Annotated in this window: 113 protein-coding genes (1 of these 113 only partly in view); 51 read left to right on the forward strand and 62 right to left on the reverse strand. The window is 65.5% G+C overall.

Annotated features, from left to right (window positions below):
* Positions 1-128 precede the first annotated feature (128 nt).
* The 14 genes from CFE35_RS11025 to CFE35_RS11090 form a co-directional block, all read right to left on the reverse strand.
* Positions 129-881, reverse strand: a complete 753-nt coding sequence (locus CFE35_RS11025; RefSeq protein WP_292930656.1) for an SDR family NAD(P)-dependent oxidoreductase — start codon at positions 879-881, stop codon at positions 129-131.
* Positions 878-1,342 carry a sulfur transferase domain-containing protein gene (locus tag CFE35_RS11030; RefSeq protein WP_292930657.1) on the reverse strand — a complete coding sequence of 155 codons (465 nt, stop codon included), beginning with the start codon at positions 1,340-1,342 and terminating at the stop codon, positions 878-880. The genes CFE35_RS11025 and CFE35_RS11030 overlap by 4 nt, the downstream gene beginning before the upstream one ends.
* 5 nt (positions 1,343-1,347) lie before the next feature.
* Complete coding sequence (locus tag CFE35_RS11035) at positions 1,348-2,220, reverse strand: amidohydrolase family protein (RefSeq protein WP_292930658.1); 873 nt, start codon at positions 2,218-2,220, stop codon at positions 1,348-1,350.
* 68 nt (positions 2,221-2,288) lie between these two features.
* Positions 2,289-3,713 carry an aldehyde dehydrogenase family protein gene (locus tag CFE35_RS11040; RefSeq protein WP_292930659.1) on the reverse strand — a complete coding sequence of 475 codons (1,425 nt, stop codon included), beginning with the start codon at positions 3,711-3,713 and terminating at the stop codon, positions 2,289-2,291.
* Between the two features lie 45 nt (positions 3,714-3,758).
* Positions 3,759-5,876, reverse strand: coding sequence for a PQQ-dependent dehydrogenase, methanol/ethanol family (locus CFE35_RS11045; RefSeq protein ID WP_292930660.1), 2,118 nt, complete (start codon positions 5,874-5,876; stop codon positions 3,759-3,761).
* A gap of 72 nt (positions 5,877-5,948) precedes the next feature.
* Complete coding sequence (locus tag CFE35_RS11050; RefSeq protein WP_292930661.1) at positions 5,949-7,514, reverse strand: AMP-binding protein; 1,566 nt, start codon at positions 7,512-7,514, stop codon at positions 5,949-5,951.
* A gap of 7 nt (positions 7,515-7,521) precedes the next feature.
* Positions 7,522-8,307: a glutathione binding-like protein gene (locus CFE35_RS11055; protein WP_292930662.1), complete on the reverse strand. Its 786-nt coding sequence runs from the start codon at positions 8,305-8,307 to the stop codon at positions 7,522-7,524.
* A complete protein-coding gene (locus CFE35_RS11060; protein ID WP_292930663.1) occupies positions 8,307-9,086 on the reverse strand; it encodes a glutathione S-transferase family protein in 780 nt (259 codons plus the stop codon). The genes CFE35_RS11055 and CFE35_RS11060 overlap by 1 nt, the downstream gene beginning before the upstream one ends.
* Positions 9,087-9,301: 215 nt before the next feature.
* Positions 9,302-9,664 (reverse strand): hypothetical protein, encoded by a 363-nt coding sequence (locus CFE35_RS11065; RefSeq protein ID WP_292930664.1) that lies wholly within the window; start codon positions 9,662-9,664, stop codon positions 9,302-9,304.
* Complete coding sequence (locus tag CFE35_RS11070) at positions 9,664-10,062, reverse strand: cytochrome c (RefSeq protein ID WP_292930665.1); 399 nt, start codon at positions 10,060-10,062, stop codon at positions 9,664-9,666. The genes CFE35_RS11065 and CFE35_RS11070 overlap by 1 nt, the downstream gene beginning before the upstream one ends.
* A complete protein-coding gene (locus CFE35_RS11075) occupies positions 10,059-11,645 on the reverse strand; it encodes an FAD-binding oxidoreductase (RefSeq protein WP_292930666.1) in 1,587 nt (528 codons plus the stop codon). Before CFE35_RS11075 ends, CFE35_RS11070 begins: the two co-directional genes overlap by 4 nt.
* 79 nt (positions 11,646-11,724) lie before the next feature.
* Positions 11,725-12,222 (reverse strand): DUF3237 domain-containing protein, encoded by a 498-nt coding sequence (locus CFE35_RS11080; protein ID WP_292930667.1) that lies wholly within the window; start codon positions 12,220-12,222, stop codon positions 11,725-11,727.
* Between the two features lie 11 nt (positions 12,223-12,233).
* Complete coding sequence (locus CFE35_RS11085) at positions 12,234-14,417, reverse strand: PQQ-dependent dehydrogenase, methanol/ethanol family (RefSeq protein ID WP_292930668.1); 2,184 nt, start codon at positions 14,415-14,417, stop codon at positions 12,234-12,236.
* On the reverse strand, positions 14,402-15,259 hold the full coding sequence (locus CFE35_RS11090; protein WP_292930669.1) for a hypothetical protein: 858 nt from the start codon (positions 15,257-15,259) through the stop codon (positions 14,402-14,404). Before CFE35_RS11090 ends, CFE35_RS11085 begins: the two co-directional genes overlap by 16 nt.
* Positions 15,260-15,339: 80 nt before the next feature.
* On the opposite strand from CFE35_RS11090, the gene CFE35_RS11095 reads away from it, so the two are divergent.
* The 3 genes from CFE35_RS11095 to CFE35_RS11105 are packed head-to-tail and all read left to right on the forward strand — an operon-like array spanning position 15,340 to position 16,947.
* Entirely contained in the window at positions 15,340-15,729 is a 390-nt protein-coding gene (locus CFE35_RS11095) for a nuclear transport factor 2 family protein (protein ID WP_292930670.1), read from the forward strand.
* Positions 15,730-15,743: 14 nt separating this feature from the next.
* Complete coding sequence (locus CFE35_RS11100; RefSeq protein ID WP_292930671.1) at positions 15,744-16,199, forward strand: nuclear transport factor 2 family protein; 456 nt, start codon at positions 15,744-15,746, stop codon at positions 16,197-16,199.
* Positions 16,200-16,206: 7 nt separating this feature from the next.
* Positions 16,207-16,947 (forward strand): SDR family oxidoreductase, encoded by a 741-nt coding sequence (locus tag CFE35_RS11105; RefSeq protein ID WP_292930672.1) that lies wholly within the window; start codon positions 16,207-16,209, stop codon positions 16,945-16,947.
* A gap of 152 nt (positions 16,948-17,099) precedes the next feature.
* Here the strand turns inward: CFE35_RS11105 and CFE35_RS11110 are convergent, their stop codons facing one another.
* The 3 genes from CFE35_RS11110 to CFE35_RS11120 all read right to left on the reverse strand — a co-directional run bounded on the left by CFE35_RS11110 (position 17,100) and on the right by CFE35_RS11120 (position 21,567).
* Entirely contained in the window at positions 17,100-18,569 is a 1,470-nt protein-coding gene (locus CFE35_RS11110) for an aldehyde dehydrogenase (RefSeq protein ID WP_292930945.1), read from the reverse strand.
* A gap of 5 nt (positions 18,570-18,574) precedes the next feature.
* Positions 18,575-18,991 (reverse strand): nuclear transport factor 2 family protein, encoded by a 417-nt coding sequence (locus tag CFE35_RS11115; RefSeq protein ID WP_292930946.1) that lies wholly within the window; start codon positions 18,989-18,991, stop codon positions 18,575-18,577.
* A 158-nt stretch (positions 18,992-19,149) separates the two neighbouring features.
* A complete protein-coding gene (locus CFE35_RS11120) occupies positions 19,150-21,567 on the reverse strand; it encodes a TonB-dependent receptor (RefSeq protein WP_292930673.1) in 2,418 nt (805 codons plus the stop codon).
* A gap of 136 nt (positions 21,568-21,703) precedes the next feature.
* Here CFE35_RS11120 and CFE35_RS11125 point away from each other — a divergent pair, with 136 nt between their 5' ends.
* Entirely contained in the window at positions 21,704-22,198 is a 495-nt protein-coding gene (locus CFE35_RS11125; protein WP_292930674.1) for a MarR family transcriptional regulator, read from the forward strand.
* Positions 22,199-22,438: 240 nt separating this feature from the next.
* Here CFE35_RS11125 and CFE35_RS11130 read toward each other — a convergent pair whose 3' ends face one another.
* Complete coding sequence (locus tag CFE35_RS11130; RefSeq protein WP_292930675.1) at positions 22,439-23,152, reverse strand: nuclear transport factor 2 family protein; 714 nt, start codon at positions 23,150-23,152, stop codon at positions 22,439-22,441.
* 115 nt (positions 23,153-23,267) lie between these two features.
* Here CFE35_RS11130 and CFE35_RS11135 point away from each other — a divergent pair, with 115 nt between their 5' ends.
* The 4 genes from CFE35_RS11135 to CFE35_RS11150 all read left to right on the forward strand — a co-directional run bounded on the left by CFE35_RS11135 (position 23,268) and on the right by CFE35_RS11150 (position 27,273).
* Positions 23,268-24,884 carry an MFS transporter gene (locus CFE35_RS11135; protein ID WP_292930676.1) on the forward strand — a complete coding sequence of 539 codons (1,617 nt, stop codon included), beginning with the start codon at positions 23,268-23,270 and terminating at the stop codon, positions 24,882-24,884.
* A complete protein-coding gene (locus CFE35_RS11140; protein WP_292930677.1) occupies positions 24,881-25,810 on the forward strand; it encodes an SDR family oxidoreductase in 930 nt (309 codons plus the stop codon). Before CFE35_RS11135 ends, CFE35_RS11140 begins: the two co-directional genes overlap by 4 nt.
* Before the next feature lie 61 nt (positions 25,811-25,871).
* A complete protein-coding gene (locus tag CFE35_RS11145; RefSeq protein ID WP_292930678.1) occupies positions 25,872-26,735 on the forward strand; it encodes a dienelactone hydrolase family protein in 864 nt (287 codons plus the stop codon).
* A 154-nt stretch (positions 26,736-26,889) separates the two neighbouring features.
* Positions 26,890-27,273 (forward strand): BLUF domain-containing protein, encoded by a 384-nt coding sequence (locus CFE35_RS11150; RefSeq protein WP_292930679.1) that lies wholly within the window; start codon positions 26,890-26,892, stop codon positions 27,271-27,273.
* Positions 27,274-27,276: 3 nt separating this feature from the next.
* On the opposite strand, the gene CFE35_RS11155 is transcribed toward CFE35_RS11150, so the two are convergent.
* The 10 genes from CFE35_RS11155 to CFE35_RS11200 form a co-directional block, all read right to left on the reverse strand.
* Complete coding sequence (locus CFE35_RS11155) at positions 27,277-28,194, reverse strand: SDR family oxidoreductase (RefSeq protein WP_292930680.1); 918 nt, start codon at positions 28,192-28,194, stop codon at positions 27,277-27,279.
* A complete protein-coding gene (locus CFE35_RS11160; protein ID WP_292930681.1) occupies positions 28,191-29,672 on the reverse strand; it encodes a carotenoid oxygenase family protein in 1,482 nt (493 codons plus the stop codon). The genes CFE35_RS11155 and CFE35_RS11160 overlap by 4 nt, the downstream gene beginning before the upstream one ends.
* Positions 29,673-29,959: 287 nt before the next feature.
* On the reverse strand, positions 29,960-32,470 hold the full coding sequence (locus CFE35_RS11165; protein WP_292930682.1) for a TonB-dependent receptor: 2,511 nt from the start codon (positions 32,468-32,470) through the stop codon (positions 29,960-29,962).
* A gap of 116 nt (positions 32,471-32,586) precedes the next feature.
* Positions 32,587-33,375: a CmcJ/NvfI family oxidoreductase gene (locus CFE35_RS11170; RefSeq protein ID WP_292930683.1), complete on the reverse strand. Its 789-nt coding sequence runs from the start codon at positions 33,373-33,375 to the stop codon at positions 32,587-32,589.
* A gap of 15 nt (positions 33,376-33,390) precedes the next feature.
* Positions 33,391-34,332, reverse strand: a complete 942-nt coding sequence (locus CFE35_RS11175) for a Gfo/Idh/MocA family oxidoreductase (protein WP_292930684.1) — start codon at positions 34,330-34,332, stop codon at positions 33,391-33,393.
* Entirely contained in the window at positions 34,329-35,171 is an 843-nt protein-coding gene (locus CFE35_RS11180; protein WP_292930685.1) for a class III extradiol dioxygenase subunit beta, read from the reverse strand. Before CFE35_RS11180 ends, CFE35_RS11175 begins: the two co-directional genes overlap by 4 nt.
* Position 35,172: 1 nt before the next feature.
* Positions 35,173-35,595 (reverse strand): protocatechuate 4,5-dioxygenase subunit alpha, encoded by a 423-nt coding sequence (gene ligA, locus CFE35_RS11185; protein ID WP_292930686.1) that lies wholly within the window; start codon positions 35,593-35,595, stop codon positions 35,173-35,175.
* Positions 35,592-36,617, reverse strand: coding sequence for an amidohydrolase family protein (locus CFE35_RS11190; protein ID WP_292930687.1), 1,026 nt, complete (start codon positions 36,615-36,617; stop codon positions 35,592-35,594). Before CFE35_RS11190 ends, ligA begins: the two co-directional genes overlap by 4 nt.
* Positions 36,614-37,435: an NAD(P)-dependent oxidoreductase gene (locus CFE35_RS11195; protein WP_292930688.1), complete on the reverse strand. Its 822-nt coding sequence runs from the start codon at positions 37,433-37,435 to the stop codon at positions 36,614-36,616. Before CFE35_RS11195 ends, CFE35_RS11190 begins: the two co-directional genes overlap by 4 nt.
* Positions 37,436-37,497: 62 nt before the next feature.
* Positions 37,498-38,652: a LysR family transcriptional regulator gene (locus CFE35_RS11200; protein WP_292930689.1), complete on the reverse strand. Its 1,155-nt coding sequence runs from the start codon at positions 38,650-38,652 to the stop codon at positions 37,498-37,500.
* 105 nt (positions 38,653-38,757) lie between these two features.
* Here CFE35_RS11200 and ligK point away from each other — a divergent pair, with 105 nt between their 5' ends.
* The 5 genes from ligK (at position 38,758) to CFE35_RS11225 (ending at position 43,203) form a co-directional block, all read left to right on the forward strand.
* Positions 38,758-39,432 (forward strand): 4-carboxy-4-hydroxy-2-oxoadipate aldolase/oxaloacetate decarboxylase, encoded by a 675-nt coding sequence (gene ligK, locus CFE35_RS11205; protein ID WP_292930690.1) that lies wholly within the window; start codon positions 38,758-38,760, stop codon positions 39,430-39,432.
* Positions 39,425-40,480: a 4-oxalomesaconate tautomerase gene (locus tag CFE35_RS11210; RefSeq protein ID WP_292930691.1), complete on the forward strand. Its 1,056-nt coding sequence runs from the start codon at positions 39,425-39,427 to the stop codon at positions 40,478-40,480. Before ligK ends, CFE35_RS11210 begins: the two co-directional genes overlap by 8 nt.
* Complete coding sequence (locus CFE35_RS11215; protein WP_292930692.1) at positions 40,473-41,357, forward strand: amidohydrolase family protein; 885 nt, start codon at positions 40,473-40,475, stop codon at positions 41,355-41,357. Before CFE35_RS11210 ends, CFE35_RS11215 begins: the two co-directional genes overlap by 8 nt.
* A 94-nt stretch (positions 41,358-41,451) precedes the next feature.
* Positions 41,452-42,342, forward strand: coding sequence for a DUF808 domain-containing protein (locus tag CFE35_RS11220; RefSeq protein ID WP_292930693.1), 891 nt, complete (start codon positions 41,452-41,454; stop codon positions 42,340-42,342).
* A gap of 24 nt (positions 42,343-42,366) precedes the next feature.
* A complete protein-coding gene (locus CFE35_RS11225; protein WP_292930694.1) occupies positions 42,367-43,203 on the forward strand; it encodes an enoyl-CoA hydratase/isomerase family protein in 837 nt (278 codons plus the stop codon).
* Between the two features lie 17 nt (positions 43,204-43,220).
* On the opposite strand, the gene CFE35_RS11230 is transcribed toward CFE35_RS11225, so the two are convergent.
* On the reverse strand, positions 43,221-44,978 hold the full coding sequence (locus tag CFE35_RS11230; protein ID WP_292930695.1) for an amidohydrolase family protein: 1,758 nt from the start codon (positions 44,976-44,978) through the stop codon (positions 43,221-43,223).
* A gap of 298 nt (positions 44,979-45,276) precedes the next feature.
* Here CFE35_RS11230 and CFE35_RS11235 point away from each other — a divergent pair, with 298 nt between their 5' ends.
* The gene (locus CFE35_RS11235) at positions 45,277-47,055 is read left to right on the forward strand and encodes a DUF1800 family protein (RefSeq protein WP_292930696.1); all 1,779 of its coding nucleotides are present in this window, start codon (positions 45,277-45,279) and stop codon (positions 47,053-47,055) included.
* Positions 47,056-47,067: 12 nt separating this feature from the next.
* Complete coding sequence (locus tag CFE35_RS11240; RefSeq protein WP_292930697.1) at positions 47,068-48,414, forward strand: DUF1501 domain-containing protein; 1,347 nt, start codon at positions 47,068-47,070, stop codon at positions 48,412-48,414.
* Between the two features lie 23 nt (positions 48,415-48,437).
* Here the strand turns inward: CFE35_RS11240 and CFE35_RS11245 are convergent, their stop codons facing one another.
* The 3 genes from CFE35_RS11245 to CFE35_RS11255 form a co-directional block, all read right to left on the reverse strand.
* On the reverse strand, positions 48,438-49,715 hold the full coding sequence (locus tag CFE35_RS11245; RefSeq protein ID WP_292930698.1) for an amidohydrolase family protein: 1,278 nt from the start codon (positions 49,713-49,715) through the stop codon (positions 48,438-48,440).
* 53 nt (positions 49,716-49,768) lie between these two features.
* A complete protein-coding gene (locus tag CFE35_RS11250; protein WP_292930699.1) occupies positions 49,769-51,772 on the reverse strand; it encodes a prolyl oligopeptidase family serine peptidase in 2,004 nt (667 codons plus the stop codon).
* 89 nt (positions 51,773-51,861) lie between these two features.
* Positions 51,862-52,818 carry a hypothetical protein gene (locus CFE35_RS11255; RefSeq protein WP_292930700.1) on the reverse strand — a complete coding sequence of 319 codons (957 nt, stop codon included), beginning with the start codon at positions 52,816-52,818 and terminating at the stop codon, positions 51,862-51,864.
* Positions 52,819-52,889: 71 nt separating this feature from the next.
* Between CFE35_RS11255 and CFE35_RS11260 the strand changes: the two genes are divergently transcribed.
* A complete protein-coding gene (locus CFE35_RS11260; protein ID WP_292930701.1) occupies positions 52,890-53,852 on the forward strand; it encodes a TauD/TfdA family dioxygenase in 963 nt (320 codons plus the stop codon).
* Between the two features lie 199 nt (positions 53,853-54,051).
* Here the strand turns inward: CFE35_RS11260 and CFE35_RS11265 are convergent, their stop codons facing one another.
* The 3 genes from CFE35_RS11265 to CFE35_RS11275 all read right to left on the reverse strand — a co-directional run bounded on the left by CFE35_RS11265 (position 54,052) and on the right by CFE35_RS11275 (position 59,064).
* The gene (locus tag CFE35_RS11265) at positions 54,052-55,425 is read right to left on the reverse strand and encodes a class II 3-deoxy-7-phosphoheptulonate synthase (protein ID WP_292930702.1); all 1,374 of its coding nucleotides are present in this window, start codon (positions 55,423-55,425) and stop codon (positions 54,052-54,054) included.
* 97 nt (positions 55,426-55,522) lie between these two features.
* A complete protein-coding gene (locus CFE35_RS11270; RefSeq protein WP_292930703.1) occupies positions 55,523-58,426 on the reverse strand; it encodes a M16 family metallopeptidase in 2,904 nt (967 codons plus the stop codon).
* A 92-nt stretch (positions 58,427-58,518) separates the two neighbouring features.
* Positions 58,519-59,064, reverse strand: a complete 546-nt coding sequence (locus CFE35_RS11275; RefSeq protein ID WP_292930704.1) for an FKBP-type peptidyl-prolyl cis-trans isomerase — start codon at positions 59,062-59,064, stop codon at positions 58,519-58,521.
* A gap of 116 nt (positions 59,065-59,180) precedes the next feature.
* On the opposite strand from CFE35_RS11275, the gene CFE35_RS11280 reads away from it, so the two are divergent.
* The 15 genes from CFE35_RS11280 (at position 59,181) to CFE35_RS11350 (ending at position 71,170) form a co-directional block, all read left to right on the forward strand.
* Positions 59,181-59,762, forward strand: a complete 582-nt coding sequence (locus tag CFE35_RS11280; RefSeq protein ID WP_292930705.1) for a NifU family protein — start codon at positions 59,181-59,183, stop codon at positions 59,760-59,762.
* Between the two features lie 24 nt (positions 59,763-59,786).
* Entirely contained in the window at positions 59,787-60,377 is a 591-nt protein-coding gene (locus CFE35_RS11285) for a malonic semialdehyde reductase (RefSeq protein WP_292930706.1), read from the forward strand.
* A 12-nt stretch (positions 60,378-60,389) separates the two neighbouring features.
* A complete protein-coding gene (tsaB, locus tag CFE35_RS11290; RefSeq protein ID WP_292930707.1) occupies positions 60,390-61,022 on the forward strand; it encodes a tRNA (adenosine(37)-N6)-threonylcarbamoyltransferase complex dimerization subunit type 1 TsaB in 633 nt (210 codons plus the stop codon).
* A 52-nt stretch (positions 61,023-61,074) separates the two neighbouring features.
* The gene (locus CFE35_RS11295; protein WP_292930947.1) at positions 61,075-61,518 is read left to right on the forward strand and encodes a GNAT family N-acetyltransferase; all 444 of its coding nucleotides are present in this window, start codon (positions 61,075-61,077) and stop codon (positions 61,516-61,518) included.
* Positions 61,519-61,693: 175 nt separating this feature from the next.
* The gene (locus CFE35_RS11300) at positions 61,694-62,137 is read left to right on the forward strand and encodes a MucR family transcriptional regulator (protein ID WP_292930708.1); all 444 of its coding nucleotides are present in this window, start codon (positions 61,694-61,696) and stop codon (positions 62,135-62,137) included.
* A 193-nt stretch (positions 62,138-62,330) separates the two neighbouring features.
* The gene (locus tag CFE35_RS11305) at positions 62,331-62,753 is read left to right on the forward strand and encodes a Fur family transcriptional regulator (RefSeq protein WP_292930948.1); all 423 of its coding nucleotides are present in this window, start codon (positions 62,331-62,333) and stop codon (positions 62,751-62,753) included.
* A 46-nt stretch (positions 62,754-62,799) separates the two neighbouring features.
* Entirely contained in the window at positions 62,800-63,597 is a 798-nt protein-coding gene (locus CFE35_RS11310) for a lysophospholipid acyltransferase family protein (RefSeq protein WP_292930949.1), read from the forward strand.
* Entirely contained in the window at positions 63,594-64,271 is a 678-nt protein-coding gene (locus tag CFE35_RS11315) for an SAM-dependent methyltransferase (RefSeq protein WP_292930709.1), read from the forward strand. Before CFE35_RS11310 ends, CFE35_RS11315 begins: the two co-directional genes overlap by 4 nt.
* 387 nt (positions 64,272-64,658) lie before the next feature.
* On the forward strand, positions 64,659-65,819 hold the full coding sequence (locus CFE35_RS11320) for a hypothetical protein (RefSeq protein WP_292930710.1): 1,161 nt from the start codon (positions 64,659-64,661) through the stop codon (positions 65,817-65,819).
* A 68-nt stretch (positions 65,820-65,887) separates the two neighbouring features.
* Positions 65,888-67,231 (forward strand): tRNA (N6-isopentenyl adenosine(37)-C2)-methylthiotransferase MiaB, encoded by a 1,344-nt coding sequence (gene miaB / locus CFE35_RS11325; RefSeq protein ID WP_292930711.1) that lies wholly within the window; start codon positions 65,888-65,890, stop codon positions 67,229-67,231.
* 127 nt (positions 67,232-67,358) lie between these two features.
* Positions 67,359-68,408 (forward strand): PhoH family protein, encoded by a 1,050-nt coding sequence (locus tag CFE35_RS11330; protein ID WP_292930712.1) that lies wholly within the window; start codon positions 67,359-67,361, stop codon positions 68,406-68,408.
* Complete coding sequence (gene ybeY / locus CFE35_RS11335) at positions 68,405-68,905, forward strand: rRNA maturation RNase YbeY (RefSeq protein WP_292930713.1); 501 nt, start codon at positions 68,405-68,407, stop codon at positions 68,903-68,905. The genes CFE35_RS11330 and ybeY overlap by 4 nt, the downstream gene beginning before the upstream one ends.
* Positions 68,906-68,925: 20 nt before the next feature.
* Positions 68,926-69,864, forward strand: a complete 939-nt coding sequence (locus tag CFE35_RS11340) for a hemolysin family protein (RefSeq protein ID WP_292930714.1) — start codon at positions 68,926-68,928, stop codon at positions 69,862-69,864.
* A gap of 6 nt (positions 69,865-69,870) precedes the next feature.
* Positions 69,871-70,752, forward strand: a complete 882-nt coding sequence (locus CFE35_RS11345) for a LysR substrate-binding domain-containing protein (protein ID WP_292930715.1) — start codon at positions 69,871-69,873, stop codon at positions 70,750-70,752.
* A gap of 4 nt (positions 70,753-70,756) precedes the next feature.
* Complete coding sequence (locus tag CFE35_RS11350; RefSeq protein ID WP_292930716.1) at positions 70,757-71,170, forward strand: hypothetical protein; 414 nt, start codon at positions 70,757-70,759, stop codon at positions 71,168-71,170.
* Between the two features lie 3 nt (positions 71,171-71,173).
* Here the strand turns inward: CFE35_RS11350 and CFE35_RS11355 are convergent, their stop codons facing one another.
* The 3 genes from CFE35_RS11355 to CFE35_RS11365 all read right to left on the reverse strand — a co-directional run bounded on the left by CFE35_RS11355 (position 71,174) and on the right by CFE35_RS11365 (position 72,330).
* Complete coding sequence (locus CFE35_RS11355) at positions 71,174-71,356, reverse strand: hypothetical protein (RefSeq protein WP_292930717.1); 183 nt, start codon at positions 71,354-71,356, stop codon at positions 71,174-71,176.
* 61 nt (positions 71,357-71,417) lie between these two features.
* Positions 71,418-71,861 carry a GNAT family N-acetyltransferase gene (locus tag CFE35_RS11360; protein WP_292930718.1) on the reverse strand — a complete coding sequence of 148 codons (444 nt, stop codon included), beginning with the start codon at positions 71,859-71,861 and terminating at the stop codon, positions 71,418-71,420.
* 13 nt (positions 71,862-71,874) lie between these two features.
* Complete coding sequence (locus tag CFE35_RS11365) at positions 71,875-72,330, reverse strand: peptidylprolyl isomerase (protein ID WP_292930719.1); 456 nt, start codon at positions 72,328-72,330, stop codon at positions 71,875-71,877.
* A gap of 197 nt (positions 72,331-72,527) precedes the next feature.
* Between CFE35_RS11365 and mgtE the strand changes: the two genes are divergently transcribed.
* The 5 genes from mgtE (at position 72,528) to CFE35_RS11390 (ending at position 75,983) form a co-directional block, all read left to right on the forward strand.
* On the forward strand, positions 72,528-73,904 hold the full coding sequence (mgtE, locus tag CFE35_RS11370; protein ID WP_292930950.1) for a magnesium transporter: 1,377 nt from the start codon (positions 72,528-72,530) through the stop codon (positions 73,902-73,904).
* A gap of 4 nt (positions 73,905-73,908) precedes the next feature.
* Positions 73,909-74,301, forward strand: coding sequence for a DUF1489 domain-containing protein (locus CFE35_RS11375; RefSeq protein ID WP_292930720.1), 393 nt, complete (start codon positions 73,909-73,911; stop codon positions 74,299-74,301).
* 256 nt (positions 74,302-74,557) lie between these two features.
* Positions 74,558-75,304, forward strand: coding sequence for an SDR family NAD(P)-dependent oxidoreductase (locus tag CFE35_RS11380; protein ID WP_292930721.1), 747 nt, complete (start codon positions 74,558-74,560; stop codon positions 75,302-75,304).
* Positions 75,305-75,334: 30 nt separating this feature from the next.
* The gene (locus CFE35_RS11385; RefSeq protein WP_292930722.1) at positions 75,335-75,574 is read left to right on the forward strand and encodes a DUF4160 domain-containing protein; all 240 of its coding nucleotides are present in this window, start codon (positions 75,335-75,337) and stop codon (positions 75,572-75,574) included.
* Positions 75,567-75,983 carry a DUF2442 domain-containing protein gene (locus CFE35_RS11390; protein ID WP_292930723.1) on the forward strand — a complete coding sequence of 139 codons (417 nt, stop codon included), beginning with the start codon at positions 75,567-75,569 and terminating at the stop codon, positions 75,981-75,983. Before CFE35_RS11385 ends, CFE35_RS11390 begins: the two co-directional genes overlap by 8 nt.
* 579 nt (positions 75,984-76,562) lie before the next feature.
* On the opposite strand, the gene CFE35_RS11395 is transcribed toward CFE35_RS11390, so the two are convergent.
* Genes CFE35_RS11395 through CFE35_RS11410 form a run of 4 tightly spaced genes read right to left on the reverse strand, consistent with a single transcriptional unit; the run spans position 76,563 to position 80,556 of the window.
* The gene (locus CFE35_RS11395) at positions 76,563-77,273 is read right to left on the reverse strand and encodes a DsbA family oxidoreductase (protein WP_292930724.1); all 711 of its coding nucleotides are present in this window, start codon (positions 77,271-77,273) and stop codon (positions 76,563-76,565) included.
* Entirely contained in the window at positions 77,270-78,175 is a 906-nt protein-coding gene (gene nudC / locus CFE35_RS11400) for an NAD(+) diphosphatase (protein ID WP_292930725.1), read from the reverse strand. Before nudC ends, CFE35_RS11395 begins: the two co-directional genes overlap by 4 nt.
* 5 nt (positions 78,176-78,180) lie before the next feature.
* On the reverse strand, positions 78,181-79,491 hold the full coding sequence (locus tag CFE35_RS11405; RefSeq protein ID WP_292930726.1) for a serine hydrolase domain-containing protein: 1,311 nt from the start codon (positions 79,489-79,491) through the stop codon (positions 78,181-78,183).
* 3 nt (positions 79,492-79,494) lie between these two features.
* A complete protein-coding gene (locus CFE35_RS11410; RefSeq protein WP_292930727.1) occupies positions 79,495-80,556 on the reverse strand; it encodes an A/G-specific adenine glycosylase in 1,062 nt (353 codons plus the stop codon).
* Positions 80,557-80,585: 29 nt separating this feature from the next.
* Here CFE35_RS11410 and CFE35_RS11415 point away from each other — a divergent pair, with 29 nt between their 5' ends.
* The 4 genes from CFE35_RS11415 (at position 80,586) to CFE35_RS11430 (ending at position 86,333) form a co-directional block, all read left to right on the forward strand.
* Positions 80,586-81,155, forward strand: coding sequence for a DUF721 domain-containing protein (locus tag CFE35_RS11415; RefSeq protein ID WP_292930951.1), 570 nt, complete (start codon positions 80,586-80,588; stop codon positions 81,153-81,155).
* A 30-nt stretch (positions 81,156-81,185) separates the two neighbouring features.
* Positions 81,186-81,902 (forward strand): thioredoxin domain-containing protein, encoded by a 717-nt coding sequence (locus CFE35_RS11420; RefSeq protein ID WP_292930728.1) that lies wholly within the window; start codon positions 81,186-81,188, stop codon positions 81,900-81,902.
* 109 nt (positions 81,903-82,011) lie between these two features.
* On the forward strand, positions 82,012-82,770 hold the full coding sequence (locus CFE35_RS11425) for a thioredoxin domain-containing protein (protein ID WP_292930729.1): 759 nt from the start codon (positions 82,012-82,014) through the stop codon (positions 82,768-82,770).
* Between the two features lie 80 nt (positions 82,771-82,850).
* Positions 82,851-86,333 (forward strand): AAA family ATPase, encoded by a 3,483-nt coding sequence (locus CFE35_RS11430; protein WP_292930952.1) that lies wholly within the window; start codon positions 82,851-82,853, stop codon positions 86,331-86,333.
* Positions 86,334-86,343: 10 nt separating this feature from the next.
* On the opposite strand, the gene soxR is transcribed toward CFE35_RS11430, so the two are convergent.
* Positions 86,344-86,802 carry a redox-sensitive transcriptional activator SoxR gene (gene soxR / locus CFE35_RS11435; RefSeq protein WP_292930730.1) on the reverse strand — a complete coding sequence of 153 codons (459 nt, stop codon included), beginning with the start codon at positions 86,800-86,802 and terminating at the stop codon, positions 86,344-86,346.
* 96 nt (positions 86,803-86,898) lie between these two features.
* On the opposite strand from soxR, the gene CFE35_RS11440 reads away from it, so the two are divergent.
* Positions 86,899-87,285, forward strand: coding sequence for a VOC family protein (locus tag CFE35_RS11440; protein ID WP_292930731.1), 387 nt, complete (start codon positions 86,899-86,901; stop codon positions 87,283-87,285).
* On the opposite strand, the gene ubiA is transcribed toward CFE35_RS11440, so the two are convergent.
* Positions 87,276-88,196 (reverse strand): 4-hydroxybenzoate octaprenyltransferase, encoded by a 921-nt coding sequence (gene ubiA / locus CFE35_RS11445; RefSeq protein WP_292930732.1) that lies wholly within the window; start codon positions 88,194-88,196, stop codon positions 87,276-87,278. The two genes, CFE35_RS11440 and ubiA, sit on opposite strands and share 10 nt — an antisense overlap.
* Positions 88,197-88,244: 48 nt before the next feature.
* Here ubiA and CFE35_RS11450 point away from each other — a divergent pair, with 48 nt between their 5' ends.
* The 4 genes from CFE35_RS11450 to CFE35_RS11465 are packed head-to-tail and all read left to right on the forward strand — an operon-like array spanning position 88,245 to position 91,087.
* Positions 88,245-89,009 carry a 16S rRNA (uracil(1498)-N(3))-methyltransferase gene (locus CFE35_RS11450; protein ID WP_292930733.1) on the forward strand — a complete coding sequence of 255 codons (765 nt, stop codon included), beginning with the start codon at positions 88,245-88,247 and terminating at the stop codon, positions 89,007-89,009.
* Between the two features lie 58 nt (positions 89,010-89,067).
* Positions 89,068-90,453, forward strand: a complete 1,386-nt coding sequence (locus tag CFE35_RS11455) for a glutamate--cysteine ligase (protein WP_292930734.1) — start codon at positions 89,068-89,070, stop codon at positions 90,451-90,453.
* A 30-nt stretch (positions 90,454-90,483) separates the two neighbouring features.
* Positions 90,484-90,783, forward strand: a complete 300-nt coding sequence (locus CFE35_RS11460) for a putative quinol monooxygenase (protein WP_292930735.1) — start codon at positions 90,484-90,486, stop codon at positions 90,781-90,783.
* Between the two features lie 16 nt (positions 90,784-90,799).
* Positions 90,800-91,087, forward strand: coding sequence for a putative quinol monooxygenase (locus CFE35_RS11465; RefSeq protein WP_292930953.1), 288 nt, complete (start codon positions 90,800-90,802; stop codon positions 91,085-91,087).
* A 3-nt stretch (positions 91,088-91,090) separates the two neighbouring features.
* On the opposite strand, the gene CFE35_RS11470 is transcribed toward CFE35_RS11465, so the two are convergent.
* The 5 genes from CFE35_RS11470 to CFE35_RS11490 all read right to left on the reverse strand — a co-directional run bounded on the left by CFE35_RS11470 (position 91,091) and on the right by CFE35_RS11490 (position 96,809).
* Positions 91,091-92,449, reverse strand: a complete 1,359-nt coding sequence (locus tag CFE35_RS11470; protein WP_292930736.1) for an isoprenylcysteine carboxylmethyltransferase family protein — start codon at positions 92,447-92,449, stop codon at positions 91,091-91,093.
* 75 nt (positions 92,450-92,524) lie between these two features.
* Complete coding sequence (locus CFE35_RS11475) at positions 92,525-93,862, reverse strand: PQQ-binding-like beta-propeller repeat protein (RefSeq protein ID WP_292930737.1); 1,338 nt, start codon at positions 93,860-93,862, stop codon at positions 92,525-92,527.
* A 14-nt stretch (positions 93,863-93,876) separates the two neighbouring features.
* Entirely contained in the window at positions 93,877-94,632 is a 756-nt protein-coding gene (locus CFE35_RS11480) for a tetratricopeptide repeat protein (protein ID WP_292930738.1), read from the reverse strand.
* A 112-nt stretch (positions 94,633-94,744) separates the two neighbouring features.
* On the reverse strand, positions 94,745-95,911 hold the full coding sequence (locus CFE35_RS11485) for a glycosyltransferase family 4 protein (protein WP_292930739.1): 1,167 nt from the start codon (positions 95,909-95,911) through the stop codon (positions 94,745-94,747).
* 10 nt (positions 95,912-95,921) lie between these two features.
* Positions 95,922-96,809, reverse strand: a complete 888-nt coding sequence (locus tag CFE35_RS11490) for an alpha/beta hydrolase (protein ID WP_292930740.1) — start codon at positions 96,807-96,809, stop codon at positions 95,922-95,924.
* 79 nt (positions 96,810-96,888) lie between these two features.
* On the opposite strand from CFE35_RS11490, the gene CFE35_RS11495 reads away from it, so the two are divergent.
* Together CFE35_RS11495 and CFE35_RS11500 are read left to right on the forward strand one after the other, a co-directional pair.
* Positions 96,889-98,304 carry a protein adenylyltransferase SelO family protein gene (locus tag CFE35_RS11495; protein WP_292930741.1) on the forward strand — a complete coding sequence of 472 codons (1,416 nt, stop codon included), beginning with the start codon at positions 96,889-96,891 and terminating at the stop codon, positions 98,302-98,304.
* 117 nt (positions 98,305-98,421) lie between these two features.
* Positions 98,422-99,837 carry a succinylglutamate-semialdehyde dehydrogenase gene (locus tag CFE35_RS11500; RefSeq protein ID WP_292930742.1) on the forward strand — a complete coding sequence of 472 codons (1,416 nt, stop codon included), beginning with the start codon at positions 98,422-98,424 and terminating at the stop codon, positions 99,835-99,837.
* Positions 99,838-100,110: 273 nt separating this feature from the next.
* On the opposite strand, the gene CFE35_RS11505 is transcribed toward CFE35_RS11500, so the two are convergent.
* Positions 100,111-100,362: a hypothetical protein gene (locus CFE35_RS11505; RefSeq protein ID WP_292930743.1), complete on the reverse strand. Its 252-nt coding sequence runs from the start codon at positions 100,360-100,362 to the stop codon at positions 100,111-100,113.
* Between the two features lie 111 nt (positions 100,363-100,473).
* Here CFE35_RS11505 and rarD point away from each other — a divergent pair, with 111 nt between their 5' ends.
* The gene (gene rarD / locus CFE35_RS11510; protein ID WP_292930744.1) at positions 100,474-101,385 is read left to right on the forward strand and encodes an EamA family transporter RarD; all 912 of its coding nucleotides are present in this window, start codon (positions 100,474-100,476) and stop codon (positions 101,383-101,385) included.
* Here the strand turns inward: rarD and pyrC are convergent.
* The gene (gene pyrC, locus CFE35_RS11515) at positions 101,382-102,425 is read right to left on the reverse strand and encodes a dihydroorotase (protein WP_292930745.1); all 1,044 of its coding nucleotides are present in this window, start codon (positions 102,423-102,425) and stop codon (positions 101,382-101,384) included. The genes rarD and pyrC overlap by 4 nt on opposite strands.
* 39 nt (positions 102,426-102,464) lie before the next feature.
* On the opposite strand from pyrC, the gene CFE35_RS11520 reads away from it, so the two are divergent.
* On the forward strand, positions 102,465-103,205 hold the full coding sequence (locus tag CFE35_RS11520; protein ID WP_292930746.1) for a folate-binding protein: 741 nt from the start codon (positions 102,465-102,467) through the stop codon (positions 103,203-103,205).
* On the opposite strand, the gene CFE35_RS11525 is transcribed toward CFE35_RS11520, so the two are convergent.
* From CFE35_RS11525 to rplU, 4 genes are all read right to left on the reverse strand, one after another.
* Positions 103,189-103,776 (reverse strand): TetR family transcriptional regulator, encoded by a 588-nt coding sequence (locus CFE35_RS11525; RefSeq protein WP_292930747.1) that lies wholly within the window; start codon positions 103,774-103,776, stop codon positions 103,189-103,191. The genes CFE35_RS11520 and CFE35_RS11525 overlap by 17 nt on opposite strands.
* Positions 103,777-103,876: 100 nt before the next feature.
* A complete protein-coding gene (locus CFE35_RS11530; RefSeq protein ID WP_292930748.1) occupies positions 103,877-104,461 on the reverse strand; it encodes a GNAT family N-acetyltransferase in 585 nt (194 codons plus the stop codon).
* A gap of 221 nt (positions 104,462-104,682) precedes the next feature.
* Positions 104,683-104,952, reverse strand: a complete 270-nt coding sequence (rpmA, locus tag CFE35_RS11535) for a 50S ribosomal protein L27 (protein ID WP_147158731.1) — start codon at positions 104,950-104,952, stop codon at positions 104,683-104,685.
* 35 nt (positions 104,953-104,987) lie between these two features.
* The gene (rplU, locus tag CFE35_RS11540; protein ID WP_292930749.1) at positions 104,988-105,284 is read right to left on the reverse strand and encodes a 50S ribosomal protein L21; all 297 of its coding nucleotides are present in this window, start codon (positions 105,282-105,284) and stop codon (positions 104,988-104,990) included.
* A 255-nt stretch (positions 105,285-105,539) separates the two neighbouring features.
* On the opposite strand from rplU, the gene CFE35_RS11545 reads away from it, so the two are divergent.
* Positions 105,540-106,067 (forward strand): hypothetical protein, encoded by a 528-nt coding sequence (locus tag CFE35_RS11545; protein ID WP_292930750.1) that lies wholly within the window; start codon positions 105,540-105,542, stop codon positions 106,065-106,067.
* A gap of 4 nt (positions 106,068-106,071) precedes the next feature.
* Here CFE35_RS11545 and CFE35_RS11550 read toward each other — a convergent pair whose 3' ends face one another.
* From CFE35_RS11550 to thrC, 7 genes are all read right to left on the reverse strand, one after another.
* Positions 106,072-106,521, reverse strand: coding sequence for a molybdenum cofactor biosynthesis protein MoaE (locus CFE35_RS11550; RefSeq protein WP_292930751.1), 450 nt, complete (start codon positions 106,519-106,521; stop codon positions 106,072-106,074).
* A gap of 1 nt (position 106,522) precedes the next feature.
* Positions 106,523-106,762, reverse strand: coding sequence for a MoaD/ThiS family protein (locus CFE35_RS11555; protein ID WP_292930752.1), 240 nt, complete (start codon positions 106,760-106,762; stop codon positions 106,523-106,525).
* 2 nt (positions 106,763-106,764) lie between these two features.
* Positions 106,765-107,775 (reverse strand): GTP 3',8-cyclase MoaA, encoded by a 1,011-nt coding sequence (gene moaA / locus CFE35_RS11560; RefSeq protein ID WP_292930753.1) that lies wholly within the window; start codon positions 107,773-107,775, stop codon positions 106,765-106,767.
* Complete coding sequence (locus CFE35_RS11565) at positions 107,772-108,539, reverse strand: SDR family oxidoreductase (protein ID WP_292930754.1); 768 nt, start codon at positions 108,537-108,539, stop codon at positions 107,772-107,774. The genes moaA and CFE35_RS11565 overlap by 4 nt, the downstream gene beginning before the upstream one ends.
* Complete coding sequence (locus CFE35_RS11570) at positions 108,539-108,913, reverse strand: dihydroneopterin aldolase (protein WP_292930755.1); 375 nt, start codon at positions 108,911-108,913, stop codon at positions 108,539-108,541. The genes CFE35_RS11565 and CFE35_RS11570 overlap by 1 nt, the downstream gene beginning before the upstream one ends.
* A gap of 71 nt (positions 108,914-108,984) precedes the next feature.
* Positions 108,985-109,848, reverse strand: coding sequence for a class I SAM-dependent methyltransferase (locus tag CFE35_RS11575; protein WP_292930954.1), 864 nt, complete (start codon positions 109,846-109,848; stop codon positions 108,985-108,987).
* Positions 109,849-109,879: 31 nt separating this feature from the next.
* The gene (gene thrC / locus CFE35_RS11580; protein WP_292930756.1) at positions 109,880-111,298 is read right to left on the reverse strand and encodes a threonine synthase; all 1,419 of its coding nucleotides are present in this window, start codon (positions 111,296-111,298) and stop codon (positions 109,880-109,882) included.
* A gap of 117 nt (positions 111,299-111,415) precedes the next feature.
* Here thrC and CFE35_RS11585 point away from each other — a divergent pair, with 117 nt between their 5' ends.
* A protein-coding gene (locus CFE35_RS11585; protein ID WP_292930757.1) for a type II toxin-antitoxin system RelE/ParE family toxin crosses the window boundary here: on the forward strand, positions 111,416-111,558 show its 5' portion. It continues 106 nt past the right edge of the window; only the first 143 of its 249 coding nucleotides appear in the window; the start codon lies at positions 111,416-111,418; its stop codon lies off the right edge, out of view.

The raw sequence follows: 111,558 nt of genomic DNA on the forward strand, positions 1-111,558 counted from the left end.
GGTGCTGCTCAAACTTGTGCAAATCGACGTAGATGCTCTCGTAATCCAGCCCCTTCTCCTTGAGCGGGGCCATGGATTTGAGCGAATTGGCCAGCGGTTCGGCGTGATAGTATTTGAGCGTCATGGGGCTACCTGATCGCAAGAGTACCCAGCACGCCGCCATCCACTGCCCAGCTCTGGCCAGTGACATGCGCGGCGCTGCGCGAAAGAAGGAAGGCGGCGACTTCCGCCACGTCCTCGGATGTACCGAGCCGCTGCTGCGGCACGTTGGCGGCGAGCGAAGTGAGCTGCTCGGGTGGCACGCCCTCCAGCAGCGGTGTCGCGATGAAGCCGGGGACGAGGCAATTGACGCGCACGCCATGCGCCGCCCCTTCCAGCGCCGCCGCGCGCGCAAGGCCCAGCACCGCGTGCTTGCTCATCACATAGCCCACGTTCATCGCCATGCCGCGCTCCGAAGCAAGGCTGCCGGTAATCAGGATCGTGCCGCTCTGCCGCGCCTTCATCGCGGGCAACACATGGCGCACCGCCCAGAAGGCAGACTTCATGTTGACCGCCATCAGCGCATCAAAATTGTCGTCCGAATAGTCTTCGAGCAGCGCAAACGTGCCGCCCGTTCCTGCATTCAGGAACAGCGCATCGATCGGGCCATGCTGCGCGGCTGCACTATCGAGCGCGGCGATCAACTGATCCTGCTGGCCCACATCTGCAGCCGCCCAGCCCGCGCCCGCGCCCAGCTCCGCGCAAAGATCGGCGAGGAGTTCGCCCCGCCGCGCGATCAGCGTTACCCGCGCCCCGGCCCGAACCACGCGCTCCGCCGCCGCACGCCCGATCCCGGTCGAAGCACCGGTAATGACGACATGTTGCCCTGCGAAATCCATCATCCGGCCTTCGGTGCGATGAAGTCTGCCCAGACCGCCCACTCGGGCTTGTCTGCCGCATCCGGCTCCCACTGCTGCACCATCAGCGCGCGCGCCTCTGCTTCGGGCATCCCCAGTTCATCGCGGTGGAGCCGGTAGAAGAACGCTGAAACCCGCCAGTTCATGATGCAATGCACGTGGACCGGCTGCGGCCCCGCTGCCACCGCTGCGCGAAACGCTGCATAGTGCGCGTCCTGCGGCGCATCGAACGGCACCGGGATATGCGTGTAGGCGATGCCCGCAGCCGCAAACTTGCCGCCCTCGTCCGCCAGCGCCTCGGGATGGCTGTCGAGCGCGAGGTTCACCACCTGCTTCACGCCGAGCGCAGCGAGACGCGCGACATCCCCCTCCTCGAGCCGGCCCGAGGTGGTCACGTCATTGCTCAGCCGTTGCCAGCCGCGAATATCGGCCGGGTCGGTGCTCATGCCGTTCAGGCCAGGCCCAGCAGGCGCACGGCGTTGTCCTTCATGATGCCGGGCAGCACTTCGTCGCGGAAGCCGACCTTCAGCGCCGCATCGATCCACTTTTGCGGGTGGATCAGCGGAAAATCGCTGCCGAACAGCATCTTGTGCTTCAGCTGCGTGTTCGCATACTGAATGATCTGCGGCGCGAAATACTTCGGGCTCCAGCCGGACAAGTCGATGAAGACGTTGTCCTTGTGCAGCGCCATCGACAGGCTCTCGTCCACCCACGGCCACGAGGGGTGCGCGAGGATGATCTTCATGTCGGGGAAATCAACCGCGACATCGTCGATCAGCATGGGCTGACCATACTTGAGCCGCATCCCGCCGCCGCCGCGCATACCGGTGCCCATGCCGGAGTGGCCGGTGTGGAAGATCGCGGGGAGGCCATATTCGGCGATCACTTCATAGATCGGATAGGCCACGCGGTCCGCCGGGTGGCAATCCTGCACGATACCGTGGAACTTGAAGCCCTTGACCCCGTAGTTCTCGATCAGATCGCGCGCCTCGCGCGCGCCGAACTTGCCTTTGTGCGGGTCGATCGAGGCGAAGGCGATGCAGATATCATCGTTCTTGAGCGCCATTTCGGCGACTTCGTAGTTCGAGACCCGCTTTGCGCCCATGCCGCATTCGGCATCGACCGTGAACATGCAGAAGGCGATCTGCTGCTCGCGGTAGATCTCCACGATCTCGGGCATCTTGGGCCGCTCGCGCGGGGCCTTGAAATACGTCGATGCCGCATCGAAGAACTTGCCCATCACCGGATCTTCCGGATCGTGGCAGGAAACCTCGGCATGCACATGCACGTCGATGGCCTTGATCTTCGTAATATCGATGGGCACCGGCAATTCCTTGAAAAAAGCCCCGACGACCGCGCGGTCGCCGGGGCTGTTGTTCACTCAAACATGGCTTAGACGAGCGCGTCCTTCTTGATGGTGATCACCTGGCTGTAGGTGAACTCCTTCAGGCCTTCGATGCCGTATTCGGCGCCGAAGCCGGACTGCTTGTGGCCGCCGAAGGGCGCGAACGGCGAGAGGTGGAGGAACTCGTTGATCCACACCGTGCCGGTTTCGAGCTGCTCGGCAATCTTCACGCCGCGCTCGGTGTCCTTGGTCCACACCGCACCGGCGAGGCCGTAGTCCGAGTTGTTCGCGCGCGCGATCACTTCATCGTCGCTCGAGAACTTCATCAGCGGCATGACCGGGCCGAACTGCTCTTCGGCCACGATGCGCGCGTCTTCGGGCGGGTTGTCGAGGATGGTGATCGGCACATAGTAGCCCGAGCCCGAAGGATCGACATCGCCGCCGACGAGGAACTTGTAGCCGTTGTCCTTGGCATCCTCGATCAGCTCGCACACGCGGTCGAACTGCTTCTTGTTCTGGATCGGGCCGACCCCGGTGCCCTGCTCGGACCCGTCACCCACCTTCACCGTCTTGGCATAAGCCGCGATGGCAGCGCTCAGCTCGTCGTAGATATCCTCGTGGATGTAGATGCGCTTGGCCGCCACGCAGATCTGGCCCGCGTTGGTGAAGCTCGACCAGAACAGCTGCTCGGCCACCTTCGCCACGTCGGCATCGGGCAGCACGATCGAGGCGTCGTTGCCGCCGAGTTCGAGCGTGATGCGCTTCAAGTCCTTCGAGGCACCTTCCATGATCTTCTTGCCGGTCGCGGTCGAGCCGGTGAAGGTGATCTTGTCGATATCCGGGTGCGCGGTGATCATCGGGCCGAGGGCATCCTCGCCGGTGATGATGTTGACGACGCCTGCGGGCACGATGTCCTTGATCAGCTCGGCGAACTTGAGCGTGGTCAGCGGGGTGAACGGCGAAGGCTTGAGCACGATGGTGCAGCCCGAGAGGATCGCCGGGGCGATCTTCTGCACGGCCATCAGGATCGGGAAGTTCCACGGCACGATGCCGCCGACGACGCCAACCGGCACGCGGCGCGTGCGGCTGAGGCGCTCGTCGCTGTCCTCGTTGATCGTCTCTTCCAACGTCAGGGTCGACTGCGCGTTCATCATCGCCGAGCAGCCGCCGATTTCGAACTGGGCCTGCTGGTGCGGCTTGCCCTGTTCAGCGGTGAGGAGGCGGTAGAGCTCTTCGAAGTTGGCGTCGATCGCGGCGGCCATCTTCTGGATCACCACGCGGCGGTCATCGACCGGGGTCTTCGACCAGGTCTTGAAAGCGCGGCGGGCGGCAGCAACGGCGCGGTCAAGCTCGGCAGCGCCGCAAGACGGCACCTGGCCGATCACCTGCTCGTTTGCCGGGTTCACCACGTCGAGCACGGTCGCCGTGGTTACCAGTTCGCCATCGATCAGATTGGGATAGATTGTGGTCATGAGTCTCTCCGTCGTCGTTCGATTGTTCTAACGTATAGCAATTCTTCAGCGCGATGCCAGCGCCTTGTCTTCATTGGCCCGCTGGATGAGATACATCCGGATAGCCTCCGCGTCAGCCGGCTTGAGCGCCGACTTGAACGAAACCATGCCCAGTTCATGGAGCTGCCCGCCGATCACCACGGCCTTCAGCGCATCAGCCGAGCCGATCGTGCCCGAATGGCGCAGATCGGGGTTCAGCCCGCCCGCCACAGCAGCATCGCCATGGCACACCGAGCAATAGCGGCCATAGAGCTGCCCGCCCTTGGTCGCCTGCGCCACTGTGCCCGTAAACGGCGGCGGATCAAGCACCATCTGGTTCATCGGCGGCGCTTCGGGCAGCTGCCCCTTGGCGCCCAGCTTGAACACCAGCAGACGGCTGATGTTGCGCGCCGCGCCCGCCTTGTTGGCCAGCACGCCCGTGGCGACATCCCACACCCCGCCCCAACCGGCGAGAATCGCGACATATTGCTCTCCATCGATGGTATAGGTCATCGGCGCGGCGATGATCCCGGTCTGCGCCGGGAATGACCACAGCTTCTCGCCCTTGCTCGCGGTATAGGCGATGAAATCACCTGCCGCCGTGCCCTGGAACACGAGGTTGCCCGCGGTCGACAGCACGCCGCCGTTCGAAGGGCCGACCAGATCGACCTTCCACGCCGCCTTCTTGTTCGCCACATCCCACGCCACCAGCTGCCCGGTCGTCGCCGCCTTCGCGCCCGCCTGAACCTTGGCATCCGCCGGCATCGCCACGGCATAGCTGTCCAGACCAGTCTGGAAGCCGATGCCCGTGGGCTTCCACCCGGCAGCCGCCGCATAGGGGAAGGCGGCGAGGTTGGTCGGGATATAGAGCAGGCCGGTCTTCGGGCTGTAGCTCTGCGGCTGCCAGCTGTGTGCGCCCACTGCGCCGGGCAGGCTCACGAACGGCTTGCCGGTCTTTTCATAGCGTGCATCGGGGTTGATGGTAGGCCGACCGGTTTCCGGATCGATCCCCGTCGTCCAGTTCACCGGCACCCACGGCGTTGCCGAAAGGAACTTGCCGGTCTTCACATCGAGCACGTAGACGTGCCCGTTCTTGGGCGCATGGATCGCCACGTGGCGCTTCTCGCCGCCGATCATCACATCCGCGATGGTGATCTGCTGATCGGAATCGAAGTCCCAGCGGTCTTCCGGGGTTTCCTGAAAGTGCCAGGCATACTGGCCTGTATCCGCGTCCACCGCGACAATGGACGAAGTATAGAGGCTATCGCCCTCACGCCCGTTCGCTGCCGGGTTCCACGGCTCGGCATTGCCGGTGCCGAAGAGGACGAGGTTGGTTTCGGGATCATAGGTGATCGAATCCCACACGGTGCCGCCACCGCCCAGTTCCCACCACTTGTTGCCCCAGGTCTTGGCCGCCGCTTCGTGCGCCGCCTTGTTGAGGCCTTCCTTGCCGAAGCCCTGCGCCGGGTTGCCCGGCACGGTGTTGAACCGCCAGACTTCCTTGCCGTTTTCCGGATCATAGGCCGCGATATAGCCGCGCGCCTTGTACTCCGAGCCTGCCGCGCCGATCAGCACGCGGCCCTTCACGATGCGCGGCGCGCCGGTGATGGTGTAGTCGGTCTGGTTCGGCACCACGGTCTTCTGCCAGAGCAGCTTGCCCGTCTTCTGGTCGAGCGCCACGAGCCGCCCATCCAGCGCCGCCACAAACAGCTTGTCGCCATAGAGCGCCACGCCACGGTTCACCGCGTCGCAGCACGTGCGCACCAGCGTTTCGCGCGGCACCTTGGGATCATAAGCCCACAGCGGCTTGCCGGTCTTCGCGTCGTAGGCCTTCACCATCGACCATGCGGTCGAGACGTAAAGCACGCCGTCATGCACCAGCGGCGTGGCTTCCTGCCCGCGCGCGGTGTCCATGTCGGCATACCAGGCGAGGCCGAGCTGATCGACGTTGTACTCGTTGATCAGGGTCAGCGGCGAATAGCGCTGCTCGGCATAGTCGCCGCCATAGGTCAGCCATTCCGCCCCCGGCACTGCACGCAGCATCGCATCGGTCACGGTGGCCATGGCGCCCGTTTGCGCCACAACCCCCGCCGAAAGCGCGAGGACCGATGCCACGGCAAGCTTGCGAACCAACGAAACGCGCATACCTCTCAGCCTTCTCCTTAGGGCCCGGTTCGGCCCTCAATCACTTTAATCGACTGTTTAAACCAGCCCTGCTCAATTCACCATACGCTGCGCATCACCCCAGTACTTTTTGCGCAGTTCCTTCTTGTCCATCTTGCCCGCGGCGGTGCGCGGAATGGCATCGATGAACTCGACCGACTTGGGTGCCTTCACGCCGCCCAGCCGCTCCTTGGTATAAGCGATGATCTCGGCCTCGGTGATCCCGTCCGCCACGACCACCGCGTGGACCTGCTCGCCCCACTTCTCATGCGGGATGCCGAACACGCAGGCTTCGCGCACCTGCGCCAGTTCAGTCACGGCAGCCTCGACCTCGGCGGTGAAGACGTTGAACCCGCCAGAGACGACCATGTCCTTCTTGCGGTCGACGATATAGAGGTAGCCGTCCTTGTCGAACTTGCCGACATCGCCGGTGTGGTGCCAGCCGAACTTGCGGATTTCGGCGGTTTCTTCGGGCTTTTCAAAGTAGGAATGCGTCACCAGCGCGCCGCGCACGCAGATCTCGCCGGCCTCGCCCAGCGGCACCTGGTTGCCGTCATCGTCCATCAGCGCCACCTTGATCGACCGGGTCGGCTTGCCGCAGGCCGCCAGCTTTTCCGGCGCTTCATAGGCAAAACGCGCCACGTCCTCGGGCGGGAACCACGCCACGATCATCGGGCATTCCACCTGCCCATAGGCCTGGCACATGGCGGGGCCGAAGATCTCCACCGCCTGGCGCAGCTTTTCCGGACTGCACGGCGAGCCGACCAGAATGAAGATCTTGAGCGACGAGTAATCGTGCTTGCCGATTTCCGGGCTGGCGAGGCACTGGTACATCGCCGTGGGCGGCAGGTACATGTGCGTGACCTTGTACTCCGCGATGGTGCGCAGCACGTCTTCGGCATCGAAGCCGGGCAGGATCACTTGCGTTGCGCCAAGGCTCATCGTCGAAAGCGCAATCGGCCCGGCCGCATGGGTGATCGGCGCGGAAACCAGCGCGACGGGCGAATCGGTGCGCCCGCCCATGCCGTCCGCCGCCGTCTCGATCATCGTGCCCCAGCCGAGGTTCGTCACGTTCGCGCCCTTCGAAGGGCCGGTCGTGCCGCCGGTGGGGAAGATACCGACCATGTCCATCAGGTTGCCGAACGCGTCGATCTCCGGCTCGACGAAATCGGCCGCGCTCACCCCGGCCATGAATTCCTCGAGGCTCGGATCATTGCCCAGCCGCTGATCGAGGCACACGAAGTGCTGCAGCGTCGGGCACAAGTCCTTCAATTGCTGGACTTCGTCCGCCTTGGACGAATGATAGACCATCCACTTGAGCCGCACGTAATTGATATAGGCCGCATTGGCATCAATCGCGTTGCGGGTGTTGACCGGGATCCACTTGCCGTTGGCGCGCCACATCGCCAGCACAGCGACCAGCAACATGCCATCATTCGGGCCATAGAACCCGAGCAGGTCCTGATTTTCGAACCCGTGTTTCTGCAGCGCGGCGGCGATCCGCTCGGTCAGCGCCTTGGTCTCGGCGAAAGTCAGCTTGAGGCCGCTCTCGGTGTCGATGATCGCAAGGCGCGAAGGATCACGGTCATGGCCACGGTCGAAATAGTCGATTGCACGCATTGTGCTGTCATCCCCAACGGTTGATTTCCGGGCCAGGCGCCCATGTTGTAAGCGGTTCCGGCACAGTGGCCATGGCCAAAGCTGCCAGAATACAGGGCCGAACTGCCACGCGCGCCAGCCATGCGCGGGTGAGCGGCGTTTCGGCAAAAGCTTCGGGACGGACCAGTTCCATCCCCGCCAGCCAGCTGTAAGTCACGAGATCAGCGATGGAGAACGCCCCCATCAGGAACGCGCGCCCGTCGGTCAGCTTGTCCTCGCAGCGCTGCGCGGCCTGATCTACTTTGGTCTGGCTGTCGGCCACTTGCGCAGGACTAATGTCCCCATCACGCAGGGCCAGCCACCGTTCACGCAAGTCATCCGACACGATGGCAGCAGCAACATGAACGAAATCTCGCGCCGGGATCGCAGCAATCTCCGATTGCGACGAAGCCAGATTGCCCAGCATCGCCGCCGCAGGCGAAAGTCGTTCGGTGATCTGGCGGCACCACATCAGCATTTCCCAGTGGCTGTAAGGGTCGCTGGGCTGCAATCCGCAGCCCCCCGCCAGCTCGTCGAAATACTGCGCGAGGAACACCGATTCGGTCATGGCTTCACCGCCCGCCACCAGCACCGGCCCTTCGCCTTCGATGCCCAGATCAAGCGCGATGGGTTCGGTAATGCCGGGCAGCCTGTGCCGCGCGCCCGCCAGCAGGTCGAGCCGCTTGCAGTGCAGATCGAGCCCGGTTTCCGCAAGCGCCGCCAGCACGGTCAGCGAAGCGCCATTCGGCTCGCCGTGATAGAGCACAGGTTCCATCAGACGATCCCCTCCATCACCAGGCTGTAGCGCGCGGCAAGGTCGGTCTTGCCCATCGCCCAGGTCCGCTGCACCGCATCGCGCTCATAGACGCGCTTGAGCCAACGCATGATGTTCGGCGTTTTCTCGCGGCTGGCGAGATCGGGCTGCGAAAGCGGCAGCGAATAGGTCGAGTTGAAGATGTTGATATCGGCAAGGCTGTATTGGCCCGAGCCGACATAGTCGCGCTTGCCCAGCTCTTCCTCCAGCTTGGCGATGCCCAGCGCCACGCGGCGGCGGCTCTCGGCCATCTCCTCGGCGGAGAAATCGCCGTTGATCGCCTTATTCCACGCCCGCCGCCTTTCGGGGAGCGGAATGCGCTCGATCGCGGCGGCCAGTTCCTCGGGATCGCGCTTCCGCACCATCGGCCCCACGAACACGCTCCAGCCAATCATCGAGAAGCTCGGGCCAAGCCACTGGTCCATGAACTTCATCCACCAGCGCACCCGCCAGCGGTCCTGCGCGTCCGCCGGCATCAGGTCCGGCCCGGCAAATTCGGCGTTCACGTATTCCATGATCGCGGTGCTTTCGGTCAGCACCCGCGAACCCCAAGGACCATTGTGCGTCATGGCCGGGATAGTGCCCTGCGGATTGATCGCGAGGTATTCGGGCCTGTGCTGATCGAACTGCAGCATGTCGATGTAGTGGCTGGCAAAGGGCACGCCCTTTTCCATCAACGCCAGCATCGGCTTGCCCGAATTGGCGTTGGGTTCCCAGTGATAGAGCGTCACATCAGTCATGCGTTGCGAACCATGGCTGCCACGTCTCCCACGACTCCGACCATGCGGAGCCGATTGTTAGTGTTACATACTAAATCAGCCTGCCCGGCGGTTCAAGCGGTCCTGCCCGCATAGGCAGGATGCAGCACCCGCTTAGGCGCTAGTCCGCCCGCACGCTAAGTGCTGCGGCGCGGTCAAGTTTCACCTGGTAAAATAGCATTTGGGGGAAACGATGCTTAGCGCGCCACCATGCTCCAGCGCAGCAAGCCATCATGTCCGGACAGCGGCGCCAATGCGCGGGTCTCGGCGGTCCGACGCAAACCCTGCTCTTCCAGCAAACCGCGCAGCACCGTCCAGTCGCTCCACCGCGTCAGCCCCTCAACGCGCGTGGCCCCCGCCAGCGCCGCATGGACCTCGCGCAGCGAAAGGTGCGCAAGGTCGATCCCGCGCCCGCCCGCAAAGCTAGCGGATTCAGCCAGCCGGCTGTCATGAACGATCACCGCCGCCACCTCGGCAGCAGCGTGCGCCGCCACCGGAACCGCCGCCGCGACACCCGCTAGCGCCCCGCCCTTCAGAAGCCCGCGCCGATCCGTCCGCATCAGCCCGCCTTCCCGAGATACTTCGCAACCGCCTCAAGCTCGGCGTCGGTCACATCGACCTTCGTCTGCGCCGGCATCGCGCCCTTGCCCATGCGGACCACGCTCTTCACGTAGTCCGCCGTCAGGTCGGTGCGGTTGGCGAGGAGGCCCTTGTCCGGCGTTTCGCCCATCATCATGCGCTGCTTGGTCAGCAGGTTGGTGCCCATGCCCCCGGTGAGGTGGCAATAGCCGCAGTGGACCTGAAACAGCACCTTGCCATCGCCGCCCGGCTTCAGCCGGTCACCGGAAGGTGCCTCGCCGCGCATCTGGTACGGCGGCGGCGGTCCCGGCGGCGGGCCGGGAGGAAGGGCTGCTGCGGCTGAAGCCACGAACCCGGCAGCGAGCAGGAACCGCTTCATGCCTTGCCTCCCGCGTTCTTGGCCCGCTGATCGGCATAAGCCGCAGGCCAGATGCCCTGCTTGCCGGGTGCCACGATGCCATTGGGATCGAGCGCGTTCTTCACCTTTTCGCCAAAGCGACGCAGCGCATGGCCGTTGAAATCGAACGTATCCATCACCGGGTCCATCCAGCCAAGGTGCGTGCGGTATTCGGCATATCCGGCCTTCGCCGTCTCCGCGATCAGCGTGTCGAACAGGCGGCGCATCTTCGCCACTTCCTCGGCATTGTCGCGGTCGTACATCAGCATGTTGACGTTGTTGGCAAAGCGCCCGCCGATGGTGAAGCTGGCATAGAAATCGACATCGAAGTCCGCGATGATCTTGCGGCTGCGGTGCATCTGGTCGAGCACGTGCTTGCCCGTGGCAGGCACCACTGGCGAAAAGCCCATGTGCGCCCCGCGCCCGCCGATCCAGTCGCTCATCTGCAGAGGCACGGCGGAAGGGATGCCCATCGTCGTCTCGATGCCGTGGATGTAATCGCCGGGGTGCCACCAGTGCTCGACGGGCGGGGCCTTGAGGTTGCGCGCCATCGCCGCCTTGACCACCTCGGCCTTGGCCTTGACCACGCCTTCTTCGCCATAGAGGCGCAGCGCGACTTGCCAGTAACCGAGGCCATACTGCTTGAGCAGTTCCTCCACGCGCGATTCCGGGATGGCACCGGGCTTGTCCCAGAAATCCTTGCGCTGGCCTTTCAGCACCATCTTGCCCAGCCAGCTCGGGATGAACACGTTCTGGTCGATCAGCCCCGAAATCTTGAGCGGCGCGATCGTATCGATTACCCAGCCGATATCGTCCACCGCCGGGATGTCCCAGACGAGCTCGAGCGAGCTTTCCGGCGCGGGCTGCATCCACACGCCGGCCTTGGTCACGATGCCGAGGTTGGACTGCGAAAAAGCCAGATCGAACGTCGGGCCGTAGCTCATCGGGAAAAGATGGAAGGCCGGATTGTTCGTCATCGCGCCCATGCCGGTGCGCATCAGATCGCCATCGGGCAGCACGGCCTCGATCCCGCAGAGGTTGCGCGCGTGAAGGCCATAGGAGGTATAGCCGATGCCGTGCTCCAGCGCATTGCCGAGCACCGAGCCCCAGGCATTGCCCGGCACCGAAAGCCATAGCGGCAGCTTCTCTCGCTGCACCGCCTCATAAAGGTCGAAGAAGCCCACCCCGGGCTCGACCACGCAGTAGGCCAGCTTCGCATCAAGCTCGAGGATCTTGTTCATGCGGCCCAGATCCAGCACGATCGAGCCCGCCATGCGCGGTGCCGCCGTGCCGTATCCCAGGTTCTTGCCCCGCGCGACAGGCCAGAGCGGCGTCTTGTACTCGTTCGCCAGCCGCACGATCGCGCGCACTTCCTCCACGCTCGATGGCGCAATCGCCGCGCCTGCGGGCCATTCCTCTTCGCTGCCGGGCGCATAGACATCGGAATAGGCGTCGCGGTCGGCGTCGCTCGCCATGACCCATTCCTTGCCCACGACCCCGGCGGAGGCGGTGAGCATGGCATCGAAGGTCTTGGGGCTGACGCGGGGCGGCAGATGCAGCTTCACCGGCGGTATTCTCCCATGTTTATTTTCTACCAATTGTTAGCGTTGTGCCGTGAACACGGTGCTGCGTCAAGGCGCCATGTCACGTCAGGGCGTAGTACCGCACATGGTTGCCATCCGGCCGCCGCTCGCCCACCCCGATGAACACGTGCCGGGTCAGCCAGTCATGCGGGCCCTTGCTGGTTTCAAACGTGGGCTGCGCGCGCAGATAGTATTCGGCGTGCGGCACCGGCGCGCCGCCCGCGAAGGCCCAATTGCGCAGCCGCTCCATCGTCCCCGGCTCGCGCCCCCACAGGAACCCCTTGTTCTGCATGTAGATCAGCGTGCCGTCATCGACCTCGAGCATGTAGCGCGCGTCGAACACAGCCGTGTCGTCAGGCCGGAAGAAGGCATAGTCGCCGCCCGAGTTGGGCACTGCCTTGCCTTTCAGGCGCGGCCCCTCGAACTCCCCGCTATCGACATAGACCGCGCTACGCATGCCGCCTGTCGGCACATCCGGCACCGTCTGCACCCGCGTGAAGCGCAGCGTGCAGGCAAAGGCGAACTCCAGCCGGGGGTTGTCGAGTGTGGAGAAATCCATGTTGCAGGCCTTCAATAGTTGGAGAGGATCGTCAGGCTCGGCCCATCGAGCGGCTTGCCCGCCTTCTGCTTGGCCAGTTCATCGGCCCGCGTCTGCTTCTGCTGATCGATCAAATAGGCATGGATCGCATCGGCATCGCCGGGCGGGAGCATGTCATCCCAGCGCGGCATCCCGCCCGGCACAAGCGCGCCGCCCAGCACGATCTCGCGGAACAGGGTGTGCGTGCCCGGCTGCATCCGCCGCAGGTCCGGCGTGATCGAGCGGTGCCGGTTCGCATGGCAGATCGCGCAATTGCCGAAGAACAGCCCCTGCCCGCGCGCAATCGTCTCCGCCGTCACGCCAGCGGCCTGCGCGGGCGGTTCGGGCGCGACTTCGAGCGGCGGCAGCAGCGGCGGTTGCTCCACGTTGCCCCCACCAAGCTTGAACACCAGCAAGCGGTTCAGGTTGCCCCGGTCATAGGCCGCCGAATAACGCGGCACGAACGGGAAGCCGCCCCCGCCCCAACCGGCCATGACCGCGATATATTGCACGCCGTTCACCTGATAGGTCATCGGCGCGGCCATGATCGGCGTGCCCGTCTCGATGGTTTTCAGCACCGCGCCGCTCTTCGCGTCGCGCACAGTAAGCCGTCCGCCCACATCGCCGTGGATCAGCAGCCCCGAAGCGGTCGTCAGCACGCCCGCGCGGTCCTGCCACCCGGCCGTGTTCGCCGCCCACACCGTCTTGCCGCTCAGCGGCTCGATCGCGCGGATCTGCGCCGTACCGGGATCCTTCAGCGCCTCGGCATAGGCAGGCAGCGCGCGCACGGCATCGGCAATCGGCGGCGGGAACATGGCCAGCGCGTCCTTCACATCGGTGGTGAAGATCAGCGCCGCATCGTTGTTCAGCCCCCGCGCCTTGAGCGGCTTCTGCCCCGGCGTCATGAAGATCAGGTTCCCCAGATCGAGCACCGCCGCATAATAGAGCCCGGTGGCCGGATCGAACGAGGCGGGATGCCAGTTGCGCGCGCCCGGCGTGGCCGGAAACACGATCTTGGGCGCCGCGGAGTAATCGCTCGCCTCCCGGTCCGGGATCGGCTTGCCGGTGGCGGGATCGATCCCCTTGGTCCAGTTCACCCGCACCAGCGGATTGGCCTTGAGCAGCTTGCCGGTTCCCCGGTCGATCACATAGAGAAAGCCGTTCTTGGGCGCATGGAGGATCACCGAACGATCCGCCCCATCGACCTTCAGATGCGTAAGGATCAGCGGCTGGGTCGAGGTGAAGTCCCAGTCATCGCCGGGCGTTTCCTGATAGTGCCACACCATCCGGCCCGTCTTTGGATCGAGCGCGACCAGACTGCCGAGGTAGAGGTTGTCCCCGCCCGCCGGGCTGCGCTTCGATGTAGCGTAAGGCCCGCCGTTGCCGGTGCCGACCAGCAGATAGCCCGTTTCGGAATCGAACGCGATGGCATCCCACGGCGCGCCGCCGCCGCCGATATCCCAGCGGCTCATGGGGTCCCAGGTCTTGAGCGCTGCTTCCAGTTCGGGCGTTTCCTGCGGCCCCAGCGCGGGATCCTTCGGCACCACGTGCCAGCGCCAGCGCAGCTTGCCTGTTTCCAGATCGAGCGCGGTGACATAGCCGCGCACGTCATATTCCGCGCCCGCCATGCCGATGACGACGACATCGCCTGCAATTTCCGGCGCACCCGTGGAGTTGTCGCCCTTCTTGCGGTTCTCGATGAAATCGGTCTTCCAGACCACCGCACCAGTCTTCGCATTCAGCGCATAGAGCCAGCCATCCAGCGTCGCGACAAAGACCTTGCCCCGCGCCACCGCGACGCCGCGGTTGACCATGTCGCAGCACGCCGTGCGGTTGAGCTGCATGTCGACCTCAGGCTCGAACGCCCAGAGCTGCTTGCCCGTCGCCGCATCAAATGCGTAAGCGCGCCCTGCCACGCCCGAGGTATATAGCACCCCGCCGACCATGACCGGCGTCGCTTCCATCCCGCGCGCGGTGCCAAATTCGGCCTGCCACGCCAGCCCTAGCGTGCCAACGTCCCCGGCATTGATCTGCGTCAGTGCGGAATGGTGCGTCTTTCCAGCATCCCCGCCCGGACTGGCCCACTCGGACCCCGCGCCGACCATCGGCGGCGCGGCGCCCAGCGCGGCAGCGGCCAGCGCGGCAAGGACCAGCCGCCGGATCACAGCGAATCCCACGGGCTCGGCATCCGGTAGGGCACCGTGATGAAATTGGCCTCGATCTGCTCGATCATCCCGTGGTCGATCTTGAACAGCTCCGAAATATAGAAGCTGTGCGGCCGCCGCACCGGGCTTTTCACCGTGCGCCCGTCGGTCAGCTGGTATTCGTCGATCCGGCCCGAATGGTCGATGAAGCCATAGGCCAGCACCAGCCCGCGCTCCTCGTCCACCAGCGGAAAGCGCCGCGCGCGCAAGTCGTCGTCATAGCGGTAGTTGCCCATGCGGAACTGCTCCTCGCAGCCGAGCGCCGAAACCGGCACGATCTTGGCGAACTCGGGATTGCGCGTGGTCTGCACGCCGTTTTCCACCCGGTTGCAATCGGGATGGAACTTTGTGTGGATCGTGCCGTCGTTCCGCTGCAGCGTGTCGAAATAACCATCGCCCAGCTTGATCATCTCCGCGCGCGGTACCGGCGCCACCACTTCGCGGTGCAGGATCGGCTTGTCCCAATAACGGCAGTTCTCGAACTTGATCCCGCTGTCCGACTGGCGGACGACCAGCATCTCGCACTCGGCGATTTGCCCGGCCCCGTTGATCTGCAAGCGCAAGGTGAACGCCGATTCCTCGATCGCCTCGATCACCGTGCCGAAATAGCCGACCTGCCCGGTGCGGGTATCGGCAAAGCGCAGCTGGTAATCGCCCAGCCGCTGGATCGTGCCCCACACGCCGTCGCCGATCTCCAGCATCACGTTGTTTTCGCTGTTGTGCGCGCCCGCGGCCCAGGCCAGCCGAGTGTGGTCGCCCGCATTCAGCGCGGCAAGGAAAGCATCGAGTGCAGCGTAAAGACCGGCGCGGTCCATAATCTCTCCCAATAGGGCTTTACCGCCCTTCGATTTCCGGCATACCGTATCAAATGTTAGAATAAAAGGGGAGAGAGTCGATGGCGCGAACCGCCGCCGAACAGGCGAACCACGATCTCGTGATCGAAATGTACCACAAGGTGCTCATCGCGATGGATAGCAGCGCGGTCGACCGCTACATTTCGCCCAACTACATCCAGCACTCGATGCTCGCGCCGCCCGGAGTCGACGCGCTGAAAGCCTTTCTCGACCACGTAAAAGTCGAATCGCCCGATGCGAAGCAGACCCTTCACCGCAGCTTTGCCGAGGGCGATCATGTGATCGTGCACACCCATGTTCAGCGCTGGCCCGGTGATCCCGGCCTTGCCGTGGTGGACATCTTCCGCTGCGAGAACGGCCTTATCGTCGAGCACTGGGACGTGCTGCAGGATGTGCCCGCCAATCCCGTCAATCCCAACTCGATGTTCTGAACAAGGAGCCCACGATGCGCTTCACTGCCCTGGCCGCTCTCGCCCTGCTCGCCGCACCAGCCGCCACACAGGCGAAAGCCTGCAAGCTCAGCCCCAAGCAGGTCGTCACCCAGTTCCTCCACGAATTCTACATCGAGAAGAAGGTGCGTTCCTCGTTCGAGAAGTGGGTCGATCCGGGTTATATCCAGCACAACCCCTATGCCCAGACCGGGCGGGAGGCGGCCATCGCGTTCCTCACCAAGTTCGTCGAGGGCAACCCCGGCCAGCGCACGAAGATCCACCGCATCATCGCCGATGGCGACCTCGTCGCCGCGCACAGCCACGGCTGGCAGGAAGACGGCACTCCCGAGCAGAAGCGCGGCTTCGCCGTGGTCGACATGTTCCGCGTGAAGGGCTGCAAGGTCATGGAACACTGGGACGTGATCAGCCCGGTGCCCGAAACATCCGCCAACACCAACACGATGTTCTGAGGTGGCCATGCGCTTTCAGGATCACTGCGTCGTCATCCTTGGCGGCAACGCCGGGATTGGCCTTGCCGCCGCGCGCATGTTCGCCGCCGAGGGCGCGAAACTTGCGATCACCGGCCGCAACCGCGAAACCATCGGAGCTGCCGCCGAAGAACTCGGCGCGCTCGGCATCGCCGCTGACATGGGCGATGTGGCGCAAACCAAAGCCGCGCTTGCCGAGATCGAGGACACGTTGGGCGGGATCGATGTGCTGTTCGTCAACGCCGGGGTCGGCGGGTTTGCCGCCATGCCCCACGTGACCGAAGAGTTCTGGGACGGCATCCACAATGTGAACCTGCGCGGCGCGTTCTTCGCGATCCAGAATGCCCTGCCGCTGCTGCGCGATGGCGGCGCGATCGTCATCACCGGCTCGATCGGCAGTGAACTCGCGCTTGCCGGGAACGTCGCTTATGCCTCGGCAAAGGCGGGCCTGCGCGCCATGGCGCGCACCGTCGGCAAGGAACTCCTCCCCCGCAAAATCCGCGTCAACATGGTCAGCCCCGGCCCGACCGAAACCGAGATCTTCAAGCGCGGCGCCAGCGAAGCCGAGATCGCCGCGACGCGCGAGATGCTTGGCGGCGTCGTGCCCCTGGGCCGCATGGGCGAGGCGGAAGAAGTCGCCCGCGCCGTCCTGTTCCTCGCCAGCGCGGAGGCCAGCTTCATCAACGGCGTGGACTTGTATGTTGACGGGGGATGTGTGGAACTGAGGTAGGAGACGCCATGCCTTCTCCCACCAAACACCCCGCGTCGGCCCGTGCTTGACACGGGCCTTGGCTTTCCTTGTTCGGCGCTGCGCCGGAAGAACAGCCAAGCCCCGTGTCATGCACGGGGCGACGAAGCGATTTTGGTTCCCTGACCGTATCGCTAAAGCCGCGACGGCACCCCATCCAGCAGCAAGGTCTTCACCTCCAGATAGGGCATCAGCCCCTCAACGCCGCCCTCGCGCCCGATGCCGGACTGCTTGAACCCGCCATAGGGCAGCCCGAAATCCATCCTCAGGCCGTTCTGGCCGAAGCCGCCCGTGCGCACCCGCCGCCCGATGCGGTAGGCCGCGTCCACATCATGCGTCAGCACCGAACCATTCAGGCCAAAGCGCGAATCGTTGGCGATGCGGATCATGTCCTCCTCGTCCTCCGCCGGGATCAGGCTGAGCACGGGGCCGAAGATTTCCTCCTGCGCGATCCGGCTGTCGTTCGGCACATTGGCGAACAGCGTCGGCTCGATGAAGAAGCCGCGGTTCAGATGCGCAGGCCGCCCGCCGCCGCAGACCAGATCGGCCACCTTGCGCCCTTCGGCGATATACATCTCCACCCGGTCACGCTGGCGCTTCATCGCCAGCGGGCCAAGCTGCGTCGCGGGATCATCCGAATGGCCGATCACGACCTTGCCCATCTCCGCCGCAATCGCCGCGGCCAGTTCATCATGCCGCGCGCGCGGCACGATCACCCGGCTTAGCATCGCGCAGACCTGCCCGCTCATCATCGTGATCGTTCCGCTGAGCATCTTCGCCGCAATCTCGATGGGGAAATCATCGCGCACCAGCGCAGCGGACTTGCCGCCAAGCTCCAGCGTGCAGCGGGCGATGCGCTCGCCGCAGACGGACGCAATCCGCTGCCCCGCCACGGTCGATCCGGTGAAGGTCACCTTGTCCACACCGTGATTGCACACCAGATGGTCGCTCGCCTCACGGTGCCCGGTGACGAGGTTCACCACCCCAGCCGGCAGCCCCGCCGCCTCCGCAGCCTCGGCGATGATATAGGCCTCCAGCGGCGTTTCCGGCGATGGCTTCATGATCACCGGGCAGCCCGCCAGCAGCGCATAGGCGACCTTGTTGGCCATGATGCCAAACGGCCCGTTCCACGGCGCAATCGCCGCGACCACACCCACCGGCTCATAAGCAATCAGCGCCGCCGCCGCTGCCTGGCTGGGCCGCTGCTCCACAAATGCAAAGTTTTCGGCATAGCCCGCGATCTCCGCCAGCACCGCGACCGATCCGGCGTGCATCGGCCCGGCAAAGCTGGCGAGCCCGCCCATCTGCGCGGTCCAGCACCGCGCCAGTTCGTCGACCCGGCCCTGCAAATGCGCCACCATGCGCCGGAACGCGGCGATGCGCTCCGCAGGCGGCGTCATCGGCCACGGCCCATGATCGAACGCCGCGCGCGCTGCCGCCACCGCCGCATCCATATCCGCCGCATCCGCCTCGGCCACGCGGGCCACCACTTGCTCGGTGTCGGGCGAGATCAGCTCGATCAGCCGCCCGCTGCTGGCGGGCACCCACTGGCCGCCGATATAAAGCTGTTCGGGATGCGCGATGGCAACGCCTTCAGGCAGCAAGGTCATCACACAGTCTCCAAAGCCATGGGGGGAAGCGCGCATTCGACTTTCTCGATTCTGCCGCCGCGCGTCGTGTAGAAAATGAATTGCCGGATTTCCTGAACGACGCCCGCCGTGATCGGAAAGAATCCGGTCGCACCTTTGGCATCCAGCGCCGCGCGCGTCAGGTCTTTCTTCGCGGTGATCCGCACGATGGCATCAATCGCCGTGCAGGTCTCGCTTGCCGCAAAGTTCAGCACGCGCACGTTCTCCTCCACGTTGTCGTGCAGCCAGGCGTAGAAGTCTTTCAGCTCCTGCCGCGAGGTGATGACGATGCCGAAGAATTCCATGTGCGGCGGATCGACATAGAAGTCCGCCACGCCGTCATAATCGCGCGCGTTGAACGCCGCCAGATAGCGGTCATAGCCTGCCCGATCGAGCATCACGCATCGTCTCCCCAAGGTTATGGCCGGATTCGGCTCACCCCAATACTAACAAATGATACGGTTAGGGCAAGTACGCTCCGCCTGACCCAAGAAAAAGGGGCGGCCATCGCTGACCGCCCCTTTCTCCCTCATGGCTTGATGCGTGAGCGCGAGCTTCAGAACTTCTTCTGCACCGTCAGCGCCCACTCGCGCGGACGGCCCACGGTCGAATACGACGTGCCGGCAAAGGCATAGAGCGCCGCGAAGCGCAGCGGCTGGACGTAGTATTTGTCGAACAGGTTCTGCACCTCGAGCGAAACCGAAAGGTCGTCCTTGCCGTTCTTCCAGGTCAGGCGCGCATTGGCGATGGCTCGTGACGGGTTAAAATCGAGCACCGGGCTGCCAGCGAGGCGGCCCTGCGTCTGCTTGCCGATATAGGCGACGTCGAAGCGCGGCGTGACAGAACCGTTCTCTCCGCCAAGTTCGGCGCGGTACTGGATGCCGAAGCTGCCGCGCCACTTGGGCGTGGTGATCGGGTCACCAATCTTGATTCCGGCATTGGGGTTGGTTGCCGGCCCCAGCTTGGTCGGATCGAGCCGCGTCCACTTGCCGTCGATCCAGCTGAGCGAAGCGTCGATGTCGAACCCTTCGACCGGATGGGCTGTAATCTCGAGCTCGGCGCCGTACATGTGCCCGTCGCCCGCGTTGCCGATGGCAGCGCAAGGGAACGGATCCTTGCCCGGAGCAAACCCGTCGAGCGTGGCGCAGTCCGCCAGCGGCAGCTGGATATTCTTGTAGTCGTTGTAGAAGCCCGCGAGGTTGAGACGCAGTCGGCGGTCGAGCAGGTCGGTCTTGAGGCCGCCTTCGAAGGCCGTCAGCGTTTCCGGATTGAACGTACCGTTCACGGCCTGGTTCTTGGTGAACGGACGCGCGGTGACGCCGCCGCCCTTGAAGCCGGTGCTGACCGTCGCATAGGCCAGAACTTCGGGGCTGAAGCGGTAGTCAGCCGAAATGCGCCAGTCGACACGGTGGCCATCATAATTGGCAACGCTGCCATCGAGTGCACCCACGCCGAAGATGTCCTTGAGCACACCGCCATCCCACTGCGTGCGCGAGAAGGTGTAGTCCTTGTGCTCCTTGGTATAGCGCACGCCGGCCGTCACGGTCAGCGCCGGGGCCGGGTGCAGGATGACCGTTCCGAACGCCGCCTTGCTGTTCGCCTTGATCGGGTCGTTGCCCTGGAACTGCAGGAACAGCGACGGCACACCGATCGGCACGATGTAGCGAATGTCCTGACGCGTGAAGTAGACCGACTTCTGGTCGTTGTAGAAGCCGCCAACGGTCCACTCGGCAAAGTTGCCGATCTTGCCGTTGAGCCGCAGTTCCTGGCTGAAGAAGCGGAAGGTCAGGTCGTTGAAACCTGCACCGGCAACCAGCGGCGCAGGGCTGTAATCGTCGTCGGTGCCGAAGATCTCATGATACTTGCGGTAGGCGGTGATTGCCTGCAGCTTGACCGAATCCGAAAGACCCAGCGTCAGATTGCTTGAGACCCCCCAGCCGGTGAACTTGGTTGTATTGGGCGAGTAGTAGGCCTGACCAGCTTGCCCGCCCGCAGGCATATAATAGCTCGCGTACGTGCAAAAGCGGCCGCAAGTGAAGTCAACACCGCCGGTCTTGGCAGGATCCGAAGCGGTAATCACACCGGCAGCATTGGTGCGATTCTCGTAGGAATAGTCACCCGTAACGATCCAGTCGATCTTATCATTGGGATTGTATCGCAACGAAGCGCGCACGCCGGAGTAATTTTTCTCACCCAGCTTGCCGACAACACAGTTCGCCGGGGTCGACGCGTTGCCGGTGATACCCAGCTTGTTGCCGGGATTGGCGCAGCCGTAGTCGACCTGATCGACGTAGCCGTCCTGCTTCTTGAAGACGCCGGCGACGCGCGCATAGAGCCCTTCGCCCAGCTTGAAGTTTGCGCTGCCGCGCAAATCGAGCCGCTGGCGCGAACCGTAGGCGACCTCGACCGTGCCGCTGTCCTCGGCGGTCGGCTTGGCGGAAAACAGCTTGATCGCGCCGCCGATCGAGTTGCGGCCTGTCAGCGTACCCTGCGGACCGCGCAGCACTTCAACCCGGTCAAGGTCGAGCAGATCGAGCACCGAACCGGTCAGCGTGGCGTAGTAGACATCATCGACATAGAGGCCAACGCCCGGCTCATAAGCCGGGTTGAAATCGTACTGGCCGATGCCGCGGATATAGACCGCCATCGACGAGCCGAAGGCACCGCCCTGCGGGGTCAGCTGCACGTTGGGCGCCTGCGCCGCGATCTGCGAGATATCGGTCTGGTTGCGCGAGGCGAGCAGACTGGCATCGATCGCCGTGATCGAAAGCGGTGTATCCTGCAGCTTCTGCGAACGGAACTGCGCCGTAACGACGATTTCCTTGATGCCGCCAGTATCGGCTGCAGCGTCGTCAGCAGCCTGCGCGCTCTGCGGGGCTGCTTGCGCGAGCGCCGGAGCTGCCTGACCAAGCGCGAGCGCGAGGACGCTGCCCGCAGCAAGCAAGCGCAGTGATTGCGTGGATGTCTTCGCCATGGGTAAACCCCTCTCCTTGAATTAGCCCTCTGCGGGGGCCGTTCTACCGTTTGTTAGTAAGGCATACTAATTTGCCGTTGGCAAGTCCCTCTTGCCCCTCTTGCCCAACACGCGCTCCGCCGCGATAAGCGCAACGATGGCCACCAAGACTGCCGACGAGACCACCACCCAAACCGCCCCGGCCCGCCCTGATCTCGATCTGGGCGAGGATGCCGCGCTGCTCGTCGACCTGCTCAAGCTCGCCACGTTCATCGCGCGGCCGATGCGCGAAGGCGTCGCCGAACCGCTGGGGCTCTCGGCCAATGACCTCAAGATCATCCTTGCGCTGGGCGGCGAAGGCGAACTCGCCGGGCACGAACTTTCCGAAATCATGGGCCTGCCGCCCATGAACGTAAGCCGCGCCATCGCCGCCCTCACCGCGCGCGGGTTGGTCGAACCGGGCGAAGATGCCTCCAACCGCCGCCGCAAGCCGGTGCGCCTGACGGCGGAGGGCACCGCGCTGTTTCAGCAGACGATCCCGGCAATGGCGACCGTGGGGGGCAAGCTTTTCGCCGATTTCACGCCGGACGAGCGGGCAGTGTTTCACAGCGCGGCGCAGGCGATTCTGGCGCGGATGACAGGCGGAGATTAGCGCTTAACTGCTGGGGCCCGGCACGTGATGATGGAGACCCGGCCGAGCTTCTGCATCGAACCTTCACGCCAAGCGCGGGACTCAAAGAAAAGCCAAGCCCCGTGTCAAGCACGGGGCGACGAGGGGTTAGTTTGAGGTTTTCGCGTTAAAAAACCAACCGTCGCCCCGTGCTTGACACGGGGCTTGGCTTCTTGCCGCAAACACCGCCCCCGCCGCACGGGCGCGACATCGGCCCCCCCCCTACTTGTCCTTCAACGCCGCAAACGCCTCCAGCCGGAACGCTTCCGCCAGCACCGGATGGGCAAAGCTCATCGGCACTTCCTGCCGGTGCGGCCAGGTCGGGCGGTAGTTCTCTTGCGGAAGGATCACGTCCGGGCCGAGGGGGTTTTCCGGATAGCACACCACGGCCGGCTGCAGGTGCGAGACGGTGTGCGCCCAGCCGGTCTCGTAATCGCCCTGCCACTGCATCAGGTAGTTCAGCCGCTTGATCTTCCACACGCCATTTTCGCGCACGTAGTCGTTTTCATAGATGCCCGATTCCCAGAATTGCTGCGGGACGTGCTCGGGCTTGTTCGCCACCACTTCGTCGTGCCAGCCGCCCGCAAGGATGCCCCGGAAACGGCCCTTGGCGGTCTGGCGGTCGGGCGCGATGGTGATCACGTCCTGCAGCTGGAAATGGTCGAGCAGGAAGCCGTGGATCGGCCCGCGCTTGCCATCGGTGAACATGTTCTGGAACCACGTGCCATAGAGCCGCATCACGCCCGCATGGCCGCGATATTCTCCCGATAGGAACACCACCGCGCCGTCTTCGGCAAACAGGCCGGCCACTTCCTCGGGCCGGTTGTAATCGATGTAATAGCCATAGGCCATTTGCAGGCGGCGGATCGCATTGATGTCTTCCAGCTCGCCCACGCGGTTTTCGAGGGCAGCAAGACGCGCTTCCATATCAGACATTTACCCGGCTCCCGTTCGATCCTGCCTTGCAGGAATTGTAAGGCAGGCTAACAACACGCGAAACGATTGGCAATCGCCTCTGCTGCGGCCATGCTGCGGCCAAGGGGAGAAAAAAATGGATTCGAAGGGAGAGCCGACCACAAAGCCGGCCGTACAGCCGACCACTGCGGATATCCGCACGGTTATCGCGGCCTCGGCGGCAGGCACGGCGTTCGAGTGGTACGATTTCTACATCTACGGCACGCTCGCCCCGCTGTTCGGCAAGCTGTTCTTTCCCGGCTCCAGCCCGGCAGCGGGCTTCCTCCTTGCGCTCGCCACCTTCGGCGTCGGCTTTGCTGCGCGGCCTTTCGGCGCAGCGATCTTCGGCACGTTCGGAGACCGGTTCGGCCGCAAGGTCACCTTCCTTGTCACCATCACTCTCATGGGCCTTGCCACCACCGCCATCGGCCTGCTCGGCACGTATGCGCAGTGGGGCATCGCCGCGCCCATTTGCCTCGTGCTGCTGCGCACGTTGCAGGGCCTTGCCGTGGGCGGCGAATATGGCGGCGCGGTGATCTATGTGGCGGAACATGCGCCCCTCAAGAAGCGCGGGTTCTACACCGGCTGGATCCAGATCGGCGCTTCGGCGGGCTTTTCGCTCAGCCTCCTCGTCGTCCTCGCCACTGAAACCCTGGTGGGTGAGGAAGCGTGGCTGGCGTGGGGCTGGCGCATTCCCTTCATCTCCAGCCTCGTGCTGCTGGCCATCTCGGTGTGGATGCGCCTCAAGCTTTCCGAGAGCCCGGTGTTCGCCGCGATGCAGAAGGCGGGCGAACTGGCGCGCACCCCGCTGCGCGAGGCCTATGCCACGCCCAAGCAGCTGCGCCGCCTGTTTGCCGCCACCTTCGGCGGCGCTGTCGGCCAATCGATCTGCGGCTATATCGGCATGATCCAGCTGCTCAATTTCATGCAGGTGTCGATCCATATGGACCCGGTGCTGGTGCGCGTGCTGCTGATCGGGATGCTGGGCGTGCTGGCCTTCACCAATGTCCTTGCGGGCTGGCTTTCAGACCATGTGGGCCGCAAGCCGGTGGTGCTGGCGGGCTATCTGATGATGCTGGTGGTGCTGTTCCCCGGCTTCACGCTGATTGCCGATCAGGCCAACCCCGCCCTTGCCCGCGCCGCGAAAGAGCAGCCCGTTGTCGTCTCCGGCGCAGACTGCACCTACAACCCGTTCGCGCAGCACGGGCAGGCCAGCGCCTGCGGCAAAGTCCTCGATACCCTCACCCGCGCGGGCGTGCCTTATGCCAAGCAGGATGCGCCCGCCGGATCGCCGCCCGTAGTCACCATCGGCGGCCAGCCAGCTGCGCTGGACGATCTGCAGGCCGCGCTCAAGGCTGCGGGATACACCACCGATCCTGTCACTCCGCCGCTGGGAAATCTGGTGGTCATCGTGATCGCGATGGTCGTGGTCGCCCTGCCCGGCATCCTCACCTATGGCCCGATGGGCGCATGGCTGTGCGAACAGTTCCCGGCGCGCACCCGCTATTCCTCGCTCGCCACGTCCTACAACTTCGGCGTCGGCATCTTCGCCGGGTTCATGCCGTTCATCGTGCAGGCCATCGTGGCGACAACGGGCAGCGTGATGGCGGGCTTCTGGTATCCCTTCGGCATGGTCGTGCTGGCCAGCATCGTAGCCGTGTTCGGCCTGCCCGAAACGGCAGGCAAACGTCTGAGAGAGAGCGAAACGGCATGAGTTTCAGCAATTCGGTTTTTAAGGGACAAGTCGCGGTCGTCACCGGCGGCGTCACCGGTATCGGACTCGGCGTGGCGCAAGCCTTCAGCGATGCGGGGCTGCGCCTTGCGCTCACCTATCGCAACGAAGACCACCGCGCGCAGACAGCCGCATGGTTCGCCGCCAAGGGCCGCGAGGAACCGCTGTTCCTCAAGCTCGACGTGACCGACCGCGCCGCCTTTGCCGCTGCCGCCGCTGAGGTGGAGGCGCATTTCGGCGCGGTCCACGTGCTGGTCAACAACGCAGGCGTCAGCGTATTCGGCCCCACCGACGAGGCAAGCTACGACGATTTCGACTGGATCATGGGCGTCAACTTCGGCGGCGTGGTCAATGGCATCGTCAGCTTCATGCCCCGCATCAAGGCCGCGACTGGCCGCCGCCATGTCGTCAACGTCGCCAGCATGGCCGCGTTCCTGCCGGGTCCGCAGGCGGGGATCTACACCGCCAGCAAATTCGCCGTGCGCGGGCTGACGGAATCGCTGCGCTACAATCTGGCGCCGCACGGCGTGGGCTGCTCGCTGTGCTGCCCCGCGCTCACCCGCACCAATGCGTGGGATTCGGCGCTAAAACGCCCTGCCGAGTTCGGGGAAAGCGGCTTTGCGCCCGTGGAGCGCAGCGAGCTCGAACAGTTCGGCACCGCCTTCGAAGCGGGCATGGACCCATATGAAGTGGGCACCAAGATCCTGCGCGGCATGGAGCGCGGCGACGGCCTGATCCTCACCCACCCCGAATTCGCCGAAGACTTCCGCGAGATCTACGAAACCAGCCTCGCTGCGCTGCCGGACGAGGAAGCCCCGCCCGAGCGCCTCGCCATCGAAAACCTGCGCCGCGCCGCGATGGCCGCAGCGCAGGCCGGAACGGTCATCGGTCTGGGTGACCTGACCTGAGAGGCGCTTGCGCAGTGCACGCCGCGCGGTACTCTCCCTGCAAAGCGAAAGGCCCAGCCCCATGTGTGACGAACTGACCGAAGCCGAAAATGCCGCATGGCTCAGCCGCCGCCAGTTCGGTGCGGCAGGTGCAGGCGCTGCGATCCTCGCCTCGTTGCCCGGCTGCAGCACCGCGCAGGAGACCGCAGGCGTGAAGGGCCGCGCCGTGACGGTCACGACGCCTGATGGCAAAGTCGATGCATGGTTCTATGCGCCGGAAACCGGCAAGCACCCCGCCGTGATCATGTGGCCCGATATCGCGGGTCTGCGCGAAGCCTACAAGACGATGGCCTCGCGCCTCGCCTCATCCGGCTTCGCCGTGCTCGTGGTCAATCACTACTACCGCGGCGCGGTTGCCCCGGTGCTCGATTCGCTCGTCGCATGGCGCACGCCGGAAGGGCAGGCAAAGCTCAAGCCGCTGATCGCCGGGATCACGCCTGCGGGCACGATGAGCGATGCCCGCGCCTTCGTGGCTTGGCTCGATCCCCAGCCCGAAGTCGATACCGCGAAGAAGATCGGCACCTGCGGCTATTGCATGGGCGGGCCCTACACCGTGCGCACAGCTGCGGCGGTCCCGGCGCGCGTCGGCGCGGCAGCCTCGTTCCACGGCGCGGGCCTTGTCGGCGAAGGACCCGACAGCCCGGTCAACTTGCTAGCGAAAACCAGTGCGGCCTTCCTCATTGCCATCGCGCAAAACGACGATGCCAGCACGCCGGATGACAAGACCGCCCTCATCGCTGCCGCAAAGGCTGCGGGCCGCCCCGCAGAAGTCGAAGTCTACCCCGCCCAGCACGGCTGGTGCACCATCGACGCGCCGATCTACGACAAGGTGCAGGCCGAAAAAGCATGGGGAAGGATGCTCGCGCTTTACGCGGCCAATCTCTGAAGCTGCGGATTGCGGCAACGAGGCCACACTTGCTGGTACTTTTGGGTCGTACTGGCGGCAGGCCTCTTCCAATTACGCTTGGGAAGCCTAACGCAAGTTAGTGTTCTACGACCGCGCGACGGGTGCGGAGGGGACAGGCAGGACCCGTCCGCCCATGCGCCTGTGGAAGTTGTCCTACACCAGCGTTGCCGTCGCGGCCCATGACGAGGCCTTGCGGCAGGTGCACGAAATCTGCGCCAGCTCCGTGGATCGTAACGCGCGGGTCGGCATTTCCAGCATCGTCACGGTGCATCGCGGCCGGTTCGCGCAAGTGCTCGAAGGCCCCGAAGATGCCGTGCGCACCGTGCTCCGCCGCATCATGGGCGATTCGCGTCATCACAGCCTGGTGGTGCTGGCCGATGTACCGATCGTCGCGCGCCGCTATGACAGCTGGTCGATGGCCTACCGCGATCCCAAGGCCTTCATTGCTGACCAGATCGACGATATCCTCCAGCAGACCGCGGACGTTGCGCGCGCGATGAAGACGACCCGGCATTAACGGCTAGGCGCTGCGCAGCATCTCCGCGTTATCCTCGATCATCTGCCGCACTGAACGCGCCGGGCGCCCCGTCAGGCGCTCGACATCATCGCTGCACACCTCAAGGAACCCCTCGCGGATGGCCTGTCCGAAGGTCACCATGTCGTCGCTGTTCCATGGGATGCCCGCCACGCTCTGATCGTCCACCGGGCGGCGCGGGATGCCCAGCGCATCGAACATCGCGTATTGCTCATTGTCGGTGGTCGAAACGTAGGCGACAGGCCGCCCCGTCACTTCGGCCATGATCGCCGCCACTTCGCGGAAGGTCTGCAATTGCGGCCCGGTCACGTTGTAGACGCGGCCTTCATGTCCCTCGCCCAGCAGCACGGCGGCGGCGCAGGCGATGCAGTCCTCGCGCCACACCATCGCCTCCAGCCCCTCGCCGGCATTGCTCACCCACTGGCCGCTCTGCATCACTTGCGGGCCGGCCATCAGGATCATCGCATCGGCATAGTGCGCATCGCGCAGCATGGTCCACGCCATGCCCGAAGCGCGGATCAGGCGCTCGGTCTCGATATGATCGTGGCGCACTTCCGCCGGGTTTGCCGGATCGTCTATCCCGATGAAGCTGGTGTAGGCGATATGCCGCACGCCTGCCGCCGCCGCCGCATCGATCGCTGCCTTGTGCTGCACCACCCGCGCGCCGACGCGCGTGCCGGAAATGAGCAGCATCTTTTCACCGCCCCGCACCGCGTCCGCCAGAGTCTCGGGCTTGTCGAAATCACCGTAGCGCACGGTGCAGCCTTGCGCGGCGCGGTCCGCCAGCTTGTCCGGGCTGCGCGTGATCAGGATCAGGTCCGCAGCGCGGCCTGCTTCGATCAGCAAGTCAGTCAGCCCCCGGCCATAATTGCCCGAAGCCCCGGTGATGACGATTCGGCTCATGCAGCGGCATCCAGTTCGGCCTGCGGCACCCACCAGCCATGCACTTGCGGGCGCAGCCGCAGCGGGATCGTCACTTTGGCCACCGGGCCTGCCGCGATGTTCCCGGCATCGATCACCCACGCCTGATGGACGAAGGTGTTGTCGCCGGTCTGCTGGTCCACGATCGTCACCAGCCAGCCTTCATGCGCCGGATCGGCGGCAGGCACATGTACCGGCTCGTTAAACCCGGCCATCGGCGGCAACGCCAAGGCTTGCGGAGGCGCGCCGCGCATATCCAGCCGCAGCAGCAGATTGAACATCGCGCCCACCGGCCCGCCGAGCAGCGGCGGCCCCTGAAGCTCGGGGTTCATCGTCAGCATCCAGCCATGCGTATAGGGCCGTCCCTGACGCGCCGCCGGGATCACCGGGAAATCGCCCGGAGGCCCGATCACCGTTTCCTTGACCTCAAGATCAGGGGCCTTGGCATCCGCCTTGGGATCGACCGTCCACCGCGTCAGCGCGCCCTGCACTTCCCATGGCTGGAGATGGATGCCCGAAGGTTCGCGGATGAAGGCAAAGGCATTGGTCGAATTGAGGCAGGCATCGAAGTGGAGCAGCCCGTCCGCATCCTCCCACGCGTTCATCATGTGATAGGAATGGACGCCCTTCGGCCCCTTGAACCAGCGGATCTCCGAAACGTCGCCATAGCGCGGCATCACCCCGAGCCAGGAATCCAGTTCGGGCTCGTGGTGCCAGTGCTCGCCGCCCGCCTTCAGCCGCTCAAGGTCTGACGTGGTCGGATAGATCGGAAACAGCGCGTAGTTCTCGGAAATCGTGAAATCGTGCATCATCGCGCAGTAGGGCGCATCGAACCACTGCTCGCTCTTCAGCGCGCCGTCCGGCCCGACCACGCAATAGGAAACCTTGGTCGAGGCCAGCCCGTCGGCCTCGTAGCCATAGAAGAACAGCTCCTTCGTGGCCGGATCGATCCGCACATGCGCGGTCATCGTCTCGGACTTGAGCGCCCCGCCGAAGTCATAGGAGCCCAGCGTTTCCAGCGTCTTGGGATCGACGCGGTACGGCCGCCCGTCCTCCTTTGCCATCAGCATCCGGCCTGCGTGCCAGACAGGGGTGGTGTTCGCCACGGTGCGGTCGATCCCCTGCACATCGGCATCATCAGTGAACGGATTGCGATACTTGCCGAAGCGCGCGTGCCCCGCGTCCTTCTCCGCCAGATAGCGTGCGGTTTCCACGAAGCGGATCGCGAAGTCCGCCGTCCCGTCCGCGTTGAACGAAAGGCGGCTCACCATCCCGTCGCCCGAAAGCGTGTGGTCGTTCTCGAACTTGGGCGGAAATGCAGGGTCGGGCACCGCGCGGTAGAAGCTGCCCTGCACTTCGGGCGGTAGCGTGCCTTCCACGGTCAGGCCGGTCAGCCTCGCCTCCTGGCCCACCGGTTCATTGAGCCCGGTGAAATACATCGTCTGCGGAAACGCGCCCATCAGCCTCATCCCATTCTATCAATTGTTAGAATAGGTCTATCACGGCCCGTCCGGATTTCAAGCCGTCTCTCTCTGATGATATTGCACCAAACTCTCTTCCCGTCGCCCCGTGCTTGACACGGGGCCGGGCTGTTATTTTGGCGGCGCGCCGAAAAAGAAAAGCCAAGGCCCGGATCAAGTCCGGGCCGACGGATCTATCTGAAGCGAGCGTCCGCTGCGCCCAAGCAAAAAGGCCGCCCCACAGAAGTGGAGCGGCCCTTTGCAAAGCCGTCAGCTCAAGGCGCGGATCAGAACGTGCGCTTGATCGTCAGGGCCCAGGTACGCGGCAGGCCGGGGTTGGCCGTGATCGCGCCCAGCGAGCTCTTCACGTCTTCGATGGTGTTGTAATAGTACTTGTTGAACACGTTCTGGACTTCGCCCGAAAGCTGCCAGGCCTTGTCCGGGCTGGTGTAGGTCAGCTTCGCGTTGCCCAGGAAGCGGGCATCGACGCGGTTGTCCGGGCCGTTGAAAGCTTCGGTGAAGATCTTCGACTGGTAGGTGCCGTCAAAGCGGAAGCTGATCATGCCGGCCTTGAGCGCGTAGTCATACTGAGCGCCAAAGCTCCAGTTCCATTTCGGGGTATACGGCGTGACGTTGGACAGCGGCACATTGGTCGTGCCGGTGTCCTTGTACTTGAAGTGCAGGTAGCTGAGCGAACCATCCAGCGTGAAACCCTCGACCGGACGGATCGTGGTTTCAGCCTCAAGACCCCAGACATCTGCCTTGCCGACGTTGGCCGGCATCAGGCACGGCGAGAAGCCATGGCAGCGCGTCAGCGTCAGAATGATGTTGTCGTACTTGTTGTAGAACGCCGATGCGTTGAAACGGACCTTGCGATCGAACAGGTCGGTCTTGATACCCGCTTCATACGTCCGCAGCGTTTCCGGCTTGAACGAGGTGATCTGGTTGCAAGGCGCGCCGAACGGCAGCACGTTGCAATCGCCCGCCGAAGGACCGAAGAACGGACGCGGGTTCACGCCGCCGCCCTTGTAGCCCGTGGCTACCGATGCATAAGCGAAGACTTCCGGGCTGAACCGGTAGTCGGTCTCCACGCGCCAGTCGGTGCGCTGCCCCTTGAACTGGCCGGTCACGTTGTAGAGGCCGATCAGCAGGCAGTTGGGCGAATTGCCGACGCCCGTCGGGCCCGCGGTGGGCGCGCCGAGGAAGAACTCGCACGGCAGCGGCCCGGGCACTGTCCCGTCCGGGTTCGAACGGAAGTAGGTGTAGTCCTTCTTGTCCCACGTGTGGCGGATCCCGCCGGTGATCCCCCACGCATCGGTGAGGTGGAACGTACCGTTGAAGAACAGTGCCTTCGAAGTCGAAGGCGTGCTGTCCGGCCCGTGGATGAAGTCGATGCCCGCGTAGTTCAGGTCGACGCGTGCGTTGTAGGTGCCGTTCTGGTCGAAGTAGAACCCGCCCAGCGTGTACTCGATGCGCTTGTCCATGAAGCTGCCGTTGAGGCGCACTTCCTGGCTCCACGCGCGGTGGCGCAGGATGTTGTCCAGCTGCGCGACCGGCACGGGCGAGCCGTCCTGATCGAAGCCGAAGCTCATCTTGTAGCGGCGGAACGAAGAGATCCACACCGCGCTGAGGTTTTCGGCCAGCTTCGCGGTCACGTTCCCGGTGACGCCCCAGCCATCATAGTTCTGCGCATTGGTGGCAGAATAGGGCTTGAACGGTGCCTGCGTGGTCGGCGTGCGCGCATCGAGGAAGTTGGCGTAGTTGATGAAGCGCGGATCATAACCGGCCGGGGTAGCCGAGCCGCTCTGCTGGAAGCGCGTGCTGTAGGGAACGAATTCGCTGCTCAATGGCACGGCTTTGCCGTCCTTGCCCTTCAGCCAAGGGATACCGTCCGGGGTCGTTGCCGGGCTGCCGCCATAAAGCAGCACCTGCGCACCGGCATCGTTGCGCTCGCGGGTATAGTCGCCCGCGATATTCACTTCGATATCGGGCGAGGCTTCCCAGCGCAGCGCCAAGCGCCCGGCCGAGAACGAACGTCCACCCAGCGTGCCGCGCTCGATGCCGTTGCCCTGGTTGGTGTTCGCCGGGACATTCGAATTGGGGTGCGAAAGGCCGTAGTCGAGCAGCTTCACATAGCCGTCGGTGTTCTTGGTCGCCCCGGAAAGCCGCGCAGAAAGGTGATCGGTGATCTTGAAGTCCGCCACGCCGCGCACGTCGATGCGGTTGTAGGAACCGTACGTCGCCTGCAGATAGCCGCCGCCTTCACCGTTGGGCTTCTTGCTGAACAGCTTGATCGCGCCGCCGATCGAGTTGCGACCCGCGAGCGTGCCCTGCGGACCACGCAGCACTTCGACGCGCTCCAGATCCATCAGATCGAGCAGCGAGCTCGACAGCGTCGGGATGTAGACGTCATCGACATAGATGCCGACGCCCGGCTCCAGCGCGTAGTTGAAGTCAGTCTGGCCGATGCCGCGGATGAACGCGATCAGGCCGATACCGCCGCTCTGCGGCTGGGCGCGCAGAACCACGTTCGGTGCCTGCGCGGCAATCTGCGAAATATCGGTCTGCCCGCGTGCCTCGAGGATTGCCGCGTTCACGGCCGTGATCGCCAGCGGCGTATCCTGCAGCTTCTGCGAGCGGAACTGCGCGGTTACGACGATTTCCTGCGTCGTGACGTTGTTGGCGGGTTCACCCGCTGCCTGCGGCGCGGCTTCCTGCGCGAAGGCAGGCACGCAAATCACTGCGGCGGTAATCCCGAAAAGGCGCGCTACGCGCTTTGCGGCGCTCAATCTGGCCATTGTAACCCTCCCTGTGTCGACGATCTGCTCGTTCGATCAGGTATGAGCCATAACAATTCCGTTTCCAGACGCAATACTGTTGTGAATTCGGCGCAACATGTTGCTGAAGTGTTGCGTCAGTGCCACCACCACGCGGTCGCGCGCATCTCGATGCTCACGCGCGGCGGCGCATTGGCCGGGCAATCGGGCAGATCGAACGCCACGTGCGGCACGTGGGTAGCCCGCGCCGGATCGCTGTCATGGGTCTTGAACAGGATCGTCTCGTCCGGCCCGAGATCGAGGAACGCATGCCAGCGGTGCGCCGCATTGTGCGCCACCACCAGCCCTTCGAACGACCATTCGGGCTTGCCCGGCTCGTCGAACACCGCATCCGCCGCGACCAGGTCCGCCGCCGCCAGCGAACGCGCATCGCACAGCGCCAGCGGCACATCCTGCGGCGCAGGCGATAGCGCGCGCCACACGTTGTAGTGCGCGCAGCGGGCAAACGCGCGCCCCTGCGCCCCGGCTTCGCCAAACCGCGCCGCCGTCGCTGCCGAGATATCGATATGCGCAAAGCGAGCCGGCATCGAATTGTTGAGGCTTCCCGCCAGCCCGGACGCTTCCGAAAACCGCAGCAGTCCCGGCGCGCCAACATGGACGAAGTCCGCACCCGTCTCGGCCTGCACAAGTTCCTCGATCTCGCGCATGTGGACGCGCGCCACTTCCTCGCGGTCACGGAAATCGCGCACCGCGCTAGTGTGCGCAACGAGCTGGAACCCCTCGCGATCAATCCCGCAATCCGCCGCTCGGCCATCGCGCACTGGCATCAAGACCGGCGCAATATCCACCTCATCGCGCTCGTGCGCATTCGCGTAATAGCGCGGGCGGGCAAACTTGCGCCCCGAATAGGCAATCCAAGCCTCCACCCGCGCCTCCTCTTGTCAGCCGTTAAGCTGCTTCTCCAGATCACCCAGCACGCGGTAGCAATCGAGCACTTTGCCCACCGACGAATTGGGCTCGCGCCCTTCGCGGATTGCCGCAATGAACTCGCGGTCCTGCAGCTCGATCCCGTTCATGGAAACGTCGACCTTGGAAACGTCGATCTGCTCTTCCTTGCCGGTGAACAGGTCATCATACCGCGCCAGGTAAGTCCCGGTGTCGCCGATATACCGGAAATAGGTGCCCAGCGGCCCGTCGTTGTTGAACGAGAGCGAGAGCGTGCAGATCGCGCCCGTCTCGCTCAGCAGCTGGATCGACATGTCCATCGCGATGCCGAGCTCGGGATGCATCGGCCCCTGCAGCGCATTGGCTTTCACGATCCGGCCCGCCTGATAGGCAAACAGGTCCACCGTGTGCGCCGCGTGGTGCCACAGCAGGTGGTCGGTCCACGAACGCGCCTCGCCCTTGGCGTTGATGTTGCGGCGGCGGAAGAAGTAGGTCTGCACGTCCATCTGCTGGACGGTGAACTCGCCCGCCGTGATCTTGTTGTGCACGTACTGGTGGCTCGGATTGAACCGCCGCGTGTGGCCGACCATGCAGGTCAGGCCGGTCGCTTGGCTCTTCGCCAGCACCGCCTCGCTGTCCGCCCAGCTGTCCGCCAGCGGGATTTCCACCTGCACGTGCTTGCCCGCATCCATGCAGGCAATGGCCTGCGCGGCATGCATCTGCGTCGGCGTGCAGAGGATCACCGCATCGACGTCATCGCGCGCCAGCGCATCCTCAAGCTCGGTCGAGCTATGCTTCGCGCCATACTTGGCGGCGACCGCAGCCGCCTGTTCGGCAGTGCGGCTGATAATCGAGACGATTTCCACGCCTTCGATCTTCTTCAGGCCATCAAGGTGCTTCTCACCAAAAGCGCCGGCACCGGCCAAAGCAATTCTCATGTCACTGGCTCCAGAACGATATGGCCGATGGCCGTGTTGCTGCACGGGATGTGGTAATGGCGGTGCAAGGTCTTCACCTTCTTGCCCAGCGCGCCGCGCATGATCAGCCACATCACCATTTCGATGCCTTCGCTGCCGGTCTCGCGCAGGTATTCGATATGCGGAATCCACCGCGCCGCGTCGCTGTCGCTTTCCAGCATGTCGAGGAACTTGTTGTCCCACTCGCGGTTGAGCAGCCCGGCGCGGGGGCCTTGCAGCTGGTGGCTCATGCCGCCCGTGCCCCAGATCTGCACGTTCAGATCTTCCGGGAAGCTCGCGACGGCGCGGGCAATCGCCTCACCCAGCGCCCAGCAGCGGTTGCCCGAGGGCACCGGGTACGTCACGACGTTCACCGCCAGCGGCACGACCTTGCACGGCCACTTCTCCGGCTGCCCGAACATCATCGAAAGCGGCACGGTCAGCCCGTGATCCACATCCATCTCGTTGATGATCGTCATGTCGAAATCGTCGAGGATCAGGCTCTGCGCGATATGCCAGGCAAGGTCCGCATGACCTTCCACATCGGGCACCGGACGCGGGCCCCAGCCCTCGTCGGCAGACTTGTAGTGCTCACCGCAACCGATCGCGAAAGTCGGCACGATCTTCATGTCGAAGGCGCTGGCGTGGTCGTTGTAGACCAGCACGATCACATCCGGCTTCTCGGCCTTTTCCCATTCGCGGGTCCAGTCATACCCGGCAAAGATCGGGCCGAAGTAATCGTCCCGCGTCTTGCCCTGATCGACAGCGACGCCCAGCAACGGCACGTGGCTCGAGCCCACGCCAGCAGTCAAACGCGCCATCTCAGTAGCCTCCCTTAATGGAGCGATTGCCGATGGGCGAACGGCCACCCTTCAGCATCATGTCCCGGTATTCCGGGAAGGTCATGTCGGTCATCGTGCTCACCGCCTCTGCAAAGCTGAGGCCATCGGTGGAGAACAGCTTCGAGAGGAAATAGACATTCCCGCCAAGGTCCAGCAGCGTGTTGTAATCGCGCTTGAGCAGCGCCGCCTTGGCTTCTTCGGAGATCGGCCATTCATCGAGATAGGCGCGCTCGTCCGCCTTGAACCGCTCGCGGTTGTCGCCCTTCATCAGGCTCATCGCGAACTGGTTGATGTGATACCCCTTGCGGGCGCGCGCCGCCGTGTAGACTCGCGTGCCGGGGATATCCTCCAGCTCCGCCAGATAGGCGTGAATGTCCGTCGCAGGTTTAGCCGTTTCCGTCACTTGCCCATCTCCCTGAGCTTGGCATCAAGACGCGGATAGACGCGCCGGGCATTGCCCTCGAAGATCGCTTGGCGCGCTTCGTCCGTGATATCGAGCGCATCGACATAACGCTTGGTGTCGTCGAAATAGTGCCCGGTCGTCGGATCGATCCCGCGCACCGCGCCGACCATTTCGCTGCCGAACAGGATGTTCTTGGTTTCAATCACATCGGCCAGCAGGTTCACGCCCGGCTGGTGATAGACGCAAGTATCGAAGAACACGTTGTTCATCAGGTGCCCCGAAAGATCGGGCTTCTTGAGCATGTCCGCGAGGCCCCGGTAGCGCCCCCAGTGATAGGGCACCGCGCCGCCGCCATGCGGTATGATGAAACGCAGCGTCGGGAACTTGCTGAAAAGGTCGCCTTCCAGCAGCTGCATGAACGCGATGGTATCGGCGGCGATGTAGTAAGCCCCGGTCGCGTGCTGCGCCGGATTGCACGATCCCGAAACGTGGATCATCGCCGGAACGTCCAGTTCCACCATCTTCTCGTAGAGCGGGAACCAGTAGGGATCGGTCAGCGGCGGATGCGTGAAGTGCCCGCCGCCCGGATCGGGATTGAGGTTGCAGCCGATGAAGCCCAGCTGCGTCACGCAGCGTTCCAGCTCGGCAATCGAGCTGGTCAGGTCCGCTTCCGGGGACTGCGGCAGCATGCACACGCCCGCAAAGGTTTCGGGGTACAGCCCCACCACCCGCGCGATCAGGTTGTTGCACGCCTGCGCCCACGGCACCGCGACCGACTGGTCCCCCACATGCGGCGCCATCGCGCTGGCGCGAGGGGAGAAGATCGTCATGTCCGCCCCGCGCTCCTTGATGAGGCGCAATTGGTTCGCCTCGATCGTCGCGCGGATCTCGTCGTCGGAGATGTCCGGATAAGGCGGGCACGGCGTTCCCGCCTTGAACGCCGCTTTCTGTGCCTCGCGCCACTCGTCGTGCGCGCGTGGCAGCACGGTGTAGTGGCCGTGGCAGTCGATGATCATCGTCATTGCGCGGCTTCCTTCTCTATCGAAAACAGATCGGCCCTGCCGGCCATTTCACGCTGGCGCTTGACGGTGCCGCTGGTCATCACCGGCTCCACGCCAAGCGCGCCGAGCGTCTTGGCGCTTTCCTCCATCTCGGCCGCGCGCCGTGCCCCGTGCGTCGTCATGCGCTCCAGATTGTAGGCCGCGCGCGCGGTCCAGCTTTGCGCCTTTTCGCTGGCATCAAGCGAGGCGAGCACTTCGTCGGTCACGCCCGCCGCGTCTGCCGCCAGCATCATCTCCGCGGTCAACGCCTCGACACCCTTGACCATCACCGAACGGATCATCTTGATCGCGCTGGCACGGCCAACTTCGCTGCCCACCACGCGCACATTGGCAAAGCCCGCGCTGCGCAAGGCCTCAGCCGCCTCGTCCGCCGCGCCGCCCGAAACGAGCAGCGGCACGTTCATCCGCGCCGGATTGACCGGAGCCAGCACCGCCACATCGACATAGCGTCCGCCCGCCGCCTCGATGGCCACAGCCGCCGCACGCTTCGTATCGGGCGCGACCGAATTCATGTCGCACCACAGCGCGCCCGGTTTCAGCATCCCCGCATAATCCTTCGCCGCCGCCAGCGCGGCATCCGCCGTCACCAGCGAGAGCACCAGATCGGCATCGGAAAGGGCGCATTCGGCGGTGGCACAGACGAGCACCCCTGCCGCCTCCATCGCACCCCGCCGCGCAGGCAGCACGTCATAGGCTGCGGCCCCGGCTTCCCAGCCAGCCGCTGCGGCAAAAGTCGATCCGGCCTCACCAAAGCCGATCAGGGCGATTATGCTCTCCATGCGCGCTCTCCTGCGACCGCCGCCGCAAGCGGACAAATGCAATTCGCACGCCGCCCATAAGATTATGCGAACCCTGCGCCCGCCACTTCGCGCAGCAGCGCCACGAATGCCGCCTGCGGAGCCGTCGGTCGCCACCCCTCGCGCGTGGTGATGCCGATGCGCCGCAGCACTGGCGCAGGCGTCGGCAAAGTCGCCAGCACGCCCGCTTCCAGCTCCACCGCCAGTTGCGCCGGACTCAGGAGCGTCAGTGCGTCCGAACCCAGCAGCAATTGCCGCACCGTCAGCACCGATCCGCATTCGATCCCCACGTCCGGCGGTTCGGCCCCGGCGCTGCGCATCATCGCCTCCCAGTAACGCCGCAGCGGCGTATCGCGCGCGGGCAAGATCCACGGAAAGCCCGCCAGTTGCGCCCCCATCGGCTTTTCCGACTGCAGCAGCGGATGACCGCTGCGCATCACGAGTTGCGGCCGGTCCTCGAACACCGGTTCTTGCGCCAAGTCCTCCAGCAGCGCGCCGTCCCGCAGCGCGCCCAGCATCAGGTCGATCTCGCCATCGCGCAGTGGCCCCGCCAGTTCGGCATGGCTGCCTTCCACCACGGCAATCGCCACGCCGGGATGGAGGCCATGAAAGCGCAGGATCGTCTCGGGCAACCAGCGTGCGCGGCTGAGCGGCATGGCCCCCACCACGATCCGCCCCGCCGCCTTGCCCTGCCACGCCGCCACTTCGGCCAGCCCTGCGCGCAATTCCGCCATCGCCAGGCCAAACCCGCGCGCGCGCCGCTCGCCTTGCGGGGTCAGCAGGATGGATCGCCCACGCTTGTCCACCAGCCGCTGCCCCAAGGCCACTGCCAGATCGGCCACCGCGCGGTGGAGCGAGGCCGCCGAAAGCCCCGTCGCCTCCGCCGCCCCGGCATAGGAACCAGCCCGCGCCAGCGCCAGAAACGCGCGGAGCTGCGTGCCCGTCACGCGCGGGCTTCCCACATGCGCAATCGCCGCCTCCGCGCGCGGCGCGAGCAGCCGCGCAGGCTCGGTCGGCGTCATCCCGCTCGCCCCGCGTTCAAACAGCGCGCAGCCCAGCTCCGCCTCCAGCCGCGCGATGGCCTGCGTGAGCGCGGGCTGGGTGAGGTTCACCGCGCGCGCCGCGCGCGTCACGCTGCCGTGGCGCACGGTGGCGGCAAAGGCGGCGAAGTGGCGGATATTGTAGGCAGGCTCAGTCACCCAATACCTTTAGCATTTCCTTATGCCCCGCGCCAAACATTGCATTGGCCCGCCGCGCGCGCCGCGCCGATGGGAGAGGCGCAAAGATTTCTACGGGAGAAGCCCATGTCCGGTATCGTCGTCCAGCACATCGAACGCGCCGATCCGGCGGTGATCGATGGCCTCGCCGCCTGCGGTGTCGCCACGGTCCACGAAGCGCAAGGCCGCACCGGCCTCCTCGCCAGCTACATGCGCCCGATCTATCGCGGCGCGCGCGTGGCAGGTAGCGCGGTCACCATCAGCGCGCCTCCGGGCGACAACTGGATGATCCACGTCGCTATCGAACAGCTGCAAGCGGGCGATATCATGCTCCTCGCCCCGACCAGCCCGTGCGAGGACGGCTATTTCGGCGATCTCCTTGCCACTTCGGCCATCGCGCGCGGCTGCCGCGGCCTGGTGATCGACGCAGGCGTGCGCGATGTGCGTGACCTGACGGAAATGAACTTCCCCGTCTGGTCCAAGGCGATCTACGCGCAGGGCACGGTCAAGAACACGCTCGGCAGCGTCAACGTCCCCGTCGTCTGCGCCAACCAGTTCGTGAACCCCGGCGATGTGATCGTGGCGGATGACGACGGCGTCTGCGTAGTCCCCCGCGCCAACGCCGAAATGGTGCTCAAAGCCGCGCAGGCCCGCGAAGCCAACGAGGCCGAAAAGCGCGATAAACTCGCCGCAGGCGTCCTCGGCCTGGATATGTACAAGATGCGCGAACGGCTCGAAAAAGAAGGCCTCAAGTATGTCTGAGGGCATACGCTGCATGTGGATGCGCGGCGGCACATCCAAGGGCGGCTACTTCCTCAAGGACGACCTGCCCGCCGATACCGCCGCGCGCGACACCTTCCTCCTCGCGATGATGGGCAGCCCCGATCCTGTCCAGATCGACGGCATGGGTGGCGCCGATCCGCTCACGAGCAAGGTCGCGGTAGTCGCCAAGTCCAGCCGCGAAGGCATCGACGTCGACTACCTGTTCCTGCAGGTCTTCGTCGATCAGGCCATCGTGACGGACGCGCAGAACTGCGGCAATATCCTCGCGGGCGTTGGCCCTTTCGCCATCGAGCGCGGCCTTGTCGCCGCGACCGGTGATGAAACCCGCGTCGCGATCTACATGGAAAACACCGGCCAAGTCGCCGTCGCCACCGTCTGCACCCCCGGCGGAACAGTCACCTACGCAGGCGAAGCCAAGATCGACGGCGTCCCTGGCAGCCACGCGCCCGTCCCGCTGGAGTTTCGCGATACCGCCGGTTCCTCCTGCGGTGCGCTCCTGCCCACCGGCAATGCGGTCGATGTCGTGAACGGCGTGCCCGTCACGCTCATCGACAACGGCATGCCCTGCGTCGTCATGAAGGCCGAAGACGTCGGCGTGACCGGCTACGAAGACCGCGACTGGCTTGATAACGCGACCGAGCTTAAGGCCCGGATCGAAGCCATCCGCCTCGCTGTCGGCGAACGCATGAACCTCGGCGACGTGACTGCAAAGTCCGTTCCCAAAATGATGCTCGTCGCCCCGCCGAAGAACGGCGGCGCGGTCACCGTGCGCAGCTTCATCCCCCACCGCGCGCATGCCACCATCGGCGTGCTCGGCGCGGTCAGCGTCGCCACCGCGTGCCTGATCCCCGGCTCACCCGCCGCCGAAGTCGCGCAGATCCCCGAGGGCAGCCGCAAGCTCCTCTCGGTCGAGCACCCCACTGGCGAAATGAGCTGCGTCCTCGAAACCGACGAAACCGGCGCGGTTCGCACCGCCGCCCTCCTGCGCACTGCGCGCAAGCTGATGGATGGAGTTGTTTATGGTTGATCGCATCACCAGCTGGCACGCCGCGCCGTCGAAGCCCCGCTACACCCCGCCCCCCGGCGCGGTCGATGCGCATTGCCATGTCTTCGGCCCGATGGCGCAGTTCCCCTTCAGCGCGAAGGCCAAGTACCTCCCCGAAGACGCCGGTCCGGACAAGCTGTTTGCCCTGCGCGATCACCTCGGCTTTGCGCGCAATGTCATCGTGCAAGCCAGCTGCCACGGCACGGACAACGCCGCCACGCTTGACGCCATCGCCAAGTCAAACGGCCTCGCAAGAGGCGTCGCCGTCGTCGACCCCGCCATCTCCGAAGCCGATCTACAAGCCCTCCACGCAGGCGGCGTTCGCGGCATCCGCTTCAATTTCCTCAAGCGCCTTGTGGACGATGCACCCAAGGACAAGTTCCTCGAAGTCGCGCAGCGCCTGCCCAAGGGCTGGCACGTGGTGATCTATTTCGAGGCCGATATCCTCGAAGAACTCCGCCCCTTCATGGACGCCATCCCTGTCCCCCTCGTGATCGACCACATGGGCCGCCCCGATGTGCGCCAAGGGCCGGACGGGCCAGACATGCGCGCCTTCCGCGCCCTGCTCGATGCGCGCGAGGATATCTGGTTCAAGGCCACCTGCCCGGACCGGCTCGACGCGATCAAGGAAGGCGGCGCAGGCGATCCGTGGGACGCTTTCGCCCTTGCCGTAGCCCCGCTGGTGGCGGATTATCCGGACCGCTGCCTTTGGGGCACCGATTGGCCGCACCCCAACATGGAAACCGAGATTCCGGACGACGGCCACCTCGTCGACATGATCCCGCGCATCGCGCCGACCGAGGAACTGCAGCGCAAACTCCTCGTCGACAACCCGATGCGGCTCTACTGGACGGACTGATCCCGCCCACCCTGCCCCAGACCCTGGCCCTGACCCTTGCCCTAACCCCCCGGCACCCGCTAACCCTGCAAGCTGCACACTTGCAGGAGTTCCCATGCCCGGCGGCCTAGCTGCGCTTCTCGATGATATTGCCACCATCGCCAAACTGGCCGCGGCCTCGCTCGATGATGTCAGCGCAGCGGCGGGCAAAGCGGGGCTGAAATCGGCCGGCGTCGTCGTCGATGACGCCGCTGTCACGCCGCGCTATGTCACCGGCTTCACGCCAGACCGCGAATTGCCGATCATCTGGCGCATTGCGCGCGGCTCGCTGTTCAACAAGCTCGTTGTCATCACGCCGGTCATCCTCGCGCTGTCGGTGCTGCTGCCCGTGGCAATCACGCCGATCCTGATGGCGGGCGGCGCGTTCCTGTGCTTCGAGGGCGCGGAAAAGATCATCCACGCGCTCACCCACAAGCAAGACCTCGCCGAAGAAGCGGAGGAACTGGTCGAGCCCGGCCATGAGGCCACCATGATCAAGGGCGCGATCCGCACCGATTTCATCCTCTCGGGCGAAATCATGGTCATCGCGCTCAACGAAGTCGCCGCAGAAGGCCTTGCCATGCGCGCCGCCGCGCTCGTGATCGTTGCCATCGCGATCACGGCGGCGGTCTACGGCGTCGTCGGCCTGATCGTGAAGATGGACGATATCGGTCTCAATCTCGCGCAGCGCAAACTTGGCGCGACGCGCGCGCTGGGCCGCGCGCTGGTGCAGGCCATGCCCAAGGTGCTCTCCGCGCTGGCGCTTATCGGCACGGCGGCGATGCTGTGGGTCGGCGGCCAGATCATTGTTCACAGCATCGGGCTGCACCCTGCCGAATGGCTCGGCCTGCACCACGGTTTCGCCGCCTGGCTGGCCGATGTCGCCCTGTGCGGAACTATCGGCCTTGCGCTGGGCGCGGTGATCGTCGGCGCGTTACACCTCGTCAAACCCGCCAAGGCACACTGACAGCAACCAACCGGAGCGCACATCATGGCCTATGACACCTACAAATTGCTCCACGTTCATCAGACGGGCGCGCTGGTCACGGCCGTGGTCGATGCGCCGCCGATCAACGTCATCACCGCAGACCTGTTCGGCGAACTCGCCGCGCTGGCCATGGAGCTTGAAGCCGATCCCACCGCGCTGGTGTTCGTGCTCAAGAGCGCCGATCCCGATTTCTTCCTCGCGCATTTCGATGTTGCGCTGCTTTTGGCGATGGCGGACGCGCCCACCCCGCCCAGCGGCGATCTCAACACCTATCACGACATGTGCAATCGCTTTCAGCGCATGGACAAAGTCACCATTGCCCAGATCGAAGGCCGCGTCGGCGGCGGCGGCGCGGAACTGGCGATGAGCTTCGACATGCGCTTCGGCGTCATCGGCAAGACGGTGATCAACCAGATGGAAGTGCCCATCGGCATTCTTCCCGGCGGCACCGGCACCCAGCGCCTCCCCCGCCTGATCGGCCGCGCCCGCGCGATCGAAGTGATCCTCGGCGCCGAAGATCTCGATGCCGAAACTGCGGAAAAGTGGGGCTGGCTCAACCGCGCGCTGCCCGCAGACCGGATCGAAGCCCACGTCAGCGCCCTCGCAAGGCGCATCGCCAGCTTCCCGCCTGAAGCCGCCCGCCTCGCCAAGCAGTCCATCGAAGCCTCCGCCCTCCCGCTGGACGAAGGCTGCCGCATCGAATCCGGCTTGTTCCAGGCCGCGCTGTTCAGCGATACCGCGCGCACGCAAATGCGCCGCTTCCTCGAACTCGGCGGCCAGACGCGGGAGGCGGAACTGCGCGTTGCAGAGCTGAGCGCAGAGGTTGCAGGGACGCCTTGAGCGCCCCTTGAGGCGGCCTAGCTCCTCACAAGCGTCCCCGGGCGCGCGCCGGTGTCGGTGTCGTTTTCGCGGATCATCACGCCATTGCAGAAGGTCGTGGCATAGCCCCTGACCGGCTGCATCAACCGCGTACCGCCCGCGGGCAAATCGTGGTGCGCCACGTGGGGTGAAACGGTCAGGTTGTCGTAGTCGATCACGTTGATGTCTGCCCGCTTGCCCACTTGCAGCAGCCCGCGATCCTTGAAGCCATAGAGCGCGGCATTGCGCGCGGTCTGCTTGTGGACAAGGAACTCCAGCGGCAGGGTCGGCCCGCTCTTGCGGTCGCGGGTCCAGTAGCTCAGCTGCGTCGTCGGCATCGTAGCGTCGCAGATCAGCGTCACATGCGCGCCCGCATCGGAAAGGCCGGTCACCGTATCGGGATGGCGCAGCATGTCTTCCAGCACGGCGAGGCTCTTGGGCTGGTTGTCCCGCGTCAGCGCGGCAAAGGCGCGGCCTTCGTCCTCCAGCATCGCATCATAGAGATATTCCAGCGCATCGCGCCCTTCCGCCTTGGCCCGCGCGCCGATCGAAGCGCTCTTCTCCGCCTCCAGATTGATCGGCTCGGTCAGGGGGTAGAGGCTGGCGGCGCCGCGCCGGAACAGGCCATAGACGTTCTGCATCGAACCCGGTGCTTCGTGCGGCACATCGCGTTCAGACAGGATCTGGCGCTTGATCTCGGGATCGCGCATCGCCGACACGCGCTCCGCCAGCGGCAAGTGCGCCAGCTTTTCGAGGTACGTCGGCCGCCGCATGAACACGTGGTAGCTCGAAAGCCCGTGGATGAACCCGATGATGCGCGAGGGCACTTGCGGGAAGAGATGCGCCCCAGCCGCATTGGCCTCGCGGCAGCGGTCCAGCATCTGCTGCCACAAGTCCGGCGCGTACTCGCGGATTTCCACCAGCGTGAACGTCAGCGGCCGCCCGCTTTCCTCGGAAAGGCGGCGAAACAGCTCCAGCTCGGCCAGCGGCTCGCTGCGTTCGCCGCCGAGCGCTTCCAGCTTGCCGACGGTGCCCGCCGGAATCGCCTCGATCACGCCCTTGCCCAGCGCCTTCATGCGGCGGGCGATGGCGAGGAGTTCCTCCTCCGGCGCGAACGTGCCCGGCACCGGCTCGCCCCACAGCGCGCGGTGGCCGATGGTGCGCGAAGTGGAAAAGCCCACCGCCCCCGCCGCGATGGCTTCTTCCACCAGATCGGCGATCCGCTCGATTTCCTCAGGCGTCGCGTCCGCGTTGGTCCGCCCGCGCTCGCCCATCGCGTAGTAACGCACCGCGCCGTGGGCGATCTGCGCCCCCACATCGATCGCGTATTTGCGGGAGGCGATGTAGTCCATGTATTCGGGGAAGCTTTCCCAGCGGCCCCATTCGATCCCTTCATAAAGCGCGGTGCCAGGGATGTCCTCCACCCCCTCCATCAGCTCGATCAGTTCCTTTTCCTGCCCGGGGCGGACGGGCGCGAAGCCCACGCCGCAATTGCCCATCACCACCGTGGTCACGCCGTTGTGCGAGGACGGCGCGAGTTCATCGTCCCAGCTGACCTGGCCATCATAGTGCGTGTGGATGTCCACCCAGCCCGGCGTGACGATATGCCCCGCAGCATCGATTTCGCGGGCCGCGGTGCCGGAGATCTTCGGGCCGATCTCGGTGATCACCCCGTCCTTGAACGCCACGTCCCCGATGAACGGCGCGCCGCCCGAGCCATCGACGATCTTGCCGCCGCGAATGATGACATCGTGCATGTGCCGCTCCTCTTGTGTTTTCAGGCGGGAGACTATGGCAACGCACGCCGCAATGCGCCCAGCAAATTCGCTAGACCGCCAAGACATCCGTGGCGACCGGCACCGCGCTGAACACCACGTGCGGGAGGCCGGGCTGCGGCTCGCGGAAACCCCTGCCAACCTGCGCTGGCAGGGGGCGCGGTAAAATATGCTGCGAATAGAGAGTTAAACACGACGATCCGCAGTCGCAGACGGCAATTACGTGCTTATTCAATCTAGCCCTATTTCGGGCTTCGTATTACCCTGATTGAATAGTGATATGCTTTCGCTTGTATTAAGTATGCGGGCTGGCGCAGGGATGATTATGACAGCAGGACCAATATCTTTCGTTATACGCGGATTGACGAGGGCCTTTCTTGCCTTCGCCCTCAGTTGCGGGATCGTCGCACTAGCCAGCGCGCCAAGTGCCGCTCAGGCCCAATCGGCCATTTCCGCTCAGGACGCAGAGCGGTTCCTGCAGCAGGCCACGTTCGGCTATTCGGACGCAGACGTCGCACTCGTTCAATCGATCGGCTATTCGGCCTGGATCGACCAGCAATTTGCCATGCCTGTCCAATACTCTCATCTAGACGCATTCAATCGCCTCAATCCTGCTGTCGAAAATTCGAACAACACCATCATTCATCCGGGAATGTGGATCGGCTTTACCAAGGACGATCAATTAAGGCAGCGCTATTTTTTTGCGATGTCGCAGATCATGGTAAACTCGAGCTATACTGACTCAACCTACAACTATGGCAGATCGCTTGCGCGCTATGTCGATATTCTCCAGACCACTGGCCTGACGACATTCCGCAACCTGTTAACGCAGGTAACGCTCAATCCGTCGATGGGCGCCTTCCTCTCCAACCTCTACAATCGCGGCGATGATCCCGTAACCGGCACCCAGCCTGACCAGAACTTTGCGCGTGAGGTGATGCAGCTTTTTTCGATCGGATTGTGGCAGCTCAATCCGGATGGAAGCCGCAAGCTCAATGCGAAAGGGCAGCCGATCCCGACGTATACGCAGGCGGACGTTGTCGGCGTTTCCAAGGCCCTCACCGGCTTCGCGTTCAAGGGCGCGAGCAAGGATGACTGGGACTACACCAATTGCTTCTGCCAGCCGCCGTCTGATCCGGCGATTCAAGGCAAAGCGATGGAAGGCACCGACTGGTACCACTCCTGGTCGGAGAAGCGCTTTCTCGGCGTCACGATCAAGGCTGGTTCAAGCAGTCCGGCAGCGGATCTCAAAGTTGTTATGGATCGCCTCGCGAAGCACCCCAATGTCGGCCCGTTCATCGGCAGGCAGTTGATCCAGCGCTTTGTGACCAGCAATCCAAGCCCGGCCTACATCGCCCGCGTCTCGGCAGTGTTTGCCAACGATGGTGCCAATGTGCGCGGCAACATGAAGGCCGTGATGAAGGCCATCCTGCTCGATCCGGAAGCGCGCGATCCCGCCAAAGTGAGCGACCCCACGTTCGGCCGCATCCGCGAACCGATCCAGCGCTATGCCCAGATCATGCGCGTATTCCACGCCAAGACCGGCGTGGACAGCGATGATTTCGGCATTCCGACCTGGGAGGGTTACCGGCGCAGAGGCCTGGGGCAAGCGCCGCTCCACGCCCACACCGTCTTCAACTTCTACTACCCCGATTTCAAACCGGCGGGGACCGAGCTGTTCCGGCGCAATCTGGTTTCGCCCGAGATGCAGATCACGACCCCCGCATCGATCGGCGATATCGACGACTTCATCTGGCCCACGCTGGTTTTCGGCGGACTGACCAAATATGTCAGCGAAGCGCAGCCCGCGGCTCCGACCATGACATTCGATTACAGCGAGTGGCTGCCGCTCGTGCGGGCGCCCGCTGTGCTGATCGAGAAGATGAACCAGCGTTTCATGGCCGGGCAGATGTCAGCCACGCTCAAGCGGCAGCTGCGCGATTCGATGGCAGCCGTCACGGATGACTGGGCACAAACCAGCGGTGGGCTCAACCAGCTCAAGTTCGCGCAGGCCATGCGGGTGTTGCTCGCGTCCGCCGAATACGTCGTTCAGAAATAAAGGGAAAAGCCCATGATTCACGCAGCCTCGCGCCGCGAGTTCCTCCGCCGGGCGTCCGCCTTCGCCGCCGCGGGGATCGCCTCTCCTTATGCAATGGGATTTGCCGGGATTACCGCGGCTTCCGCGCAAAGCGCGGCTGACTACAAAGCGCTCGTCTACGTCTCGCTCAGCGGCGGCAACGACAACTTCAGCAGCTTCGTGCCCTATGACAGCCTGTCCTATTCCCGCTATGCGAAAGTGCGCAAATCCCTGGCGCTTGACCGGGCAACATTGCTGCCCATCACCGCGCCCAGCCCGCAGAACGGCCGCACGATTGCCCTCAGCCCGCAAATGGCGGGCATTCAGCGGCTGTACAATGCGGGCCGCATTGCCATCGTGCCCAACGTCGGCCCGCTGCTTGAGCCAACCACGCGGGCCGACATTGACACAGGCCGGGCAAGGTTGCCCCGGCTGCTGGCCTCCCATTTCGACCAGGCCAACATGTGGGAAGGCCTCAACGAAGCCAGTGAGTATGGTTGGGGCGGGCGGATGGCCGACATCCTGGCCTCCATGAATGCCCAACCGACGATGACCACCATCTCGGCGGTGGGGCACTCGCGCTTCGGGATGGGCATGAACACGTCCGCGTTCACCGTGGCAGATTATGGCGTGCCCCAACCCTATTTCGAGCCCGGAACGCCGTTCGAGCAAGCGGTCACCGGATCGGCCAGGCGAACAAACCTGCTCGAGAAAGCCTACGCGCAGGCCCATGAGAGCCTCCGGAATGTATCGGGCACCATGAGCCGCGCCATTCTGCCGGATGAGACTTTTGGCACAACGCCCGGCGAGGGAGCAAACGAACTGGCCAACGGCCTGCGCACGATTGCCCGGCTCATTGGGGCCAGCGGTGTGATCGGTGCACGGCGGCAGTTGTTCTATGTCGAGCTGAACGGGTTCGACACCCACAGCGACCAGAAGAACGTGCATCCGCAGCTGATGAAGAAGCTCAATGATGCGCTGGTCTTCTTTGATGGCATGCTTGGCAAGATCGGGATGCGCAGCAATGTCACGCTGTTCACATCATCCGAATTTGGCCGCAACTTCACGCCCAATGGTGACGGCACCGATCATGGCTGGGGTTCGCACCATCTCGTCATGGGCGGTGCGGTGAAAGGCGGGAATATCTATGGCAAACTGCCATCGATCAGCGTCAACGGTCCGGACACCGCCTGGTATGGCGGCCCGCTGCTGCCGACCACCTCCGCCTCGCAATATGCTGCCACCCTTGGCAAGTGGATGGGCGTTAGCGACAGCGCGCTAGGCGATATCCTGCCCGATCTGGCCCGCTTCAACACGCATGATCTGGGCTTCATGAGTTAAACCGCACGGGTGGAGAGAGAACCCTAGCGCACCACTTCGCCGCCCTTCATCACGTGGGCGACCTTGGTCAGCACGGTGATGTCGGCGGTGGGATCGCCGGGCACCGCGATCATGTCGGCAAAGTGGCCGGGCGAGAGCGCGCCGACGTCCTTGCTCCAGCCCATCAGTTCGGCGGCGCTGGTGGTTGCGGACTGGATCGCCTGCATCGGCGTCATCCCATAACGCACCATGTAAGCGAACTGGCGCGCGTTCTCGCCGTGCGGATAGACCCCCGCGTCAGTGCCGAACGAGAGCCGCACCCCGGCCTTCGCTGCCTTGCGGAAGCCGATGCGCTGCGCTTCGGTGGTCTCGTCGTTCTTGCGCAGGTAGTTCTCGGGCCAGTGCTCCTTGCGCCCGACCTCTGCGATGTAGTCACCGTTGTAGATATCCATGTCGAGCCACACGCCCCTGGCCTTGGCCAGCGCGATGCCTTCGTCGTCGATCAGGCTGGCATGTTCGATGGCGCGCACCCCGGCGCGGATCGCGGCCTTAATCCCTTCCGCGCCGTGGGCATGGGCCGTCACCCACGATTTGCGCGCCGCGGCCACTTCGACCGCCGCGCGCATTTCCGCCTCGGTCATTTCCTGCTGCCCGGCTTCGGTGCCGGTGGCCAGCACCGCGCCAGTGGCGATCAGCTTGATCGAATCCGCGCCGTGCTGAAACAGGTAGTTCACCTTGGCGCGCGTATCGTCAGGCCCGTTGACCACGCCCGCGCGCATGTCATCGGGAATGCGCACTTCGGGCGAGAAGCCGGTCACTTCCCCGCCGCCGCCCGGCACCGTGACGTAAGCGCCCACCGCCTGCATGCGCGGCCCCGCCACATCGCCGCGATCAATCGCACCCCGCAGCTCCACATCGGCAAAGGCGCGGAATGAGCCGACATCGTGGACCGTGGTGAACCCCGCCATCAGCGTGGCGCGGGCATTGCGCGCGCCGATATAGGCGATCTCCATCGGCGAATGCAGCAGCGGTTCGGCCACATTGGCGGTCTGCCCCGTATCGGCCAGATGGACATGGCAATCGATCAGCCCCGGCAGCACCGTGAAAGCCGACCAATCGAGCACTTTCGCGCCATCGGGAACTGGACCATCGGGCAGGACGGCAGCCACCCGGCCATCCTCCACACGCAGCACCCGCGCCCCCAGCACCGCGCCCGCTTCCGGATCGACGAGACGCCCGGCGCGAACATAGAGCGTATCGGCCAGAGCGGGCGCGGATGGAACGGCCAGCGCAAGCGCGGCGGCAAACAAGGTGCGGATCATGCCCGGCATCCTGCCCCATCCGCGCGGGGTTGGCGAGTGCTCAACAGGCCGGCTCAGGGTGCCGGGTTATACTTCGCCAGAAAGGCATCCAGCTTGTCGAGCCATAGCTGGAGGTTGGCATCGCTGGAAAAGCCGTGGCCTTCGTCCTTCAGGGCTATGAACTCATAAGCCTTGCCTGCCTTTGCAAGCGCTTCGGCATAGAGCTTCGATTGCGAGTACGGCACGCGCTGGTCCTCGTCGCCGTGCATCATCAGCAGCGGCACGGTCAACTTGTCGACTGCATAAAGCGGAGACACCGCCGCGAGGTCGAAGGTGTCATCGCCCTTCACTGTCTTGCGCCATTCGGATTTGGCTTTGTTCGAGCCCGACATGTTGTCCCAGAACCGCATCTGGCGCTTGAGATCGGAAATGCCGGCGAAACTCGCGGCGCAGCGATACCGCTCCGGGTTGCGGATTGCGCCCCACAGCGCGGCATAGCCGCCATAGGAGCTGCCGACGATGCACACCCGCTTGGGATCGATCGTGCCCTGTTTCGCGAGCCAGTCCATCCCGTCGTCAAGATCGTCCTGCATCGCGCGGCCCCACTGGCCCTGACCCTTTTCACCAAATGCCTTCCCGAATCCGCCGGACCCCCGGTACTCAGGTTGCAGCACGACGTAACCGCGATTGGCAAGGAACTGCACCTCCACGTCATAAGTGCCATCATCGCGGATGCCGAACGGTCCGCCATGGGGCATGATCACGAGCGGGAGGTTGCTGGCGTTGCGGCCAGCGGGCAGCGTGAGGTAGGCAGGGATCTCCAGCCCGTCGCGCGCCTTGTAGCGGGTGTAGCGCGTCGCAGTCAGCTGGCTGGGCTTCAGCTTCTCGTTGGCCTGCGCGAAAAGCTGCATGACCCCGTCGTCCTGATCGAAAAGGTAATAGCGGCCGGGATCGTTCGAGCCGCCGAGACGGACCAGCATTCGCTTGTGGTCTCGCGAATAGCTCACGATGGTTGCGGCGCGGTCGCCCACGGCGCTGCTCACCGCCTTGTCGATGGCCTCCTGCACCTTGGCAAGCTCGGGGTCGAACCAGTGCGCGCGCGGCCGGTCAGTGGTGAACCATGCGGCGTAAAGGTCGGCGCTGTTGTCCTGCGTGTCGAAATCCGCGATGTCGACGCCGGGCACCTCGAATACCATTTCGCCCGGCTGGCGCGTGGCGAAGTTGTAGCGCCACAATGCGTCGTTCCCGGTCTTCTCGTTGGGCAGGATACGATAGCCCTCGTCGCTGCCCTCATAGATGCGCATAACATCGTCGAAGCTCGCATCGTCATCATCCGCATCATAAGCGGCCTTGGCCACGATGCGGAAGCTCTCGCCCTCGTTGGCGCGATAAAGCAGCTTCCAGCCATAACGGTCCAATTGCCATCCGGCCCGCACCGCACCGCTCGTATCAGCCACCCATTTGAACACGCCATAGCGCGGAGCCTGGACCTGCCTTGCCTTGTTTGTGGCGAGATCGATCTCGGAAACGCGGGGAGGGCTGAAGAACGTGGCGCGATAGGAAAGCAGCACTGTCTTGCCCTCCGGATCGACCCAGAGCACATCATCGCCAATGAAGCCTTCGGTCTTGCCACCGATGAAGCGTTGCTCGCCGGTAGGGAGATCGACCGCGATAAGCCGGGTCGACCACGCATCGTCATCGAACCAGGAAACGATCTCGCCCACGCTGATGAGGACGCGATTGTTGCCGGCCCAGCGGAACCAGTTAAGCTCAAGCTTCGCGCCCGGGTTGAGCATCCGCGACTTGCCGGTGAACGGGTCGAATATCCCGATCAATGTCTTGCCGTTCAAGGCGACCCGTGCCGCGATCTGCTTGCCATCGGGCGAGAGCTTGGGATCGGAAATGAAGGGAAGCTGCGAAAAGACAGTGGTGGGAATCTTCTCCGGCGGCGAGGAAACCGCCGCGGCAGGAGCGGAAACCGCAGGCGATGCAGCATCGGCCAGCGCAGCCATCGGCATAAGCGCCGCCGCCACGCCGATGAGCACCCGCGCAGCCTTGCCATCGCACACACTCTTCATGCAGCCCCCCACCCGGCCTTATCCCCTGACTGCAGGCTAAGTCGCAGGCTCCATGCCCTCAAGCCTGCAATTACTCTGAATTGGCCGGATCAGAGCGCAGCTTTCACAAGGCGCGCTTCAAGGTCCGCCAGATCGGGCGCAGCACGCCGAACCTCAGCGCGCACTTCGGCCAGTTCTCCCGCCAATTCCCCGGCCAGCGCCGCGCGCCGTTCCAGCCGCGCGGCATTGTCAAACGCCACGCCGGGGCGCTTGGAATAGGTGTTGAACAGCGGGCCTGCCGCCACTTCGGCAATCCGCGCCGGATCGGCTGTCCGCCCCAGCCGGGGAGCCAGCGCGGTCAGCACGCCCGCGGGTTCGGCATAGAAGCGCTCGGCATCGAGCGTGCAGGCACGGGGCATGGCATCGAGCGCCGCCGCAAAGCCGCGCATCTGCCACAGCCACAGCGCGGCAAGGCAGGCTGCATCACTCGCACCCGGCGCAGCGCCCGCAAACTGGGCGGCGATCTGGCGCACCCAGCCGCGATGCTGCGGGCTGCGCAGCACGGCGAGGGCGTAGTCCTCCAGCCCGAGATGCAGGAACACCGCCGGGGCCGCCGGGTCTGCGGCGGCAATGGCGGGCAGCAGCGCATTGACCGGCACATTGGCCTTGATCAGCGTCGGCTCCTCCCCGCCATAGCGCCGCGCCAGCATGGCCAGCACCAGCCGCAGCCGCGCCAGATCGGACGCGAAGGCCAGTTGGCGCAGCGCCATCGGCTCGCGCAGCACGAGGCCGGTGGAGACCGCTTCCAGCGCGCGGGCGAGCAGGGTGGAGCCGCAATGCGCCACGTGGAATATCCATGCCGTGGTCTGCGGCGGCGGCGCGGCCTGTGCCAGAGCGGCTGCCGGAACCCGCATGGCGGCATCAGCGGCCGGAGAAATCCGCGCATCGAGGAAGATAGAGCGCGCATAGGCCGCACGGTCCATCGCCGCGATCACGGCGTCTGCCCCTTCGAAGGAATGCAGATAGTGATCGGGCGAGGCGGCAATGTCCGTAAGGCTGGGCGGCATCCGCGCAGCATAGCCCGGTTTGCGCGCCGGGCTATGGAAAAGGCCGCCGCGCTCGGCTACCCGGCAAGGCGATGGCCCAGATCGATCCTCCCGCGCCCGGCCGCCCCTATGCGGTCATCACGCCTGCGGGCGGCGAGCGATTGGGCGCGCTCGATCCGGCGCTGGTGGAAGCCGCCTACAAGGCCCACGGCGCACTGCTGCTGCGCGGCTTCAGCGCAGACCTCGAAGCCTTCCGCCGCTTTGCCCGCGTCCATTGCCCCACTGCCGTGATCAACGAAACGCCGGGCCGCGCCGTGCTCGATGCCGCGCATTCGGTGCAGGGTGTGGACGGCGGCACCAATGCCTTTGCGCTCCACCCCGAACTGGCGCGCGAGCCGTGGAAGCCCGATGCCGCGCTGTTCGGTTGCCTCAGCCCGCCGGGCACAGGAGGCGAGACCACGCTGTGCGACGGGGTTGCGCTGGCCGCCGCGCTGCCGGATGCGGTGCGGCAGGGGCTCACGGAGCGGCGGCTGATCCACGTGATGGGCGTGTGGCCGCAATTGCTGCGCTTCTGGCTGGGCACCGATACACCGGACGATGCCCTGCTCGCCAACCCGCCGCGCGCCGTGCCCTACCGGTTCTGGCGCCTGCCCGATGGCCGCATCGCGCGCGAGTTTTCGCGTCCCGCGCTGCACAAGCCGATGTTCGCCGATGGCCCGGCGTTCGGCAATTTCCTGCTGTTTGCGCGGTTCAACAACGGGCGCGGCAATTTCCCGCTGCTCGATGACCTGACCCCGGTGCCGGAGGACTGGCTTCAGGCGATCCGTGCCACCGGAGAAGCGCTCACCGCCGAAGTGCGCTGGCAAGCGGGCGACGTGCTGATGCTGGATAACACGCGCTTCCTGCATGGGCGGCGCGCCATCGTGGATGCGGCAGAGCGGACCATCGCGACGTTCTTCGGCTATTTGCGCTATGCTCTGCCCGATGCGGAGGAAATGCCGGACGCGCCGTGGCGGCGGGCGGATTTCCGGCCGCCATTGCCGCCGATGGGATAGAAAGGCCCCCTCCGACCCGCCTGCGGCGGGCAACCTCCCCATTTGCACTTCGTGAAAATGGGGAGGATCAGGAAGAACGCCTTGGCCCATTTGCCCCTTCGACAAGCTCAGGTAAAAATGGGGAGGGCAAAAATGGTCCTCCCTGTTTTCGACGAAGTCGCAAACGGGGAGGTGGCAGCCCGCAGGGCTGACGGAGGGGTCAGGCCGCTTCCGCTTTCCGCTCAGCACGCTCCAGATTGAGCGCTTCGGCCAGCGTGAACGCCAGCTCGATGGATTGCGCCGCATTGAGGCGCGGATCGCAATGCGTGTGGTAACGGTCGCCCAGCGCGTCCTGCGTGATCGCAATCGCGCCGCCAGTGCATTCGGTCACGTCCTGCCCGGTCATCTCGATATGGATGCCGCCCGCATGGGTGCCCTCGGCGCGGTGAACGGCGAAGAAGCCCTTCACTTCGCTCAGGATGCGGTCGAACGGACGCGTCTTGTAGCCGTTGTCCGCCTTGATCACGTTGCCGTGCATCGGATCGCAGCTCCACACCACCGGGTGCCCTTCGCGCGCCACGGCGCGGACGAGCGGCGGGAGGCCTGCTTCGACCTTGTCATGCCCGAAGCGGCTGATCAGCGTCATGCGGCCCGGCTCGCGGCCCGGGTTCAGCGTATCGAGCATCCGCAGCAGCGCATCCGGCGACAGGCTTGGCCCGCACTTCATGCCGATGGGATTGCCCACGCCGCGCAGGAACTCGACATGCGCCGAACCTTCGAAACGCGTCCGGTCGCCGATCCACAGCATGTGCGCGCTGGTGTCGTACCACTGGCCGGTGAGCGAATCCTGCCGCGTCATCGCCTGCTCGTACTGGAGCAGTAGCGCTTCGTGGCTGGTGTAGAACGTGGTGCCCTGGAGCTGCGGCACGGTGCTGGGGTTGACCCCGCAGGCCTCCATGAAATCGAGCGCCTCGCCGATCTTGTCCGCAGTTTCGCTGAACTTCGCGGCCCACGGGCTCTTGCCGATATGGTCGAGCGTCCACTGGTGGACCTGCCGCAGATTGGCATAGCCGCCGGTGGAGAAGGCGCGCAGCAGATTGAGCGTTGCGGCAGCCTGCGAATAGGCGCGCAGCATCCGCTCCGGATCGGGAATGCGGCTTTCGGGGGTGAACTCGATGCCGTTGATGTTGTCGCCCAGATAGCTCGGCAGTTCGACATCGCCGATCTTCTCGACCGGCGAGGAACGCGGCTTGGCGAACTGGCCGGCCATGCGGCCCACCTTCACCACCGGTTGCTTGCCCGCGAAGGTCAGCACAACCGCCATCTGCAGCAGCACACGGAACGTGTCGCGGATATTGTTGGGGTGGAACTCGGCAAAGCTTTCAGCGCAGTCCCCGCCCTGAAGCAGGAAACCCTTACCCGCCGCCACCTGCGCGAGATCAGCCTTCAGCGCGCGCGCCTCGCCTGCAAAGACCAGCGGCGGAAACCGGGTCAGCGTTTCCTCGACCGCGGCGAGCTTCGCCGTATCGGGATAAGTGGGCAGGTGCTTGGCCTCTGCCGCGCGCCAGCTGTTCGCATTCCAGTTATTTGCCACGGTACTCGCCTTCATCAAAGAACGCGCGCGTTTAGCCCCGCCGTGCCGGAATTGCAAAGGTTTGGGGCGGCGGCCTGCTGCCGCCCCGCGCAGTTGCCTACTTCCCCGGCACGATCCGCATGCGCCACGCCTTGCCCGGCAGCAGATAGCGCTTGGCCAGCGCCTGCAAGCGGTCCGGCGTGATCGCGCTGTAGTCCGAGAGGATCGAGCGGATCTGGCCGAACTTTTCCGGCATGAGCGCGCCGCCTTCGAGCTGGTACATGTAGAACCCGTTGCCGGTGCTGGCGCGGGTGATCAGCTGCTTCATCGGCTCGGTCACGCGCGCAACTTCGTCCGCCGTGGGCGGGCTGCTCGCCAGTTCTGCCGCGATGCGGTCGCTCGCCGCAAAGAACGCGGGCAGATCGCCCGGGCGCAGCTGGGTGGTGGCGGCAAGGTATCCGCCCGAAGGCAGATCGAGCGGCCAGTTGGACGAGACTTGCGGCGCATAGCTCGCGCCGATCTTCTCGCGCATCGCATCGAACAGGCGGTTGTTGAACACCTGTGCGAGAAGATCGAGCTGGCGCGATTCGTGGATGCCCGCATTGCCGCCGCCTGTGGGCCAGGCGACCAGCGCTGCGGCAGTATTGGCATCGCCGTGGTGCGTCAGCGTGAGCGGATCGCCCACCGGTTCGGGCAGCCGCGGGGCAAAGCCCGTCGCGGGGAGCGGATCGCGCTGCGGCAGTGCGCCGAACGTGCGCTCCAGCGCGGCAATCGTCTCGTCACGGTTGAAATCTCCGAAAATGTCGATCTCGATCGGCCCCTGCTTGAGCAGCGCGGACCACACGCGGCGGAAACCTTCGGGATTGGCGCGCGACATTTCGGCAGGCGTGGGCGTGGCATAGCGCGGATCGCCATCCTTGAGCAGCCAGCCCGCATCGCGCTGCATGACGGACGCCGCCGAAGCATTGGTCGCTTCATAGGCAAGGCGGGCTGCGGCCTGCGCGCGCACCACAGGATTGGCATCCCAGCGCGGCATCGCGAGCTTGGCGGCGAAGAGATAGAGCTGGTCGGCAAGGTCTGCGGGCCGCGTATCGGCCGACATCTTGAAGCTGGTATCCTCGATATCGAAATCGAGGCTGAGCTTGCGGCCTGTCGCCAGCCGGTCCAGTTCTTCACGCCCGACGTTGCCGAAACCGGTGTCCATCAGCGCCGTCTCGCCCAGCGAGGCGTAGACCGCATCCTTCGGGTCGATCACCGAATAGCCGCCGCCGAAATGCACGCGCACGATCACGCGGCCCGGTTCCGCCTCGTTCGACCAGAGCAGCGCCTTCACGCCGTTGGACAGTTCGACCCGCTCGATACCCAGCAGGCTGGTGCCTTCGGCGTTGGTCAGCTTGCCCGGCTCACCAATCGGCGGCAGGTCCTTGAAGCTCAATGAACTGGCGGCAAGGCGGCTGGCCGATGATGGCACCACCGGCGCAAGCAGTGCAGCGCGCAAGTCTGCCTCGGTGCCGTCGGTGGCCTTGGGCGTGACCAGAACCGGGCGTATCACCGTGCCCTTGAACAGCGCGCGGGTGTGTTCCAGCACTGCTGCGGGCGTGAACAGCGGGATCGACGAACGGAAGATGCTGTAGACGGTATCGGGATTGGCCACCGTTTCGCGGATGTCAACCGCATCGGTGATGTCGTCCGCCAGCTTCGATCCGGCCAGCGTTTCCTGCGTTTCCACCGGGACCTTGAACGCCACGTCGAACTCGGCAACCTCGCGCTGGATTTCCTCTTCGGTCGGCGGGGTGGCGAGCGCATCGGCGATCACCGCGCGGACATCCGTGACCGCCGCTTTCCAGTCGTCGGTCAGCGGGGTGACGGTCACCAGCGTGGCGTCCGCCGAACGGCTCAGGCGCTGCTGTTCGACCGAGGCGGCAAGATAGCTGCCACCGGCGCGCGCACGGCCTTCGATCCGGCGGTTGATGATCGCAAGGCCCAGCCGGTCGATCATCAGGCCCTGGTTATAGACGATGGTATCGTTGACCTTGTGCCACGGGCGCAGGACGGCATAGTTGAACACGCGCGGCAGATCGGGCTCGACCATCACCTTGGCGTCGCCCACCGGATTGGCCGGATCAGCGGCAGCGGGCGGCTTGGGCGCGCCGAAATCGGGCTGGGGCGGGCGTTTGCCGGTGCCCTTCCATGTGCCGAACCACTGCTTGATATGCGTGATCATGGCCTGCGGATCGGCATCGCCCGCCACCACGATTACCGCATTGTCGGGCCGGTACCACGCATCGTGGAACGCCTTGACCTTGGCCGGGGTGGCCGCGTTCAGCGTTTCCTCAGTGCCGATGGGCGAGCGGCTGCCGAGCGGCTGCCCGGCAAAGAACAAGGCGCGCGTGCCATCGAGAATGCGCGTCTGCGGGCCGGAGCGTTCGCGCATTTCCGCCAGCACGATCGGCACTTCGGTTTTCACGCCCACATCGGTGAAGACGGGCGCGGTGATCATGCCCGAAAGCAGGCGGAAGGTTTCATCCAACTTGGCAGACGAAATATCGGGAATGTCGAGCTTGTAGACGGTCTGGGTCGGGCTCGTCTCGGCATTGGTATCGCTGCCGAAGGTGGCGCCGAGGCGCTGCCACGCGGGGATCGCCTCACCTGCCTTGAGGTACTTCGAATCGCGGAACGTCAGGTGCTCGATCAGGTGGGCATAGCCGCGCTGCGGCTCTGTCTCATAAAGCGAGCCCGCATCGACCAGCACCCGCACCGAAATCTGGCCCGGCGGCACCCCGTTGCGCCGCACGGCATAGCGCAGGCCATTGGGCAGGACGCCGAAGATCCACGCCTTGTCCTGGGGCACATCGCTGCCGCGGTAGAGCCACGGGACCACTCCACTTGCCGCCCGCGGCGCCGGAGCCTTTGCCGGGGCTTCCGCCAGCGCTGGCCCAGCCAGCAGGCCGATCAGTACGGCGGCAAGAACGGGAGAGAGCGCGCGGGGCGTGCGCGGAGCGAACCGGGACAGAAAGGCCATGCCCGCTCTATAAGGCGGCAAGAAATGAAGGACCAGTGAATAGGTCCTTCACGTCCGCCCGCAGAAGGTATTCGCTCAAGCCGCAAACGGCATCAGTTTTTCGGCTGATCGCCCTGCTTTTCAGCCGCTGCGCGCAGCGCGGTGACTTCTGCCTCGCTCTTGAAGTCTACCAGTTCGACCTGGAACACGAGATCGGAATTGGCCGGGATCGGGCCAGTGGCCTTCTCGCCATAGCCAAGCGCGGCAGGGATGCAGAAGCGCCAGACACTGCCCTTGTTCATCAGCAGGAGGCCTTCGGAAAAGCCCTTGATCACCGCGCCGGTCGAGAAGGCCTGCGTCACGTTCTGATCGAAAACCGTGCCATCGGCGGCCAGATAGCCGATGTAATTCACCAGCACGTAATCCCCCCTGGCGGGCTTTGCGGCCTGCGCATCACGCAGCACGCGGGTGCCAAGGCCCGAGGCGGTCGCTGCGCTGCACACGCGCTGCGCGGCAGGCACCACCGGTTGGAGCGGCACGGGCAGGATATCTGCCGTAGGCGCGGCAGCCTGCGCCGCCGCCAGCGACGGCACGGCAGCGAGAGCGGCAAGAGTTACGGAAAGGGCGATTCGGCGAAGGCCGCGGGGCTGGTTGCTCATGCGCGGCCCCATAAACCAGCGATGTTACAGCTACCAGCATGGAAACAGGCCGCACTGGGGCGAATCTCCCCTCGTCTCCCCTTGACCCCCAACCGCTGCAGCCTACATGCTGGGACATGTTCATCGAAACCGAAACCACCCCGAACCCCGCCACGCTCAAGTTCCTGCCGGGCGAGATCGTCATGGCCACCGGCACGCGTGAGTTCACTTCGCCCGAGGCGGCAGCGGCTTCCCCGCTGGCCGAAGTGCTGTTTGCGCTGGGCGACGTGACGGGTGTGCTGTTCGGGCGCGATTTCATTGCGGTCACCATTGCGCCGGGCTCGGAATGGTCGAGCCTGAAGCCGCAAGTGCTGGCGCTGTTGCTCGATCACTTCGTGGCGCAGGCCCCGCTGTTCACGTCGGCGGGCGCGGATTTCGTGGTGCCGGGCGAAGCGGACGACGACACGCATTACGGCGATGATCCGGCCGACGCCGAAATCGTCGATCAGATCAAGGACCTCATCGAAACCCGCGTGCGCCCCGCCGTGGCGAACGATGGCGGTGACATCATCTATCGCGGCTTCCGTGAAGGGGTGGTCTATCTTAAGATGCAGGGCGCCTGCTCTGGCTGCCCTTCCTCCACCGCCACACTCAAGAACGGCATTGAATCGCTGCTCAAGCACTATGTGCCCGAAGTCAGCGAAGTCCGCGCCGCCTGAACTGCATTTCAAGGTTACTGCTCCATGTCTCAGCCGCTTGACGACGCCGCACTCGACCGCGTCTTCCGCACCGCCCGCAGCTTCAACGGTTATCTCGACAAGCCGGTGACAGAAACCCAGCTCCACGCGATCTGGGATCTGATGAAGATGGGGCCGACTTCGGCCAACCAGATGCCCGCGCGGCTCGTGTGGTGCACCAGCGCCGAGGCCAAGGCCAAGCTGGCAGCCTGCGCCGGCGGCACCAATGGCCCCAAGATCCTTGCCGCGCCGGTCACCGTGATCATCGGCATGGACCTTGAATTCCACGAGCAGCTGCCCTGGCTGTTCCCCCATGCCGATGCAAAAAGCTGGTTCGCCGGAAGCGCGCCACTGCGCGAGGCTTCGGCCATGCGCAATTCCACGCTGCAGGGCGCCTATTTCATCGTCGCCGCGCGCATGCTCGGGCTCGATACCGGCCCCATGTCGGGGTTTGACAACGCCGCGGTCGATGCCGCCTTCTTCGCGGGGACGAGCGTGCGCTCGAACTTCATCTCCACGCTGGGCTACGGCGATACGGCCACGATCTTCGATCGCAGTCCCCGGCCCGATTTCGCCACGTTCAACACGCTGGCCTGAGGCGCGGGCCCCTTGCGCCGGCTGGTAATCGACAGCGCGACCGAGGCCTGCTCGGTGGCCTTGTTCGATGGCGCGGAATTGATCGCGGGCACGCACGCCATGCTCGGGCGCGGCCATGCCGAACAACTCGTGCCGATGATCGCGGCGCTGCCGGGCAAAGGCCGGGCCGATGCCATCGCCGTCAATGCCGGGCCGGGCAGCTTCACCGGCATCCGCGTGGGGCTGGCCGCCGCGCGCGCGCTGGCGCTGGCATGGCAGGTGCCGATCGAAGGCTATTCCTGCCTCGCACTCGTTGCCGCCATGGCGCGCGCGGCAAATCCTGACGCGGCGATCGACGTGGTGATGAGCGGCGGGCACGGCGAATGGTTTTTCCAGCCCTTCGCCGCCAATGGCGCAGCGCTGGCCGAAACGGCCTCCCTGCTGCCCGAAGCGGCCGCGGCGCATTCGGCGGCAGGGATTGTGGTCGGCAGTCAGGCCGAAGCCTTGGCGGCGCGGCGCGGCGCAGGCGCGGCAGCCCACCCGCTGTGGCCCGATGCCCGCGCCTTTGCGCTGCTCGGCTCGGCGGCGCTGCGCCCCGATCCACTGCCCCGCTATGGCCGCGCGCCCGATGCGCGCCTGCCCGCCGCAACCCAACCGGCGGCATGAGCCCGGCGTGAGCTACGGCCCGGCAGATTGCGGCGACGATATCGACCGCATCATGGAGGTCATGGGCAGGGCTTTCGCGCCAGAATATGGCGAGGCGTGGAACCGCCGCCAGGTCTCGGACTCGCTGCTGCTGACCGGCACGCGCTATTGCCTGATCGGCGCAGACGGATCGATCGCTCCGCCGCCAGAAGAACCGGTCGCCGGATTTGCCCTGTTGCGGAGCATATTCGATGAGGAGGAATTGCTGCTCTTTGCAGTACTGCCCGAGTACCGTGGCAAGGGCCTGGGCGCTGCGCTGCTCAAGGCGGTGATTGCTGGCGCAACTACCCGAGGTATCCGCCGGCTGTTTCTCGAAATGCGCCGGAACAATCCTGCGGGCAAGTTGTACGCAGGATTTGGCTTTCGGACTATCGGCGTAAGGACGGGTTACTACCGCACTGCCAGCGGCGAGCGGCTCGATGCGCTGAGCCAGGAACTGATTATCATCGATAATTAGGCATATTTACGGGCATTTCGCCGCGTTTATGAAAAATCGGACACGAAAAGGTCATTCTCACTCCGAAATGGTTGTAACGCCGATACACAAGCGTATATGCGGTGTGGTCTACTCTGGTCGCTGCAAGCCTTGATTAGGCAATGACAAGATAACAACCCTAGAAGGTATCCGTACGATGAGTGAAATCGAAAACGACATGCGGGAAACGCTGATCACGTTGACCTCCGATATCGTGTCCTCCCACGTCAGCAACAACAGCGTCGCCGTAAACGACCTGCCGGTGCTGATCAGCAATGTCTACGCCGCGCTTGCGGGCCTGAATCCGACCCAGCCCGCCGCCGAACCGATGCCGGAACCGGCCGTTTCGATCCGCGCTTCGGTGAAGAACGATCACATCGTCTGCCTTGAAGATGGCAAGAAGCTCAAGATGCTGAAGCGCCACTTGATGACGCGCTACAACATGACCCCCGAACAGTATCGGACGCGCTGGAATCTGCCGGCTGACTATCCGATGGTCGCACCGGCCTATGCCGAAAAGCGCCGCGAACTGGCCAAGAAGATCGGCCTGGGCCGCAAGCCTGCGCCCAAGCGCGGCCGCCCCGCCAAGGTTGCCGGCTGAACCGCCTGCGCCGGCCATCGCTGGTCGGCCCTGAAAGACGGCGGGGCGGCGCGCTTCATGGCGCGGCCGCCCCGCCGCTTTTGCGTTTTCCCCCGCCGGAACATGAACCCACGCGCAAATCGTCTGCGCGCCGGTTGAAGAATTGGCGCAGCAAACTATGCTGCACTCCAAGCTAACCGGATGGGCCGCACCCTTGCATCAGGCAATCGACATCGAAGCGCTTTGCACCGAACGGGGTCTCAGGATCACCGAGCAGCGCCGCGTGATTGCGCAAGTGCTCTCTGAAAGCAGCGATCACCCCGATGTCGAGAAGCTGCATGAACGCGCCGCGGCGCGCGATCCGCGCATTTCCATCGCCACGGTTTATCGCACCGTCCGCCTGTTCGAAGAAGCGGGCATCCTCGATCGCCACGATTTCGGCGATGGCCGCGCCCGGTATGAGGCAACGCCCGAGGCGCACCACGACCATCTGATCGATGTCGAAACCGGCCGGGTGATCGAATTCGTCGATCCCGAACTGGAAGCGCTGCAACGCCAGATTGCCGAACGGCTCGGCTATCGCCTCGTTGACCACCGCATGGAGCTTTATGGTGTCAAGTCTGATCGCGAGGCGTAGGGCCCGCCGCAAGGTGGGGCCGGAACGCGGCGCGCCCGTCACCTGGATGGGCTGGATGCGGATCGTGCTGCGCGGAATTGCCCTCGTGGTCACCATGCTGATCTGCGTGCCGCTGCACTACCTCTACCGCATCGTGCATTATGGCTCGCCCTTCCCCAAGTTGTTCCTGTTCATTGCGGCGCGGATCATCGGCGCGCGGGTCCGGGTCCACGGCGTGCCGCTCAAGCGCGATGTATTCTACATTTCCAACCACCTCTCGTGGGTCGATATCCTTGCGCTCGGCGGCGCGAGCGGCACCGCATTCGTGGCCAAGGCCGAACTGTCGCAGGCCCCGGTCGTCGGCTGGCTGGCGCGTATGAACCGCACCGTGTTCGTCAGCCGCGAAGATCGGATGGGTGTGGCCGACCAGATCAACCGCCTGAAGGAAGCGCTGGCCGACAACTGGTCGATCACCGTGTTCCCCGAAGGCACCTGCACCGATGGCAAATCGCTGCTCCCGTTCAAGACCTCGATGCTGCGCGTGCTCGAACCGCCGCCGCCGGGCGTGATGGTGCAGCCGGTCGTGCTCGATTATGGGCAGGTTGCCGAATGGATCGGATGGATCGGCACCGAAGACGGTATTTCCAACAGCAAGCGCATCCTCTCGCGCCGGGGCTCGTTCCGTCTGGAGGTCCACTTCCTCGAGCCGTTCGACCCCCAGGGCCTCGCTGGCCGCAAGGCCATCGCCGCCGAAGCGCGCCGCCGCATCGAACCCGCGCTCGAAGCCGCGCTAGGCGAACCGCTCCGCCCGTTCGCATTCGATGTCGGCTCCGTGCGCTATGAAGCGGCGAAAAGCGCGGCATGAAGCTAAAGCTGAAGCCAGCGCTCACACGCCGCCCGCGTGAAATGGTCAACAAGATGGCTTCGGCCGTGCGCCGCAAGGTGCGGCGTCATCCGCGAAGCCTGAAGCTGAAGCGCAAAGGCCCGCCCGAAGCGCTGCTCGGGCTGGGCCGCTTCGTGGCCAATCCGCGCCGCTTCGGCGGATTCGTCAGCGGCCCCGCGCTGGCCACCGCAATCACCGCGGCGATTGATCCGGCAGCAGGTCCGGTGCTGGAACTCGGGCCGGGCACCGGCGTGTTCACGCGCGCGCTGCTGGCGCGCGGCGTGGCCGAGACCGATCTCGTGCTGGTCGAACTCGATCCGATGCTCGCCGGCCGGCTGCGCAGCGCATTCCCGCAGGCGCTGGTACTGTGCTGCAAGGCGGGCAGCATCACGCCCGATCTGCTCGAAGGCCGCCGCCCGGCCGCCGTGGTCAGCGGCCTGCCGCTGCTCAACTTCCCCGCTGATGAAGTGGAACGGATCCTTGCAGCCGCCTTTGCCGTTTCCACGCCGGATGCGGAATTCTACCAGTTCACCTACGGCCCGCGCTGCCCGGTGCGGGATCATCTGAAGGCGCGCCTTGGCCTCATCGCCCGCCGCACCGCGCGCGTCTGGCGCAATGTGCCGCCCGCCTCGGTCTATTGCATCACGCGGCGCTGAGCGCAGCGCAAGAGCCACCCAGAACGACTGTTTGTCCGCGCGGCTGAAATCAGGCCAGCGACGGCATGTCCGATTCGGACCAGCTGAGGCTGCACCAGCTTCATCTGCGCAGGTGCGGGATCGCTGCTGAGGGGCAACGCCCTCCTCCAGCAGCGTTTCCTGCATTTCTGGCGCCAATTTCCCAGCGATCCCGGCAGGTCACTGCAAAAACGGCACCATTGCTGAGTGAGCCGATCCGCCCGGCTGCCTATCGATGATCCATCGTATTATTATATATTACCCTCAATACAATAACTTAAATAAATCTTCGCAAAAATGCAACATATCACGGCGGCAAGTATAGATATGAAACATTCGCGTCCTTATACAAGTATTGCGTGGACATTATTGGCCAGCGCAATTGCACCCGAGGTTTCGTTCGCGCAAGTCGCGGATAGCTGGGGCATTTCGGGCGATGTAACTATCACCGCGAACAACACGAACGCCCCCGTTTCACTGACACCGACCGACGTTGCCCTCCTGTCCGCGCCGACAATTGCCGATGGCTCGCGCAACACGATCAGCGCAAGCGCGGTTGGTGCCACCGCTTCGGCTTCCTACGTCAACGCCAACGATCAGGACGCCACGATGGCCGCCGCCATCGATGGCGATGTCGTCGTTTCAGCCATCAATCCTGGCAGCGATATCACCCTCGCCGGCACTGTAGACGGCGCCGCGATCGACCAGGGCCACGACAACACCATCGCACTTTCGGGCGTGGGCGCCTCCGCGCAAATCAGCGTTGTCGACGATGTGCTTGGCGGGGCAACGGTCAGCCGGTCGCTGGGCATCAACGGCGACATAACGCTCAATGCGGAAAATTCCGGTGCGGTCAGCGTGCAGACCGACGTCGCTGGCGTCGAGATCAATGGCGGCACGCGCAACGCCTTCAGCGGCACAGCAATCGGCGCTTCGGCCGGCGTGTCGGTTCTCGCCGTCGTCGATGATGGAACTTATACCTCGGATATCTCGATCGGAAGCGGCGGCCTGATCAGCGTCACCGCGAACAACAGCGGCGATATCCGCATCGGCGCGACGGATGATCCGACCCAGGCTGCCACGGTGAGCGGTGCCGTACTCGGCGTGGACAGCGTCGATGGCAGCGTATCCCTCATGGCCATTGGCGCGAGCGGTTCGGTCAGCAGCACGACGGTCGTCTATGCGGGCACCGCAGACCCGAACGTTGTCTTCGGCGAGATCGTCTTCGATGTCGTCAACACGGGCGCGGTCGAAGCCAACGTCACGATTGCCGACGCTTTGATCGAAGGCAAGAACAGTATCAGCACCGGCGCCATTGGCAGCGCGATGAGCACTTCGGCCAAGTCCATATCCTACGCCGAAGGTGCGCAAGGCGTCACCGGAACCATGGATTCCATGAGCTTCGCCTCCAGCAACTCCGGCTCCATCCTGATGGCAGGCGGGCTCAGCAACTCCGGGATTGCGAGCGGCTTCAGCCTTGCGATCAGCCTCAATGCGGTCGGCAGCTCGGCGTCCTTCACCTTGCCCTAGCGCGGGACCGAGGCCGCACCGCGAGCCCCCTTCATTCGCAGGCGGTTCTGGCGTAAGGCGCGCGTCTTATGAGCTCTTCCCCTCCCCGCACCTTCCACGTCAAGAGCTTCGGCTGCCAGATGAACGTCTATGACGGCGAGCGCATGGCCGAACTGCTCGCCGCAGAAGGCATGACCGCGGCCGACGAGCGCGAGACGGCAGATCTCGTCGTGCTCAACACCTGCCACATCCGCGAGAAGGCGACCGAGAAGGTCTATTCCGACATCGGCCGCATCGTGAAGGAAGGGCGGCGCGAGGACGGCTCGGTGCCGCTGATCGCAGTGGCGGGCTGCGTGGCGCAGGCAGAGGGCAAGGAAATCATGTCCCGCGCACCGTCGGTGCGCGTCGTCGTCGGCCCGCAGGCCTATCACCGCCTGCCCGCGATGGTAGCCGAAGCCGCAGCAGGCGGCCGCGCGACCGAAACCGACATGCCGGCGGAAGCCAAGTTCGCCGCGCTGCCAAAGCGCCGCAAGGTGGGGGCATCCGCCTTCCTCACCGTGCAGGAAGGCTGCGACAAGTTCTGCACCTATTGCGTGGTGCCCTATACGCGCGGCGCGGAGCTTTCCCGGCCCTATGCCGATCTGGTGAGCGAGGCACGTGCGCTGGTCGAAGGCGGCGCGCGCGAGATCACGCTGCTGGGCCAGAACGTGAATGCGTGGAGCGGGGAGGACGAGCGCGGCCGCCGCGTCGGACTGGCGGGCCTCGCCGAAGAACTCGCCGCCATCGAGGGCCTTGCCCGCATCCGCTATACGACCAGCCACCCGGCGGACATGGACGATGCGCTGATCGAGGCGCATGGCAGCAACCCCAAGCTGATGCCGTTTCTCCACCTGCCAGTGCAATCGGGCAGCGACCGCGTGCTCAAGGCGATGAACCGCAGCCACACGGCGGAGAGCTATCTGCGCATTCTGGAGCGCGTGCGCGCCGCGCGGCCCGATATCGCGCTCTCGGGCGATTTCATCGTCGGCTTCCCCGGTGAGACCGAGGCCGAGTTCGAAGAGACGCTCCAGATCATTGCCGCGGCCCGCTATGCGCAAGCCTTCAGCTTCAAATACTCTCCGCGCCCTGGCACCCCTGCCGCCACGATGGATGGCCAGATCGCAGCTGAAGTGATGGACGAGCGCCTCAAGCGCCTGCAGGCCGCGCTCCAGCGCGACAGTCTCGCGTTCAACAAGGCCAGAGTGGGCAAGCGCTGCGCGGTGCTGGTCGAGCGCAACGGCCGCCATGCCGGGCAATGGCTCGGCAAATCACCCTGGCTGCAATCGGTGCATTTCACCGGCGATGCAGCGCTGGGCGATCTCGTCGAGGTCGATCTGATCGAAGCTGGCCCCAATTCGCTGGGCGGCCAACTGGTGGCGCGTACGTCTTCCTGATTTTCCGTTTGCAGGAACAAGGGCACACAGCGGTGCATATCTGCGCGGCTGGTGCGATTTTGCCCGGCGCTGTCTTGCGCCTGACGCATCGGTGCCTAATCTGGCCGCATTATCCTGAAAGGAGCGCATGGCCCGCAAGTTCTCCCGCCCGCACGATGAGGCCCCCCGCCGCGATACGCCGCGCAGCGAAGTGCCCCGCAGCGACCATCAGCGCCGCGCCCGGATCGAGATCGCGTTTGAAGAGCAGACCGTGCTCGGTTCGCTGTTCGGACAGTTCGATCAGAACCTCGTGCAGATCGAGAACCGGCTCGGGGTCTATATCTCGGCGCGCGGCAACAAGGCCGTGATCGAAGGGCCGGACGATGCCGTGGCCCGCGCGCGCGATGTGCTGAAAGGCATGCACCAGCGGCTGATTGCGGGGCATGAGGTCGATGCAGGCGCGGTCGAATCGCTCATCATGATGTCGAACGAGCCGACGCTGGAGGGGATCATCTCGGGCGCCCCCGAAGGCACGCCGCCGATCATGATCCGCACGCGCAAGAAAACCATCGTGCCGCGCTCGGCCACCCAGATCGAATACATGCGCGCGCTGGTGCGCGATGACATGATCTTCGCGCTTGGCCCGGCAGGTACCGGCAAGACCTATCTTGCCGTTGCGCAGGCCGTGGCGCAGCTCATCAGCGGCAGCGTGCAGCGCCTGATCCTATCACGCCCGGCGGTCGAAGCCGGAGAGCGGCTGGGCTTCCTGCCCGGCGACATGAAGGAGAAGGTCGATCCCTATCTGCGCCCGCTCTACGATGCATTGTATGATTGCATGCCGCCCGAGCAGGTCGAGCGGCGGCTGGCTTCCGGCGAGATCGAGATCGCGCCGATTGCCTTCATGCGCGGGCGCACGCTGGCTGATGCCTTCGTCATTCTCGATGAAGCGCAGAACACCACGCCGATGCAGATGAAGATGTTCCTCACCCGCTTCGGCCAGAACAGCCGCATGGTGATCTGCGGCGATCCCAAGCAGACCGATTTGCCCGGCGGCACGGCGGCCAGCGGCCTCAACGATGCGGTCAACCGGCTCGCGGGCGTGGACGGCATCGGCATGATCAGGTTTGGCGTGGCCGACGTGGTGCGCCATCCGATCGTGGGCCGGATCGTCGAGGCTTACGAGGGCAAGGACGGGTGACGTCTCCCACGCTCGAACTCGATATCGATCCGGTCTGGCCGTCCTCCACCGATTGGGAAGCGCTGGCCGCCCGCACGGCTGAGGCCGCTGGCGCGGTCGCGCCCGAACTGGCGCACGAACACCTGCTCGTCAGCCTTGTCATGGCCGATGACGAGGAAGTCCACGCGCTCAACAAGCAATGGCGCGCGAAGGACAAACCGACCAACGTGCTGTCTTTTCCCATGCTCTCGCGCGAGGAAGTGCTGGCCGCCGCCGCTGCAACCGAAGCGCCGGGGATGCTCGGCGATCTCATCCTCGCCCACGGCGTCTGCACGCGCGAAGCAGCGGACAAGGGCATCCCGGTCGAAGCCCATGCCGCGCACCTCATCGTCCACGGCCTGCTCCATCTGGCGGGCTATGACCACGAGACCGGCGAGGCAGACGCTACGGAAATGGAGGCGCTGGAAACAAAGGCGCTTGCGCTGATGGGCCTACCCGCCCCATATGCCCCGCATTAGCGTCAAAGGAGTGATGGGCCGTGCCTGAGGGCAGTGGGTCCGGCGGCGAAAGCCGTTCGGGCGAAGGAGACAGTAGCGGCGCGCTGTGGCGCGCACTCAAGGCGTTTTTCCGTGGGCCCGAGCACGATCAGTCGCTCCGCGCACAGATCGAGGAAGCCATCGAGGAGCACGAAGGCGATGCCGGCGGCTCCACCGGGGCAGACGGCGACCTGCTGCCGCTGGAGCGCCAGATGCTCAAGAACCTGCTCCATTTCAGCGAGAACGATGCCGACGACGTGGCCATTCCGCGCGGCGAGATCGTGGCGATCCCCGCTTCGGCGAGCTTCGAGGACGTCGTCGATGCCTTCGCCGAACATGGCCACAGCCGCCTGCCCGTCTATGCCGATTCGCTCGATGAAGTGATCGGCATGCTCCATGTGAAGGACCTGTTCCCGATCGTGGCCAGCATGGCACTGTCCGGCAAGGCCGCGCCCAAGGACTGGAGCGGCCTGATGCGCCAGCCGCTGTTCGTGCCGCAGGCGCGCGGCGCGCTCGATGTGCTGGCCGACATGCGCTCCAGCCGCACGCACCTGGCCATCGTGATCGACGAATATTCGGGCACCGACGGGATCATCACCATCGAGGATCTGGTCGAGGAGATCGTCGGTGAGATCGAGGACGAACACGACGACGCGCCGCAGGACCACTTGCACCAGATCGACGAGCTGACCTGGGATGCCGATGCGCGCATCGAACTGGAAGATGTCGGTGAACGGATCGATCCCCGGCTTGCGCTGGTGGACGAGGACGTGGATACTCTGGGCGGGCTCGCGGTGGTGCTGGCGGGGGAAGTCCCGCCCGTAGGCCGCGTGCTGGAACACGAGAGCGGATGGCGAATCGAGGTAACGGCGGGGGACGAGCGCAGGCTCACCCGGCTGCGCCTCCATGCGCCTATGCCCGCAAGACCTGAAGAAGACTGACCACAGATGATCCGCCGCCTGCCTCCCTTGCGCTCGCTCGAAGCGTTCATCCGCGTGGTGCGCGCAGGATCGGCCAAGACGGCTGCGGCAGAGCTTGCGCTCAGCCCCTCCGCGCTCTCGCGCCGGCTGGGCGCGCTGGAGGAATTCATCGGCAAGCCGGTGTTCGAACGCAAGCACCAGCTGCTCAAGCTGACCGACGAAGGCCAGCAGCTCTATGATGCCGTCGCCCCGCTGATCGACGAGATGGCCGACCGGATCGACCGCCTGATCGATACCGGGCAAGTGCTGCGCCTGCGCCTGGGCGTGCTGCCGCTGTTCGGCAGCCAGCGCCTGTTCCCGCGCCTGGGCGAACTGCGCAAGCTCCACCCCCAGCTCCACATCGATATCGACAGCTCGGCCGCCGCCGAAACCAAGCTGGGCGATACCATCGACGCCGCGATTATCCTGTCCGAAGGGCCGGAGGGCGCGCTCCATTCGGTGCGGCTCGATCACAACCGTGTCCATGCCATCGCCACGCCCGAAATCGTGGCAGAACTTGGCCCGCGCCCCGATCTTGCGAAGCTCAACCGGCAGACGTTCCTTGTGCACAACGATCTGCCGATGAGCTTCGAGGCATGGAAGCGCACGCTGCATCTCGAAGCCCTGCAGCCCGCCGCCATCGATCATTTCGATTCCGGGCAGCTCATCCTAGAAGCCGCCGCGCAGGGCCTTGGCATCGCGATCATGCACGATGATCACTACAAGCGCAGCCACGATCCGCGCGTCGCCCGGCTCTATGATATCGAGGTCGACAGCCCCTATTCCTACTGGTTCGTGTGCCGCCCGCGCGCGCTGCAATCGCGGCCCGTGCGGCTGTTTCACGATTGGATGATCAAGGCGGGGCTCTGAAACGATGAACACGGCAAACAAGCGCGCACTGCGCGTGGCGGTCCATGTGCCGGTCGCGGCAGAAACGCTCGCCGCGCTGCTGGCGGGCGATCGCGGCGCGGTGGAGGCCGATACCGTCATGGCGAAGATGCTGGCAATCCTGCGCGCCCCCGGCGCTCTGGGCGATTTCGGCGTCTACCACGGCGTCGCGGAAATCGGCCTCGGCTGGGAAACCTTCGCCCCGGCACCCGATGCCAGGCCAACGCTGGGCGCAGCTGGTCAGATCGAGCATTCACCCACGGTCACGCTGGTCAGCTGGATCCCCGCCGAAGCGCCCGCAGAAGCCATCGACACGGCACTGGCAGCACTGATGGCCGCGCACCCATGGGAAGTGCCCGTGATCGAGGTGACTGAAACGCGCCTGCTGGTGCGGAGCTAAATCCTACCAGTCGCCGCCCAGTTTCTCGATCTCGGCGAGGAGCGCCCGCTTCGACGCTGTGCGCCGCGTCCCGCTGTTGCGCGGCACCTCAATCTCGCCCAGCTCCGCCTTGCGCGCGGCGAGGCGCTCGGCCATCGCTTCCAGCGTGACCGGCTCAGTTCGCGTCTGCAAGGTCTTGAAGGCCATAATCGCCAGCCGTTTCTTCTCGAATGCGCCTGTCCATATAGTGCAGGTCGAGTGAGGAGCGCTACAGCGCCACCCGGTACTGCACGAAGCCCGAACGCTCCGCGACTTTGTCGTAGAGCTTCATCGCGTCCGTATTCGTCTCGTGCGTCAGCCAGTAAAGGCGCGCAGCCCCGGCGGCTTGCGCCGCATCGCGGACATGCGCGATCAGCGCGCGGCCCGCACCGGAGCCGCGCACGTCTTCGTCCACATAGAGGTCCTGCAGGTAGCAGTAAGGCCCTGCCGTCCATGTCGAACGGTGGAAGATCCAGTGGACCATGCCCACCGCCCGCGCGCCCTGCCACGCCAGCATCGCGTGCATCGGCTCATCGTGGGCGAGCAGCCGCTCCCATGTCAGGTCGCTGACAGGCGCGGCGATTTCAACCTTGTAGAAGCGCTGGTAGCCCTGCCACAGGCGGTCCCACGCGGCGCGGTCTGCGCCCGTGGGAGGCCTGAGGACAAGGTCCACCGCGGCTATGCCGTCAGGCCGAAACGATGGCGGCCTTCTGGATCACGCCCGGCTTTGCGGGCGGTTCGCCCTTGGGCAGCGCATCGACATGTTCCATGCCGCTCTCAACTTCGCCCCACACGGTGTACTGCTTGTCGAGGAAGCGCGCGTCGTCGAAGCAGATGAAGAACTGGCTGTTCGCCGAGTGCGGATAGCTGGTGCGGGCCATCGAGCAGACGCCGCGCACGTGCGGCGCGTCGTTGAATTCGGCCTGGAGATCGGGCTTCGAGGAACCGCCCATGCCGGTACCCTGCGGGCAGCCGCCCTGCGCCATGAAGCCCGGGATCACGCGGTGGAACTTCACCCCGTCGTAAAAACCTTCGCCCACCAGTTCCTTGATGCGCGCCACGTGGCCGGGGGCCAGATCGGAGCGCAGCTTGATCACCACATCCCCGCCATCGAGCGTGAGCACCAGTTTTTCGTCAGACATCGTCGTCAAATCCCTTGTTTGTCTGCCTCTGCCTATAATCGCTCGCCCGCCAAAGTATACCTCTTGGAGCCATCGAGGTTGCTTTTGGCGCTCCCGGGCGTATCCCCCGCGCCATGGCGCGCGATGATGATCTGCACGATTCCGTTCTGGCGGATGGCGGCTCCGTTCTGACGGAGAGCGTCGCCGTGCACGAACCCATGCGCAACGCAGAAAGCCTCGACGACGAGGACAACACCCTGCGCCCCAGCTTCATCCGCCGGGTGAGCGACGCGCTCGACGCAGACGATCAGGAAACCGTCTACAACCTCGTCGAACCGCTGCACCCGGCCGACGTGGCCGACTTGTTCGAGCTGATCGGCCCGGATTACCGGGCCGAACTGGCACGCGCGATCAACGATCTGCTCAGCAGCGAAGTGATCGCCGAGCTCAACGATTATGTCCGCGACGATCTCGTCGAAGAGCTCGATCCCGATGAAGTCGCCGATCTTGCGGGCGACATGGAAACCGACGACGCGGTCGCGCTGATCCAGGACCTCGACGAGGAGGACTTGGCTGCCGTCCTCGCCGAGATGGAGCCGGAAGACCGCGCCGCCATCGAAAGCGCGCTGGCCTATCCGGAAGATTCCGCCGGCCGCATGATGAGCCGCGACGTGATCGCGGTGCCCGAACACCTCAGCGTGGGCGACTTGATCGATTTCCTGCGCGAGGATCAGGACCTCGCCACCGAGTTCTGGGAAGTGTTCATCGTCGATCACAAGCACCACCCTGTCGGCACGTGCGCGCTTTCGTGGATTCTGCGCACCCCGCGCTCCATCGCGCTGACCGACGTGATGAAGCGCGACCAGACGCTGATCCCCGTCACGATGGATCAGGAAGAAGTCGCGCTGCGCTTCCAGAAGTACGCGCTGATTTCCGCCGCTGTGGTTGATGAAAGCGGGCGCCTTGTCGGCCAGATCACCGTGGACGACGTGGTCCACATCATTCAGGAAGAAGCGAGCGAGGACATCCTGCGCCTGTCCGGCGCGGGCGACGGCGACATCAACGAGCCGATCCACCTCACCGTGCGCACGCGGCTTTCGTGGCTGGTGGTCAATCTCGGCACCGCGATCATCGCCTCCTCGGTCGTCGGCATGTTCCAGGGCGCGATTGCCAGGCTGGCGCTGCTCGCGGTGCTGATGCCCATCGTCTCGGGCATGGGCGGCAATGCGGGCACGCAGACGCTGGCCGTGGTGGTGCGCGCCATCGCCACCAACCAGCTGACCAGTTCGAACACGGTGCGCATGATCCTGCGCGAGTTTCGCATCGCGCTGGCCAACGGGCTATCGCTTGGGCTGCTGATCGGCGGCGGCACCGCGCTGCTGTTTCAGAACCCGCTGCTCGGCGCAGTGATCGGCGCGGCGATGGTGATCAACAATCTGGTGGCAGGCCTCGCCGGGATCATGGTCCCCGTCACGCTCGACCGGCTCAAGGTCGATCCTGCAGTCTCCTCCGCCGTGTTCGTGACGATGGCGACCGACGTGATGGGCTTCTTCTCGTTCCTCGGCCTCGCCGTGCTGAGCGGGCTGGCAGGATAGACCGATGCCGCTGAGCATGACCAAAGTGGCGTTCGGCGCCTCCTCGTTCGAAGACCTCCATGGCTGGTTCAAGACCCGCCGCGAGTCTGCACGCCTCACCACCCGCTACTTGCCCAAGCGCCATGCGGAAATGATCGGCGGCTCGGTCTACTGGATCCTCAAGCACCAGCTCGTCGCGCGCAGCGAGATCCTCGGCTTCGAGGAAGCCGAGGGCGGCCGCACCGAAATCGTGATCTCGACGAAGCTGATCGACGTCCACCCCAAACCCAAGCGCGCGCATCAGGGCTGGCGCTATCTGGAAGAAGCCGACGCGCCCGCCGATCTGGCCGACGGCGAAAGCGCGGACATGCTGCCTCCGAACCTTGCGGGTGAACTGGCGAAGCTGGGGTTGGCCTAGGGGCCTGAGGCGGGCCGCGAATTTCGCGAATTACTGCACTTGGCGGCCCAGCCGCTGATGACTTGCCGTTGATCTGTTTTCCGTCACCCCGTGCTTGACACGGGGTTCGGCTATGCTTCTTGCGTGACGCCCGAAACAAAAGCCAAGGCCCGGATCAAGTCCGGGCCGACGATTCCATGTGATGTCATCTGGCTCTAGCCCGCCCTGATACCACTCAAATCAGTTTCGGATTGGGCTCTTGGAAGGATCGAACATCATGGCGTTTGGCGGAAAGATTGCGGTTGTCACCGGCGCTGGCAGCGGCATGGGTGAAGCGACCGCGCAGCTGCTGGCCGCACGGGGCGCAACCGTGGTTCTGGCCGGGCGCAGCGAGGACCGCCTCCGCGCCGCGGCGGACCGCATCAAGGCCGATGGCGGCAAGGCGGTGATCCGCGCGACCGACGTGACCGTGCGGGCCGATCTGGAAGGCCTGATGGACTGGATCGAACAGGAATTCGGCCGCCTCGATCTCGCGGTCAACAACGCGGGCGGACACGCCGATTTCAAGCCGCTGCACGAAACGCCTGCCGACGAATCCGACTGGGTGTTCGATCTGAACCTGAAGTCCGTTTATAACGGCATGCGCGCGCAGATTGCGCTGATGCTGCGGGGCGGCGGCGGCGCCATCGTCAACAACGCCTCGATCTTCGGCCTGAAGGGCGTGGCCGGGATCGCGCATTATGTCGCCGCGAAGCACGGGGTCGTCGGCCTCACCAAATCCGCCGCGCTGGATTATGCGAACAGCGGCATCCGCATCAATTCGGTGTGCCCGGGCGCCACGGAAACCCCCAACCTGCTGCGCGTGACCGGCGGCGATGCCCATGCGCTGGATGCCATGATCCCGGTCGGCCACCTTGGCCAGCCGGCGGACGTGGCCCGCACGATTTGCTGGCTGCTGTCTGACGAGGCCGGTTATGTGACGGGCGCGAACTTCTCCGTGGATGGCGGCATGAGCGCGGGTTGATAAACCCAACGAGATAGGTTATTTTTAGCCATGGTCACTGTTTACCGCGCCCATGGCCTGCGCTTCATCATCTTTGTTGATGACCATGCGCCAGCCCATGTCCATGTGTTTGGCGACGGACACGCCAAGATCAACTTGCTGGGAGCCGATGGCGAGCCAGAGGTTGTGACCATCGAAGGCATGAAACGCGGCGATGTGCGCCGCGCCATGCAAGTCGTGATGGAACAGCAGGAAGCCCTGCTCGCACGCTGGAGAGATATTCATGGTTGAGCCTGTGACGATTGACCCAAGCGAAGCGCAGCTGAGTGCCGCCGAAGAGCGCGGCCGCATCGCCGCGCAGATCGAACCCAGAGCTGCCAGCGCGCGCTATGATCGCCGCCGGGGCATGATGGTCGTCGCGCTGACCAACGGCTGCTCCTTCACCTTCCCGCCGCATCTCGCCCAAGGGCTGGAGGAGGCGAGCCACGATGAACTCGCCGCGTTCGAAGTGCTCGGCAATGGTTATGGCCTGCACTGGGAGGCGCTCGACGTCGATCTTTCGATCCCGGGGCTGCTCGCAGGCCTGTTCGGCACCAGCGCCTATATGGCGCGCCGCGCCGGGCAAGCGCGGTCAGCGGCTAAGAGTGCGGCAGCGCGGGCGAACGGGGCGAAGGGCGGGAGGCCACGCAAGTCGGGTTAGTGGGTGCGGGATTTGGGGGTTAGTGCACGTGTCACCGTAACTCAGGTCTCCGGTGGGCCTTTAAGGGGTCAAAGCCTCCGGCGGGCAAGGGCCATCGCCCTTGCATCCCGGAAGTTCGGGGGTTGTTGCACGTGTCACCGTAACCCGCCGTGTCACCGTAACCCGCCGTGTCACCGTAACCCTTTTGTAAAATGCCACCGTAATCCTAAATTTTTAACTAAAAATAGCTCGAAATAGCCACAGGCCAATAATTATCATAAATATAGGAGCCAGGAGCTGAATAAGGCAGCTACCTGCAAACATGCCACCAACCATAGCGCCTTCTACTGGATTTTCCTTATTTGCTAAGGAAAAAACAACGCCTATTGCCGCGCCTATACCAAGTATCCATAATACGGTAACCATAAGAACATCCCACTTTTTACCTAGTTAGCGCCAAAAAATAACGCTACCATTCAGCCATATCAATCCCCGATAGCCTCCATTGCGTAACGGCAAAGTGGGAAGGATCGGGATGCAAGGGCAATGGCCCTTGCCCGTCCTTCGACAAGCTCAGGATGAGCGTGAGGCCCCTCCCCCCTACTCCGCCGCCGCCACAGCCGCCTCGCGCGCCACAACACGCCGCAGCGCGTTGGCGTAAGTTGCCGGGTCCTGCGCGCCGGGGATCATGTATTTGCCGTTGATGACCATCGCGGGGACGCCGCTGATGTTCCAGTCCCACGCCTGCTGTTCGCCCGCATCGACGATGGCGTCGATTTCGGGGTCGGTTAGCGCGGCGGCGGCTTCGGTGCGGTCGAGGCCCACCGAGGCGGCGATGTCGGTGAGGACGGCGGGGTCGTTCATGCGGCGGCGCTGCTGGAAGTGGGCGTCGAACAGGGCGCGTTTGAGCTTTACCTGCATTTCAGGGCCGTGGTCGCGCAACACGGCGACGAGGAGGCGGTGCGCGAGGCGGGTGTTCCACATCATGGCGGGGGGTGGATCGCCCCCTTCGTCTTTGGCTCCGGTGTAGTGGAAGGAATAGCCTGCGGCTTCGGCGGCCTCCGCCATGCGGCCCCGCGCGTCTGCCGCCTGATCGGGGGTGCGGCCGTATTTGCGCTGGATGTGCGCGGCGCTTTCCTCGCCCGCCTCGGGCATGTCCGGGTTGAGTTCGAAGGGGTGGAAGCGAACGGTGGCGCTGACTTCGCCTGCCATGCCCTTCAGCGCGGTTTCGAGCTGGTTGTGGCCGATCACGCACCACGGGCACATGACATCGGACCAGATATCGATGGTGACTGCTGCCGGTTTGCTCATTGTTCGATCCACCATTTGAGGAGGTGATGGGCCACCGCGAACGGCGGCGGGGCGATGAAGGCGCCGTCTTCGCGCCCGGTTTTGAGGCCTTCCATCGCGTAGACGACTTCCTCGCGCGTGAACCAGCGCGCGTCGTCGAGCTCGGTCGCGTCGATGGTGATGGCCGGATCATCGGCATAGGCGTGGCAGCCGATCATCAGCGAGGAGGGGAACGGCCAGGGCTGGCAGGCGACATACTGCACATCGCGCACGCGCACGCCCGCTTCCTCGAAGACTTCGCGCGCCACGGCTTCTTCGATGGATTCGCCCGGTTCCACGAAACCGGCAAGCGCGGAATAGCGGCGCGGGGGGAAGCGCGGCTGGCGGCCGAGGAGGAGCTGGCCCTCCCATTCGACCGACATGATCGTGACCGGATCGACGCGGGGGAAATGCTCGGCCTTGCAATCCATGTTCACGCACTTGCGCTGCCAGCCGCCCTTGCCGAGCTTCGTCGCATAGCCGCAGCGCGCGCAGAAGCGGTGGCGGGCGTGCCAATCGACCAGCGCGCGGGCACCGCCGTAGGTGGCGAGATCGCCTGCGGGCAGCGAGGCCATCGCGCCCCACAGGCGGGGGTTGGCGGGGCCGGGATTGCCCTTGTTGGCGGGCGCAACGGGGGCGAAGCAGGCGCGGCCCTCGCCATCGAGGCCGAGGAACACTAGTTCATCCTGTTCGCCCGCATCGGCGAGCGTACCCCAGACGAGGCTGCCATCATCGCCAATCACCGGATCGAGCCCGTCGAGCCGCAGCAGCCGCGCGCGCCAGTTAGTCAGTTCGGCCAGCTTGTCGGCATCGGCGCGGATGTGATCGGCTCGGTCGAGCACGGCGCCAGTGAAGGAAATCGGGGGGTTTGGTCTGTAGAGCATTAGAGTTACGCCGCTTTCTTCATGGCCGAAACATCGGTCAGCACGGACTTGGGGAATTCCTCGGGAATGGGCAGTGCCGCCGAGGGCATGAATTGCACGAACAGGCCCGCGCGCAGGCCAACGCGGGTATTGACGAAACCCACCGTGCCCGCCGCGCCGGACCAGCCGAACGTGCCCGCATCCGCGCCAAGACCGACCCGGCCGCCCGCGCCAAATCCGGCACCCGCGACCCATGTCCCCGCAAGATCGGCGCTCGCGGGCAGGAGATTGCTCGTGCCGAGGCGCACTGCCGCCTCGCTCATCACGCGGGTGCTGCCGATCATGCCGCCGCCTGCCAGCATCATCAGGAACCGGTCATAATCGCGCGGGCTGCTGACGAGGCCCGCCCCGCCGAACGGGAAGGCCGGCGGATCGAGATAGACCGAACTGGCACCCGGATCGATCGGATCGGCCTTGCCGTCATGAACGAGGTAGTTGCTGGTAAGGCGCGGGGCCTGCGCGGCGGAGACCTGAAAACCGGTGCTTGCCATCCCGCAGGGACCGAACACGCGCGCGGCGAGGAAGGCCGCGAAATCCTGCCCCGATACGACCTCGATGATCCGCCCGACCAGATCGAGCCCGACTGAATAGCTCCACCGCGTGCCGGGCTCGTAGACCAGCGGCATCTCGGCAAGCTTGTCGGCGAACTGGGCGAGGCTGGGCACCGTCTTTACCCCGCTCAACGGGGGGATCGAAAGCCGCGACGCCTGCCCCGGCACAAGCCCGGCCGCCTCGTAGGCCTCCTTGATGGGGCCCTTCTGGATGATCGAATAGCCCAGCCCCGCCGTATGCGTGAGGAGGTGGCGCAAGGTGATCGCCGTCTGCGCGGGCTTCAACTCGGTGATCGAGCCATCGGGCGTGACCTGCACCTGCATCTGCGCGAACTTGGGCAGGAAATCGCTGATCGGCTGATCCAGCCCGATCTTGCCTTCGTCCACCAGCATCATCGCGGCCATGCCGGTGACGGGCTTGGTCATCGAATAGATCCGGTAGAGGCTATCGAGATCAACGGGCGTGCCGCTATCGAAGGCCATCGTGCCGCGCGCGATCTGCGCCGGGGGCGCGCTGCCCCAGCCGATGGCGGCGACCGCACCGGGCAGGCGGCCCGAGGCGACGTAATCGTACACGAGGTTGGTCACCGCCGGGTACATGTCCTCCGCCGAGGGCTGGGCCAGGAGGCGCGCGGGGCCGAGCGCCGAACCGGCGAGACCGGCACCGAGCCAGCCCGCCGAACGCAGCAGGGAACGGCGGGAAAGCAGAAGCGAGCTATCGTTCATGAACTACCTGTGTGCGAGCGCCAGGCGCGCGGCCTTGGCAAAAACCGTGGGCAGCCCTGCCGCCTCGACCGTTTCGACCGGCCAGAACTCCCCCGGGGGGAGACTAGCGCAATCGGCGTGGCCGCCAACCATCAATTGCAATTCGAGATCGAAATGCGTGAAGCTGTGCCGCACCGTGCCGCCCGCGCGCCATTCGCCGGATGTGGGCGGCGTGCGGTGGCCATCGCTGCGGGCCGACCAGCCATCATCGGGCAGCGCGCGCATCCCGCCGAGCATGCCCTTGCCTTCGCGCTGAACGAGGAAAACCGCGCCATCGCGCTCGATCCAGAAGGCGGTGCCAGTGCGCGTGGGCTTGGCCTTCTTCGCGGCCTTGACCGGATAGGCTTCCGCCGTGCCTGCCGCCCGCGCCGCGCAATGCTCCGCCAGCGGGCAGAGCAGGCAGCGGGGGCTGCGCACCGTGCAGATCGAGGAGCCGAGGTCCATCAGGCCTTGCGCGAAATCGCCTGCGCGCGCGTCCGGCGTGATCATATCGGTCGCGGTGCGGATCGCGGTGCGTCCGCCCGGCAGCGGCTCGCCAATCGCGAAGAGGCGCGAGACGACGCGCTCGACATTGGCATCGACCACCACCGCGCGCTGCCCGAAGGCAATCGCGGCCACGGCGGCGGCGGTATAGGCCCCCAGCCCCGGCAGTTCGCGCAGGCCCGCTTCGGTCTCGGGAAAACCGCCACGCCGGGCCACTTCACGCGCGCAGGCGAGCAGGTTGCGCGCGCGGGCATAATAGCCAAGGCCAGCCCACGCGGCCATAACATCGGCATCCTCAGCCGCGGCCAGCGCCTCCACCGTGGGCCAGAGATCGAGGAACTTTGCGTAATAAGCGCGCACCGCCGCCACGGTGGTCTGCTGCAACATGACCTCGGACAGCCAGACGCGGTAGGGTTCTGGCGGCGGCGCACCCGGCATCGCGCGCCAGGGCAGGCGGCGGGCGTTCGTGTCGTACCAGCCCAGCAAGGCTGCCGGGATTGCGCCTGAATCCCCGATCCGAACCGTCTCGCCACTGGCCTGCATGACGCGGCTATGGCATGGCGGCGCGCACAATGGAACGCGATCCGCCCTCCCCTCCCAAAAGCGCCAAAAGAGCCGGGACGCCAACCTCCGCGCCGCGCACATATGAGCGCCCGCGCGGCGGCGAAGCGCGCGCCATTGCCGATCTCATGCCCGCCATCGGCCGCACCGCCTTCCGCCGCTTCGGCTTCGTGCAAAGCTCGGTGGTCTCACGCTGGGGGGAGATCGTCGGGGCGGCCCATGCCCGCCACTGCGCGCCCGAATCGATCCGCTTTCCGCCCGGCGAGAAGGCAGACGGCATCCTGCAGCTGGTGGTGACACCGGCGCACGCCCCGCTGATCCAGCACGTGATCCCCGAAATCATCGACCGGGTGAACCAGTTCTTCGGCTACCGCGCTGTCGCGCGGGTGAAGCTGCGGCAAGGTGCGGTTCAGCCGCCGCCCGGTACGGATCCGCAGCGCCAGACGCGAACGGCGCCGCCATCGCTCAAGCCGATTCCGATGGAACTTGGCGACAGCCTGCGCGATATCGGCGATCCGGAACTGCGCACGGTGCTGGAATCGCTGGCGCGCAGCCTGGGTGCGGCGAATGAGGCCAAGTGATCTGGGCAAAATGAACGGGAAGCACGAGGGATGATGCGCAAGATTTTCAGGACTATCGGCCTCGCGCTCACGGCGCTGTGCGGCGCGGCGCTGCTGACTGCGGCCAGCAAGCCCGCTCCTGCACCCGCAAAGGTCAACTGGAACACGGTCGTCACGCGCACCCCGGCCGATAGCCACTTGCTTGGCAACCCCGATGCACCGGTCAAGCTCGTGGAATACATCAGCTACACGTGCCCGCATTGCGCGCATTTCGAAGGGGAAGCCGATGCCCAGCTGCGGATCGGCATGATCGCGCCGGGCAAGGGCTCGATCGAAGTGCGCAGCTTCGTCCGCGATCCGGTCGATCTCACCGTCGCGCTGCTCGCGCACTGCGGCCCGCCTTCCAAATTCTTCGGCAATCACAGCACCTTCCTGCGCCATCAGACGACATGGATGGCCCCGCTCGCCACGCTGACGGACGCGCAGAAGGCGCGCTGGTCGAACACCGATTTCGCCGCGCGCACCCGCGCCATCGCCAGCGATCTCGGGCTCTACAGCCTGATGCAGGCGCGCGGTTTCGATCGCACCGCCACCGACCGCTGCCTTGCGGACAAGGCGCTGGCCGAGCGGCTTGCCCAGCACACCAAGGAGGCGACCGAGAAGGACTTCGTCAACGGCACGCCCAGCTTCGTGCTCAATGGCCTGCCGCTCAGCGGAACCTATTCGTGGGCCACGCTCAAGCCGCAAGTCGAAGCGCGGCTGCGCTGACCGCGCGAAAATCGCCGCTGCTTGCATTGCGGCCCCTTCAATCCTGCGCGCCAATCGGCTAGCCCTTGCGGCGTCCGTCGTCCTTTCCAGCGAAGCGAACCCCGATCCCATGCAGACCAAGCTGTTCTCGCCCCGCCGTATCGCTCTCGGCCTTGCCCTGCTCCCGCTTGCACTGGGGCTTGCGGCCTGCAGCAAGAAGGAAGAAGCAGGCGCTGCCGCCGTGGGCGCGCCGCTCGCTGCCGTGCCGCCGCCAGCGGGCAAGGCATGGACCGATGTGGTTTCGGTGACGCCCGAAGGCGGCTACCGCATGGGCAACCCCAATGCGCCGATCAAGCTGATCGAATTCGCCTCGCTCACCTGCTCGCACTGCGCCGAATTTGCCGAAAAGGGCTTCCCGCACTTGCGCGACGACTATGTCGCCAAGGGCACTGTCAGCCTCGAATTCCGCAACTTCGTGCGCGATCCCTACGATACCACGATGGCCATGCTGGTGCGCTGCGGATCGCCTGAAAGCTTCTTTGCGCTGACCGAGCAGGTCTTTGCCAACCAGGCGTCCATCTTCGAAGGGCTCAAGCCGGTCGGCCCCGAACTGCAGGCCGCCAATCTGCCACCCGCGCAGATCTTCAAGGCCATCGGCGAACGCGGCGGGCTCAACGATTTCTTCGCCGCGCGCGGCATCGCCAAGGATCAGGCGGCGCAGTGCCTCGCCAAGAGCGACACCGCGACCAAGCTGGCCGATGACACCTCGAAGGCAGGCGATACCTACAACGTCACCGGCACGCCCACCTTCATCGTCAATGGCCGCAATGCCGAAGTGGCGAGCTGGGACGCGCTGGAGCCGATCCTGAAGCAGGCAGGTGCCCGCTGATCGCGCGCGCCTGAAGGCAGCCGTGCAGCCCGCAGACCACCTCGGCAGGGGCGGATAGCATGGCGGCAGAGCGGGCGGTGATGCAGTTCACGCGGCTGAAGCTTGCGGGCTTCAAGAGCTTCGTCGAACCCGCCGAACTGCGCATCGAACCCGGCCTCACCGGCGTCGTCGGCCCCAACGGCTGCGGCAAATCGAACCTGCTCGAAGCCATCCGCTGGGTCATGGGCGAAGGCTCGGCCCGGTCCATGCGCGGCGGCGGCATGGAAGACGTGATCTTCGCGGGCACCGCCAGCCGCCCCGCGCGCGATTTTGCCGAAGTCATGCTCTCGGCCCAGACGGACCCGTCCGGGCCCTTCGGCGGCGAGCTGGAAGTGGTCCGCCGGATCGAGCGCGGCGCAGGCAGCGCCTATCGCGTCAACGGGCGCGACGTGCGCGCCAAGGATGTCGCGCTCGTCTTTGCCGATGCCGCGACGGGCGCGCACAGCCCCGCGCTTGTCAGCCAGGGGCGCATCGCCGCCGTCATCGCCGCGCGCCCCGCCGAACGCCGCGCCATGCTGGAGGAAGCAGCGGGCATTGCGGGTCTTCACGTGCGGCGCAAGGACGCGGAAACCAAGCTGCGCGCCACCGAAACAAACCTCACCCGGCTGGACGACCTGATCGTCACGCTGGAAGCGCAAGTCGGCACGCTGCGGCGCCAAGCCCGCGCTGCGGAACGCTACAAAGCCATCTCCGAACGCATTCGCGTGGCCGAAGCGCGGCTGATCTTTGCGCGCTGGCGCGATGCCGCAGCCGCTGCCGAAGCTGCCCGCAACGCCGCTTCCCAGGCAGATGCCGCCGTGACGCAGGCCCAGACCACCGCACGCACCGCGCAGGAGAGGCAGCACGCCGCCGCCGCCGCGCAAAGCGCCGCACGCGATGCCCTGTTCGATCGGCGGCAGGATGCGGCGGCGCAAGGCCAGCGCATCGCCGCGCTCACCGCGCAAGCCGAAGCCGCCGCCCAGCGCCTCGCCGATATCGACCGCCAGATCCGCCGCATCGAGGACGAACGGCGCGAGGCCGACCGCCTGACCAGCGATGCTGCTACTGCGCTCACCCGGCTCGAGGCCGATCTCGCCGCCGCCGAGGCCGCCATCGCCGCGCAGACCGCGGAAGGCCCAGCGCTGAAATCCGCCGAAGCCGCCGCCGAACAGGCCGCCCGCGCCGCCGAACTCGCGCTCGCCGCGAAAGTGGCGGAGCAGGCCGGAATCGAGGCCGAATGGCGCGTGGCCGAAGCGGCCGTCTCCGCCGCGCGCCAGCGGCTTACCCGGCTCGATGGCGAGGACGCGCGCCTTGCCGCCACCCGCCGCGCGCTGGAAGCAGAGCCCGATCCTGCCGCCGCGATGGCCCAAGCCGAATCCCGCCGCGCCGCTGCCGCCGCCACGCTGGCCGAAACCGGGCAGGCGCGCGAACGCCTGACCGCCGAGCGCGAGCGCCTGACCGCAACGCGCGAACAACTGGCCGCTGTGCGCGAGGCGGCATCCTCCGAACTTGCCGCAGCGCGCGCCGATCTGGTCGGGCTTGAACGCGAAGCCGCCGCCCTCGCCCGGGACAAGGCCGCCCGCGATGCCGCAGCAGCGCGCACTGGCCATGGTCCCAGCGCACTAGGTGCAGCGCGCGTCGCCCCGGGCTATGAGCGCGCACTCGCCGCCGTGCTTGGCCGCGATTCCAGCGCACCGCTGGGCGCGGCGCCAGCGGGTGACGGGCGCTTCTGGACAGGCGCGGAGGCCCCGGCTGCGCGGGCTGATGCGTTGATCCACCATGTGACGAAATGCCCGCCAGAGCTTGCCGCCCGCCTCGCCCTCGTCCGCGTTGCAGAGGCGGACAGCGGTGAACCGCTCGCCCCCGGCGAATGGCTGGTAACGCGCGAGGGCCATTTGCGGCGCTGGGACGGCTTCATCGCGCGCGGCGAAGGCGGCGCGGAAGCGGCGATCCTCGCTGCCGAGAACCGCCTTGCCGAACTGGAAGCCGCGCTGCCCGCACGCCGCGCCGCCGCCGCAGCCGCCGAGGCCGCGAGCAACGCCGCGCAGGCCGAACTGGCGGTGGCGCAAGGCGAACTCGCCCGAATCCAGACTGAACTGACCGCCAGCGAACGCGCGCTTGCCGCTGCGGCAGACGCGGAACGCAGCGCCTTGCGCGGGCTCGATCAGGCAGAAGCAGCGCGTGCGCGGCTTGAGGCCCGCCGCGCCGAAATCGACCGCACTGCCGCCGATCTCGCCAGCCAGCGCCAAGCCGCCGCAGGCGAGCTTTACGAAGCCGAAGCTCGCCGCGCCGCACTGCCCGATCCCGCCGCTGGGCGCACCGCCGTCGAAGCCGAGCGCCAGCGCAACACGCAGGCCCGCGCCGCCTATCAGGGCGCGCTGGCCGCGATTGCCGCGCACGGGCAGGCGCTGGCCGTCGGCAAGGAGCGCCTGGTTGCGGTGCGCAGCGATATCCGGGGCTGGCAGGCGCGCGCGGGGGATGCCGCCCGCCGCCTTGCCGCGATGGCCGGGCAGGCCGAAGACCTTGCCGAAGAACGCGAGGGGCTTGCCGCCAAGCCCCCCGCGCTCGCCCGCGATCTTGAAGAAGCGCAGGCCCTGCAGGTGCGCTATGCGGCCGCGCTGGCTGAGGCGGAAACGACCCTCGCGCGCACCGAGGCAGAGGCGCGCGCTGCCGAAACCGCTCTCGCCGCTGCCAATGAAGCGCTCGCGACCGCGCGCGAGGCCCGCGCCGCGCTCACCGCGAAGGCTGAAAACGAGGACCAGCGGCGGCAGGAAATGGCCGGAATCGCGGGCGAGCGCTTCCAGTGCCCGCCTCCGCTCCTGCCCGAACGCATCGGCTTTCCCGGCAGCGATGTTGCCGCTGCGCCCGAGGAATCCGCCGCGCACGACCGCCTGATCGCCGAGCGCGAGCGGCTGGGGCCGGTCAACCTCGTCGCCGCGACCGAACTGACCGAAGCCGAAGCCCAGCACACCGCCATCGTCACCGAACAGGCCGAACTGACCGAAGCGGTGGGCCGCCTGCGCGGTTCGATCGGCGCGCTCAACCGCGAAGGGCGCGAACGGCTGCGCGCCGCGTTCGAAGCGGTAGACGCGCATTTCCGCCGCCTGTTCGCGCGGCTGTTCGGCGGCGGCGAAGCGCATCTTGCGCTGGTCGATAGCGATGATCCGCTGGAAGCCGGTCTCGAAATCTTCGCCCAGCCGCCGGGCAAGCGCCTGCAATCGCTCACCCTGCTATCGGGCGGTGAACAGGCCCTCACCGCCGTCGCGCTGATCTTCGGCCTGTTTCTGACCAACCCCGCGCCGATCTGCGTGCTCGACGAAGTCGATGCACCGCTGGACGACGCCAATATTGAACGCTTTTGCGACCTGCTCGATGCGATGGCCGCCGAAACCACCACGCGCTACCTGATCGTGACGCACAATGCCGTGACGATGAGCCGCATGCACCGCCTGTTCGGCGTGACGATGGTGGAACGCGGCATCTCGCGGCTGGTGAGCGTGGATCTGGGCGGGGCGGAGAGCCTGCTGGCTGGGGTGCCAGTATAACGTCAGGCGCCTAATCCAGCACAAACCTCGGCCCCGGCCCTGCCGCCCCGGCGCGGTCTTCTTTGTTGTAGAGCGCGCAGCGATCGAGGCTGAGGCAGCCGCAGCCGATGCATTCGTCGAGCTTGTTGCGCGTGCGCGTCAGGAGCTGGATGCGGCCATCGATCTCGCTGCGCAGGGAGCGGCTGATGCGCTGCCAATCGAGCACCGTGGGCGTGCGGCCATGGGGTAGCGAGGCCAGTTCGCGCTCGATCTCGGCCAGACCGAGGCCAAGCCGCTGGGCAATCAGGATAAAGCTGAGGCGGCGGATGTCGGAACGCAGGAAGCGGCGCTGGTTGCCACCGGTGCGCACCGAGGCGATGAGGCCGCGGTCCTCGTAATAGCGGATGGCTGAAACGGCGAGCCCGGTGCGCTGCGCGACGACGCCGATGGGCACCAGATCGTTGCGGCCTTTGGTCTGTTTGCCAACCATCGCGAATCCCCGGATTTTTATCTTGACCTAAAGTCAGCTTGAGGTTGCATAAGGGCTAGCGCAAGATTGTTCCAGAGAGATGAAGGACCATTCCGGATGGCTGCACACCCCGTCGCCGCGCGCCTCGAACACATCAACATCCGTGTCAGCGATCCCGACCGGACCGCAGCGTTCCTCACCCGGCTATGCGGCTGGCACGAACGCTGGCGCGGGCCATCGCAGCTGGGCGGGTGGACCATCCACCTCGGTAGCGAGGCCGACTATATCGCTCTGTATCAGGGGGAAGAGCCGCTTTCCGGCAAGTTTGCCAAGGGCCAGCCGCTGCAGCACATCGGGCTTGTCGTGGATGATCTGGATGCAGCGGAGCAGATCGTGATCGCCGAAGGGCTCGAACCGTTCAACCACGCCGACTATGAACCGGGCCGCCGGTTCTATATCTTCGATTGGGACGGCATCGAGTGGGAAATCGTGTCCTACAGCTGACTGGCCGCACCGACCACGAAGCACGCTGCCGCCATCAATGCGCCCGCGAATCGGTTTGACCGGAACCGCGCCAAGGCACTGCCACCATCTGCCGTATCGAGCGTGAGCGCCTGCCACGCGAAGTGCAGCGCCACCGGCAGCAGTGCCATCAGCGCCACCGGATCGGGCCGCACCAGCCACACCGCGCCCGCCCAGCAGCCCATCGCCATGGCATAGAGCGCAATCACCCCGGCGCGGACATGCTGCCCGAACGAGAGCGCGGAGGAACCGATCCCGACCATTGCATCGTCCTCGCGGTCCTGCAGCGCGTAGATCGTGTCATAGGCCATGCACCAGGCCCAGCACCCGGCATACAGCAGGCCGAGCGGGGCCAGCTGGCTGAACCCCATGACCTCGATCCAGCCCACCGGCGCGCCCCACGTGAAGACGAGGCCGAGCCACGCCTGCGGCCAGCCGGTGATGCGCTTCATGAAGGGATAGGCTGCCACCAGCGCCAGACTGCCGAGCGCCACGAGCTGCGCTTCCCAGCGCAATTGCAGCAGCACGACGAGGCCCACCCCGCACAGCGCCAGCAGCCAGACCCACGCCACTTTCTTCGCAATCGCGCCGCTGGCGATGGGCCGCGCGGCGGTCCGCGCGACGCGGGCATCGAGATCGGCATCGACGATATCGTTGTAGACGCAGCCCGCCCCGCGCATCGCGACGGAGCCGAGCAGGAACCACAGCAAAGTGCCCCAGCGCCCCGTTCCGCCCGCCAGAAACAGCCCCCAGGCGCAGGGCCAGAACAGCAGCCACGAACCAATCGGCCGATCAAACCGCGCAATCAGCGCCAGATCGCGCAAGGTGGGTGGCAGCATGGTGAGCACGCCGCGGTACTGGGTATCGGGCACGATTTCCGGCGTGGTGGTCATGCTGCGCTGCATAGCCCCGGTGCCCGCAATCGGCTAGAGCCATGCCCCATGGTTGCAACGCCCGCATGGCCGCCCAAGTCGGCCCCCCGCCTGTTCGTGCCCGGCCCGCTGGCAGAGGGCGCCGCTGTGCCGCTCGAAGGCGGGCAGGCGCACTATCTGGGCAAAGTCATGCGCGTGGGCGCGGGCGATGCGGTGGTGCTGTGCGATGACCAGACTGGCGAATGGCTGGCCGAAGTGAGCGCGGCGGGCAAACGCGACGTGACGTTGACCGTGGTGCGGCGGCTGCGCGAACGGGAGGCCGTGCCTGATTTCTGGCTCTGCGCGGCGCTGATCAAGAAGGACCGGTTCGATCTCGTTCTGGAAAAGGCGACCGAACTGGGCGTTGGCGCGGTCCGCCCGGTGCTGACCCGGCGCTGCGTGGCGGACAAGCTCAACCCGGAACGCGCGCGCACCATTGTCACCGAAGCTGCCGAGCAATGCGCGCGCACCGCGCTGCCCGCGCTGGCCGAACCGGTGAAGCTGGAGGCCTTGCTGCGCGACTGGCCGGAAGGGCGGCGGCTGTTCTTTGCGGACGAGGCGGGCGGCGCGCCTGCCGCCGCAGCCTTTGCCGCGCATCAGGGGCCTGCCGCGCTGCTGGTCGGCCCGGAAGGCGGGTTCGACGAGGCCGAGCGCGCCGCGATCCGCGCCCACCCCGCCGCGCAGGCGATCACGCTTGGCCCCCGCATCCTGCGCGCCGAAACGGCCGCGATGGCCGCCACCGCGCTGTGGATGGGCACGCGCGGGGATTGGGGCGCAGCGGCTCTCGAAGAGTGAAACCGCTTCGCATGTTTTCGGCTGGCGCAGGGCCGCGCGCCGCACTAACGAATCCGGCATGAGCACCAGACAAGTTTCGAATCGCAACGATCCCGTCATCGAGAGCCGCGACCAGCTGATCGAACCGATGGCGAAGGGCGAAAAGCCGCGCGACGCATGGCGGATCGGCACCGAGCACGAGAAGTTCGTCTATCGCACGAAGGACCGCGCCGCGCCTTCGTACAGCGAGCCGGGCGGCATTCGCGATCTGCTGCTGGCGCTGCGCGACTATGGCTGGACGACCATCGAGGAAGACAGCGACACCGGCCCCAACGTGATCGCGATGGGCGGACCGGACGGCGCGGTGAGCCTTGAACCCGCAGGCCAGCTCGAACTTTCGGGCGCGCCGCTCGAAAACCTGCACCAGACTTGCGCCGAAACCGGCCGCCACCTCGCGCAGGTCAAGACCATCGGCGACAAGCTCGGCCTTGCCTACCTCGGCATGGGCCTCTGGCCGGACAAGACCCGCGAAGAACTGCCGATCATGCCCAAGGGCCGCTACGACATCATGCTGCGCCACATGCCGCGCGTGGGCACGATGGGCCTCGACATGATGCTGCGCACCTGCACCATCCAGACCAACCTCGATTATTCGAGCGAGGCGGACATGGTGAAGAAGTTCCGCGTTTCGCTGGCGCTCCAGCCGCTGGCCACCGCGCTGTTTGCCAATTCGCCGTTTCTGGAAGGCAAGCCCAACGGCTACCTCTCGTATCGCAGCCACATCTGGACCGATACCGATCCGGCGCGGACCGGCATGCTCTCGTTCGTGTTCGACGAAGGCTTCGGCTACGAGCGCTATGTTGATTACATGCTCGACGTGCCGATGTACTTCGTGTTCCGCAACGGGCGCTACATCGATGCGGCAGGCCAGTCGTTCCGCGATTTTCTGGAAGGCAAGCTGCCCGCCCTGCCCGGCGAGAAGCCGACGCGTTCGGACTGGATCGACCACCTTTCGACCGCGTTTCCGGAAGTGCGGCTGAAGAGCTTCCTTGAAATGCGCGGGGCCGATGGCGGGCCGTGGAACCGGATCTGCGCGCTGCCCGCGCTGTGGGTGGGCCTGCTCTACGATCAGACCGCGCTCGATGCGGCCTGGGATCTCGTCAAGGGCTGGGACATGGACGGGCGCGAAGCGCTGCGCGCCGGTGTGCCCAAGCTGGCGCTTGATGCGCCGCTGCCGGGCGGCGGCAAGCTGCGCGACATTGCGGCCGAAGTTCTGTCCATCGCGCGCGGCGGCCTTGCGGCGCGCGCGCAGCTCAACGAGGCGGGCGACAACGAGACGGGCTATCTCCAGCCGCTCGACGAGATCGTGAGCACGGGCAAGACCCCGGCGGAGCGCCTGCTTGCGCTGTATCACGGCGCGTGGGGCGGCAAGGTCGATCCAATCTACGAGGCCAAGTCGTTCTGAAGTCGGAAAAATCATAACGGGAGAGAGTCGATGATCATCGTGATGGGCAAGCTGCGCATGGACGCCGCAGCAATCGAGGCCGCCCTGCCGGCAGCGCAGAAGGTCGTCGCCGCGACGCAGCAGGAAGAGGGCTGCATCCAGTACGACTATTCGCGCGATATTACCGATCCCGAGATCTTCCACATCACCGAACGCTGGACCAGCCGCGAGGCGCTCGGCGCGCACCTCAAGACGCCGCACGTGGCCGAATGGATCGCGATCCTTGGCGGCATCGCGATGAAGGAGCGCCACATCAAGCTCTACGACACCGACGAAGGCGAAGACCTGTAAGGCTGTGATCGTCGTGATGGGCACGTTCCGGGTGGCGCCGGAACACATCGCCGCCTTGCTGCCGCTGGCGCGCAAGGTGGCCGTGGCGACGCGCGCCGAGCAGGGCTGCATCCAGTACAGCTACGCGCAGGACATTGATGATCCCGCGCTGTTCCACGTGGCTGAACGCTGGGCGGACCGGGCGGCGCTGATGGCCCATGCCAAGTCTGCGCATATGGCAGAATGGGTCGCTGCGCGTGCCGGGCTAGGCTTTCACGACCGCGTGATCCGGCTCTACGAGACGGATCAGGGCGAGGCGATCTAACGGCTACTCCGCCGGGTGGACCGCGCCGATGGCGGGCGGCTCGACGCGCGGACGGCCGCGTGTCAGGATCCGGCCGATGCGGCTGAGCGTGCTGGTGACGAGGCCGTGCTCCGCCATCCACGCGTGGTATTCGCGGTACTTGGCGTCTTCGGCCAGCAAGTGCGCTTCTTCGGTCTTGGCGCGCCAGAAATAGACTGCGCTGACCAGACCAAGGATGACCGTGTTGCGCACCGCATCGGTCAGCGAATGCGTCGTCGTCAGCCACGGCAGGGTGGAAATCCACCAGAACGCGTTCTTGGAAAGGTAGGCCGGGTGCCGGGTGAAGGCATAAGGCCCATTGGTCAGCACGCCGCGATAGGTAAGGTTGGAGAAGCGCAGCCCGAACGCCACCGTCGCCCAGGCATAGATGCCCGTGAGCACGACCATGGTCACCACCCAGATCCATTCGAGGACGGGCATGCCTTGCAGCCAGAATGTCCATTCCGCGCCGTTGGTGCGGTAATCGAGCACGCCGCCGCCGCCCATCAGGATGAACGGGGGATAGCAGATCAGCGCCGCCACCCAGCCGCCAAGGAACGGGTTGGCGCTGCGGATCTGGGCATCGAGCGGCTTCATCGTCAGGAGATAGCCGACCATCGCGATCTGCACGTCGACCAGAAACATCGTTTCGATCAGCGCATTGCCGAGTGCGAGCGGATTGCCTAGCACCGCGCCATAATCCAGCGAGACAATGTTGCCGAAGCCGCCCGGGATGATCGAGAACATGAAGGCACAGAAAAAGCCCTTCACCGCCCATGCACGCAAATGCTTCGCCACTTCTCCGCGGTCGTAACTCTCGCGCCCCACGAGCATCGCGCCGAAATGCCAAGAGGCATCGCGCGGATTGACCAGCACCCGGTCCAGCCACAGCACATAGGGGATAGCAGCAAGAAACAGCAGCGGCGCAAGGCTGGTGAGCACGTCCATCGCGAACAGGTATTGTCCGCGCCAGTACCAGCGGCACAGGCAATAGATGAAGCCGATCAGCGACCATGCCGCCCACAGGCCCGCCAGCTTGGTGATCGAGATGTCGACAATCTCGCGCAGCGGGCGCGGGTTGGACCAGTCGATCCCCGTGGAGGCGCGCAAGTGCACTTTGTCCACCAGCAGCGACCACGCCACCATCGGCAGGCCGGAGAAGACCATCGCCGCCAGTGCGGCATTCGGCCCGGCGAGCGGGGCATGCGGCCCGGGCAGCGCCAGCAGATCAGCAATCCCCGCCCAGTTGCGGCAGACGATCACCCACAGCGCAAGACCCGCCAGCCCCGAAAGGCCGACACCGGCTGAAACATCGCTCGAAGGCCGGGATGCAGGAACGTTCATGGCCGCATCGTTAATGCGGACCTATGAGAAAATCGTTTATGCGGGTGCCAAGCCCCCGATTTCAGCGTCCGGCATTCAGCGAAACGCGGTGATGTGCCCGCTATCGTCCAGCACATAGAGCGTGCCGCCTGCCACGACGGGCGCCAGCGTAACCGGCGCGCCCAGCTGGGCATGGCGCTTTACCGCGCCGTCGGTGACCGAGGCCGCGAAGATCTCGCCTTCGGAATTGGCCACCCACAAGCGATTGCCCGCCAGTACCGGACCGGTGAAGAAGATCGGTCCCTTCTTCTTCTTGACGTTGCGGTAAGCCTTGAGCTGCGCGATCCAGCGCACTTTGCCGGTGGCCTTGGCAATGCACAGCAGCTTGTCTTCATCAGTCAGCGTGAAGATCCAGTCTCCCGCAACCGCCGGGGTGGAAATGCCCGCGAGGTTCAGTTCCCACACGCGCTGCCCGCTGACGAGTTCATAAGCCGCCATGCGTCCGCCCTGGCCCAGCGCATAGACGCGGCCGCGCTCGATGATCGGATCGGCGTCGATATCGGTCAGCGTCGAAACAGACGTCGCGATGCTCGTGCGCGCGAGCGCATCGGACCACAGCTGGCGGCCGTTTTCATAGCGATAGGCCACCAGTTCGCCCGAACTGTAACCCGCCACGATGGTGCCCTGCCCGGCTGCCGCCGCTGCCACGCCGAACACGCCGGTCTGCGAGACCGAGCCCGATTCGCTCCACAGCTGCGTGCCATCGGCCACGTTGAGCGCGATGATCTGGTTGTCCTGCGTCATCACATAGACGCCGCTGAACGCAATCGTCGGGCTGCCACGCAGCGGGCCGGCCGGCTTGACGCGCCACAGCACTTTGCCGCTATCCGCTTCGATCGCGGCCACTTCGCCCAGCCCGGTGGTGATGAACACCTTGCCATCGTTGAAGGCCGCGCCGCCGCCAAACACCGAAGCGGTCGAATCGGGCAGACGGAAGCCAGCCTTCCACAGTTCGCGCCCCGTGCCCGCATCGAACGCGCGGACATAGCCTTCGGTATCCATGGCATAAATCCGCCCGCCGCCGATCACGGGCGAAGCGGCAAGCCGGTGGATCGGGGTCGATCCGGCAATCCGCACCGACCACACCTTGCGCGGGTTTTCACCCAGCGCGAGGTGGCCATAAGACTTCGACGCGGTGCCGCCCGCCTGCTCCCAATCGGGATTGGGTTCGGCCAGCGGCAGCACCACATCGAGCACCGCCATGCCCTGATCGACCTTTGTGCCCGCCTCGATCCGCGACAGGATCGGGATGCGATTGCCCACGGTGGGGGTGGATTTGGTCTTGCTCTTGGTCAGCCCGCAGCCACCGAGCGCGAGTGCCACCACCACGAGCGCGGAAACGGCGATGCGCCGGAGAGGCGTCGTGCTGGTCATGTGCTCGGTTCCCATCATTGTCCTGCGTTGCCGCCCACGACGGCAGCCGGATTGTCCACGGCATCAACGCCGAGTTGCCCGGCCAGCTGCCGCGCGCGGCGGCGCAACGTATCGGGCACGGTCTTGTCCTTGGCGATCCCGGCAAGGATGCCCCCCGCCGCCTCGGTCTTGTTCTGCTTGATATAGGCCAGCGCGACAAGCTCGCCCGCGCTGCCGAACCACGGCTTGCCCGGCACTGCCAGCGGCTTCAGCCGATCGATCACGGTCTGCGGCGAAAGCTTGTCGAAATTGGCCGCAACCTCGCGCACCGTGGCCAGGTCGCGATAGGGGCCGGGCAGCGCGCCATCGGCGGCCACGGCGGCAAACAGCTTGGCCGCATCGGCATCCTTGCCGGCCTGCTGAGCCATGCCCGCTTCGGCGATCTGCACCGCCGCGCGGTAGCCCGGGCTGCCGTCCTTCACCAGCGGATCCATCGCCGTCTTCGCGGTCTGGTTGCGCCCGCCTTCCAGCGCATCGAGCGCGGTGATGAACGCCTCGCCCTGCTGATCGCGCACGCTTGCCGTGTGCTCGTTATACCACAGCCAGCCGCCAAGGCCGACGAGACCGCCAACGACCAGCGCCAGAATCGGCCGCCCGCGCGTGCGCAGCAGGGTGAACAGCTGATCCTCGCGCAGAGCATCGTCCACCTCGCGCAGGAAGGTTTCCTGTGCGGCGGCATCCTTGCTGTTGGCTGGGGTCGTGCCGGTCGGGCTGTTCGGGGTCAGGGCCAAGACTGCGCTTTCAGGTCACTGGGTTAATGAATGCGGCTGTTTAGCAGGGGGGCCTGCCAATTCAACCGCTTTGAAGTGGGCCGCTTTGACATGGTGATACTGTCCCGCAGCTTTACGGAAATGATGGCAGCCCCAGCGCGGCGGCATAGAGCGCGGCGTGCTGCCGGGCCATCGCCGCCTCATCGAACTGCTCCCGCGCGCGCAGCTGGTTGGCCGCGCCCACCCGGCGGCGCAGCGTTTCATCCTGCGCCAGCCGCAGCAGCGCTTCGCCCAGTGCCGCCTCGTCGCCCGGCGGCGTGATGAACGGCGCGTTCTCAGCCGAAACGATATCCGCCACGTCGCCCACCGCCGGACTCGCCACGGCCAGCCCCGCAGCCATCGCCTCGACCACCGAAAGCGGAAACTGCTCGCTATCGGACGAGAGCGCGAACAGATCGAACAGCGCAGCCGCCTCGGCAGGCCGTTCCACGTGGCCCGGCAGGTGCACGCGGTGGCCGATATCGAGCCGCATCGCCTCGGCCATGATCGCCTCGCGCTCCGGCCCTTCGCCCACGATCACGAGCTGCCATTCCTCCGGCATCCCCCGGAACGCCCGCACCAGCCGGGGCAACGCCTTGACCGGGCGCAAGCCCGCGAGCGTCCCCAGCCACTTTTCGCCCGGCCGCTTGACCACGCGCGGCAGAGCATCGGGGCGCGCCTTTCTGGCCTGCGTCGCGCCATAGTCCTTCACCGGGATGCCATTGCCGATGCGGTGCACCCGCGCGCGCGGCTGGTGCCACACCTCCAGCGCGACCTGCTCCAGCTGACGCGAAGGCACGATCAGCGCGCTGGCGCGGGCCAGGGCAACGCGGCGATACCAGTTGCGCGTGGGCTTGAGGCGCTGCGCCTCGTCGGCATTGAAACCGTCCTCGTGGTGGATCAGCGGCGCCAGCCCCATCGCGGGCGCAAACAGCGCATGGGCCATCACCGCGTCCATCGCCCCCCAGTTGTAGGTGAGGATGAGATCAAACCCCTGCATCGCACGGGCCAGCGTCTGCAGGCGGCGCACGCCAAAGCGCCCGGCCAGCGCGGGAAAGCCGAAGGGGAAATGCACCGGCAGCCCCGCATCGATCTGCGCGCGCGCACCCAGCGCGCCAGGCTGCGCAGAGACGATGCTGTGGTCCACCGCCTTGCCGAACCGGTTGATCAGGCTGGTGCTGCGCCGCTCCTTGCCGCCCGCATCGAACGTGGAATGGAGATGCAGCAAGTGCAGCCGCGGCCCGGAGGTCTTCCTGTTCATGCCGGCAGGTTCACACCGCGCGGGCGAGCAGGCGCTCGATCGCGGCCACGGCTTCGTCTTCGTCCAGGGTCGGCGCGTGGCCTACACCGGGGATGGTGACGAGTTCGGCCGCCGCAGCGCGGACTTTCATGCGCGCGGCGACTTCGGCCGAGAGAATGTCTGAATGCGCCCCGCGCAGCACCAGCAGCGGGCTGCGGGCCACGACTTCGTACATGCCCCACATCACCGCAGGCTCGGGCGCCGGGCCAGTATCGGCCTCGAACGGCTCGGCAATGTTCATGTCGTAATCGAACACGATGCGCCCGCCGGTGCCGATCACCATGCAGCGCTTGGCCATGCGCAGCCAATCGGGCAGCTGCCACGAAGGGTAGAGCGCACGATTGGTTTCCTGCAGCGCGCGTGCGGCATGAACCCAGGTTTCGTGGCTGCGCCCCTGCCCGACATATTCGCGGATACGGGCCAGCCCCGCCGGTTCGATCTCCGGCCCCACGTCGTTGATCACCGCAGCGGCAATCCGCGCCGGGTTCGCGGCGGCGAGCATCATCGTCATCAGCCCACCCAGCGAGGTGCCGATGGCAATGAAGCGGTCGATCCCTTCCGCCTCCAGCAGGGCCTCCACATCGGCCACATAGTGAGCCGGCGTATAGGTCATCGGATCGCGCGCGTAATCGCTATCACCGCGCCCGCGCATATCGAGGCACAGCACGCGCCAATCGCCCGCGAGCCGCTCGGCCAGCGCCTCGAAATCGCGGGCATTGCGCGTCAGCCCGTGAAAGCACAGAATCGGCGGCTTTTCAGCGCTACCTGGATAATCGCGAAAGTGCAGCTTCAGGCCGTCGCGGCTGGTCCAGCTGCGATCCTCCCAGCGCTTTTCGCCGCCTTTCAGCGCCTCTGCCATGCCGTGTTCTGCCCGCATCCCGCTCAAATACAAAAGGCGCGCGCTTGCACGCCGCCCGCTAGGCCGCCACTATCGCGCGATGCAGCCAAGCCCGCAAGACGCGATCGCCCCCGCCAGCCTCTATCGGCCCGCCCCCCGCATTGCCAGCCTTGCCGCATGGATCGGCGATCCGGTCGCCCCGGCAGACTTTCCTGAAACCACGCTGCGCTTCCGCAACCAGCGCGCGGCCGCAGAAGTCGGCCTCGATGGTCTGACCGACGCAGAGTGGATCAGCCACATGGGCCGCTTCCAACCCCTGCCCGAAAACCTCCCCCAGCCGCTCGCGCTGCGCTATCATGGCCACCAGTTCCAGACCTACAACCCCGATCTCGGCGACGGGCGCGGTTTCCTGTTCGCGCAGTTGCTCGATGCGCAAGGCCGCCTCATGGACCTTGGCACCAAGGGTTCTGGGCAGACCCCGTGGAGCCGGCAGGGCGATGGCCGCCTCACGCTCAAGGGCGCGGTGCGGGAAATCCTCGCCACCGAAATGCTCGGCGCGCTGGGGGTGAACACCAGCCGCACGCTTTCGGTGATCGAGACCGGGGAATCGCTATACCGGGGCGACGAGCCCTCCCCCACCCGCTCCGCCGTGATGGTCCGCCTCAGCCACGGGCACATCCGCATCGGCACCTTCCAGCGGCTCGCCACACTGGGGGAGGCAGACAACATGGCCGCGCTGGTCGGCTATTGCCTCGGCAATTTTCCGGGGCCCGCAGGCGCGGACGACGCCAGCCCTGCCGCCCGCCTGCTCAACCAGGTGGTGGAGCGCATGGCCGACATGGCCGCGAGCTACATCGTGGCCGGTTTCGTCCACGGCGTGCTCAACACCGACAATATGAACGTGAGCGGCGAGAGCTTCGATTATGGCCCGTGGCGCTGGCTGCCGCGCTGGGATCCCGCGTTCACCGCCGCCTATTTCGACAGCAGCGGGCTCTATGCCTTTGGCAGGCAGGTGCAGGCGATCCACTGGAACTGCGGCCAACTCGCCGTGGCGCTGCGCACGCTGGAGGAAGCCCCGCCGCTGATCGCCGCGCTGAACCGCTTCGAGGACCACTACCGCGCCGCGATGGCGCGGCGCTGGTGCTGGCGGCTGGGCGTGGCAGAGCGCGGGATCGAGGAAGATACCGCCCTCATCGGCCTTTGCGAAGAAAGCATGAGCCAAAGCGGTGAAGGCCCGGACGCGTTCTTCTTCCGCCACCGGTGTGGGCGAGGCGGGGCCCCTGACACGCTGGGCGGCGCGCTGGGCGCGGCGCTCGCGGCTTATGAGCCTGTGGCCAGCACGCACCCCTACTGGGACGATCCCGCCCCGCAATCCCTGCTGATCGACGAGGTCGAGTCGATCTGGGCCCCGATTGCCGAAGCCGACGATTGGTCGCTGCTCGAAGCCAAGATCGCCGCGCTGCGCCGCATGGGTGAGGCGCATGGGGCAGCGCCGCCTTCTGCGGGACAGGCCTGAAGCCGCGAAATCCCGCAGCCGGGTTTCTTGTTTGGTTACCACTCGCATGCCATAGGCCGCTCACTGGAGCGGACCTGTTCGCCCCTGAGACAAGGCAGAGGAAGGCCCACCGCACCCGTGTCCACCGGCGAAATCGTCTCTTTCGAGCCCGCGACCGGTTCGGAATTGTGGCGCGGCCGGATCGGCGACGCCGAAGACGTGATCGCGCGCGCGCGCCGGGCATGGCCGACCTGGGCCGCGCAGCCGCTTTCCACCCGCATCGAACTCCTGCGCCGCTTCGCCAATGAAGTGCGCAAGGAATCGGAAAAGCTCGCCGATACGATCGCCCGCGAAACCGGCAAGCCGCTGTGGGAAGCGCGCAGCGAGGTGGACGGCGTGGTCGACAAAGTCGAAGCCTCGGTCCGCGCCTATGCCGAGCGCACCGCCCAGCGCAAGCTCGACAGCGCGCTCAACGGCACCTCCGCCGTGCGCCACAAGCCCCACGGCGTGCTGGCAGTCATCAGCCCGTGGAACATGCCCGCGCTGGCGCCTGCCGCGCAGATTGTCCCGGCGCTGATCGCGGGCAATGTCGTGGTGTTCAAGCCTTCGGAAAAGGCCCCCGCGACCGGCGATCTCCTCACGCGCTGCTTCCACCGCGCCGGGATTTCGGCAGCGGCAGTGCAAGTCCTGTTCGGCGGGCCAGAACAAGGCCAGGCGCTCACCGTGCACGACGGGATCGACGGCGTGCTGTTCACCGGCTCCGCCCATGCCGGGGTTTCGATCAACCGCAAGCTCGCCGCCAATCCGGGCAAGCTCGTCGCGCTCGAACTGGGCGGCAACAACCCGGTAGTGGTGTGGGACACGCCCAAGATCGTCGATGCCGCCGCGATTGTCGTGCAATCCGCGTTCACCAGCGCGGGCCAGCGCTGCTCCTCGGCGCGGCGGCTGATCATCAAATCGACGCTCTATGACGCGGTCATCACCGAAGTCCGCCGCCTAACCGAGCGGCTCATCGTGGGCGGCCCCTTCGATACGCCCACGCCCTTCATGGGCCCGGTGATCGACAATGCCGCCGCCGACGGCCTCACCGAGAGCTTCGTCTACCTGCTCTCCAACGGCGGGCGCGCGATCAAGCACATGGCGCGCCTGCGCGAAGATCTGCCGTTCGTCAGCCCCGCGATCATCGACGTGACGCGGATCGAGGAGCGGCCGGATGTCGAACTGTTCGGCCCGCTACTGCAAGTCATCGCGGTCGATGATTTCGATGAAGCCATTGCCGAGGCCAACAGCACGCGCTTCGGCCTCACCGCCGCGCTGATCGGGGGCACGCCGCAGGATTACAACCGCTTCTGGGCGAACGTGCGGGCGGGCGTGGTCAACTGGAACCGCCCGACCATCGGCGAAACCGCAGCCGCCCCGTTCGGCGGCATCGGCCTTTCCGGCAACAACCGTCCCGGCGGCTACTACACCGCCGATTCGTGCGCCTATCCGGTCGCCTCCGCCGAAATGGAACAACCCCGCGCCAACATCGGCGTGGGCCTGCGCGACACCTGAACGTTAGAGCACTTTCCGCCCAATCTGGCTCACCGTGACGGAGCCGATTTTGGCCGAGTGCAAGGAACGCGGAGGGAGCAATGCCGAAGCATTGTGACCGACAAGAGACGCAGCAATCGGCCAAAAGGGGCCCGCCCCGAAGGGGTTGCGTCAGGCAGCCCGCTGGACAGCGTTACGCTGCTTGCAGGGGCAAACCAGCCCCTGCTGCGCACCGTGCCTTGCCAGCGGGCTGCCTGACGCAATCACGGTGAACCAGATTGGGCGGAAAGTGCTCTAATTCTTGGGATTGGGCAGCGGCAATGCCGGATCGCCCGGCCCCGCAGGCACTGCCGCCACATTGCGGTTGTTGGCCTGCGAAAGATCGGGATCGACCATCAGTTGCCCCTCGATCGCCGCGCTCATCACGGGATCATGCGCCGGGCCTTCCTCGCCCCCGCGCGCGTGCTCGGCCTCACCTGCGCAGGCTGAAACGCCAACGAGCAGCGCTGCCAAAAGCGGCGCGCGAAAGGCGGAACGAAGGTCCATCGATCTCTTCCATGCGCGCAATGTGGTTAACCCCGCGTCACCAGACTTTGCGGGCATATCCGTTTTTGGCACTTGGATCACCTCGCCCGCCCTGCCATGGCGCGCTCCATCATGACCACGGCCAGATCCAATAACAGCGGCATGGCCGCCGCGATCGCCACCTACACGATGTGGGGGGTGCTGCCGATCTACTTCAAGCTGCTCACCACAGTGCCCGCGCTCGAACTCGTCGGATGGCGGATCATCTTCACGCTGCCGGTCTGTCTCATCATCACCGCAGCGCTGCGCCAAGGCGCGGATCTTGCCGCCGCGCTGCGCAATCCCGCGCTGGTGTTGCGATTGGGGCTGAGCGCGCTGCTGGTCGGCGCGAACTGGGTGATTTACGTGACCGCGGTCAACGCCGGGCATGTGCTGGCCGCCAGCCTTGGCTACTACATCATCCCGCTGATCAACGTGCTGCTGGGCACCGTGTTCCTGCACGAACGGCTGGGTCGGCTGCAATGGCTCGCCGTCGCGGTGGCCACGCTGGGCATTGCCCTGCTTGCGTGGGGTGCGATCGACATGCTGGCCGTCGCGCTGACGCTGGCGGTCAGCTTCGCGATCTATGGATATGTGCGCAAAGTCACGCCGGTGGGCGCAGGCCCCGGCCTGACGATCGAGACGGGGTGGCTGATGCTCCCTGCCATCGGTGTCGCCGCGTGGTACGGCCAGCAACCGGCGGGCTCGTCGATGGCGCTGGACTGGCACATGTCCCTGCTCCTCGCCAGCACCGGCGTGATCACCGCCGTCCCGCTGCTACTGTTCGCGTTCGCGGCCCGGCGGCTGTCGCTCTCGGCGCTCGGCTTCGTGCAGTTCATCTCACCAACGATCGGCTTCCTGCTCGGCCATTTTCTCTATGGCGAACCGCTCGACAGCGCGCGCACGGCCTGCTTCGTGCTGATCTGGATCGCGCTCGCGCTGTTCTGCTGGGATTTGCTCCACAAGGCGCGGATGAACTCCCACTCGAAGACGGCGCCCGCCTAACCGAGAAAGCGCCAACCCAGCGTTTCACCCGCGTGGAACGGCACGACCATTGTCTCGCCCACATCGATCTCGTCCGGAACCGTAACGGGCGCGCGCTCCAGCGTCACCGTGCCTTCGTTGAGCGGCAGGCGATAGAAGCGCGGCCCGTGCTCGCTGGCAAAGCCCTCGAACTTGTCGAGCGCGCCCTCTTCCTCGAACACGCGGATATAGCTTTCGAGCGCAAACGGGGCGTTGAAGATGCCAGCGCAGCCGCAGGCCGCTTCCTTGAGATGTTTCGCGTGCGGCGCGCTGTCGGTGCCGAGAAAGAACTGCGCACTGCCCGAAGTCGCCGCTTTGCGCAGTGCCAGCCGGTGATGCTCACGCTTCGCCACGGGCAGGCAATAGGCATGGGGGCGAATGCCGCCCACCAGCATGGCGTTGCGATTGATATGGAGGTGCTGCGGCGTGATCGTGGCGGCCAGGTTCTCCCCTGCGCTTTCCACGAACTGCACCGCTTCCGCCGTCGTGACGTGCTCGAACACGACGCGAAGGCCGGGCAGCGCCTTCACCAGCGGGATCAGCGTGCGCTCGATAAACACCGCCTCGCGGTCGAAGATGTCGACATGGCTGTCCGTCACCTCGCCGTGGATGAGGAGCGGCATCCCGATCTTCTCCATCCGCGCCAGAACGGCCATGATGTTCGCCACATCGGTCACGCCATGCGCCGAACCCGTCGTCGCGTGCGCCGGATAGAGCTTGGCCGCAACGAACACGCCTGCCGAATGCCCGCGCTCCACTTCGTCGGGATTGGTATGGTCGGTCAGGTAGAGGGTCATCAGCGGGGTAAAATCCGTGCCCGCAGGTAGCGCCGCCATGATCCTTGTCCGGTAGGCTGAAACCCCCGCCACATCGGTCATCGGCGGCGAAAGGTTGGGCATCACGATGGCGCGCGCAAACTGGCGCGCGGTGTGCGGCACAACGCCCGCCAGCAGCGCGCCATCGCGCAAGTGGACGTGCCAGTCATCAGGGCGGCGAATGGTGATCGATTCAGGGGTCGTCATGCCCTTCCCCTTAGGCGCAGGGCTGCCTATCTGTCACCTATGACCGCGCCCCGTTTGACCAATCGCACCATTGTACGCCTCTCTCCGCTGGACGAGAGCGAGGACGTTGCCGCGTTCCTGCAAGGCCTTGTCACCAACGATACCACAGGGCCGCTTCCCGTCTGGGCGGGGCTGCTGAGCCCGCAGGGCAAGGCACTGTTCGATTTTCTGGTGTGGCCAGATGCGGAAAGCTCCGGCAAGGACTTGCTACTCGATTGCGAATCAGCCGCCGCGCCCGCGCTGGCCAAGCGCCTCTCGCTCTACCGCCTGCGCCGCCGCATCGGCATTGCGGAAGACACCACCCTCGGCGTCTATTGGCAGGCAGAAGGCGCGCCGACCGATCCGCGCCTCCCCGCGCTCGGCCACCGCTGGATCGCGCCGGTGAGTGCGGACGACACGGCTGCCGAGGCCGCATGGCTGGCGCATCGCCTGGCCTGCGGCGTACCCGAAGGCCTCGCCGAACTGGGCAGCGATCAGACGCTCTGGCTGGAAACCAACGCGGTCGACTTGAACGGCGTGAGCTTCACCAAGGGCTGCTATGTGGGGCAGGAAAACACCGCGCGGATGAACTGGCGGCAGAAGGTGAACCGGCGGCTCGTGGTCGTGCCGCTCGCCCAATCAGACCCGGCCCGCCAGCGCGCAGCCTATCCGGACCTCGGCCTTGCTGTCGATCACCGCCGTATCGAGGACATTCCGGCCGAGTTGGCGCCTGCGTGGATGGACCTCAGCCCGCCTGCATGAGCTTGGCCTGCTCGGTCGCGGCATCGAGCATGCTTGCGGCATAATCGCGCGCGGCGGTGCGCGGCAGTTCGAGCGCCTGACTGAGCGGGCCGCCCATCTGCGCATCCCCCAGCGCCATCAGCACCAAAGTCAGGGTGGTGCCGCGCATCGCATCCGACCCGAACTCGTTCAGTTCCACCACCAGATCGTGGATGACATCGACGATCGGATCGAGCGCATCCTCGTTGCCCGTCAGCAGCATCCACGAAGCGAGTGCGCCTGCGCCTTCACGATCGAACGCATCGAAGGTGAGATCGACTACATCGCGCGGGGAGCCGACGCCCGAGCGACTGGCAATCACTGCCTCGCGAATCACCACGCAGATCGTTTCGGCCAGATGCCGCGCGAGTTCCTTCTGCAGGCCGGAGGCCGAGCCGAAGTGGTGCAGCAGATTGGCATGGGTGCGCCCGATGCGGCCCGCAACGGCCTTGAGCGTCACCGCTTGCGGCCCCGCTTCGATCAGCAGGCCGCGCGCGGCTTCGAGGGCGGCAATACGGCTTTCTTCAGGACTGAGACGCTTGCGAACGGACATTGCGAGGCGGTTTTCCCCCTTGCGGCGCGCACGACCCCCGCGCACCGGAGCCTCAAGGCCTAGAACTCCGGCGCTTGCAGGGCAAGGGGAACGCGCGGGGTCAGGCCGCGTGTCGCATCGGCTCGCGGTCGCCGCCGCCAGTGCCGTCACCGCCGCCGTCGCCGTTTTCCGCGCCGCGCAGCCGGGTGTGGTAGACCACGCTCGTCACCACCGTGCCGCGTCCCTCGCTGCGGCGCGGGCGATGCTCGCCGGTGGGCGCAAAACCGAGCTTGCGCAGTACGCGGCCCGATGCGGGATTATCAAGGAAGTGGCTCGCCTCGATCCGGTCGTGGCCGAGCGCCCGCGCGACCGAGAGCACGGCGCGGGCCGCCTCGGTCGCGTAGCCGCGGCCCCAGTGCTCGCGCGCGATCCAGTAGCCGAGCTCGGCCGCGCCGTCTTCAGCAGCGACAATGCCCGCACAGCCAATGATTCGCGCGCCCTCCGCGCCCGGTAGGGTCACCAGAAAATCGGGATAGCGCGTGACCGGCTCACGGCTGACGAACGACCGCGCATCTTCCGGGCGGTAGGGCCACGGCGCACGCGCCAGATTGCGCACCACCGCTGCATCGTCGATCGCGCCATGCAGCTCGGCCCAATCTTCGGGCCATGCAGGGCGCAGGAACAGCCTTTCGCTGCGAATGAACATGCCTTGTCTCCTCATCCGCCCCTCTGTTTCCACTGGCCGCTAACCAAAGGAAATGACAGGCATATTGCGTTTCGCCAGGTCTTGCGCAGGTAATGCGTCAGAGCGTGGCAAGGGTGAGGGAGACACGAAAAAAGGGAGACGGGCTGGCCCCTCTCCCTCGTCAAGCCGGCTTGTGAGAGCCGGCGGGGGCCATCCGTCGCGGATGGCCCATAACCATCCGATTATTCTGCGGCCTCAGCCATCATGTCCACCGAGACGTACTTGCGACCAAGCTTGCCCGAGTGGAAGCGCACCTTGCCTTCGGCGAGGGCGAACAGGGTGTGATCCTTGCCAATGCCCACATTCGCGCCCGGGTACACTTTCGTGCCGCGCTGACGGATGATGATATTGCCACCGATCACGTGCTGATCGCCGAACTTCTTGACGCCGAGGCGGCGGCCTGCCGAATCGCGACCGTTACGCGAAGAGCCGCCTGCTTTCTTATGTGCCATTTCAGATTACTCCGGAATCTTGTCAGGTATCGCGCTTACGCGACGCTGAGGATGCGCAGCAGGGTCAGCTGCTGGCGGTGGCCGTTCTTGCGGCGATAGTTGTGCCGACGGCGCTTCTTGAACACGACCACCTTCTCAGACTTCGCCTGCGCGATGATCTCGGCCGAAACGGTAACGCCCTTGGCATCCGCAATCGCGCCTTCATTCCCCGCGAGAAGAATGTCGGTCAGCGTGATCGTATCACCGGCTTCACCCGCCAGCTTTTCGACCGCGATCTTGTCTCCGGCGGCAACCCGATACTGCTTGCCGCCCGTGCGCACGATTGCGAACATGGTTCCTGCTATCCGTTTCAAGTGTCTGGCTGCCAAACTGCTTGCAATCCACGAACACGCGAATCACGAACAACTGACAGCATGGCCGAATCTCCGCACGATTGCGGAAGCCCGGAAAGAGAGGCGCGGTTAATCGAACGGGTGCGGCCTGTCAACGCCGGAGGTAGGCTGCAAATGCCGTTGGCGGCCAAATTGCGGCCCGCCCCGCACATCGGCCTGCTTCCCCGCTCCCGCAAAAGCTTCTATGGCCCGCCCATGGCCCGCCTGTCCATCCGTATCGCCGCACCGCTCGGTGCCCTGCTCGCGCTTACGGCGTGCAATGCGGACCGCTCGAGGTTTCCATCACTGGCGATTCGGCCCGCCGAGCGCGCCTATGGCTCTGGCCAGCAGGCCGCGCCTTCTGCCGTCCCCGGCCCGGCCGCAATCGCCGATCTCGCCGGGCGCGTCGCAGCGCTGCGCGAAACGGCCACCGCCTCCCACGCCCGCTTCACGGCGCAGCAGGGGCAGGCCGCCAGCCTTGTCAACGCCGCCAAGGGGAGCAAGCCCGGCACCGAAGCGTGGAGCCGCGCGGCAATAGCACTCGCCAGCCTCACGTCCGCGCGCGGCGAAGGCATGGTCGCACTGTCTGACCTCGACCGACTGCTGATCACTGCAACCGAAGCCGCCGCAGTCGGCCCGGACACCGATCTCAAGGTCGTCGCCCCAGCTCACGGTGCAGTTGCGGCCCTGCTGGCCGAAGAAGACCGCACAATCGCGGCGCTGGCCGAAAAGCTGGAAAGCTGAGGGCCTACCAGCGCGCCAGATCGCGGTGATCATCGAGGCGCGGTTCGATCCAGCGCCAGCCAGCCGCCGTCTTCTCACGCTTCCAGAACCAGCTCTGGCTTTTGAGGTGGTCCATCGCGAAATCGGCTGCCGCGAAGGCATCGCGGCGGTGGCGCGCCGCGGCGGCGACGAGCACGATCGGATCGCCGGGATACATCACGCCGTGGCGGTGGATGATGAGCAGACCATCGAGCATCCAGCGGGCGCGAGTCGCAGCGGCCAAAGCTTCCATCCCCGGCAAGGTCATCGCGGCATAGTGCTTGAGTTCCAGCGCCTCCACGGCCTGCGGGCCGCCTTCGGCACGCACTTGCCCCAGAAAGCTGACGATGCCGCCCGCCTCCGGATGCGCTGCTGTAAACGCTGCGAGCTCGTCGGCAGCCGAGAACCCCTCGCCCAGCAGTCGCACGTCCGGCACGTCAGCCTCCGCTGACCGGCGGCAGGAAGGCCAGCTCGTCGCCATCGGCCAGTACGACCGCATCGTTGTCACCAACGAGGGCGCCATTCAGCGCCATGCGCACACGCTCGCCGAGCAATTCCACCGCCAGCGCCGGATCAAGCGCGGCGAGCACATGCTCCAGCGGCCCCGGCGTCACCGCAAGCTCGCCCATGCCGGCGATGTCTTCCAGCCTGCCGAGGAACACCAACCTGGCTGACATGATCAGCCGCCCGTCATCGACATATGGCGGGCCAGCGCGGGCGCGGCGCCCGGCTTGTCGATCACGAAGGCGTGGCGCTCCGGCTTCTCGCCCATCGCGCGGGAGAAGGCATCGGCCAGCGCGGCTTCCGGGTTTTCAGACCGCAGCGCAGCGCGCAGATCGACTTTGCCCTCACCGCCAAGGCACATGAACAGCTGGCCGGTGGCGGTGACGCGCACGCGATTGCAGCCTTCGCAGAAATTGCCGGTCAGCGGCGTAATCAACCCCAGCTGCCCGCCGGTCTCTGCAATATCGACATAGCGTGCCGGGCCGCCAGTGCGCGCATCGCTGGCGGTCAGCGTCCAGCGCGCTTCCAGATCGCGGCGCACGGCATCGAGCGGCAGGTAGTGATCGAACCGGTCGCCCTCGACTTCGCCCAGCGGCATGACTTCGATCAGCGTGACCGAATGCCCCTCGCCGTGGGCCCAGGCGATCAGATCGGGCAGTTCGTGTTCGTTGATGCCCTTCAGCGCCACGGCATTGAGCTTGACCTTGATCCCCGCCGCCTTGGCCGCAGCAATGCCTTCGAGCACTTGCGGCAGGCTGTCGCGCCGGGTCAGCTCGGCAAACTTGGCGCGGTCCATCGTATCGAGCGAAACGTTGATGCGCTTCACGCCCGCCGCCGCCAGATCGTCAGCGAATTCGGCGAGGCGCGTGCCGTTGGTGGTCAGCGTCAGCTCGTCCAGACTTCCATCATCGATCTTGCGGCCCAGCGCGCGCACCAGCTGCATCATGTCGCGCCGCACCAAAGGCTCGCCGCCGGTCAGCCGGATCTTGCGCACGCCGCGCGCGATGAAGGCGAGCGCGACTTCGTGCAGCTCTTCCAGCGTGAGCACTTCGGCGCGCGGAAGGAAGGTCATGCGCTCGGGCATGCAATAGGAGCAGCGCAAGTCACAGCGGTCGGTGAGCGAGAGCCGCAGGTAGGTGATGCGGCGCGCGAAGCGATCAATCAGCGGTGACGGGGTGCAGCTCATGCCTCAAGGTATACGAAGTCTCGCGCAAAAGATTCAAGGTGCGCGCCCCCATCAACAAAAATAGTCTGACCGGTGATCGCGCGGGCCTGCGCAAGGAAAACGACCGCATCGGCAATCTCGCCGGGGCTGGCGAGTCGCTCCAGCGGCATCAGCGCGGTGAGGCGCAGCCATTGTTCTTCGGTGTAGTCCGGCGTCGGCAAAGTCAGGCCCGGCGCCACCGCATTCACCCGCACGCGCGGCGCAAGGCTGCGCGCCAGCGTGCGCACTGCGGCATGGAGCGCCTGCTTGGACAGCGTGTAGCTCAGCTGATCGGGGACCGGATTGATCACGCGCTGATCAAGGATATGGACGACCGCCGCGTCACCCTGCGCCAATTCCGCCAGCGCGCGCGTGAGCAGCACCGGGGCAGTCAGGTTCACCGCGAGATGCTCGTCGAGCATGGCAGCCGTCACCGTCGCGGCACTGTCATCGCGAAACAGCGCGGCGCAATTGACCAGCAATGTGGGGGCCCGCCCGGCCAGCGCCAGTGCCTCGGCCGGCAAGCGCCGCGCCGCTTCGGCATCGGCCATATCCGCGGTCAGCGAAAAGACCGTAGCCCCCAGACCGGCGAGTTCATCGGCAAAAGTGTGGTCGAACTTGGTGGCGCTGTGGGCATGGAGCGCCAGATCCCAGCCTGCCGTGGCAAGCGCGCGGGCAATCGCCGCGCCGATCCGCCGCCACCCCCCGGTAACCAGCGCCAGCGGACGGGCCGACGGCTGGACCATCAATCGCGCCGATGCCGGGTAAGCGTCATGCCGATTTCTTCGCCGCGTTCGCTGATGGCGAGCTTGACGATCTTCACCATGACGCGCTCGATCCGCTTGTCCTGCAGGAACAGCGTTTCGCAGATATGATCCGCCACCGATTCGATCAGCTGGAAATGCACACCCTGCGGCAGCCCTTCGCTGGCCGCATGCTTCAGGTCCATGTAGTTCTTGCTCGCCGTCAGCGGGCAATCGGGAGTGTAGCGGTCCTGCGGCTTCAGCGCTGCCGTGATCGAAATGCGCAGCGGCTGCGGCCGCCCGGTTTCCTCGGAATAAATCCCGGTGAGCACATCGGTTTCGATGTTGGCGACTTCAAGGATAAGGCTGTCGTTCACGGGCCGCGCCTCTGGCACTCCGCCGCCCCCTTGTCCAGTGCCGGTGGCCGCGTGGCCTGCCCCAGATTTGCTTATGCTGCGGGATTGGACCAGCGCGCGAAGATGGCAGTGGGCAGGATACGCCCATTTTCGCCATCCTCGCGGATCGCCAGATCGCCATGCTCCACCGTGCCCGGCAGCCCCGCCAACGCTTCGGCCAGCAGCCCGCCAATCGCCAGCGAGGACATGCGCACGGCATAGACGGTGAGAAACAGGAACCGGCTGTCCGCATCCAGCAGCCGCGCGCAATCGGCGATCAGCGCGGGTAGGTTCTCTTCCAGCCGCCAGACTTCGCCATCCGGCCCGCGCCCGAACTTGGGCGGATCGAGGATGATCCCGTCATAGCGCTTGCCCCGCCGCACTTCGCGCGCGGCAAACTTGGCCGCATCGTCGACGATCCAGCGCACGGGGCGGCCTTCCAACCCTGCCACCGCCGCATTGGCGCGTGCCTGCGCCACCGCCTTTTTCGATGCATCGACATGCGTCACCGGACCGAAGCGCGAAAGCGCCATGGTGCCGACGCCGGTGTAGCCGAACAGGTTCATGGTGCTGGCATCGCTGCGGCCATCCAGATGTTCGCCCATCCAGTCCCACACCGGGGCCATATCGGGAAAGAAGCCGAGGTGGCGGAACGGCGTGCACTGCGCGGTAAAGCCGATCCCGCGCCAATCGAGTGGCCAGCCCTCACGCGGGACTGGCTTGGCATAAGTCCAGCGCCCGCCGCCATCCTCGTCCGATCCGGGCACGAATTCGCCGTGCGCATCCCACAAGGCCTGGCGCGGTGCCCACATGGCCTGCGGTTCGGGGCGGATGAAGCGGTAGGGACCGTAGCGTTCAAGCTTGCGCCCGTCGCCGCTGTCGATCAGGCCGAACTGGTCCCAGCCCGGCCCGACCATGAGCTTGGCCTGAAGATCGAGCGCGGCCAACTCAGGCGCTGCCCGGACCGGTCTTGGGCGTAGCGCGCTCGGCAATCCACGCGGCGACGGTGTCGTAGTCGCCTGGCAGGCGGGTATAGGCTTCCTCGCGTTCGAACAGATCGCCCATGCGGGTGGGGAGCGCAGGCCGCACGCCAGTCGCGCGTTCCACGGCATCGCGGAACTTGGCGGGGTGCGCGGTCGCCAGTGTCACCACCGGCACATCGGCGGGCAAGCCCTGCGCCACGCGCGCGGCGTGGAGGCCGATGGCGGTATGCGGATCGAGCACTTCGCCGCAGGCCTCGTGCGCCCAGCGCATCGCCTGCGCCATTTCCGCTGCATCGGCGCGGGTGCTGGTGAAGAGCTTGGCCGCATTCTCGCGCTGCGCATTGGTCAGCTTCATCGCCTTGGTGCTCTCGAACTCGCGCATCTGGGCGGCCATCGCCGCGCCATCGCGCCCGCCGGCATCGTAGAGCAGCCGCTCGAAGTTCGAGGAGACCTGAATGTCCATCGAAGGCGCGGCAGTGGGCGTGACCGTGCCTGCGGAATAGTCGCCGGTGGAAAGGGCGCGGTGGAGGATATCGTTGATATTGGTCGCCACGATCAGCCGTTCGATGGGAAGGCCCATCTGCGCCGCGACATAGCCTGCAAACACATCGCCGAAATTGCCCGTCGGCACGCTGAAGGCGACGCGGCGTTCGGGCGCACCCAGTTGCAGCGCGGCGGCGAAATAATAGACCACTTGCGCCATGAGGCGCGCCCAGTTGATCGAATTGACCGCCGCAATGCCGAAGCGCTGGTTCATGCCCAGATCGCCAAACATGCGCTTCACCATCGCCTGAGCATCATCGAAGCTGCCGTCGATGGCGATGTTGTGGACGTTGGGCGCGAGCACCGTGGTCATCTGTCGCCGCTGCACATCCGAAACGCGGCCATGCGGGTGGAGCATGAAGATATCGACCTTGGCGCGGCCCGCCACGGCATCGATCGCCGCCGAGCCGGTATCGCCAGACGTTGCGCCGAAGATGGTCAGGTGATCATCGCGCCGACCGAGAAACTCCTCGAACAGCAAGCCGAGGAGCTGTAGCGCCACATCCTTGAACGCCAGCGTCGGGCCGTGAAACAGCTCCAGCAGCCACTGCCGTTCATCGAGCTGCACGAGCGGCGTGACCGCGGCATGGGCAAAGCGGCCATAGGCCTCGCGCGTCAGCTCCAGCAGGCGTTCAGGCGCGATGCAGTCCCCCACGAAGGGCTGCATGACTTTCGCCGCCAGCTCCGCATAAGGCAGGCCTGCCATCGCGGCGATCTCGTCATGCGTAAAGGTCGGCCAGCGCTCGGGCACATAGAGCCCGCCATCGGAAGCGAGGCCGGCGAGGGTCACGCCCTCGAAATCGAGCGAGGGCGCGCTGCCCCGGGTGCTGACGTACTTCATGGCCCCGCCGGTTAGCGGGCGGGGGCGCTGGGCGCAAGGATTTGGGGGCAGCGGCGCGGGCTTTGCGGATTTGGCATCGTCCTTGACCTAGGTGTATCTTCAAGATACACCCTGCGTGTGAAGCAGATCACTTACACCCGCGCTGCGATCAAGGTTCTCAAAGCGATGCCTCGCAACGCCGCAAACCGCATCGTCGCAAAGGTGGAAGAATACGCGAACGATCCTGCCTCGCAGGCCAACAACATTACCGCCATGAAGGG

This window comes from Novosphingobium sp. PASSN1 (genome assembly GCF_002278815.1).

Bases quoted from the DNA above. Each gene is read 5' to 3' on its own strand.
- CFE35_RS11025 (WP_292930656.1), bottom strand. From the start codon at position 881: ATGATGGATTTCGCAGGGCAACATGTCGTCATTACCGGTGCTTCGACC.
- CFE35_RS11030 (WP_292930657.1), bottom strand. From the start codon at position 1,342: ATGAGCACCGACCCGGCCGATATTCGCGGCTGGCAACGGCTGAGCAAT.
- CFE35_RS11040 (WP_292930659.1), bottom strand. From the start codon at position 3,713: ATGACCACAATCTATCCCAATCTGATCGATGGCGAACTGGTAACCACG.
- CFE35_RS11045 (WP_292930660.1), bottom strand. From the start codon at position 5,876: ATGCGCGTTTCGTTGGTTCGCAAGCTTGCCGTGGCATCGGTCCTCGCG.
- CFE35_RS11050 (WP_292930661.1), bottom strand. From the start codon at position 7,514: ATGCGTGCAATCGACTATTTCGACCGTGGCCATGACCGTGATCCTTCG.
- CFE35_RS11055 (WP_292930662.1), bottom strand. From the start codon at position 8,307: ATGGAACCTGTGCTCTATCACGGCGAGCCGAATGGCGCTTCGCTGACC.
- CFE35_RS11060 (WP_292930663.1), bottom strand. From the start codon at position 9,086: ATGACTGATGTGACGCTCTATCACTGGGAACCCAACGCCAATTCGGGC.
- CFE35_RS11065 (WP_292930664.1), bottom strand. From the start codon at position 9,664: ATGCGGACGGATCGGCGCGGGCTTCTGAAGGGCGGGGCGCTAGCGGGT.
- CFE35_RS11070 (WP_292930665.1), bottom strand. From the start codon at position 10,062: ATGAAGCGGTTCCTGCTCGCTGCCGGGTTCGTGGCTTCAGCCGCAGCA.
- CFE35_RS11080 (WP_292930667.1), bottom strand. From the start codon at position 12,222: ATGGATTTCTCCACACTCGACAACCCCCGGCTGGAGTTCGCCTTTGCC.
- CFE35_RS11090 (WP_292930669.1), bottom strand. From the start codon at position 15,259: ATGGACCGCGCCGGTCTTTACGCTGCACTCGATGCTTTCCTTGCCGCG.
- CFE35_RS11095 (WP_292930670.1), top strand. From the start codon at position 15,340: ATGGCGCGAACCGCCGCCGAACAGGCGAACCACGATCTCGTGATCGAA.
- CFE35_RS11100 (WP_292930671.1), top strand. From the start codon at position 15,744: ATGCGCTTCACTGCCCTGGCCGCTCTCGCCCTGCTCGCCGCACCAGCC.
- CFE35_RS11105 (WP_292930672.1), top strand. From the start codon at position 16,207: ATGCGCTTTCAGGATCACTGCGTCGTCATCCTTGGCGGCAACGCCGGG.
- CFE35_RS11115 (WP_292930946.1), bottom strand. From the start codon at position 18,991: ATGCTCGATCGGGCAGGCTATGACCGCTATCTGGCGGCGTTCAACGCG.
- CFE35_RS11120 (WP_292930673.1), bottom strand. From the start codon at position 21,567: ATGGCGAAGACATCCACGCAATCACTGCGCTTGCTTGCTGCGGGCAGC.
- CFE35_RS11125 (WP_292930674.1), top strand. From the start codon at position 21,704: ATGGCCACCAAGACTGCCGACGAGACCACCACCCAAACCGCCCCGGCC.
- CFE35_RS11130 (WP_292930675.1), bottom strand. From the start codon at position 23,152: ATGTCTGATATGGAAGCGCGTCTTGCTGCCCTCGAAAACCGCGTGGGC.
- CFE35_RS11135 (WP_292930676.1), top strand. From the start codon at position 23,268: ATGGATTCGAAGGGAGAGCCGACCACAAAGCCGGCCGTACAGCCGACC.
- CFE35_RS11140 (WP_292930677.1), top strand. From the start codon at position 24,881: ATGAGTTTCAGCAATTCGGTTTTTAAGGGACAAGTCGCGGTCGTCACC.
- CFE35_RS11145 (WP_292930678.1), top strand. From the start codon at position 25,872: ATGTGTGACGAACTGACCGAAGCCGAAAATGCCGCATGGCTCAGCCGC.
- CFE35_RS11150 (WP_292930679.1), top strand. From the start codon at position 26,890: ATGCGCCTGTGGAAGTTGTCCTACACCAGCGTTGCCGTCGCGGCCCAT.
- CFE35_RS11155 (WP_292930680.1), bottom strand. From the start codon at position 28,194: ATGAGCCGAATCGTCATCACCGGGGCTTCGGGCAATTATGGCCGGGGG.
- CFE35_RS11160 (WP_292930681.1), bottom strand. From the start codon at position 29,672: ATGGGCGCGTTTCCGCAGACGATGTATTTCACCGGGCTCAATGAACCG.
- CFE35_RS11165 (WP_292930682.1), bottom strand. From the start codon at position 32,470: ATGGCCAGATTGAGCGCCGCAAAGCGCGTAGCGCGCCTTTTCGGGATT.
- CFE35_RS11175 (WP_292930684.1), bottom strand. From the start codon at position 34,332: ATGAGAATTGCTTTGGCCGGTGCCGGCGCTTTTGGTGAGAAGCACCTT.
- CFE35_RS11180 (WP_292930685.1), bottom strand. From the start codon at position 35,171: ATGGCGCGTTTGACTGCTGGCGTGGGCTCGAGCCACGTGCCGTTGCTG.
- CFE35_RS11190 (WP_292930687.1), bottom strand. From the start codon at position 36,617: ATGACGATGATCATCGACTGCCACGGCCACTACACCGTGCTGCCACGC.
- CFE35_RS11195 (WP_292930688.1), bottom strand. From the start codon at position 37,435: ATGGAGAGCATAATCGCCCTGATCGGCTTTGGTGAGGCCGGATCGACT.
- ligK (WP_292930690.1), top strand. From the start codon at position 38,758: ATGTCCGGTATCGTCGTCCAGCACATCGAACGCGCCGATCCGGCGGTG.
- CFE35_RS11210 (WP_292930691.1), top strand. From the start codon at position 39,425: ATGTCTGAGGGCATACGCTGCATGTGGATGCGCGGCGGCACATCCAAG.
- CFE35_RS11215 (WP_292930692.1), top strand. From the start codon at position 40,473: ATGGTTGATCGCATCACCAGCTGGCACGCCGCGCCGTCGAAGCCCCGC.
- CFE35_RS11220 (WP_292930693.1), top strand. From the start codon at position 41,452: ATGCCCGGCGGCCTAGCTGCGCTTCTCGATGATATTGCCACCATCGCC.
- CFE35_RS11225 (WP_292930694.1), top strand. From the start codon at position 42,367: ATGGCCTATGACACCTACAAATTGCTCCACGTTCATCAGACGGGCGCG.
- CFE35_RS11230 (WP_292930695.1), bottom strand. From the start codon at position 44,978: ATGCACGATGTCATCATTCGCGGCGGCAAGATCGTCGATGGCTCGGGC.
- CFE35_RS11235 (WP_292930696.1), top strand. From the start codon at position 45,277: ATGCTTTCGCTTGTATTAAGTATGCGGGCTGGCGCAGGGATGATTATG.
- CFE35_RS11240 (WP_292930697.1), top strand. From the start codon at position 47,068: ATGATTCACGCAGCCTCGCGCCGCGAGTTCCTCCGCCGGGCGTCCGCC.
- CFE35_RS11245 (WP_292930698.1), bottom strand. From the start codon at position 49,715: ATGATCCGCACCTTGTTTGCCGCCGCGCTTGCGCTGGCCGTTCCATCC.
- CFE35_RS11250 (WP_292930699.1), bottom strand. From the start codon at position 51,772: ATGAAGAGTGTGTGCGATGGCAAGGCTGCGCGGGTGCTCATCGGCGTG.
- CFE35_RS11255 (WP_292930700.1), bottom strand. From the start codon at position 52,818: ATGCCGCCCAGCCTTACGGACATTGCCGCCTCGCCCGATCACTATCTG.
- CFE35_RS11260 (WP_292930701.1), top strand. From the start codon at position 52,890: ATGGCCCAGATCGATCCTCCCGCGCCCGGCCGCCCCTATGCGGTCATC.
- CFE35_RS11270 (WP_292930703.1), bottom strand. From the start codon at position 58,426: ATGGCCTTTCTGTCCCGGTTCGCTCCGCGCACGCCCCGCGCGCTCTCT.
- CFE35_RS11275 (WP_292930704.1), bottom strand. From the start codon at position 59,064: ATGAGCAACCAGCCCCGCGGCCTTCGCCGAATCGCCCTTTCCGTAACT.
- CFE35_RS11280 (WP_292930705.1), top strand. From the start codon at position 59,181: ATGTTCATCGAAACCGAAACCACCCCGAACCCCGCCACGCTCAAGTTC.
- CFE35_RS11285 (WP_292930706.1), top strand. From the start codon at position 59,787: ATGTCTCAGCCGCTTGACGACGCCGCACTCGACCGCGTCTTCCGCACC.
- CFE35_RS11295 (WP_292930947.1), top strand. From the start codon at position 61,075: ATGGAGGTCATGGGCAGGGCTTTCGCGCCAGAATATGGCGAGGCGTGG.
- CFE35_RS11300 (WP_292930708.1), top strand. From the start codon at position 61,694: ATGAGTGAAATCGAAAACGACATGCGGGAAACGCTGATCACGTTGACC.
- CFE35_RS11310 (WP_292930949.1), top strand. From the start codon at position 62,800: ATGGGCTGGATGCGGATCGTGCTGCGCGGAATTGCCCTCGTGGTCACC.
- CFE35_RS11315 (WP_292930709.1), top strand. From the start codon at position 63,594: ATGAAGCTAAAGCTGAAGCCAGCGCTCACACGCCGCCCGCGTGAAATG.
- miaB (WP_292930711.1), top strand. From the start codon at position 65,888: ATGAGCTCTTCCCCTCCCCGCACCTTCCACGTCAAGAGCTTCGGCTGC.
- CFE35_RS11330 (WP_292930712.1), top strand. From the start codon at position 67,359: ATGGCCCGCAAGTTCTCCCGCCCGCACGATGAGGCCCCCCGCCGCGAT.
- CFE35_RS11345 (WP_292930715.1), top strand. From the start codon at position 69,871: ATGATCCGCCGCCTGCCTCCCTTGCGCTCGCTCGAAGCGTTCATCCGC.
- CFE35_RS11350 (WP_292930716.1), top strand. From the start codon at position 70,757: ATGAACACGGCAAACAAGCGCGCACTGCGCGTGGCGGTCCATGTGCCG.
- CFE35_RS11355 (WP_292930717.1), bottom strand. From the start codon at position 71,356: ATGGCCTTCAAGACCTTGCAGACGCGAACTGAGCCGGTCACGCTGGAA.
- CFE35_RS11365 (WP_292930719.1), bottom strand. From the start codon at position 72,330: ATGTCTGACGAAAAACTGGTGCTCACGCTCGATGGCGGGGATGTGGTG.
- mgtE (WP_292930950.1), top strand. From the start codon at position 72,528: ATGCGCAACGCAGAAAGCCTCGACGACGAGGACAACACCCTGCGCCCC.
- CFE35_RS11375 (WP_292930720.1), top strand. From the start codon at position 73,909: ATGCCGCTGAGCATGACCAAAGTGGCGTTCGGCGCCTCCTCGTTCGAA.
- CFE35_RS11380 (WP_292930721.1), top strand. From the start codon at position 74,558: ATGGCGTTTGGCGGAAAGATTGCGGTTGTCACCGGCGCTGGCAGCGGC.
- CFE35_RS11385 (WP_292930722.1), top strand. From the start codon at position 75,335: ATGGTCACTGTTTACCGCGCCCATGGCCTGCGCTTCATCATCTTTGTT.
- CFE35_RS11390 (WP_292930723.1), top strand. From the start codon at position 75,567: ATGGTTGAGCCTGTGACGATTGACCCAAGCGAAGCGCAGCTGAGTGCC.
- CFE35_RS11395 (WP_292930724.1), bottom strand. From the start codon at position 77,273: ATGAGCAAACCGGCAGCAGTCACCATCGATATCTGGTCCGATGTCATG.
- nudC (WP_292930725.1), bottom strand. From the start codon at position 78,175: ATGCTCTACAGACCAAACCCCCCGATTTCCTTCACTGGCGCCGTGCTC.
- CFE35_RS11405 (WP_292930726.1), bottom strand. From the start codon at position 79,491: ATGAACGATAGCTCGCTTCTGCTTTCCCGCCGTTCCCTGCTGCGTTCG.
- CFE35_RS11410 (WP_292930727.1), bottom strand. From the start codon at position 80,556: ATGCAGGCCAGTGGCGAGACGGTTCGGATCGGGGATTCAGGCGCAATC.
- CFE35_RS11415 (WP_292930951.1), top strand. From the start codon at position 80,586: ATGGAACGCGATCCGCCCTCCCCTCCCAAAAGCGCCAAAAGAGCCGGG.
- CFE35_RS11420 (WP_292930728.1), top strand. From the start codon at position 81,186: ATGATGCGCAAGATTTTCAGGACTATCGGCCTCGCGCTCACGGCGCTG.
- CFE35_RS11425 (WP_292930729.1), top strand. From the start codon at position 82,012: ATGCAGACCAAGCTGTTCTCGCCCCGCCGTATCGCTCTCGGCCTTGCC.
- CFE35_RS11430 (WP_292930952.1), top strand. From the start codon at position 82,851: ATGCAGTTCACGCGGCTGAAGCTTGCGGGCTTCAAGAGCTTCGTCGAA.
- soxR (WP_292930730.1), bottom strand. From the start codon at position 86,802: ATGGTTGGCAAACAGACCAAAGGCCGCAACGATCTGGTGCCCATCGGC.
- CFE35_RS11440 (WP_292930731.1), top strand. From the start codon at position 86,899: ATGGCTGCACACCCCGTCGCCGCGCGCCTCGAACACATCAACATCCGT.
- ubiA (WP_292930732.1), bottom strand. From the start codon at position 88,196: ATGACCACCACGCCGGAAATCGTGCCCGATACCCAGTACCGCGGCGTG.
- CFE35_RS11450 (WP_292930733.1), top strand. From the start codon at position 88,245: ATGGTTGCAACGCCCGCATGGCCGCCCAAGTCGGCCCCCCGCCTGTTC.
- CFE35_RS11455 (WP_292930734.1), top strand. From the start codon at position 89,068: ATGAGCACCAGACAAGTTTCGAATCGCAACGATCCCGTCATCGAGAGC.
- CFE35_RS11460 (WP_292930735.1), top strand. From the start codon at position 90,484: ATGATCATCGTGATGGGCAAGCTGCGCATGGACGCCGCAGCAATCGAG.
- CFE35_RS11465 (WP_292930953.1), top strand. From the start codon at position 90,800: ATGGGCACGTTCCGGGTGGCGCCGGAACACATCGCCGCCTTGCTGCCG.
- CFE35_RS11470 (WP_292930736.1), bottom strand. From the start codon at position 92,449: ATGAACGTTCCTGCATCCCGGCCTTCGAGCGATGTTTCAGCCGGTGTC.
- CFE35_RS11475 (WP_292930737.1), bottom strand. From the start codon at position 93,862: ATGACCAGCACGACGCCTCTCCGGCGCATCGCCGTTTCCGCGCTCGTG.
- CFE35_RS11485 (WP_292930739.1), bottom strand. From the start codon at position 95,911: ATGAACAGGAAGACCTCCGGGCCGCGGCTGCACTTGCTGCATCTCCAT.
- CFE35_RS11490 (WP_292930740.1), bottom strand. From the start codon at position 96,809: ATGGCAGAGGCGCTGAAAGGCGGCGAAAAGCGCTGGGAGGATCGCAGC.
- CFE35_RS11495 (WP_292930741.1), top strand. From the start codon at position 96,889: ATGCAGCCAAGCCCGCAAGACGCGATCGCCCCCGCCAGCCTCTATCGG.
- CFE35_RS11505 (WP_292930743.1), bottom strand. From the start codon at position 100,362: ATGGACCTTCGTTCCGCCTTTCGCGCGCCGCTTTTGGCAGCGCTGCTC.
- rarD (WP_292930744.1), top strand. From the start codon at position 100,474: ATGACCACGGCCAGATCCAATAACAGCGGCATGGCCGCCGCGATCGCC.
- pyrC (WP_292930745.1), bottom strand. From the start codon at position 102,425: ATGACGACCCCTGAATCGATCACCATTCGCCGCCCTGATGACTGGCAC.
- CFE35_RS11520 (WP_292930746.1), top strand. From the start codon at position 102,465: ATGACCGCGCCCCGTTTGACCAATCGCACCATTGTACGCCTCTCTCCG.
- CFE35_RS11525 (WP_292930747.1), bottom strand. From the start codon at position 103,776: ATGTCCGTTCGCAAGCGTCTCAGTCCTGAAGAAAGCCGTATTGCCGCC.
- CFE35_RS11530 (WP_292930748.1), bottom strand. From the start codon at position 104,461: ATGTTCATTCGCAGCGAAAGGCTGTTCCTGCGCCCTGCATGGCCCGAA.
- rpmA (WP_147158731.1), bottom strand. From the start codon at position 104,952: ATGGCACATAAGAAAGCAGGCGGCTCTTCGCGTAACGGTCGCGATTCG.
- rplU (WP_292930749.1), bottom strand. From the start codon at position 105,284: ATGTTCGCAATCGTGCGCACGGGCGGCAAGCAGTATCGGGTTGCCGCC.
- CFE35_RS11545 (WP_292930750.1), top strand. From the start codon at position 105,540: ATGGCCCGCCTGTCCATCCGTATCGCCGCACCGCTCGGTGCCCTGCTC.
- CFE35_RS11555 (WP_292930752.1), bottom strand. From the start codon at position 106,762: ATGTCAGCCAGGTTGGTGTTCCTCGGCAGGCTGGAAGACATCGCCGGC.
- moaA (WP_292930753.1), bottom strand. From the start codon at position 107,775: ATGAGCTGCACCCCGTCACCGCTGATTGATCGCTTCGCGCGCCGCATC.
- CFE35_RS11565 (WP_292930754.1), bottom strand. From the start codon at position 108,539: ATGGTCCAGCCGTCGGCCCGTCCGCTGGCGCTGGTTACCGGGGGGTGG.
- CFE35_RS11575 (WP_292930954.1), bottom strand. From the start codon at position 109,848: ATGGTCGGGCCGGGCTGGGACCAGTTCGGCCTGATCGACAGCGGCGAC.
- thrC (WP_292930756.1), bottom strand. From the start codon at position 111,298: ATGAAGTACGTCAGCACCCGGGGCAGCGCGCCCTCGCTCGATTTCGAG.